General features: G+C 72.9%; 90 protein-coding genes and 6 pseudogenes (2 of these 96 cut by a window edge). 53 read left to right on the forward strand and 43 right to left on the reverse strand.

The window, feature by feature from the left end; all coding sequences use genetic code 11:
* Positions 1–1,034, reverse strand: the 5' portion of a protein-coding gene (locus EV567_RS06155; RefSeq protein ID WP_130438278.1) for an oxidoreductase. The gene continues 22 nt to the left of window position 1, outside the view; only the first 1,034 of its 1,056 coding nucleotides appear in the window; it begins with the start codon at positions 1,032–1,034; its stop codon lies off the left edge, out of view.
* Positions 1,035–1,419: 385 nt separating this feature from the next.
* On the opposite strand from EV567_RS06155, the gene EV567_RS06160 reads away from it, so the two are divergent.
* The 4 genes from EV567_RS06160 (at position 1,420) to EV567_RS06175 (ending at position 5,983) form a co-directional block, all read left to right on the forward strand.
* Positions 1,420–1,833, forward strand: a complete 414-nt coding sequence (locus EV567_RS06160) for an SsgA family sporulation/cell division regulator (protein ID WP_130437639.1) — start codon at positions 1,420–1,422, stop codon at positions 1,831–1,833.
* Between the two features lie 332 nt (positions 1,834–2,165).
* Positions 2,166–3,788, forward strand: coding sequence for an ABC-F family ATP-binding cassette domain-containing protein (locus tag EV567_RS06165; RefSeq protein ID WP_130437640.1), 1,623 nt, complete (start codon positions 2,166–2,168; stop codon positions 3,786–3,788).
* A gap of 196 nt (positions 3,789–3,984) precedes the next feature.
* On the forward strand, positions 3,985–4,761 hold the full coding sequence (ddaH, locus tag EV567_RS06170) for a dimethylargininase (protein WP_130437641.1): 777 nt from the start codon (positions 3,985–3,987) through the stop codon (positions 4,759–4,761).
* Positions 4,762–5,008: 247 nt separating this feature from the next.
* On the forward strand, positions 5,009–5,983 hold the full coding sequence (locus EV567_RS06175; protein ID WP_130437642.1) for an acyl-ACP desaturase: 975 nt from the start codon (positions 5,009–5,011) through the stop codon (positions 5,981–5,983).
* A gap of 173 nt (positions 5,984–6,156) precedes the next feature.
* Here the strand turns inward: EV567_RS06175 and EV567_RS06180 are convergent.
* Positions 6,157–7,731 (reverse strand): annotated as a pseudogene (locus tag EV567_RS06180) (IS200/IS605 family accessory protein TnpB-related protein); the annotation flags it as partial.
* Between the two features lie 280 nt (positions 7,732–8,011).
* Positions 8,012–8,257: a WhiB family transcriptional regulator gene (locus tag EV567_RS06185; RefSeq protein ID WP_207228691.1), complete on the reverse strand. Its 246-nt coding sequence runs from the start codon at positions 8,255–8,257 to the stop codon at positions 8,012–8,014.
* Positions 8,258–8,385: 128 nt separating this feature from the next.
* On the opposite strand from EV567_RS06185, the gene EV567_RS06190 reads away from it, so the two are divergent.
* The gene (locus tag EV567_RS06190) at positions 8,386–9,183 is read left to right on the forward strand and encodes a VOC family protein (protein WP_130437644.1); all 798 of its coding nucleotides are present in this window, start codon (positions 8,386–8,388) and stop codon (positions 9,181–9,183) included.
* 231 nt (positions 9,184–9,414) lie between these two features.
* Here the strand turns inward: EV567_RS06190 and EV567_RS06195 are convergent, their stop codons facing one another.
* Positions 9,415–10,020: a DUF6461 domain-containing protein gene (locus EV567_RS06195; protein ID WP_242620695.1), complete on the reverse strand. Its 606-nt coding sequence runs from the start codon at positions 10,018–10,020 to the stop codon at positions 9,415–9,417.
* 243 nt (positions 10,021–10,263) lie between these two features.
* On the opposite strand from EV567_RS06195, the gene EV567_RS06200 reads away from it, so the two are divergent.
* Entirely contained in the window at positions 10,264–10,848 is a 585-nt protein-coding gene (locus EV567_RS06200) for a YrhB domain-containing protein (protein ID WP_130437645.1), read from the forward strand.
* A gap of 82 nt (positions 10,849–10,930) precedes the next feature.
* Here the strand turns inward: EV567_RS06200 and EV567_RS06205 are convergent, their stop codons facing one another.
* Together EV567_RS06205 and ligD are read right to left on the reverse strand one after the other, a co-directional pair.
* A complete protein-coding gene (locus EV567_RS06205) occupies positions 10,931–11,950 on the reverse strand; it encodes a LacI family DNA-binding transcriptional regulator (protein WP_130437646.1) in 1,020 nt (339 codons plus the stop codon).
* A gap of 87 nt (positions 11,951–12,037) precedes the next feature.
* Positions 12,038–13,051, reverse strand: coding sequence for a non-homologous end-joining DNA ligase (gene ligD / locus EV567_RS06210; RefSeq protein WP_130437647.1), 1,014 nt, complete (start codon positions 13,049–13,051; stop codon positions 12,038–12,040).
* Positions 13,052–13,125: 74 nt separating this feature from the next.
* On the opposite strand from ligD, the gene EV567_RS06215 reads away from it, so the two are divergent.
* Positions 13,126–14,214, forward strand: coding sequence for an ATP-dependent DNA ligase (locus EV567_RS06215; RefSeq protein ID WP_130437648.1), 1,089 nt, complete (start codon positions 13,126–13,128; stop codon positions 14,212–14,214).
* A 32-nt stretch (positions 14,215–14,246) separates the two neighbouring features.
* On the opposite strand, the gene EV567_RS06220 is transcribed toward EV567_RS06215, so the two are convergent.
* A complete protein-coding gene (locus tag EV567_RS06220; RefSeq protein WP_130437649.1) occupies positions 14,247–15,437 on the reverse strand; it encodes a zinc-dependent alcohol dehydrogenase in 1,191 nt (396 codons plus the stop codon).
* Between the two features lie 196 nt (positions 15,438–15,633).
* On the opposite strand from EV567_RS06220, the gene EV567_RS06225 reads away from it, so the two are divergent.
* Positions 15,634–16,755, forward strand: a complete 1,122-nt coding sequence (locus tag EV567_RS06225) for a DUF3048 domain-containing protein (protein WP_130437650.1) — start codon at positions 15,634–15,636, stop codon at positions 16,753–16,755.
* Between the two features lie 17 nt (positions 16,756–16,772).
* Here EV567_RS06225 and EV567_RS06230 read toward each other — a convergent pair whose 3' ends face one another.
* Positions 16,773–17,246, reverse strand: coding sequence for a MarR family winged helix-turn-helix transcriptional regulator (locus EV567_RS06230; RefSeq protein WP_130437651.1), 474 nt, complete (start codon positions 17,244–17,246; stop codon positions 16,773–16,775).
* Positions 17,247–17,500: 254 nt separating this feature from the next.
* Between EV567_RS06230 and EV567_RS06235 the strand changes: the two genes are divergently transcribed.
* From EV567_RS06235 to pcaD, 6 genes are all read left to right on the forward strand, one after another.
* The gene (locus EV567_RS06235; RefSeq protein WP_130437652.1) at positions 17,501–18,283 is read left to right on the forward strand and encodes a CoA transferase subunit A; all 783 of its coding nucleotides are present in this window, start codon (positions 17,501–17,503) and stop codon (positions 18,281–18,283) included.
* Complete coding sequence (locus tag EV567_RS06240) at positions 18,283–18,927, forward strand: CoA transferase subunit B (protein WP_130437653.1); 645 nt, start codon at positions 18,283–18,285, stop codon at positions 18,925–18,927. The genes EV567_RS06235 and EV567_RS06240 overlap by 1 nt, the downstream gene beginning before the upstream one ends.
* Before the next feature lie 172 nt (positions 18,928–19,099).
* A complete protein-coding gene (gene pcaH / locus EV567_RS06245) occupies positions 19,100–19,873 on the forward strand; it encodes a protocatechuate 3,4-dioxygenase subunit beta (RefSeq protein ID WP_130437654.1) in 774 nt (257 codons plus the stop codon).
* A gap of 1 nt (position 19,874) precedes the next feature.
* Positions 19,875–20,498 (forward strand): protocatechuate 3,4-dioxygenase subunit alpha, encoded by a 624-nt coding sequence (gene pcaG / locus EV567_RS06250; protein ID WP_130437655.1) that lies wholly within the window; start codon positions 19,875–19,877, stop codon positions 20,496–20,498.
* On the forward strand, positions 20,495–21,856 hold the full coding sequence (gene pcaB / locus EV567_RS06255) for a 3-carboxy-cis,cis-muconate cycloisomerase (RefSeq protein WP_130437656.1): 1,362 nt from the start codon (positions 20,495–20,497) through the stop codon (positions 21,854–21,856). Before pcaG ends, pcaB begins: the two co-directional genes overlap by 4 nt.
* The gene (gene pcaD / locus EV567_RS06260) at positions 21,853–22,986 is read left to right on the forward strand and encodes a 3-oxoadipate enol-lactonase (protein WP_130437657.1); all 1,134 of its coding nucleotides are present in this window, start codon (positions 21,853–21,855) and stop codon (positions 22,984–22,986) included. The genes pcaB and pcaD overlap by 4 nt, the downstream gene beginning before the upstream one ends.
* Before the next feature lie 13 nt (positions 22,987–22,999).
* On the opposite strand, the gene EV567_RS06265 is transcribed toward pcaD, so the two are convergent.
* Complete coding sequence (locus EV567_RS06265; protein WP_130437658.1) at positions 23,000–25,711, reverse strand: AAA family ATPase; 2,712 nt, start codon at positions 25,709–25,711, stop codon at positions 23,000–23,002.
* A gap of 401 nt (positions 25,712–26,112) precedes the next feature.
* Between EV567_RS06265 and EV567_RS06270 the strand changes: the two genes are divergently transcribed.
* Positions 26,113–27,105: a DUF2510 domain-containing protein gene (locus EV567_RS06270; RefSeq protein WP_130437659.1), complete on the forward strand. Its 993-nt coding sequence runs from the start codon at positions 26,113–26,115 to the stop codon at positions 27,103–27,105.
* A gap of 668 nt (positions 27,106–27,773) precedes the next feature.
* On the opposite strand, the gene EV567_RS06275 is transcribed toward EV567_RS06270, so the two are convergent.
* Positions 27,774–29,123 (reverse strand): oxygenase MpaB family protein, encoded by a 1,350-nt coding sequence (locus EV567_RS06275; RefSeq protein WP_407071573.1) that lies wholly within the window; start codon positions 29,121–29,123, stop codon positions 27,774–27,776.
* Positions 29,124–29,281: 158 nt separating this feature from the next.
* Entirely contained in the window at positions 29,282–30,007 is a 726-nt protein-coding gene (gene uppS / locus EV567_RS06280; RefSeq protein ID WP_278044737.1) for a polyprenyl diphosphate synthase, read from the reverse strand.
* 452 nt (positions 30,008–30,459) lie between these two features.
* On the opposite strand from uppS, the gene EV567_RS06285 reads away from it, so the two are divergent.
* The gene (locus tag EV567_RS06285) at positions 30,460–30,948 is read left to right on the forward strand and encodes a peroxiredoxin (protein WP_242620698.1); all 489 of its coding nucleotides are present in this window, start codon (positions 30,460–30,462) and stop codon (positions 30,946–30,948) included.
* A gap of 421 nt (positions 30,949–31,369) precedes the next feature.
* Here the strand turns inward: EV567_RS06285 and EV567_RS06290 are convergent, their stop codons facing one another.
* Entirely contained in the window at positions 31,370–31,984 is a 615-nt protein-coding gene (locus EV567_RS06290; protein WP_130437662.1) for a TetR/AcrR family transcriptional regulator, read from the reverse strand.
* A gap of 214 nt (positions 31,985–32,198) precedes the next feature.
* Between EV567_RS06290 and EV567_RS06295 the strand changes: the two genes are divergently transcribed.
* Positions 32,199–33,002 (forward strand): phosphatase PAP2 family protein, encoded by an 804-nt coding sequence (locus tag EV567_RS06295; RefSeq protein WP_130437663.1) that lies wholly within the window; start codon positions 32,199–32,201, stop codon positions 33,000–33,002.
* Positions 32,999–33,976, forward strand: coding sequence for a hypothetical protein (locus EV567_RS06300; protein ID WP_130437664.1), 978 nt, complete (start codon positions 32,999–33,001; stop codon positions 33,974–33,976). Before EV567_RS06295 ends, EV567_RS06300 begins: the two co-directional genes overlap by 4 nt.
* Before the next feature lie 80 nt (positions 33,977–34,056).
* On the opposite strand, the gene EV567_RS06305 is transcribed toward EV567_RS06300, so the two are convergent.
* Both EV567_RS06305 and EV567_RS06310 read right to left on the reverse strand, forming a co-directional pair.
* Positions 34,057–36,108 (reverse strand): phosphocholine-specific phospholipase C, encoded by a 2,052-nt coding sequence (locus EV567_RS06305; RefSeq protein ID WP_130437665.1) that lies wholly within the window; start codon positions 36,106–36,108, stop codon positions 34,057–34,059.
* 243 nt (positions 36,109–36,351) lie between these two features.
* Positions 36,352–36,870, reverse strand: a complete 519-nt coding sequence (locus EV567_RS06310) for a VOC family protein (RefSeq protein WP_130437666.1) — start codon at positions 36,868–36,870, stop codon at positions 36,352–36,354.
* A gap of 404 nt (positions 36,871–37,274) precedes the next feature.
* Between EV567_RS06310 and EV567_RS06320 the strand changes: the two genes are divergently transcribed.
* From EV567_RS06320 to EV567_RS06330, 3 genes are read left to right on the forward strand one after another with little or no spacing between them, the layout of a single operon-like run.
* Positions 37,275–38,339: an aromatic ring-hydroxylating dioxygenase subunit alpha gene (locus tag EV567_RS06320; RefSeq protein WP_130437668.1), complete on the forward strand. Its 1,065-nt coding sequence runs from the start codon at positions 37,275–37,277 to the stop codon at positions 38,337–38,339.
* Complete coding sequence (locus tag EV567_RS06325) at positions 38,336–38,554, forward strand: hypothetical protein (protein ID WP_165430313.1); 219 nt, start codon at positions 38,336–38,338, stop codon at positions 38,552–38,554. Before EV567_RS06320 ends, EV567_RS06325 begins: the two co-directional genes overlap by 4 nt.
* Positions 38,551–39,498, forward strand: a complete 948-nt coding sequence (locus EV567_RS06330) for a PDR/VanB family oxidoreductase (protein ID WP_130437669.1) — start codon at positions 38,551–38,553, stop codon at positions 39,496–39,498. Before EV567_RS06325 ends, EV567_RS06330 begins: the two co-directional genes overlap by 4 nt.
* A gap of 70 nt (positions 39,499–39,568) precedes the next feature.
* On the opposite strand, the gene EV567_RS06335 is transcribed toward EV567_RS06330, so the two are convergent.
* Entirely contained in the window at positions 39,569–40,234 is a 666-nt protein-coding gene (locus tag EV567_RS06335; RefSeq protein WP_165430317.1) for a hypothetical protein, read from the reverse strand.
* 229 nt (positions 40,235–40,463) lie between these two features.
* On the opposite strand from EV567_RS06335, the gene EV567_RS06340 reads away from it, so the two are divergent.
* From EV567_RS06340 to EV567_RS06350, 3 genes are all read left to right on the forward strand, one after another.
* Positions 40,464–41,114 (forward strand): helix-turn-helix transcriptional regulator, encoded by a 651-nt coding sequence (locus tag EV567_RS06340; RefSeq protein ID WP_130437670.1) that lies wholly within the window; start codon positions 40,464–40,466, stop codon positions 41,112–41,114.
* A gap of 32 nt (positions 41,115–41,146) precedes the next feature.
* Positions 41,147–41,692: a toxin-antitoxin system, toxin component gene (locus EV567_RS06345; protein WP_130438282.1), complete on the forward strand. Its 546-nt coding sequence runs from the start codon at positions 41,147–41,149 to the stop codon at positions 41,690–41,692.
* Positions 41,693–41,924: 232 nt separating this feature from the next.
* Positions 41,925–42,164 carry a hypothetical protein gene (locus tag EV567_RS06350; protein ID WP_130437671.1) on the forward strand — a complete coding sequence of 80 codons (240 nt, stop codon included), beginning with the start codon at positions 41,925–41,927 and terminating at the stop codon, positions 42,162–42,164.
* A gap of 28 nt (positions 42,165–42,192) precedes the next feature.
* Here EV567_RS06350 and EV567_RS06355 read toward each other — a convergent pair whose 3' ends face one another.
* Complete coding sequence (locus EV567_RS06355; RefSeq protein WP_130437672.1) at positions 42,193–42,906, reverse strand: 4'-phosphopantetheinyl transferase; 714 nt, start codon at positions 42,904–42,906, stop codon at positions 42,193–42,195.
* Positions 42,903–43,781, reverse strand: a complete 879-nt coding sequence (locus EV567_RS06360) for a metallophosphoesterase (RefSeq protein WP_130437673.1) — start codon at positions 43,779–43,781, stop codon at positions 42,903–42,905. Before EV567_RS06360 ends, EV567_RS06355 begins: the two co-directional genes overlap by 4 nt.
* 365 nt (positions 43,782–44,146) lie before the next feature.
* On the opposite strand from EV567_RS06360, the gene EV567_RS06365 reads away from it, so the two are divergent.
* The 3 genes from EV567_RS06365 to EV567_RS06375 all read left to right on the forward strand — a co-directional run bounded on the left by EV567_RS06365 (position 44,147) and on the right by EV567_RS06375 (position 51,712).
* Complete coding sequence (locus EV567_RS06365) at positions 44,147–45,277, forward strand: ATP-grasp domain-containing protein (protein ID WP_130437674.1); 1,131 nt, start codon at positions 44,147–44,149, stop codon at positions 45,275–45,277.
* Between the two features lie 463 nt (positions 45,278–45,740).
* Entirely contained in the window at positions 45,741–46,154 is a 414-nt protein-coding gene (locus EV567_RS06370; RefSeq protein ID WP_130437675.1) for a hypothetical protein, read from the forward strand.
* Complete coding sequence (locus tag EV567_RS06375) at positions 46,151–51,712, forward strand: hypothetical protein (RefSeq protein WP_130437676.1); 5,562 nt, start codon at positions 46,151–46,153, stop codon at positions 51,710–51,712. Before EV567_RS06370 ends, EV567_RS06375 begins: the two co-directional genes overlap by 4 nt.
* Before the next feature lie 333 nt (positions 51,713–52,045).
* Here the strand turns inward: EV567_RS06375 and EV567_RS06380 are convergent, their stop codons facing one another.
* From EV567_RS06380 to EV567_RS06395, 4 genes are all read right to left on the reverse strand, one after another.
* A complete protein-coding gene (locus tag EV567_RS06380) occupies positions 52,046–53,296 on the reverse strand; it encodes an alpha-L-fucosidase (RefSeq protein ID WP_130437677.1) in 1,251 nt (416 codons plus the stop codon).
* 91 nt (positions 53,297–53,387) lie between these two features.
* Complete coding sequence (locus EV567_RS06385) at positions 53,388–56,447, reverse strand: glycoside hydrolase family 38 C-terminal domain-containing protein (protein WP_130437678.1); 3,060 nt, start codon at positions 56,445–56,447, stop codon at positions 53,388–53,390.
* A gap of 71 nt (positions 56,448–56,518) precedes the next feature.
* Positions 56,519–57,856, reverse strand: a complete 1,338-nt coding sequence (locus EV567_RS06390; protein ID WP_130437679.1) for a 6-phospho-beta-glucosidase — start codon at positions 57,854–57,856, stop codon at positions 56,519–56,521.
* The gene (locus EV567_RS06395; RefSeq protein WP_130438283.1) at positions 57,853–58,617 is read right to left on the reverse strand and encodes a DeoR/GlpR family DNA-binding transcription regulator; all 765 of its coding nucleotides are present in this window, start codon (positions 58,615–58,617) and stop codon (positions 57,853–57,855) included. Before EV567_RS06395 ends, EV567_RS06390 begins: the two co-directional genes overlap by 4 nt.
* A gap of 149 nt (positions 58,618–58,766) precedes the next feature.
* Here EV567_RS06395 and EV567_RS06400 point away from each other — a divergent pair, with 149 nt between their 5' ends.
* From EV567_RS06400 to EV567_RS06430, 7 genes are all read left to right on the forward strand, one after another.
* Positions 58,767–59,786: a carbohydrate kinase family protein gene (locus tag EV567_RS06400; RefSeq protein ID WP_130437680.1), complete on the forward strand. Its 1,020-nt coding sequence runs from the start codon at positions 58,767–58,769 to the stop codon at positions 59,784–59,786.
* A gap of 313 nt (positions 59,787–60,099) precedes the next feature.
* Positions 60,100–61,386 (forward strand): ABC transporter substrate-binding protein, encoded by a 1,287-nt coding sequence (locus tag EV567_RS06405; RefSeq protein ID WP_130437681.1) that lies wholly within the window; start codon positions 60,100–60,102, stop codon positions 61,384–61,386.
* Positions 61,386–62,348: a carbohydrate ABC transporter permease gene (locus tag EV567_RS06410; RefSeq protein ID WP_130437682.1), complete on the forward strand. Its 963-nt coding sequence runs from the start codon at positions 61,386–61,388 to the stop codon at positions 62,346–62,348. The genes EV567_RS06405 and EV567_RS06410 overlap by 1 nt, the downstream gene beginning before the upstream one ends.
* Before the next feature lie 14 nt (positions 62,349–62,362).
* Positions 62,363–63,226 (forward strand): carbohydrate ABC transporter permease, encoded by an 864-nt coding sequence (locus EV567_RS06415; RefSeq protein WP_130437683.1) that lies wholly within the window; start codon positions 62,363–62,365, stop codon positions 63,224–63,226.
* On the forward strand, positions 63,223–66,162 hold the full coding sequence (locus EV567_RS06420; RefSeq protein ID WP_242620699.1) for a glycoside hydrolase family 2 TIM barrel-domain containing protein: 2,940 nt from the start codon (positions 63,223–63,225) through the stop codon (positions 66,160–66,162). Before EV567_RS06415 ends, EV567_RS06420 begins: the two co-directional genes overlap by 4 nt.
* Positions 66,163–66,223: 61 nt before the next feature.
* A complete protein-coding gene (locus EV567_RS06425) occupies positions 66,224–68,050 on the forward strand; it encodes a LamG-like jellyroll fold domain-containing protein (RefSeq protein WP_130437684.1) in 1,827 nt (608 codons plus the stop codon).
* A 17-nt stretch (positions 68,051–68,067) separates the two neighbouring features.
* On the forward strand, positions 68,068–69,735 hold the full coding sequence (locus tag EV567_RS06430) for a PHP domain-containing protein (RefSeq protein ID WP_130437685.1): 1,668 nt from the start codon (positions 68,068–68,070) through the stop codon (positions 69,733–69,735).
* A gap of 25 nt (positions 69,736–69,760) precedes the next feature.
* Here the strand turns inward: EV567_RS06430 and EV567_RS06435 are convergent, their stop codons facing one another.
* Genes EV567_RS06435 through EV567_RS06450 form a run of 4 tightly spaced genes read right to left on the reverse strand, consistent with a single transcriptional unit; the run spans position 69,761 to position 73,559 of the window.
* Positions 69,761–70,216 (reverse strand): MaoC family dehydratase, encoded by a 456-nt coding sequence (locus tag EV567_RS06435; RefSeq protein WP_130437686.1) that lies wholly within the window; start codon positions 70,214–70,216, stop codon positions 69,761–69,763.
* 19 nt (positions 70,217–70,235) lie between these two features.
* Positions 70,236–71,741: a long-chain fatty acid--CoA ligase gene (locus EV567_RS06440; protein ID WP_130438285.1), complete on the reverse strand. Its 1,506-nt coding sequence runs from the start codon at positions 71,739–71,741 to the stop codon at positions 70,236–70,238.
* A gap of 12 nt (positions 71,742–71,753) precedes the next feature.
* The gene (locus tag EV567_RS06445; RefSeq protein ID WP_130438286.1) at positions 71,754–72,629 is read right to left on the reverse strand and encodes an amidohydrolase family protein; all 876 of its coding nucleotides are present in this window, start codon (positions 72,627–72,629) and stop codon (positions 71,754–71,756) included.
* A gap of 12 nt (positions 72,630–72,641) precedes the next feature.
* Positions 72,642–73,559 (reverse strand): SDR family NAD(P)-dependent oxidoreductase, encoded by a 918-nt coding sequence (locus EV567_RS06450; RefSeq protein ID WP_130437687.1) that lies wholly within the window; start codon positions 73,557–73,559, stop codon positions 72,642–72,644.
* A 278-nt stretch (positions 73,560–73,837) separates the two neighbouring features.
* Here EV567_RS06450 and EV567_RS06455 point away from each other — a divergent pair, with 278 nt between their 5' ends.
* The 3 genes from EV567_RS06455 (at position 73,838) to EV567_RS06465 (ending at position 76,818) form a co-directional block, all read left to right on the forward strand.
* Complete coding sequence (locus EV567_RS06455) at positions 73,838–74,266, forward strand: MarR family winged helix-turn-helix transcriptional regulator (protein ID WP_130438287.1); 429 nt, start codon at positions 73,838–73,840, stop codon at positions 74,264–74,266.
* Positions 74,267–74,418: 152 nt separating this feature from the next.
* Positions 74,419–75,177 carry an IclR family transcriptional regulator gene (locus EV567_RS06460; protein ID WP_207228720.1) on the forward strand — a complete coding sequence of 253 codons (759 nt, stop codon included), beginning with the start codon at positions 74,419–74,421 and terminating at the stop codon, positions 75,175–75,177.
* A 234-nt stretch (positions 75,178–75,411) separates the two neighbouring features.
* Entirely contained in the window at positions 75,412–76,818 is a 1,407-nt protein-coding gene (locus EV567_RS06465; protein WP_130437689.1) for a glycoside hydrolase family 16 protein, read from the forward strand.
* Positions 76,819–76,854: 36 nt separating this feature from the next.
* Here EV567_RS06465 and EV567_RS06470 read toward each other — a convergent pair whose 3' ends face one another.
* The gene (locus EV567_RS06470; protein WP_130437690.1) at positions 76,855–77,748 is read right to left on the reverse strand and encodes an AraC family transcriptional regulator; all 894 of its coding nucleotides are present in this window, start codon (positions 77,746–77,748) and stop codon (positions 76,855–76,857) included.
* Between the two features lie 145 nt (positions 77,749–77,893).
* Between EV567_RS06470 and tkt the strand changes: the two genes are divergently transcribed.
* From tkt to EV567_RS06530, 12 genes are all read left to right on the forward strand, one after another.
* Entirely contained in the window at positions 77,894–79,987 is a 2,094-nt protein-coding gene (tkt, locus tag EV567_RS06475) for a transketolase (protein WP_130437691.1), read from the forward strand.
* A gap of 19 nt (positions 79,988–80,006) precedes the next feature.
* Positions 80,007–81,212 carry a transaldolase gene (gene tal / locus EV567_RS06480; protein ID WP_130437692.1) on the forward strand — a complete coding sequence of 402 codons (1,206 nt, stop codon included), beginning with the start codon at positions 80,007–80,009 and terminating at the stop codon, positions 81,210–81,212.
* Entirely contained in the window at positions 81,209–82,741 is a 1,533-nt protein-coding gene (gene zwf / locus EV567_RS06485; protein WP_130437693.1) for a glucose-6-phosphate dehydrogenase, read from the forward strand. The genes tal and zwf overlap by 4 nt, the downstream gene beginning before the upstream one ends.
* Positions 82,738–83,673: a glucose-6-phosphate dehydrogenase assembly protein OpcA gene (opcA, locus tag EV567_RS06490; RefSeq protein WP_130437694.1), complete on the forward strand. Its 936-nt coding sequence runs from the start codon at positions 82,738–82,740 to the stop codon at positions 83,671–83,673. Before zwf ends, opcA begins: the two co-directional genes overlap by 4 nt.
* Positions 83,666–85,312, forward strand: coding sequence for a glucose-6-phosphate isomerase (gene pgi, locus EV567_RS06495; protein ID WP_130437695.1), 1,647 nt, complete (start codon positions 83,666–83,668; stop codon positions 85,310–85,312). The genes opcA and pgi overlap by 8 nt, the downstream gene beginning before the upstream one ends.
* A 10-nt stretch (positions 85,313–85,322) precedes the next feature.
* Positions 85,323–86,204 carry a phosphogluconate dehydrogenase (NAD(+)-dependent, decarboxylating) gene (gene gnd / locus EV567_RS06500; RefSeq protein WP_242620734.1) on the forward strand — a complete coding sequence of 294 codons (882 nt, stop codon included), beginning with the start codon at positions 85,323–85,325 and terminating at the stop codon, positions 86,202–86,204.
* 59 nt (positions 86,205–86,263) lie between these two features.
* Positions 86,264–87,706, forward strand: a complete 1,443-nt coding sequence (locus EV567_RS06505) for a membrane-associated oxidoreductase (protein WP_130437697.1) — start codon at positions 86,264–86,266, stop codon at positions 87,704–87,706.
* Between the two features lie 54 nt (positions 87,707–87,760).
* A complete protein-coding gene (locus tag EV567_RS06510; protein ID WP_130437698.1) occupies positions 87,761–88,204 on the forward strand; it encodes a helix-turn-helix transcriptional regulator in 444 nt (147 codons plus the stop codon).
* A gap of 46 nt (positions 88,205–88,250) precedes the next feature.
* Complete coding sequence (locus EV567_RS06515) at positions 88,251–90,641, forward strand: excinuclease ABC subunit UvrA (RefSeq protein ID WP_130438288.1); 2,391 nt, start codon at positions 88,251–88,253, stop codon at positions 90,639–90,641.
* Positions 90,642–90,754: 113 nt separating this feature from the next.
* A complete protein-coding gene (locus EV567_RS06520; protein ID WP_242620703.1) occupies positions 90,755–91,345 on the forward strand; it encodes a TetR/AcrR family transcriptional regulator in 591 nt (196 codons plus the stop codon).
* Positions 91,342–92,814 carry an MFS transporter gene (locus EV567_RS06525; protein ID WP_130437700.1) on the forward strand — a complete coding sequence of 491 codons (1,473 nt, stop codon included), beginning with the start codon at positions 91,342–91,344 and terminating at the stop codon, positions 92,812–92,814. Before EV567_RS06520 ends, EV567_RS06525 begins: the two co-directional genes overlap by 4 nt.
* 57 nt (positions 92,815–92,871) lie before the next feature.
* Positions 92,872–94,101 (forward strand): serine hydrolase, encoded by a 1,230-nt coding sequence (locus EV567_RS06530; RefSeq protein WP_130437701.1) that lies wholly within the window; start codon positions 92,872–92,874, stop codon positions 94,099–94,101.
* Between the two features lie 112 nt (positions 94,102–94,213).
* Here EV567_RS06530 and ribA read toward each other — a convergent pair whose 3' ends face one another.
* Entirely contained in the window at positions 94,214–94,873 is a 660-nt protein-coding gene (ribA, locus tag EV567_RS06535; RefSeq protein ID WP_130437702.1) for a GTP cyclohydrolase II, read from the reverse strand.
* A gap of 38 nt (positions 94,874–94,911) precedes the next feature.
* On the opposite strand from ribA, the gene EV567_RS06540 reads away from it, so the two are divergent.
* Entirely contained in the window at positions 94,912–95,727 is an 816-nt protein-coding gene (locus EV567_RS06540; protein ID WP_130437703.1) for a creatininase family protein, read from the forward strand.
* A gap of 188 nt (positions 95,728–95,915) precedes the next feature.
* On the opposite strand, the pseudogene EV567_RS28055 reads toward EV567_RS06540, so the two are convergent.
* From EV567_RS28055 to EV567_RS06565, 5 genes and pseudogenes are all read right to left on the reverse strand, one after another.
* A pseudogene (locus tag EV567_RS28055) lies at positions 95,916–96,869 on the reverse strand (YbhN family protein); the annotation flags it as partial.
* On the reverse strand, positions 96,869–97,957 hold the full coding sequence (locus EV567_RS06550) for a trans-aconitate methyltransferase (RefSeq protein WP_242620704.1): 1,089 nt from the start codon (positions 97,955–97,957) through the stop codon (positions 96,869–96,871). The pseudogene EV567_RS28055 and the gene EV567_RS06550, both read right to left, overlap by 1 nt.
* Entirely contained in the window at positions 97,954–99,192 is a 1,239-nt protein-coding gene (locus tag EV567_RS06555; RefSeq protein WP_130437706.1) for a glycosyltransferase family 4 protein, read from the reverse strand. Before EV567_RS06555 ends, EV567_RS06550 begins: the two co-directional genes overlap by 4 nt.
* Complete coding sequence (locus tag EV567_RS06560; RefSeq protein ID WP_130437707.1) at positions 99,189–99,587, reverse strand: 6-carboxytetrahydropterin synthase; 399 nt, start codon at positions 99,585–99,587, stop codon at positions 99,189–99,191. The genes EV567_RS06555 and EV567_RS06560 overlap by 4 nt, the downstream gene beginning before the upstream one ends.
* 116 nt (positions 99,588–99,703) lie before the next feature.
* Positions 99,704–100,708: a zinc-binding alcohol dehydrogenase gene (locus EV567_RS06565; protein ID WP_130437708.1), complete on the reverse strand. Its 1,005-nt coding sequence runs from the start codon at positions 100,706–100,708 to the stop codon at positions 99,704–99,706.
* Positions 100,709–100,816: 108 nt separating this feature from the next.
* Here EV567_RS06565 and EV567_RS06570 point away from each other — a divergent pair, with 108 nt between their 5' ends.
* Positions 100,817–101,578 (forward strand): CDP-alcohol phosphatidyltransferase family protein, encoded by a 762-nt coding sequence (locus tag EV567_RS06570; RefSeq protein ID WP_130437709.1) that lies wholly within the window; start codon positions 100,817–100,819, stop codon positions 101,576–101,578.
* 125 nt (positions 101,579–101,703) lie between these two features.
* Here the strand turns inward: EV567_RS06570 and EV567_RS06575 are convergent, their stop codons facing one another.
* A complete protein-coding gene (locus tag EV567_RS06575) occupies positions 101,704–102,282 on the reverse strand; it encodes a TetR/AcrR family transcriptional regulator (RefSeq protein ID WP_130437710.1) in 579 nt (192 codons plus the stop codon).
* 71 nt (positions 102,283–102,353) lie between these two features.
* Between EV567_RS06575 and EV567_RS06580 the strand changes: the two genes are divergently transcribed.
* Positions 102,354–102,947, forward strand: coding sequence for a dihydrofolate reductase family protein (locus EV567_RS06580; RefSeq protein ID WP_130437711.1), 594 nt, complete (start codon positions 102,354–102,356; stop codon positions 102,945–102,947).
* Between the two features lie 40 nt (positions 102,948–102,987).
* Here the strand turns inward: EV567_RS06580 and EV567_RS06585 are convergent, their stop codons facing one another.
* The 6 genes and pseudogenes from EV567_RS06585 to EV567_RS06610 form a co-directional block, all read right to left on the reverse strand.
* Positions 102,988–104,241: an MFS transporter gene (locus EV567_RS06585; RefSeq protein WP_130437712.1), complete on the reverse strand. Its 1,254-nt coding sequence runs from the start codon at positions 104,239–104,241 to the stop codon at positions 102,988–102,990.
* A complete protein-coding gene (locus EV567_RS06590; protein WP_130437713.1) occupies positions 104,238–106,031 on the reverse strand; it encodes an ABC transporter permease subunit in 1,794 nt (597 codons plus the stop codon). The genes EV567_RS06585 and EV567_RS06590 overlap by 4 nt, the downstream gene beginning before the upstream one ends.
* Before the next feature lie 3 nt (positions 106,032–106,034).
* The gene (locus EV567_RS06595; RefSeq protein ID WP_130437714.1) at positions 106,035–107,546 is read right to left on the reverse strand and encodes an ABC transporter substrate-binding protein; all 1,512 of its coding nucleotides are present in this window, start codon (positions 107,544–107,546) and stop codon (positions 106,035–106,037) included.
* A gap of 5 nt (positions 107,547–107,551) precedes the next feature.
* Entirely contained in the window at positions 107,552–108,127 is a 576-nt protein-coding gene (locus tag EV567_RS06600; protein WP_130437715.1) for a GNAT family N-acetyltransferase, read from the reverse strand.
* Positions 108,128–108,324: 197 nt separating this feature from the next.
* Entirely contained in the window at positions 108,325–111,045 is a 2,721-nt protein-coding gene (locus tag EV567_RS06605) for a hypothetical protein (RefSeq protein ID WP_242620735.1), read from the reverse strand.
* A gap of 214 nt (positions 111,046–111,259) precedes the next feature.
* Positions 111,260–111,463, reverse strand: a pseudogene (locus tag EV567_RS06610) (aldo/keto reductase); the annotation flags it as partial.
* Here EV567_RS06610 and EV567_RS28060 point away from each other — a divergent pair.
* Positions 111,458–111,610, forward strand: a pseudogene (locus tag EV567_RS28060) (LysR family transcriptional regulator); the annotation flags it as partial. The pseudogenes EV567_RS06610 and EV567_RS28060 sit on opposite strands and share 6 nt — an antisense overlap.
* Before the next feature lie 35 nt (positions 111,611–111,645).
* Here the strand turns inward: EV567_RS28060 and EV567_RS06620 are convergent.
* The 4 genes and pseudogenes from EV567_RS06620 to EV567_RS06635 form a co-directional block, all read right to left on the reverse strand.
* Positions 111,646–111,825 (reverse strand): annotated as a pseudogene (locus tag EV567_RS06620) (alpha/beta hydrolase); the annotation flags it as partial.
* A gap of 143 nt (positions 111,826–111,968) precedes the next feature.
* Positions 111,969–112,385 (reverse strand): annotated as a pseudogene (locus EV567_RS06625) (helix-turn-helix domain-containing protein); the annotation flags it as partial.
* 219 nt (positions 112,386–112,604) lie between these two features.
* Positions 112,605–114,650, reverse strand: coding sequence for an elongation factor G (fusA, locus tag EV567_RS06630; RefSeq protein WP_165430318.1), 2,046 nt, complete (start codon positions 114,648–114,650; stop codon positions 112,605–112,607).
* A 360-nt stretch (positions 114,651–115,010) separates the two neighbouring features.
* Positions 115,011–115,343, reverse strand: the final stretch of a protein-coding gene (locus tag EV567_RS06635) for a DNA polymerase beta superfamily protein (protein ID WP_130437718.1). 396 nt of this gene lie beyond the right edge of the window; 333 of the gene's 729 nt are visible here — the last part of the coding sequence; its start codon lies off the right edge, out of view — the gene reads right to left on this strand; the stop codon is at positions 115,011–115,013.

Raw genomic sequence — 115,343 nt, forward strand, 5'->3', positions numbered from 1 at the left:
CGCCCCTGTTCGCCGGCCGCCCAGCAGGCCCCGTCCGGGACGCAGTCGACGGTGTCGTACGAACCGGTGTCGACCGTGCGCCAGGTGCGGCCGGCGTCGGTGGTCAGGTCGGTGCCGGTGGGGCCGACGGCGAGGGCGGCGGTGCGGCTGTGCGGCAGCCAGGCGACGCCGGAGCGGTAGGCGGGCGGGGGTGCGGCGGCGGTCCGCCAGGTCCGGCCGGCGTCGCCGGTCGTGGCGGCCGGCCGGGGGGAGGCCTGGTCGGGCCGGTAGTCCCCGCCGACGGCGAGGCCGTGGGCGCGGTCGCGGAAGGCGAGGGCGAAGACCCCGCGCGCGGGGTCGCCCGCGGGGATCGGGGCGTCGGCGGCCTTCCAGGTCCGTCCGCGGTCGGAGGAGTGCAGCACCCGCGCGCGTGCCCCGCCGCCGGTGGCGAGCCAGACGTCGCGTGACCCGGCGGAGACCAGGCACTGGCCACTGGCCGCGAAGCCCGCCTCGCCCTCCAGGGCGGGCGGCATGCCGCCGTCGGGCAGCACCTTCCAGGAGCGGCCGCCGTCGCTCGTGGACAGGATGCGGAACCTGCCGTCCACCGGGTCGCTCATCGCGAGGCCGTGGCGGCGGTCGAAGAAGGTCATGCAGTCGTAGAAGGCGCGGGCGTCGGTGTTGCGGAAGGACTCCTTCCAGGTGGCTCCGCCGTCGTCCGTGCGGTAGACGCGGGAGGCCTCGCCCTCGCCGATGGCCAGTGCCACGGCGCGGCGCGCGTCGAACGCCTCGATGTCGCGGAACTGCAGCTCGGCGGCGCCGGGCGGGGAGACGTCCCGCCAGGTCCGCCCGCCGTCGGCGGTGCGCAGGACGGTGCCGAGGCTGCCGGCCGCCCAGGCGGTGTTCCGGTCGACGGCGGCCAGGCCGCGGAAGCGGACGGTGGACTTCCCGGTGTCCTTCAGGACCCACGCGGGCGCGTGACCGCCCGGCACGGCCGGGGCGCGGCCCGCCTCCCGCGCGGGCGCCCCGTCCGCCGCCCGGGCCGGGACGGCCGTCATGGCCAGGACGGCCGTGCAGGCCGCCGCCACCGCCGTCGTGGCGCGCGCGGCGCGCTTGGTCACGAAGAGGGGAGATGTCGGGGTTGTGCGGGTCGCGGGAGCCGTCCCCGCCGTCGGAACCGTTCGTACCGTGCGTCGCGTCTTCCCCAGGGGTGTCATGGCGCGGGAAGCTAGCCCACGGCCCTGACGGCGTCCAGAGGACCACGGTCGCCCCAATCGCCTTACCGGGCACAGGAAGAGAGGTGAGTCACTCGTGTGCATGAAACTCGGTGACCGAGGTCACTCGCATTGCATGTGCACGCACCGGCAGGTTCCGACGTCTCTTCCAGTGTCCGGCTGCACTCACCCCCGGTAGTCCGTCCCGCTGTCACAAGGGAGCAAGGCGTTGTCCATCGTCATCGATCAGCCCGTTGAGGCCCGCCTGGTCGCCGCCGCACCTCGGATGTCGAGCATCCCCGCCACGTTGCACTACGACCGTCGCGACCCCTTCGCCGTCCGCATGACCTTCCCCGCCCCGGCCACTCTCGAGGGCGTCGAGGTCTGCTGGACCTTCGCCCGCGATCTGCTCACGGCGGGGCTGCACGAGGCGGAGGGCCACGGTGACGTCCGCGTCCGCCCCTACGGCTACGACAGGACGGTGCTGGAGTTCCACGCGCCTGAGGGCACCGCGATCGTGCACGTGCACTCGTCGGAGATCCGGCGGTTCCTCCAGGCCACGAGCGAGCTGGTGCCGGCCGGGCGCGAGCACCTGCAGCTCGACCTCGACAACGGTCTGGCGGAGCTGATGCGGGACGCCTGACCCGGCCGAAGGCCTGAAGGCGGGCGGGACGTCCGAAACCGGTGGGCGCCCGGCCCTTAATTGCGTTGACCGGCCCTCGCGGTCCCCTTACGGTGAGAACGCTTCTGTCGCCGCCGAAGGGAGAAGGACGTTGTACGTCTGAGGTCAGAGACACCGCGCCACGCCTGTCAGGCGTGCGTGCAGCGTGCGACCTCGGCGTCGAGCCGTCCTTGCGAGCGGGCCCCCTTGCACGGGTCCCCGTGACCGCATCCCTGCCGCTCCCCGCGGTGGTCGCCGTCTCCCGGTGTCTCGATACGCGTTGCCCTGACCGCACACGCGACCGCGAGGCCCACTTGTCATCATCAGTCACCTGCTCCGCCCTGTCCTTCGCCTGGCCCGACGGCACCCCCGTCTTCGAACGGCTCGACACCGCCTTCGGCCCCGGCCGGACCGGACTCGTCGGCGCCAACGGCTCCGGCAAGTCCACCCTGTTGAAACTGCTCACCGGTGAACTCGCCCCGGCCGAAGGGTCCGTGCACATCACGGGCGAGGTCGGCCATCTCCCGCAGAACGTCGTCCTGGACACCTCCCTCCGCGTCGACGAGGTGCTGGGCATCGCCGCCCGGCGGGCCGCACTGCACGCCATCGAGGCCGGCGACGTGTCCGAGAGGCACTTCGAGACCGTCGGCGACGACTGGGACGTCGAGGAACGCGCCCTCGCCGCTCTCGGCGAACTCGGGCTCGGCCACATCGGGCTGGACCGCACCGTCGGCGAGATCTCCGGCGGCGAGTCGGTCCTGCTGCGCCTGGCCGCGCTGCTGCTGCGCCGCCCGGACGTCCTGCTGCTGGACGAGCCCACCAACAACCTCGACCTGCACGCCCGGCAGCGGCTGTACGCGGCCGTCGCGTCCTGGCCCGGCGTCATGGTCGTCGTCAGCCACGACCGCGAACTCCTCGACCTGGTCGACCAGATCGCCGATCTGCACGCAGGTGAGATCACCTGGTACGGCGGCAACTTCTCCGCGTACGAGGAGGCGCTCGCCGTGGAACAGGAGGCCGCCGAGCGGATGTTGAAGGTCGCCGAGGCCGACCTGCGCAAGCAGCGACGCGAACTGGCCGACGCCCAGGTCAAGCTGGCCCGCCGCAAACGGTACGGGCAGAAGATGCAGGAGCAGAAACGCGAGCCGAAGATCGTGATGGGGGCGCGCAAGCGGTCCGCGCAGGAGTCCGCGGGCAAGCACCGCATCCTGCACGAGGAGCGGCTCGCCGAGGCCAGGGAGCGGCTCGACGAGGCCGCGGAGGCGGTGCGCGACGAGGACGAGATCCGCGTCGACCTGCCGTACACGGCGGTGCCGCCGGGCCGTGACGTGCTCACCCTGCGGGACCTGCGTCTCGCGTACGGCGCGCGCGTGGCGGGCGGTCTCGATCTGCGCGGGCCCGAGCGGGTGGCGCTGGTCGGGCGCAACGGCGCGGGCAAGACGACGCTGTTGCGCACCGTCGCCGGTGAGCTGGAACCGGTGTCGGGCGAGGTGCACGCGCATGTGCCGCTGCGTTTCCTGCCCCAGCGGCTGGACGTGCTCGACGGCGAGCTGACCGTCGCCGAGAACGTGGCACGTCAGGCACCCGGCGCCACCGCGAACCGGATCCGCGCCCGGCTCGCCCGCTTCCTGTTCCGCGGCGCCCGCGCCGACCGCAGGGCGGACACGCTCTCGGGCGGGGAGCGGTTCCGGGCGGCGCTGGCGGCGCTGATGCTGGCCGAGCCGACGCCGCAGCTGCTGATGCTGGACGAGCCGACCAACAACCTCGACATGGCCAGTGTGCGCCAGCTCACCACGGCCCTGGAGTCCTACGAGGGCGCCCTGATCGTCGCCAGCCACGACCTGCCGTTCCTGAGGTCGCTCGGCATCACCCGCTGGCTGCTGCTGGACGGGGAGTTGCGGGAGACGACCGAGGACGAGGTGAGCACACCGGTGTGAGCCGCGGCGCGCGGGGCGGCGCCGGGGGGTTTGTGCTGGGCGGGCGGGGGTTGCATGATGGCGGATCGGTGCCGGACAGGGGCGCCGGTCGGGGTCTGCCGGGCAGGCCCCTGGCGCCGCGGCAGACAGCGTTTGCCCGACGGGGCGGACGTCGCCTGCCGGGGCGCCGGCCACCGTCGATCCGAAAGGCCTGGACGTGCCCAGCAAGAAGGCCCTCATCCGCCGCCCCAGCCCGCGCCTCGCCGAAGGCCTGGTGACGCACCTCGAGCGGGAGGCGGTCGACGTGGGCCTCGCCCTGAAGCAGTGGGAGGGGTACGTCGAGGCCCTGCGGACGCACGGCTGGGAGACCGTCGAGGTCGATCCGGCCGACAACTGCCCCGACTCGGTGTTCGTCGAGGACGCCGTCGTGATGTACCGCAACGTCGCCCTGATCACGCGGCCCGGCGCCGAGTCCCGGCGGGAGGAGACCGCCGGCGTCGAGGAGACCGTCGCCCGCATGGGCTGCTCGGTCAACTGGATCTGGGAACCGGGCACGCTGGACGGCGGCGACGTGCTCAAGGTCGGCGACACGGTCTACGTGGGCCGGGGCGGCCGTACGAACGCGGCCGGCGTGCAGCAGGTGCGCGAGGCCTTCGAACCGCTGGGCGCGCGGGTCGTGGCGGTGCCGGTGAGCAAGGTGCTGCATCTGAAGTCGGCGGTCACCGCGCTGCCGGACGGCACGGTGATCGGCCACATCCCGAAGGTGGACCGTCCCGCGCTGTTCCCGCGGTTCCTCTCGGTGCCCGAGGAGGCCGGCGCGCACGTGGTGCTGCTGGGCGGCCCCAAGCTGCTCATGGCGGCGAGCGCGCCGAGGACGCGCGAGCTGCTCGAAAGCCTCGGGTACGAACCGGTCGTGGTCGACATCAGCGAGTTCGAGAAGCTGGAAGGCTGTGTGACATGCCTCTCGGTGCGGATGCGGGAGCTCTACGCCTGACCGGGTGACATGTGCGCCGTCTCAGCCCCTGGACCCTTGCGTCCCGGGGCTGTTGCGCGTACCCCGGAAAGGTCGGCTCGACGGCTCGGCGAGTCACCGGGCCCGGTCGACCGGCGGCTGATCAGCACTCTTTACGCCGACCTTAACCTACGGGTTCGTAACCTACGGGTTCGTAGCCTACGATCCCGTAAGTTCCGGTTCAGCACCGGATGTCTTTCCGCTCCGCCTCCCGTCCCCTGGAGTACCCGTGACGATCGCCTCCCCGCACCTCGGCAGCCCCTCCGTCTGGACCGACGCCAAGCTGCTGTACGCCCTGGAGGAAGTGGTCGAGAAGGAGCTCGACCGGCATCTGAAGGTCACCAAGGACTGGATGCCGCACGAGTACGTGCCCTGGAGCGACGGCCGCAACTTCCCCGGCTTCTTCGAGGACGGCGAGGCCTGGGAGAAGGAGCAGTCGAAGGTCACCGAGATCGGCCGTATCGCCCTGGTCGTGAACCTCCTGACCGAGGACAACCTGCCCAGCTACCACCACGAGATCGCCTCCCTGTTCGGCCGGGACGGCGCCTGGGGCACCTGGGTGCACCGCTGGACGGCGGAGGAGGGCCGGCACGGCATCGTGATGCGCGACTACCTGCTGGCCTCGCGTGCGGTGGACCCGGACAAGCTGGAGGAGTTCCGGATGTCCCACATGAGTGAGGGCTTCGAGTCCGACAACCGGCACTCGATGCTCCACTCGATCGCCTACGTCTCCTTCCAGGAGCTCGCGACCCGCATCTCCCACCGCAACACAGGTCACCAGTCCGGCGACCCGGTCTGCGACCGCATGCTGGCCCGCATCGCGACCGACGAGAACCTCCACATGGTCTTCTACCGCAACCTCCTGAAGGCCGCCTTCGAACTCGCCCCCGACCTCACCATGCAGGCCGTGCGGGACGTCGTCGTCGACTTCCGCATGCCCGGCCACGGCATCCCCGGCTTCGAGCGGGCCGCGGCGCAGATGGCGATCGGTGAGGTCTACAACCTGCGCATCCACCACGACGACGTGCTCCAGCCGGTGCTGCGCTTCCTGAAGGTGATGGAGATCGACGGCCTGGGCCCCGAGGGCCTGAAGGCGCAGGAGGAACTGGGCCTGTACATGAACGGCCTGGACGCCGAGGCCCTGAAGTTCGACGAGAAGCTGGCGGCGCGCAAGGCGCGGATGGCGGCACGCGCCGGAGCCTGACACCCGCCGGCCCCGGCAACGGAGGCAGTTCCGACCGACGGCCCGCACAGGGAAGCGAATTCCCGGTGCGGGCCGTCGGCGTCCTGCGACATCATGCCGCCAGGCCTGCGCCGGGCCTCTGACAAGCGTGACCGCCCAAAAAGGGCTGCCCCTGCTCTACAGGACCGTTCCTGGAGACTGAGCGGGAGTGAGCCCTGTTGCCAGGGCCCGTGCTCAGTCGAACGCCCCGGACGGTGTTGGGCGTTCTGGTCGCCCGCGTTCGCTCCGCGTCCGGCGCGCAGGGATCGTGTCCGTGGTCCGGGGATGCGGGGGCGGGTTTCCTCACGCCCGGGGACGCCTGGTCGGGCCTGGACGGTCCGATGCCCCGCACGATCACTCCGGTCGTGTGGGGGCGGTGCCGTCCGTCGCCGGATCGGGTGTCCCAGGGCGCGCCTTCCGATCGCCACGGCCGCTGCGTCGTGGCGAGTGGGTTTGCGGGTGGTGCTGGTGAGGGGCCTTTGCCAGTGCTGGGCGCCCCAGCGGCTGGTGTAGGCCGGGTCGACGGCGATCACCGCGATGCCCGTGGCGTCGGCCATCGACGCCAGCCGGGCACGGAGCCTGCCGGTGGGCATGCCGGAGATCAGCCGGCGGAAGCGCTTGTTGCGGCCGTGTTTCTCTCGGGTCTTCTCGGCGGTGAAGTCCAGGTCCTCCACGGCGATCGCCTTCACACCGCAGGTGCGGACCCAGTGCAGGAGGCGGGTGAGAGCGTGGCGGACTTGGGCGTCGCGGTGCTCGGCGGTGCCGGTCAGGTCGTAGGAGAAGCGGCGCGGGGCGCCGATCGGATTGCCGTGGACGTCCAGACGCCAGGCGGCCAGGTGGTCGGCGTTCATGTCGATGCCGATCACCCCGGATGCGAGCGCGGCCTCGACGGGAATGGCAGGGGCGGGCGGGATCTGCCAGGCGGCGGTCACATACCAGCGGGTGCGGCCGGTGTCGTAGTGGATGCGGTAGGCGACCGCCCTGTCTGCAGTGACACGGTCCGCCCACTCCTCACCCCGGTGCGTGAACGTGATCCGGCAGGCCAGGACGTACCGGCCGTGCGGGGCGTTCGCCAGATGCGCGAGCGGTGCGGGGAGCTTGAGGCTCACCTCGCCGTCGGGGCTCACGCGGATGGTTTCGTTTCCGTGGCGTTTGCCGGACTCGCCGTCCGCCTGGCAGAACCAGCGCTCCGCCTCCCACCGCCCGCGCCAGACGGGCTCCGTCAGCTGGGCCGTCTCCAGGTGATGCCGGGTGCGGGCCAGCCGTTTGCCGCCGCGCACGACGTGGACGAGGCCGGCCTCGCGGTCGGCCCGCGCGGCCGCCAGCCGGTCCTGCAGCACCCCCAGCCGCCTCGACTTCGCGTGCCACTCCCGCTTCGACTGGTACCCCCCGGGCGTCTTCTTCGTGCCCTTCTGCCCGATGGGCTGGGACAGACGGTGTGTGAGGGTGCGGATGCCGGCTTCCAAGTTCTGGATGTGCGCGAGCTGGCAGCGGCGGGCCAGCGCCCACTGATCGTGCGTGGCCTTGGTGATGCTGCCCGCCCACCGCGACGACGACACAGCCGTCAGTTCCCGCTTACGCACCGCCCATGTCCGGGCGGAGTGCTCCAGCCCGTCCCGACAGCGCGCCTTGAGGTCCCTCGACGCCAGCGACCCCAGATGCGCACCCACCAGACGCAGCACCTCCTCATCAGCGGGCGTCAGCTGCTTCAGGCGGGTCCGGACAGCCACACCACCCGGGCCGGACGCGACGAACGGCTCCGCCACATACCTCAGCACACCCACCCCACCACCCCCTCCCCCCGCTGCCGATGAACCCTGCCAGTACCAACGACCGCCACCCGGGAAGGTCACGCATTCGACACGCAAACGCCAGTTCCCCACGGAAAAGCGACCCCAGGACCGCAGCACAGACCACATGGTCACCCGGCCACCGCAAGGCACTTGGACACACTCCAGCGCCAGCAGCTCCCCAGCCCGCGCCCGGCCTGTCGTGCCGTGTGTGACGGGTTCAGGACGAGGTGCGGCGCAGTTCGAGGCGTTCCTTCTCGGAGAGGCCGCCCCACACGCCGAAGCGTTCGTCGTGGTTCAGGGCGTAGTCGAGGCAAGCGGGGCGCATCTCGCACAGGCCGCAGATGCGCTTGGCCTCGCGGACCGAGCTGCCGGGCTCGGGGAAGAAGAAGTCCGCCCCGGTCTGCGCGCACAGCGCCTCCCGCTGCCAGGCGAGCTCGGGTGTGCGGATCGTGTCGGTGTACATGGCGAGGATCGTGCCGCGCGGCGAAAAACGTTCGCTCAACGCCGGATATACACGGCCGGGCGGCGAGTGTCAGTGGGCGGTGCCAGACTCGGCAGTGCACAGAACGGGACTGCGAGGAGGAGGGCACGATGCTCACCACCCGTTTCGTCAACGGCGCTCCGAACTGGGTCGACGTCGGCACGTCGGACATCGGGCGCGCTTCGGCCTTCTACGGCGCCCTCTTCGGCTGGCGGTTCCGGTCGGCGGGGCCGGACGCCGGCGGCTACGGCTTCTTCCAGCTCGACGGGAGGACGGCGGCGGGCGGCATGCAGACCACGCCCGAGCAGGGTCCGCCGTCGTGGACGGTGTACTTCCAGTCGGCGGACGCGGAGGACACCTGCAAGGCGGTCGAGCTGGCGCACGGCAGGGTGCTCTTCCCGCCCATGGACGTCATGAGCCAGGGCACGATGGCGATCCTCGCCGACTCGGCGGGCGCGCCGTTCGGCGTGTGGCAGCCGGGACAGATCAAGGGCGTGGACATGGCGGGCGACCCGGGCTCGCTGCGCTGGGTCGAGCTGCACACGCCGGACGAGGCGGCGGCCGCCGCCTTCTACGGGGCGGCCCTGGGCCTGGAGACGTCGGCCGTGCCGTTCCCGGGCGGCACGTACACGTGCGTCAACCCGGCCGGCGCCGGACAGGAGAGCATGTTCGGCGGGATCGTCCCGCCGGACGACGATCCCGAGGAGGCGGGGGCGGCGTCGGGCGCGTACTGGCTGCCGTACTTCGAGGTCGACGACGTGGACACGGCCGTCGCCCGCGCCGTGGAGATGGGCGGGTCGGTGCGGCGGGCGGCCGTCGACCTGCCGGGCGTCGGCCGCATCGCCTCACTCGCCGACCCGGACGGCGCACGCTTCGCGGTGATGAGGAGCGCACCCCGTCAGGCCTGAGGAGTCCCGTCGGAGGCGGAGATCTCCAGAACGGGTTGCATCACCATCACATGGGGATGATGCCGGACCCACTGCTGCACCGCCCGATGATCCGGGCAACGACTGGGACGCCGTCGTCAACGGCCTCCCCCGGCCCTGGAGCTCCGGCGCACTCGAAGGCCAGGTCACCCGCATCAAGCTCATCAAAGGCCGGTCCTGCGGACGAGCGTCCTTCGTCCTCGTGGCTGTCAGTCAGGCGATGACGAAGGCCAGCAAACGCTCGCTCTCCCGTACATCACGGGGAAGGGAAAGACCGAACCGGGTCTCTATCATCGCCAGTGTGCGCCGGTCCCGGTCCTGGTAGGACTCGTCTTCCGTAAGTGCGTACTCGCCGTCGGAGTGCAGCACGCCGGCCGCGACCAGCTCAGGCAGCAGGAGGTCCGGCTGGACGCCCCACCGCCAGCACTCCTCCCCGATCCCAAAGCCACAGACGTCCACGCCGTCTCTTGCATAGGAGAACAGCGCCGGCGGATGGTCCACGGAAGGGTGGAGGTGAACCACCTCCACCCCGTTCCGAGAAATGTCGACGAGTCGTTGCGCACCGTCCCCCAGCCCGTATTCAACGGCGAAGGACCACCCACCGTGCGCACCGACGCGCACGACATCATCGTCGGCCGTCGACAGGTCGAGAACCATGTCCCACGCCTCAGCGTCCGTGATCGGCGAAACGACGGAACCACGTACGCCGCCCATACGCAGGCCCAGCTCCTCGGGCGTGACGCCCCGTGCGAAAACCACGCTGTGTTGCCAGTCGTCTTGCTCCACAAGCCACTGAATGCCGCCACGCACGACGCTCATCCTCCCCCGGCACAGTGCCCTCGTATGTTCGAGCGATTGATCACCTTAGCCAGAGGGTGTGACAGGCCCCACCGCCACAAGATCTGATCTAGTGATCAGCCTCCACCGTCACGAATATCCGCCACAGCCAACTTCCAGGAATCCTCGTCACCTGAGTAGGAAGGTCCATCAGCCCCCTCATACGTGCCGTTGGGCCGTGCGAATTCGCTGGTGGTGGAGCGGCCGGTACGGGATGCTGCACGCGTGATCGAGCGAGAAGCCGCCGTTCGGGCTGTCGAAGAGCAGCTGGAGCGCGAATATCAGCAGTGGCGGGCTGTGAGCGTGGAGGCGGCGCGGATGGCTGTGGTCGACGTCGAGGAGCACGAGCTGGTGTGGATCGTCTCCTGGCAGTCCGAGGACTTCGTACGCACCCGGAACTCGAAGTACATGCTGGTCGGTAACGGGTCGTATCTGGTCGACCGTGTCGACGGGGGACTGCACCAGATCGGCGTCGTCTCCGCGGTAACCGGGGAGTGGGAAGCCGACTACAGGGCTCGGATACGCGGGCTGCCGGTGCGCACTGCAGTGGACGATCTACACGATGCGCTCCGCGGAGTCGCCGCTACGCGCGGACGGATGCATGCTGTGCGGACCCTGCGCCAGCGGCTGCCCATGCTCTCGCCCGCGGAGGCCATCGAATATGTGAGTGCGTTGCTGGATGGTGATGTGCCTGCGCGCCTCGTGGCCGTCGCCACGAAAGAACTCGTGGAGCCTCTCAACCCGGTACTTGCGGTGAAGACGATTCTGAGCGGGGCGGAGATCCGAGCCGGTCAGAGACCGGATGGGTGACGGGAAAGCCAGTCGGCATGCCGATCGCGCACCCGGCCCCGGGTACGGGGGCGGGTGCGGACCAGGCAGACACCTCACGTCGCTAGGCGGAGGCGCGGCGGATCAGGGTGGTGGGCAGGACCGTGCCGGGTCCGGAGGCGGCGGGGTCGTGTCCGCCGTGGAGCAGGAGGCGGGCCATGATCCGGCCCATCTCCTCGATGTCCTGACGGACGGTCGTCAGCGGTGGATCGGTCTGTTCGGCCACGGGCAGCATGTCGTCGAAGCCGACCACCGCCACGTCCTCGGGCACGCGCCGCCCGTGTGCGCGCAGGACGCGCAGGGCGCCCGCGGCGCTGAGGTCGTTTGCGGCGAACACGGCGTCGAGGTCGGGGCTGCGGTCCAGGAGTTCCCGCATCGCGCGCTCGCCGCCGCCGGGGGTGAAGTCGCCCTCCGCCACGAGCCGCCGGCCGGTGTCGCCCATGACGTCGAGGAAGCCCTGGAGACGGTCCGCGGCGGAGGTCTGGTCCAGGGGTCCGGTGATGTGCGCGACCCGGCGGCGGCCCAGGTCGACGAGGTGGCGGACGGCCTCGCGGGCGCCGCCGCGGTTGTCGCTGTCGACGTGGACGACGTCCCGGGTGCCGTCGCTCCAGCCGGGGCGCCCGCCGAACACGGTGGGCACGCCGGCGCCCTGGATCAGACCGGGCAGCGGGTCGTCGAGGTGGAGGGAGAAGACGAGGGCGCCGTCGACATGGCCGCCGGCGAGATAGCGGGCCACCCGGGCATGGTCGTCGCGTCCCTCGGTGAGGAGCAGGACCAGCTGGTTGTCATGGGCCGTCAACTCCTTGCTGATTCCTCGGAGTTGGAGCGCGAAGAAGGGGTCGGCGAAGACCCTGGTCTCGGGTTCGGCGATGACGACGGCGACGGCGTCGTGCCGCCTGGTCACCAGACTGCGGGCGGCCTGGTTGGGGACGTACCCGAGTTCCTCCACGGCCCGCCGGACCCGCTCGACGAGCGGCTCCCTGACGCCGTCGCCGCCGTTGACTACCCGCGAGACGGTGGCCCTGGAGACCCCGGCCCGCGCGGCCACGGCCTCCAGGGTGGGGCGCGGGGCTGTCTCGGTCACTGCGGGGCTCCTCCTCGGTGGGTGTGGGCCAGGATAGCCCCGGCGGGCGACCTGACCGGAGAGCGCTCTCCTACCCGTCCGCGACCGTCAGGAGGGGCTCTTGCGGGCTCGGCTCGGCTGGACCCGTCTGGGCTCCCCCGGCATCTTCGGGTACTCCGGCGGATACGGCAGGTCGCCGAGGCCGTGGTCGTGTTCGTCGCGCCGGGCGAGGTCGAGGAGGGCGTCCAGTGAGTAGGCGTGGTCGTCCATGTCGGCGTGCACGTCGCCGAGTTCGGCGTAGCGGGCCGGCATCGTCGCGATGTCGAAGTCGCGCGGGTGGGCCACGCCGACCTCCTCCCAGCGCAGGGGCGCCGACACGGGGGCGTGCGGGCGGGGCCGTACGGAGTAGGCGGAGGCGATGGTGCGGTCGCGGGCGGTCTGGTTGTAGTCGATGAAGATGCGCTCGCCGCGCTCCTCCTTCCACCACTTGATGGTGACCCGCTCGGGCATCCGGCGTTCCATCTCGCGGCCGACGGCGATGGCGGCGCGCCGGACCTGGGTGAAGGTCCAGCGCGGCTCGATCGGCACGAACACGTGCAGACCGCGGCCGCCGGAGGTCTTGGGCCAGCCGCGCAGCCCGAACTCCTTCAGTACGGAGCGCAGTTCGTGGGCGGCGTGGACGGCGTCGTCGTAGTCGGTGCCGGGCTGCGGGTCGAGGTCGATGCGCAGCTCGTCGGGGCGGTCGACGTCGGTGCGGCGGACCGGCCAGGGGTGGAAGGTGAGCGTGCCGTACTGGGCGGCCCACAGGACGGCGGCCTCCTCGGTGGGGCACATCTCGTCGGCGGAGCGGCCGCTGGGGAAGGTGATGTGGGCGGTCGGGATCCAGTCGGGCATGTTCTTCGGGGCCCGCTTCTGGAAGAAGGACTCGCCGGTGACGCCGTCCGGGTAGCGCTCCAGGGTGGTGGGCCTCTCGCGCAGGGCGCGCAGGATGCCGGGGGCGACCGCCTGGTAGTAGCGGGCGAGGTCCAGCTTGGTGAAGCCGCGCTCCGGGAAGAAGACCTTGTCGGGGCTGGACAGCCGTACGGTCCGGCCGCCCGCCTGAAGTTCCACCGCATCGCCCATGCGAGCCACGGTAGGCGTACCGCCCATGGCTCGCACACCGGGCGGTCGCCGCCGTACCGGAGCAGAATCGGACCATGGATCTGCCGGTCATGCCGCCCGTGAAGCCGATGCTCGCCAAGTCGGTGGCGGTGATCCCGCCGGGCATGCAGTACGAGGCGAAGTGGGACGGGTTCCGGGCGATCGTGTTCCGCGACGGGCCCGACGTCGAGCTGGGCAGCCGTACCGGGAAGCCGCTGACCAGGTACTTCCCCGAGCTGGTGGCGGCGCTGCGGGAGCGGCTGCCCGCGCGGTGCGTGCTGGACGGGGAGATCGTGATCGCGCGGGAGGGGCGGCTGGACTTCGACGCGCTGACCGAGCGCATCCATCCGGCGGACTCCCGGGTGCGCACGCTCGCCGAGCGGACCCCGGCGTCGTTCGTCGCGTTCGATCTGCTGGCGCTGGCCGACGAGTCGCTGCTCACCGTGGGGATGACGGACCGGCGGGCGCTGCTCGCCCGGGCGCTGGCCGGGGTGACGCCGCCCGTGCATCTCGCCCCGGCGACGACCGACGTCGAGGTGGCGCGGCGGTGGTTCGAGGAGTACGAGGGGGCGGGGCTCGACGGGGTGATCGCCAAGCCGCTGACGCTGCCCTACCGGCAGGACGAGCGGGTCATGTTCAAGGTCAAGCACGAGCGCACGGCGGACGTGGTGGTGGCCGGCTACCGGCTGCACAAGAGCGGCCCCGTGGTCGGCTCGCTGCTGCTCGGCCTGTACGACGACCGGGGCGTCCTCCAGCACGTCGGCGTGTCCGCCGCGTTCTCGATGAAGCGGCGGGCCGAGCTGGTCGAGGAGCTGGAGCCGCTGCGCATGGACGACGTGGCGGGCCACCCCTGGGCCGCCTGGTCCGAGGAGGCCGCCCATGAGACGGCCAGGCTGCCGGGCGCGCCGAGCCGCTGGTCGGGCAAGAAGGACCTGTCCTGGGTGCCGTTGCGGCCGGAGCGGGTGGTGGAGGTGGCGTACGACCACATGGAGAACGGCGCCCGGTTCCGCCACACGGCCCGCTTCCGCCGCTGGCGCCCCGACCGCACCCCGGAGAGCTGCACGTACGCCCAGCTGGAGGAGCCGGTGCGCTACGACCTCGCGGAGATCCTGGGCGCGCCGCCCAGGACGCCGCCCGGACCGTGAGACCCGGGCGGCGCTGCGCCTGACGGCGCCGGCTACGGCGTCATGAGGAACTTGACCGCGCCGTCCCGCTTCTGCTGGAACGTCTCGTAGGCCTTGGGCGCCTCCGACAGCGGCACGCGGTGGGTGGCGAAGTCGTCGACGCCGAGCGGGTCCTCGTCGGTGAGGTAGGGGAGGATCTCGTCGACCCAGCGGCGCACGTTGGCCTGGCCCATCCGGATATGGATCTGCTTGTCGAACATGGTGAGCATGGGCATCGGGTCGGCCATGCCGCCGTAGACGCCGGTCAGGGAGAGGGTGCCGCCGCGGCGCACCAGTTCGATGGCGGTGTGCAGGGCGGCGAGCCGGTCGACGCTGAAGCGTTCGGCGAGGAGGCCGCCGATCTTGCGGGGCAGCAGGGCGGAGGCGTTCTGGACGAGGCGCGCCGCGGCGCTGCCGTGGGCCTCGGTGCCGACGGCGTCGATCACGGCGTCGGGCCCGCGCCCGTCGGTCTGGTCGCGGATCGCGGCGACCAGTTCCTTCTCGCTGTCGAAGCTGCGCAGGTCGAACGTCTCGACGCCCCGCGCGCGGGCCCGCCGGAGCCGGTCCCCGACCAGGTCCACGCCGAACACGCGTCCGGCGCCGCGCAGTTGCGCGACCCGGCAGGCCATGTCGCCGATGGGGCCGAGACCGAGCACCGCGACGCTGCCGCCCTCGGGGACGTCGGCGTAGGCGACCGCCTGCCAGGCGGTGGGCAGCACGTCGGAGAGGTAGACGAAGCGGTCGTCGGCCGGGCCCTCGGGGACCTTGATCGGGCCGTACTGCGCCTGCGGGACGCGCAGGTACTCGGCCTGACCGCCGGGCACCGCGCCGTACAGGCGGGTGTAGCCGAACAGGGCGGCGCCCATGCCCTCGCCGGTGACCTGTGTGGTCTCGCACTGCGTGGGCAGGGAGTTCAGGCACATCCAGCAGTTGCCGCAGGCGATCTGGAACGGGACGACGACCCGGTCGCCGGCCTTGAGGTCGGGCACGCCCGGGCCGACCTCCTCGACGATGCCCATGGGTTCGTGGCCGAGGATGTCGCCGGGGGTCATGAAGGGCGTGAGCACTTCGTAGAGGTGCAGGTCGGACCCGCACAGCCCGGTGGACGTGACGCGGATGACGGCGTCCGTCGGTTCCTGGATCGTCGGGTCGGGCACGGTCTCCACCCGTACGTCGCGCTTCCCCTGCCAGGTCACTGCCTTCATCGTGCCGCGCTCCCTCCACCGACTTCGGGGGCCCGCCCCGTCCGGGGCCGGGCCCTGGGTTCGCCCCGGGTACCCGAGGGCCCGGGTGGCGAACCGCGCCGCGGACGTTCCCCTGGGCCGAACGGCCCAGTCAGCGCGAACGATCGGTATCGATCGGGTAGGGCCACCGATGAACGGATAAGCGCACAATCAGGTCATGGAACGGGGTGCGAGGGTGGGCGTGACGACGGAGGACGGCGGGACGGGCCCCGGGCGCAAGGCGCACCGGGGGCGGCCCGTGAAGAGATCGGTGGCCGCCGTGGCCACGGTGGTCGCGGCCGCCCTGGCGGCGGGCTGCTCGGCGCCGGGCGCTCCCGTCGACGACGCCCGCGGCGCGGGCCACGGACCCGCCGGCACCCGGCCGGACGGCGCGGGCCCCGCCCCGGCCGCCCCCTCGCCAGGCAAACCGGAACGCACCCCGGGCGGCGCCGACCGCGACCCCGGCGTGCGAACGACGCCGCCCGCCGGCCCGCTGCTGGCCGTGAAGATCGACAACGTCGGGGCGGCCCGTCCGCAGACCGGCCTGGACGCCGCGGACATCGTGTACGTCGAACCGGTCGAGGGCGGCCTGAGCCGGCTGATGGCGGTGTACGCGACGAAGCTGCCGAAGGCGGTCGGGCCGGTGCGCAGCGCCCGCGAGTCCGACCTCGAACTGCTGCGCCAGTTCGACCGGCCGGTCCTGGCCTTCTCGGGAGCGCAGCGCAAGCTGCTGCCGCTGATCGGCGACGCTCCGCTGAGGGCCGTCACCCCCGACGCGGCTCCGGGCGCCTATTACCGCGGCGCGGACGGCCAGGCGCCGCACAACCTGTACGTACGGCCCGGACGGCTGCTGCCCTCGGCGCCCGGCGCGGCCGCTCTTACCACCGGCTTCCGCTTCGGCGCCGCCCCTGACGGCGGAACGCCGCGGACCTCGCGCACGGTGCGGTACCCGGCCGCCCGCTTCACCTTCGAGTGGTCGCCGGACCGGCGGCGCTGGCTGGTCTCCACCGACGGCCGCGCGACCACGACCGCCGACGGGCGGCGGGCGGCGCCGGCGACGGTGGTCGTGCAGTACATGAAGGTGCGCGCGTCGGCCTACCACGACTCGCTCGGCAACCACACCCCGTACCCGGAGACGGTGGGCGCGGGGAAGGCGGAGGTGCTGCGCGACGGCCGCTCCTACGCGGTGCGCTGGAAGCGGCCGACGGCGGAGGAGGGCACCCGGTTCACGACGAACGACGGCAGACCGGTCGCCTTCGCCCCTGGCCAGGTGTGGGTGGTGTTCGCGAAGGCCCCGTAGCGGGACCGGGCCCTCGATCAGCTCTCCGGGCCGGCCGGCCCCTCGCCGCTCTCCGGGTTGCGCAGCCCCTCCGCCGCGTCCGCGACCCGGCGGAGCAGGTCGAAGAACACCGTCCGCTCCTCGGCGGACAGCGGCGCGAGGAAGACCTGGCTCATCCGGGCGGCGCGCACGGCGAGCCGGCGGTGCGTGCGCGCCCCGTCGTCCGTCAGGCGCAGCAGGGAGCGGCGGCCGTCGCGCGGGTCGCGGACCTTGTCGAGCAGCCCGCGCCGGGTCAGCCGGCTGACGACCTCGGCGACGGTGGAGCGGTCCAGGTTCACCCGCTCCCCCACCGTGCGCTGGTCGAGGCCCGGCTCGGCGACGAGGGCGTTGAGGACGGCGAACTGGGGCGAGGTGGTCTCCTCGGACACCATGGCGTTCCACAGCAGGTGGTGCCCCTGCTGGAGCCGCCGGGCCAGGTGCCCGGGATGGGTGTTCAGGTCCACCGCCGCCATGCGCGCTCCCGAGATCGGATCGTACGTGCACTGAACGATACCCGGGGCCGACCCGGCCGTCTCCCCTCCGGACACCGGTGCTCGTTGACCCCTCCAGCAGGGGTTGACGGTCAGGTCCGGCGGTGGCAGCGTGAAGTGCACCTCGTCGAATCGTCAGTGCCCTGATCGATAGGCCACGGATCAGGCACGCGCGGATCGAGGGTTCGAAGGCCTTGCGGCGCGTCGGCGCGTCCACGAGAGATGGGGCTTGACGGATGGACAAGGTGGTCGCCACGGCCCTGGAGGCGGTGGCCGACGTGCCGGACGGCGCGTCGCTGGCGGTGGGCGGGTTCGGGCTGAGCGGCGTGCCGAACGTCCTCGTGCAGGCGCTGTACGAGCGGGGGGTCACCGGCCTGTCGGTCGTCTCCAACAACTGCGGGGCGATGGAGTCGGGCCTCGCGGTCCTCCTGGCCGCCGGGCGGATCGCCCGGGTCACCGGTTCCTACATAGGGGCCAACAAGGAGTTCGCCCGCCAGTACCTGGCCGGGGAGCTGGAGGTGGAGATGATCCCGCAGGGCACGCTCGCGGAGCGGCTGCGGGCCGGCGGCGCCGGCATCCCCGCCTTCTACACGCCAGCAGGCGTGGACACGCAGGTCGCGGACGGCGGTCTGCCCTGGCGCTACGACGGCGAGGGCGGCGTCGCGCTGGCCTCGCCGGCGAAGGAGGTCCGCGAGTTCGACGGCGCGCGCTACGTCCTGGAGCGCGGTATCCGCACCGACTTCGCGCTGGTCAGGGCGGCGAAGGGGGACCGGTACGGCAACCTCGTCTTCAACCGGTCCGCCCGCAACTTCAACCCGCTCGCGGCGATGGCGGGGCGGGTGACCGTCGCCGAGGTCGAGGAACTCCTCGAACCCGGCGAGATCGACCCGGACGCGGTGCATCTGCCGGGCGTCTTCGTGCAGCGGGTGGTCGCGCTGACCCCGGAGCAGGCGGCCGACAAGAAGATCGAGCGGCGGACGGTCTCGGCGTCCCGCGCGGAGGAGGCGGTGAGCGGCTGATGGCCTGGACACGTGAGGAGATGGCCGCCCGCGCCGCGCGCGAACTCCGCGACGGCCAGTACGTCAACCTCGGCATCGGACTGCCGACCCTGATCCCCAACCACCTGCCGCCGGGCGTCGAGGTGATCCTCGAGTCCGAGAACGGCATCCTCGGGACCGGCCCCTACCCCACCGAGGACGAGGTCGACCCGGATCTGATCAACGCCGGGAAGGAGACCGTGACGGTCCTGCCGGGCGCGTCGTTCTTCGACTCGGCGCTGTCGTTCTCGATGATCCGCGGCGGGCACATCGACGTGGCCGTACTGGGCGCGATGCAGGTGTCCGCGAGGGGCGACCTCGCCAACTGGGCGATCCCGGGGAAGATGATCACCGGGATCGGCGGGGCGATGGACCTGGTGCACGGCGCCCGCACGGTCATCGTCGTCATGAGCCACACCGCGAAGGACGGCAGCCCCAAGATCCTCGACGAGTGCGCTCTGCCGCTCACCGGCAAGGGGTGCGTGGACCGGATCATCACCGACCTCGGCGTCCTGGACGTCACCGGGGACGGGCTGGTGCTGGCCGAGACCGCGCCCGGCGTGAGCGTCGAGGAGGTCGCCGCGCGCACCGCCGCCGAACTGACCGTCGCGGACGCCCTGCGATGAGGGACGTCCACATCGCCGACGCGGTCCGCGCGCCGGCCGGCCGCCGCGACGGGGCGCTCACAGCCGTCCGCCCGGGCGATCCGGGCGTACGCCCGTCCGGCCTGCGGCACCGCGTCCCCCGCCCCCTTCGACCGCTCCCTTCGACGTGACCGCCAGGAAACCGGGACACCCCATGACTCTCACCCAGCACGACATCGACCTGGAGATCGCGGCCGAGCGCGCCGCCTACGAGAAGCGGATCGCCGGCGGGGCACCCGTCGAACACCAGCCGCGCCGCGACTACGCCCCCTACCGTTCCTCCGTGCTGCGCCACCCGAAGCAGCCGCCGGTCACGATCGACGTGGGCACGGACCCGGAGCTGGTCGAGCTGGCCTCCCCCGCCTTCGGCGAACGCGACGTCACCGAGACCGACAACGACCTGACCCGGCAGCACACCGGCGAGCCGATCGGTGAGCGCATCACCGTCTCCGGCCGGCTCCTCGACCGCGCCGGGCGGCCGGTCCGCGGCCAGCTGATCGAGATCTGGCAGGCCAACTCGGCGGGCCGCTACGCCCACCGGCGCGAGCAGCACGACGCCCCGCTGGACCCGAACTTCACCGGCGTCGGCCGCACCCTCACCGACGACACCGGCTCCTACCGTTTCACCACGATCCAGCCGGGCCCGTACCCGTGGCGGCAGCACCTCAACGCCTGGCGGCCGGCGCACATCCACTTCTCGCTCTTCGGCACGGCGTTCACACAACGGCTGGTGACGCAGATGTACTTCCCGGGCGACCCGCTGTTCCCCCACGACCCGATCATCCAGTCGGTGACGGACGACGCGGCCCGGCAGCGGCTGGTCGCCACCTACGACCACGCCCTGTCGGTGCCGGAGTTCTCGATGGGCTACCACTGGGACATCGTGCTCGACGGCCCGCACGCCACCTGGATCGAAGAGGGACGCTGACATGACGAAGATCGACACGGCTCGCCCGGAGACGGTCCTGCCCACCCCGTCGCACACGGTCGGTCCCTTCTACGGCCACGCCCTGCCGTTCCCCGGGGGCGGCGACATCGCCCCGCTCGGCCACCCCGAAACCGTCACCCTTCACGGCTATGTGTACGACGGTGAGGGCCGGCCACTGCCGGACGCCTTCCTGGAACTGTGGGGCGCGGACCCCGAGGGCCGGCTGTCCCGGGTCGACGGCTCGATGCGGCGCGACCCGGCCGGCGGCGGCTACCTGGGCCGTAACGGCGTGGAGTTCACCGGCTGGGGGCGGGTGCAGACCGACGCCGACGGCCACTGGTCCGCCCGCACACTGCGCCCCGGGGCGCGCGGACGCAGCGCCCCCTACCTGAGCGTCTGCGTGTTCGCGCGCGGGCTGCTGGTCCACCTGTTCACCCGGATCTACTTCCCCGAGGACACGGCCGCGCACGCCGCCGACCCGCTGCTGTCCCGGCTCGACGAGGCACGCCGGGCGACGCTGGTCGCCAGGGGCGGCGGGGGCGGCGGGGGCGGCGGCAAGGACGCCTACCGCTTCGACGTCCGCCTCCAGGGCGAGGGCGAGACCGTCTTCCTGGAGTTCCGGTGACCCTTCCGACGTCCGGGCCGGAGGGGACTCCGGCCGTGCCCGACGACGCCGGCCTGCTCGCCCCCGGCCGGGCCGGCTCCCCCGCCGCCTCCGCGACCGGCGACCGCGCCTATCTGCGGGCGCTGCTCGACGCGGAAGCCGCGCTCACCCGGGCCCAGGCCGCGCTGGGGCTGGCCCCCGGGGAGGCCGCGCGTGCGGTGACCGAGGCGGCCGCTTCCGGGGCCTTCGACGTACGGTCCCTCGCGGACCGCGCCCGCGCCGGCGGCAACCCGGTGATCCCGCTGGTCGGGGACCTCACCGAGGCGGTCGGCGCGGAGCACGGTCCGTACGTCCACCGGGGCGCGACCAGCCAGGACATCATGGACACCGCGACCATGCTGGTGGCCCGGCGCACCCTGGACCTGCTCCTGCCCGACCTGGAGCGCACCCAGCGGGCGCTCGCCGGGCTCGCGGCCGGGCACCGGGACACGCCGATGCCGGGGCGCACGCTCACCCAGCACGCGGTGCCCACCACCTTCGGGCTGAAGGCGGCCGGATGGCGGTCGCTGGTCCTGGACGCACGGGACCGGGCGACGGCCGTACGCGACGCCCTGCCCGCCCAACTCGGCGGCGCTGCCGGGACACTGGCCGCGTTCACCGCCTACGGCGCCGAGGACGCGACGGCGCTGCCCGCCGCCTACGCTCGCGAACTCGGGCTCGCGGCACCGCTGTTGCCGTGGCACACCCTGCGGACGCCGATCGCGGATCTCGCCGGGTGCCTCGCCTTCACCGCGGGCGCGCTGGGGAAGGTCGCCGTCGACGTGCTCACGCTCGCCCGCACCGAGATCGCCGAGGTGTCGGAGGGCAGCGGGGGCGGCTCCTCGGCCATGCCGCACAAGGCGAACCCGGTGCGCGCCACGCTGATCGCGGCGGCCGCGCGGCGCGCGCCGCAGCTCGCGGCCGTGCTGTACGGGTCGCTGGTCGCGGAGGACGAACGGCCGGCCGGGTCCTGGCACGCCGAGTGGGAGCCGCTCCGGGAACTGCTGCGGCTGGCCGGCGGCGCCGCCCGGGACGCGGCCGAGCTGACGGAGGGGCTGCGCGTGCACCCCGGCACGATGCGCTCCCATCTCGCTCTCACACACGGGCTGATCGTCTCCGAGCGGCTCTCCGCCGAACTGTCCCGGATCCTCGGGCGGTCCCGCGCGAAGGAGCTGCTCACCGAACTCGCGGCCCGCGCCTACGCCGAAGGCCGCCCCCTCGCGGAACTGCTGCGTGAGCAAGTCGAGTTGAAGGACGTCGACCTGGGTGATCTCACCGACCCCGCCCGCTACACCGGCTCCGCCGGAGCCCTCACCGACCGTGCGCTGGAGCGACGTTGACCAAGGCACTGCTCAACCACCGCGCCGAGGGGCCCGTTTCCGCGCCCGCGCTGCTGCTCGGCCCCTCGCTGGGGACCTCGTACGCCCTGTGGGACAAGGTCGCGCCCGAACTGTCCGCCGCCCACCGGGTGATCCGCTGGGATCTGCCCGGACACGGCGGCTCGGCGGCCGAGTTGATCGGGCCGGGCGCCACCGTCGGGGATCTCGCCGCCCTGGTGCTGGCGCTCGCCGACGCGCTGGGCGTGGAGCGCTTCGCGTACGCCGGGGTGTCGTTGGGCGGCGCTGTCGGCCTGCACCTCGCGGCGCACCACCCCGAGCGGGTGTCCTCGCTGGCGGTGGTCTGCTCCTCGGCCCACTTCAACGGGGCGCAGCCGTGGCGGGAGCGGGCCGCGCTGGTGCGTCGCGAGGGGCTCGCGGAGTTGGCCGCCGGGGCGGACGCCCGCTGGTTCACGCCCGGGTTCACCGTCCCGGAGCTGGTCGCCGACCACCGGGACGCCGACCCCGGGGCGTACGCCGCCTGCTGTGACGCGCTGGCCGCGTTCGACCTGCGGAAGCTGCTGCCGCAGATCTCGGCGCCCACGCTGGCGGTCGCCGGGCGCGAGGACCCGGCGACGCCGCCCGCGCATCTGCGGGAGATCGCGGACGCGGTGCCGGGCGCCGCGCTGGTCGAGATCCCCGGGGCCTCGCACCTGGCGCCTGCGGAGCGGCCGGAGGCGGTGCTGACGGCGCTGCGCGCCCACTTCGACGGGGACGCCCGGCGCGGGACGGAGGTCCGCCGCCAGGTGCTGGGCGACGCGCATGTGGACCGGGCGCAGGCCCGGCAGAGCGCGTTCACGGCCCGCTTCCAGGACTTCATCTCGCGGTACGCCTGGGGGGAGATCTGGACCGACCCGACCCTCAGCCGCCGGGAACGCAGCATGATCACCCTGACCGCACTGGTGGCCCACGGCCACCTCGACGAACTGGCCATGCATGTGCGCGCGGCCCGGCGTAACGGTCTCACCCCGGAGGAGATCGCCGCGGTCCTGCTGCAGACGGCCGTCTACTGCGGCGTCCCGGCGGCGAACGCCGCCTTCGCCACGGCTCAGCGGGTGCTGGCCGAGGAGGGCCCCGCCGACGGCGGCGTCTGAACCGGGAGTGGAGTCAGCGGCGGGTCTGGCCGGGGACCAGCCCCACCTGGGGTGCGCCGAGACCGTCCAGTGCCTGCTGGGCCTTGACGACCAGGCCGTCCGCGCCGCAGGAGCGGGCCAGGGTGAGACCGCGGTGCAGTTCGGACACCGAGCGGGCGGCGATGCCGTGTTCGACGCGGGCCGCCGCGTGCTCGTACTGGCAGGGTGAGGCCTCCAGGTAGGCGACGGCCTGGGCGGTCAGCCGGACCGCGCGCTGGCCGGTCTCCAGGGCGGCGGCGCAGCGCAGGGCCTCGCCGATCGCGGTGTCGGTGCCGAAGCGTTCGGCCTGGCGGCGGGCGTCGGAGGCGAGGCGGGCCGCACGCGCCGGGTCCTCGGTGGCGAGGGCGCGGGCGAGGTCGACGGCCCAAGGGACCATGACGGGGTTGAGGTGGCCGCGGACGGCCGCCGCCTTCTCGGCCTCCTCCAGTTCGTTGACGGCGTCCTTGGTGCGGCCTACGGCGAGCAGCAGCCGGCCCCGCACGGACCGCGGGTCGGGCAGCACGATCGTGGACGGGTAGGGCGGGGCGAATCCGTGCTGTTCGGCCATCTGCCACGCCTCGTCGACATGGCCGCGGGCGAGCAGCGTGTCGACGAGGTTGCAGGTGGCCGACCAGTACAGGGGCAGGCCGCGGCCGACGCGCTCGGCGAGCCGCAGCGACTCCCGCAGGGACTTCTCCGCGTCCTTCAGACGGCCCCGGCGGCGGTGGCCGAGCCCGAGGTAGGCGTGGGCGAGGGCGAGGTGGCCGCCGCTCCAGCCGGCCGTCTCGTAGGCGCGCAGGGCCTCGTTGAAGAGGGCCTCGGCGCGGTCGAGGCGGTCGGTGTAGGCGTAGGAGCTGGCCAGCATCATCAGCAGTTCGAGGCCCCATTCGGGGTCGGTCCAGCCGAGTCCGGGCGCGAGGCGGCCGTTGACGAGGGCCCGGTCGCAGTACTCGACGACCTCCTCGGCGTTCTCGCCGTGGGTCATGGCGTCGAAGCCGCGCAGGATGAGCAGGGCGCGTTCGGCGTTGTCGCGGCCGGCGCAGGTCGCTGCGAGCGAGGCGAGTCTCTGCGAGCGGGCCGGGGAGGCGGTCTCGCCGGCGTGCACGCCCTCCCACATGAACTGCACGGCCTGCAGCCGCATCCGCGCCGGTCCCGGCGGCTGCCGGGCGACCTCGGCCTCGACCGTGCGCACGGCCTCCGCCATCTGGTCGTTGTGCAGGAGGGCCTGGGAGAGGCGGAAGATGGCGTCGACGCGTTCGCCGCCGTCGAGGCCCGGCATGGCGAGCGCCGCCCGCAGGTGCTCGATGGTCTTCGCGGGTGCGGTGAGGTGGGTGGCGCTGCCCAACTCGTGCAGTACACGGGCGTGGACGTCGGGCGGGGGCGGTTCCTGCAGGGCGCGTTCCAGGCAGAGGCGGGCCGCGTCGGGGGCGCCGACGGCGAGGTGTTCGCGGGCCGCGCCGCGCAGTTGCTCGACGAGTTCCTCGTCGCCCTCGGGGTGGACCTGGACCAGGTGGCGGGAGGCGGCTGCGAGACCCTTGCCGGCGTCGGTGACGACCGCGGCGGCGATGCCGTGCATCGCGGTGCGCAGGCTCGGCGGGATGGACTCGTAGATCGCGGAGGCGATCAGGGGGTGGAGGAACTCCAGGTCGCCGTCGGCGGAGGGCATGGCCGCCGGGTCGGGCGCGGTCAGGATGCGGGCGCTGCGCAGCAGTTCGGCGCAGCGGGCCGCGTCCTCGCGGCTCATGACGGCGAGCCGGGCGGCCTCGTCGACGGAGATGTCGGTGCCGAGGATGGCGGCCGCCATCGCGAACCGGTGGGCGTCGACGCCGAGTTCCTCCAGGCGGGCGACGAGTCCGCCGCCTCGGGCGGAGCGGTTGAGGGGGCGCAGTTCGGTGGCGGAGGGCTCGCTCGGGTCGAGTTCGCTCTCCTGCACTTTGGCGAGGAGTTCGACGGTCTCGTAGGGGTTGCCGCCGGTGACGGCCCACACCTCGCGGCAGAACGGGTCGTCGGCGTGCGCGCCGAGGGTGTCGCGGGTCAGGCCCGCCACGGCGTCCGGGGTGAGGGCGCTCAGGCTGGTCACGGAGTGCGCGGCGGCGCCGGAGATCGCGTCGAGGTGTCCGGCGGCGTCGCCCCTGACGTCGGGCCTGCGGGCGATGACGAGCAGGACGGACAGGTGGTCGAGGCGTTCGGTGAAGGCGGCGAGCCAGCGCAGGGTCTCCTGGTCGGCCCAGTGCGCGTCGTCGACGAGCAGCACCAGCGGGTAGTAGCGGGCGGCCAGCCGGCTCACGGCGGCGACCAGGCCGTCGCACACGCCCTGCGGGTCGGCGTGGCCCGCGACGGGTTCGGCGATGCCGAGGGCGGGGCCGGCGATGTCGTACCAGTCGCCGAGGTACTCGCGGGCCTCCTCCGGCAGCAGCGACAGCAGCGCGGGCTGCAGCAGTTGGCGTACGACGTTGAAGGGGACGGACCGCAGGGTCTCGCCGCCTCGCGCCGACCACACGGTGCAGCCGCGGGCCTCCGCGATGCGGCGGGTCTCGGCCAGCAGCGTCGTCTTGCCCAGGCCCGCCTCGCCCCGCAGCACGTGCACATGGCCCGAGGAGGAGCGGTCGGCGCGGAGCGCCTCCACCGCCCGCTCGATGGCGGCGACTTCCGCGTCGCGCTCCCACAGGGAAGCCGAGGCGGCCGCCGCCGGCCGTACCTCCGTCATCCCGCTACCTCCCCAAGTCGCCCGAACGACGTACAGACCTTGAGCGTAGCCCTCCGGCGGCCCGCGCGGGGGCGGTCGGGCCAGCTGTTGCCTCCACGGGTGACGGCGAGCGGGCCGAGCCGCCCCGACGGGCCTGCGCAGGAGACTCCGGAGCGTCAACGCCGTTCGGCGCGCGTCGAATTGACGTCGCGTTTCGGCCAGGGCGCCTCGCCGGGCTCCGGGCGGCCGGCCCGCACGGGAGGGAGGGCGCCGCCGGTGTCCGGAGGGCGCGCCCGCGCAGGGGGGACGGCGTGCGACGGCGTCGGGGGGCTCGCGCGGCGGGGGCGCGCCGGTCACCATGGGGAGGCACGGGACGGCATCCCTCTCATCCGACTTTCACCGACGCCTCATACGGTGGGGACATGACGCAGGTGACTCCCCCCGGGTGGTACCCCGACCCCGGGCAGACAAGTGACGGTCCCGCCACCGAGCGCTGGTGGGACGGCGGTGCGTGGACGGACCGGACCCGCCCCGCGGGCTCGGCCGCCGCGTGGGGTCCGCCGGCGCAGGGGCCGGCCGCCGCGCCCTACCCGGCGCACTCCGCCTATCCGCAGTACCCGGCGGCGCCGCCCGGCAAGGGCGGACGGCGCGGGCTGCGGACCGGCATAGCCGTCGCGGCGGCCGTGGCGGTGCTGACCAGCATCGGGATCGGCGTGTACGCGCTGACCAAGAACGACGGCGGCTCGGGCGACCCCGGCACGGCGCAGGGGCCCGGCGGCCGGGGCGGTCCCGGCGGGCAGGACGGCGGCGGGGGCGGCCCGTTCGGCGACTCGGAGGGCTCCGACGGCTCTCCCGGGTCGCCCCGCGGGTCCGCGCCCCCGGAGATCAAGAGCGGTGCGGTGACGGACCCGCTCAACGGGATCAGCATCCCCATCCCGGCCGGCTGGACGGGGCAGCAGATGACCGGGGGCGCTCAGGTGACCTCCGACTCCGCCTACAAGTGCCCCGGCGACACCACCAAGACGTGCACCAAGGGCGGTGTGTACTCGGCCCCCGCCGAGGTGCTGGGCGCCAAGGGTTCCACGGCGGAGGCGATCGCCAAGGCGGACATCGAGGCGAACGCGAAGGAGTCCTACGGCGGCACCACCTACGGCGCGATCACCTCGCACCAGGTGCTCGCCTCGCAGGCGGTGACGGTGGCCGGGCAGAAGGGCTACCTGGTCCGCTGGAAGGCGATCACCAGCAAAGGCGCGGACGGCTTCGTCGAGTCCCTGGCGTTCCCGGCACCGGCCGACGCCAAGCGGTTCGTCGTCCTGCGCTTCGGAGTGGACGCCGACCAGAGCCCGTCGGTGATCGACACCATCACCAAGGGAATCAAGCCGGCGAAGGGCGGGGGAAACGGCCAGGACGTGTGAGGCGCCTTGACGGGCGCCCCGGCCGGGGCGCCTGAGGACGGACGGCCGGGCCCCGCCCTGGACTACCGCAGCAGGAATCCTGCAGCCGCACAGCCGGCGGCGCACCGCGGACTGCCGGGGCCGGGACGCCTGAGCCGAGCGGCCGGCGGCGCACCGCGGGCGACCGGACGGCCACGGCCCCCGCCCTGCGCTACCGGCCCGGGCGGGCCATGCGGGCGCGGGCCGACTCACCGGGCGGCCGGGGGCGCACCGCAGGCTGCAGGGCCGGGACGCCTGAGCCGAGCGGCCGGCGGCGCACCGCGGGCGGCCGGACGGCCATGGCCCCCGCCCTGCGCTACCGGCCCGGGCGGGCCGCGCGGGCGAGTGTCGGATCACCGAGCGGCCCGAGGGCGGACCGTGCAGGACAGCAGGAGGTCGAAGGCGAAGCAGCCCTGCCCGTCGATGTCGTCGCCGCTTGCTGCGGCAAGCCCCTCCACCGCGTCGGGATGGCTGGTGCGGCACTCGCCTTCCGGTTGCGCCGCCAGGCGGGGTTCAGCCGGATCTCGATCTCGTCGGACCCTGCCTCCGGCGCCGGCTCGGCAGGATCCGGTTCGTCACCCGGAGTCCGGCCGGCCCCGCGCGGGGTCGAACAGCGCGGGCGTCGGCGCTGCCGGGCTCGCGGACCGGGCTCACGCCTGTGCGAGCAGGGGATCGTAGGGGGTGGTGCGTCGGCGGCCGGTCATGAAGGACAGGAAGTCCTTGACGAATGCGCTGTGCGTGTACGCCGTCCCGGCGCCGGTCGTGTCGCGGTGGAAGGCGGTGCGGAACAGGGCGCGGTATTCATCGGCGTCGATGGTCTGGTTTCCGTCTTTGTCGGTGACGTCGAAGAGGACTTCCGCGACCCGGATCAGTGCGGGTCCGGCCATGGAGGGGGCGGCCACGGCATATTCGTGCGCGCTGATGCGGCCGTCGCCGTCGGCGTCGACGGCGGCCTGCAGTTCCCGCCACCAGTCGGCGAAGGCGTTGTACAGCCGGGTCTCCTCGGGTTCGTCCAGGTCGAGACGGCTGGACAGCTCGCGGGCCATGGCGGCGAGGTCGGGCCAGTCCAGGTAACCGTTGCCGGTCTGGTCCAGCACCTGTGTGAAGAACTCCTCGGCGCTGCGCAGCGTTTCGCCTTCCGGGGCGGGTTCCGGCTCGGCGGGGAGAGGGGTGACGAGCCGGACGAGGGCCGCGGCCCGGTTCATCTTGTCGCGCAGGGCGGTGATCGTGCGGGCTCGCGGGTCGTCGCTGTCGGGTGAGAGGAACAGCAGGTCGGTGATGGCGCCGGCGTTGATCCAGCCGCCCGGCAGGAGGCGGGCCAGGCCGGCGGCCAGGTAGGCGCCTTGCATCAGGGTCTGCGCGCCGGGCACTTCCGGCAGCCCCGCCCGCCGGCGGAACGGCTCGGGCAGGGACGCCACGGTGATCGCCCCGATGACAGGGCCGGCCACCACGCGTCCGGCCCCCCACAGGGTGGGCAGTCCGGTCAGCAGTGGCGGGGCGGGGAGGTGGTCGAAGAGCTTGTACAGGATGATGTGCATCGCCTCCGTGTTCTCCAGTTCCTCCTCCACCACCCGGTCGTAGTACTGCCAGAACTGCTGCAAGGTGGGCGGCAGATGGCCGGCCTCATCTCCCATGGCGGCGAGGAACGCCTGGAACTCCGTGTACAGCCGCTCCATGGCGTGCTGCTCGAGGGGCTGGCCGCCGAGTCGGCACATGGTGACGGCGCTCTCGAACAGTGTCGCCACCACCCAAGCCCGTACGTCGGGGGACATCGCGTCGTAGGAGCGGCCTTGCGGGTCGGTGCCGTTCAGCCGTGCGTGCAGGCGGTTGAGCCGGGCCGCCTCCCTTTGCCGGACGTGATCGTCGGCACCGAACATGCGCTGCATGCTCAGGAAGGTGTTGCGCAGCCGCCGCCAGGGATGGGCGACGAACGTGGAGTTGTCGATCAGGGCGGCGCCGATCTGCGGGTGGGCCGCCTCCAGGACGGTCGCCCGGACCATGGCCAGTGCCCAGCGCGGGTCGTTGAAGAACTCGTCGAACTGCGAGCCGGGCCCGAACAACGGCTCCGTCGCCTCCTCCCCGGTGAGGGGATGTGATGCGCCGCCGGAACGTGTGGCGTAGGCTCCGTTGCTCCCTCGGGAACCACTGTCTGCGTGGGTCACGGCCGATGTTCTCCGTTCTGATGCGGCAGCACGTCACCGAAGCGGCGCTCCCGCTGCCGGTAGGTGTGCAGGCACTCGAGGAAGTGCGATGCGCGGAAGTCGGGCCACAGCACCGGCGGGAACACCCATTCGGCATAGGCGACCTGCCAGAGCATGAAGTTGGAGATCCTCTGCTCCCCGGAGGTCCGGATGACCAGGTCGACGTCGGGGGTGTCCGGGAAGCGCAGGTGGGCGGCGAAGCTCTCCTCGGACACCGCTTCGGCCGGCACTCCGCTGCGGATCATGGAGCGTGCGGCCTCCACGATGTCCCTGCGCCCGCCGTGGTCGAAGGCGATGGTCAGCGTCATGCCGCGGTTGCCGCCCGTCAGGGTCGTCAGGTCGGCGAAGTCCCGGGTGAGCGCCGCGGGCACCCGCGGATCGGTCACGCCGAGGAAGCGGCAGCGGATGCCGCGCGCGTGCAGCAGCGGGGCGTGTTTGCGCACCACGCGGCGCACCAGGTGCATGAGGAAGTCGACCTCGGTGCTCGGGCGGCGCCAGTTCTCCGTGGAGAACGCGTAAAGGCTCAACCATCCGACACCGGCCGAACGGGCCGCCTCGATGACGTCGATCACCGCCGTCTCCGCGGCACGGTGCCCCGACGTCCGCGGCAGCGACCGTTGTGCCGCCCACCGCCCGTTGCCGTCCATCACGCAAGCGACGTGACGGGGCAACCCGCGCGACAACTCGCCGCCCGGTCCAGTGCGCCCCGCGAGAGCATGCCGTGGTGTCACATCCGCCCCCAGAATCGTGACGTCTGCCCCGGGCGGGAGAAGGACCGGCCAGGCCCTTCACCACCTCCAAGGCGACTGCCCACCCACCGCACGTCGCTTCATGCGTCAGCAAGAAGCGACTCGATACGCTGACTGCTCCTCAGGCTGCCAGCCCACGGCTTCGCGGGGAGTGCCGGTTCTGCCTCTTTCACTCTTCGCACTCCAGTCCCGAGCCGACCCCGTGCCCTTCGCTGTGCGGCCGTGCCGCCGCTGCCGGCCTCGGATCGCGGCGCCGCGTGTTGTGCAGTGGGGACGCCGATCTCGTAGAGGAGCGCGGACAGGTGATCGGGGTGGGCCGCAGAGCGCTTGACCTTACCCTCAGGGGCAAGATTTAGCGTTCTTCGAGGTGAGAGGCATGCGGATAGGTGAGCTGGCCCGGCGAGCGGGTGTACGGCGCCATGGTCAGCCTTGAGGCGCTGGGCGCAGGTCGCACGGTGCTCTACATCTATCCGCTGACGGGCCGCCCCGGCACCGATCTGCCCGAGGGCTGGGACACCATCCCCGGCGCCCGTGGCTGCACCGCCGAGGCATGCGGCTTCCGCGACCACCACCAGGACCTGCTCGCGGCCGGCGCGACCCAGGTGTACGGCCTCTCCAGCCAGGACAGCGACTACCAACGTGAGGTCACCGAGCGGCTCCGTCTGCCGTTCCGGATGCTGTCCGACCCCGCACGGCGTCTGGGCCGGGCACTTGACCTTCCCACCTTCACCGCAGGCGGGCTGACGCTGTACAAGCGGCTCACGCTGATCATCAAGAACAACATGATCGAGCACGTCTTCCACCCGGTCTTCCCGCCGGACAAGCACGCCGACCAGGTCCTGACCTGGCTCAGCGACAACGCCCACCGGCCTTGACACGTCGGCACAGCTGCCGGCGGCGATCACGGTTCGGTGGGGATGAAGGCGCTGACCCGGTTGATCGGCGGGGGCGAGGAGCCGGCGATGGGCTGCCCGGGTGGCGCTGACGCGCAGGGTGTAGCCCTGGCCGCGCCGGACGGCCGCGAGCTGCCATGCCGGGCGGGCGCGGGCCGAGTCGCGGGGCGGCCGAGTGCGGGCTGCTTGGGGCGGGACGCGTGACCCGGGCGGCCGTGGGCTCCGGCCCGGGCAGGCGCGGGTCGGATTCACGGGCGCGTGCGGGCAGGGGCCCCGGGCGGCCGGGTGGGGCGCCTGCCGCTCATGGGGCGGCCCACCCGGCCGGGGGTGCGCCGCCCCCGTCCCCACGGTGCGGCGCGTGCAGGTCGCCGTCCGGTCATCCCGCGGGCGGCGGCCTGGGTCTTCAGGTCAGGCCGAGCGCCGGCAGCACGGCGGCCTCCACGAAGCGGAGCAGGTACTCCTCGTCGGCGTACGTGCCGTCCACCACGGGGCGGGCGCGGACCACGCCGAACATCTGGGCCGGGATGTACTCCAGCGCCGGGTGATCTGCCGGGATCTCGCCGCGCTCGACCCCGCGCCGCAGGATGTCCCGCAGCGCCGCGATCTCCGGGTCGACGAGCGCCTCGCGCAGCGCCCGCGCGAGTTCCTGGTCCTGGGTGACGGCGTGGCCGAGGGCCTGGAGGAGCTTGGTGTCGGTCATGGACCACCGGGCGGCGGCGCGCGCGGCCTCGCGCAGGTCGCCGGCGAGGGTGCCGGTGTCGATGCCGTCCAGGCGTGAGCGCCGGCGGGAGCGCAGGGCGGCCACCACGAACTGCGGCTTCGTACGCCACTGCCGGTACAGCGTGGACTTGCTGCACCGCGTGGTCGCGGCGACCCCCTCCATCGTCACGGCGTCGTACCCGCACTCGCGGATCTGTTCGAGGACGGCGTCGAAGAACTCCTGCTCACGCTCGGGCGTGAGTTTGGAGCGGCGCGAGGCGGTGACCGACTCCGGTCCGTCCGCGGCCTGCGACGTCATCGGCGCTTCTCCTCTTGTCTCCGTCGTGTCCCTACAGGTCTCTCCCCGCGGGGGCCTGCTTCAAGTGTGTCGTACGCAATCGATACGCCAGTGTACCGGTACCCGCGCGTATCGGTACACTGGCGTATCGGTACGGCACCGTATCGATGATGTTGCCGTCATCACACGCACCACGAGTCACACGCACCACCACCGTCAGCGAAGGGGCCGGGGGATGAATGCCCGCACCGAGCCTGTACAAGCGGAGCCGGACATACCGGCACGGCCGCCGATAGTCCGTGAGCTCCTGCTCGTCGCGGGGCTCTTCCTCGTCTACAAGCTCGGCCGTCAACTGGCCGCCGGCCACACCGGCGAGGCCTTCCGCGACGCGCACCGCGTGTGGGACGTGGAACGGTGGCTGCGGCTGCCCGGCGAGGGCGCGGTGCAGTCCCTGCTGCTGCACGGCGACACGGTGGTCCGCGTCGCGAACGCCTACTACGCGACCGTCCACTTCCCGGCCACCGCCGCCTTCCTGATCTGGCTCTACCTGCGCCGCCCGGCGCACTACGTCTGGGCGCGCCGAGTGCTGGCCGCCGTCACGGCCGCCGCCCTGGCGCTGCACCTGGCGTTCCCGCTGGCCCCGCCCCGCATGCTCGTCGCGACGGGACTCCTCGACACCGCGCGCGTGTACGGGCCGTCGGTGTACGGGCCGCCGCAGACCGATCACCTGTCGAACCAGTTCGCCGCGATGCCCTCGCTGCACTTCGGCTGGGCGCTGATGGTCGCAATCGGCCTCGTCGTGGCGACCCGGTCGCGCCTGCGCTGGCTGTGGCTGCTGCATCCGCTGGTCACCCTGCTGGTGATCGTCGGGACGGCGAACCACTACTGGCTCGACGCGCTGGTCGCCGCGGCCCTGCTGGGCCTCGCGCTCGCCCTGGTCCGCGTGCCACGCCGCGGCACGGTCGGCACGCCGGCCGGACGCGGTGCGCCACGGCTCGCGCCGGCCGGCGAACGCCAGCTCGCGGGGGCGGGACGATGAGCGCCGGGTACGCCACCCTCGTCGCCGTCGGCCTGTCGCTGCTGTCGGCCGTCGCCTACGCGGCCGCCGCCGTCGCCCAGGAGCGGCTGGCCTCCCGCGCCCCGGGCTCGGGCGTGGCGCGGATGCTGCGCCGGGGCGCCTGGTGGGCGTCGGTGGGGCTGAACGCGGGCGCCGCGCTGCTGCACGTCGTGGCGCTCAAGTACGGTCCGCTGACCGTGGTGCAGCCGCTGGGCGCGCTCACCCTGGTCGCGGCGGTGCCCATGGGCGCGCGGGTCGCGGGCCGGCGGGTGAGCGCGGCCGAGTGGCGGGGCACCGCCTGCACCCTGGCCGGCCTGGCCGCGATCCTGGTCACCGCGTCGGGGACGTCGCCCGAGGAGGTGCTGAGCGCGCCGGAGGCGCTGGCGGTGGCCGGGGCGACGGCGACGGTGATCGGTCTGCTGGCGCGGCCCGGCGCCCGGCCCGGCCTGCGGCACGCGGGCGCGTCCGGCTTCGCTTCGGGCGTGGCGTCCGCCCTCACCCAGACGGTGACGGTCGCCGCGACGGACCGGTCCGGCCCGGTGCTGAGCGTGCAGGTGATCGGTGTGGCGCTGCTGGTGGCCGCGTTCTCGACGGCTGGGCTGCTGCTGTCGCAGACGGCCTACCGGGGCGGCCTCGGGGCTCCGCTGGCGGTGGTGACGCTGGCCAATCCGCTGGCGGCCGCGGTCATCGGCCTGTCGCTCCTCGGCGAACGGCTCGAAGGGGGACCGGCCGGCGTGCTGCTCGCCGCGGCGGGTGCGGGACTCGCCGGCTGGGGCGTGGTGCTGCTGTCCCGGGCGACGCCGGGAACCGGTTTTGAGGAGGAACACCCGGTGGCGGCCGTCCTCGCCCTGGAACCCGGGACGGCCTCCCCCGAACCGGCCCTGCTCCCCCGCGCGACGAGGGCGTCCCGCCGCCGGCACGCCGCACGGGGCACGGAGCACCTGACGCGGCTGTGACGCTGTCAGGCTGCCCCGGCCCCGCGGCGACTCCAGCAATGGCGCTGCGCCCTCACCAGCCTTTCACCCTCCAGGGGCGGTCACACGGTCACGATGGCCGGATCGCTCACCCCGGGCCGGCCGTTCTCCACGTGCCCGGCGAACCTCCGCCGGAAGGACGGGTCCTGGACCGAGGTCACGGTGAGGTCGTACCAGCGTCGGCTCGCCGACAGAGCGACGGTCCGCCTGAGGACGGCTCGGGCCCGCACCCGTACCGTCGTCGTCCGGCCGCCGTAGCCGTCCGCCACCTTCAACTCGGCGGTCCCGATACCCCGGTTGGTGAACGTCAGTTCCAGCCGGTCGCCCACGTGCCGTACGACGACCTCGGGGCCCGCGGCGTCTCCCCGGCCCCGGAAGACGCGCAGGAAGCCGTTGGGGCCGTGCACGGTCAGGTCGTACGTGCCGTCGGAGCGGGCGTGGTCCCAGGTGCCGGAGACCTTCTTGCCGGCCTCGGTGGTGTAGTTCCACGGCCCGTCGGCCCGGTTGCCGGAGGTGACCAGGAAGGCGGCGCCCGCCGTGGCGCCCGAGGCGAAGGTGAGGGTGAGCGTGCCCGCGGCCGGGTCGAGCGAACCGTCCACGCTGGGCGCGTACTTGAGCGGCCGGGTGGGCCGGGTGCCGCGCTCCTGCCGGGGCAGGACGCCCTGGGCGGGCGGGGTGGGCCGGTAGTCGGGGTGGCGCACGCGGTCCGGGGGCTCGTAGGCGTCGGTGTCGGGGAGCGCGACCGGCTCGGCGTCCTTGCGGGAGAAGTCGAAGGCCGAGGTGAGGTCACCGCAGACGGTGCGCCGCCAGGGCGAGATGTTCGGCTCCCGCACACCGAACCGACGTTCCATGAAGCGGATGACCGAGGTGTGGTCGAACGTCTCGGAGCAGACGTAACCGCCCTTGCTCCAGGGCGAGATGACCAGCATGGGCACGCGCGGCCCGAGACCGTAGGGCCCCGCGACATGGGTGGCGCCGCCCGGGTAGAGGTCCAGGGAGACGTCGACGGTGGAGCGGCCCCGGTCGGGTGAGACGGGCGGGAGCGGCGGCACCACGTGGTCGAAGAAGCCGTCGTTCTCGTCATAGGTGATGAACAGGGCCGTCTTCGCCCACACCGACGGGTTGGAGGTGAGCGCGTCGAGGACCTGCGCGATGTACCACGCGCCGTAGTTGGCGGGCCAGTTGGAGTGCTCGGAGAACGCCTCCGGGGCGGCGATCCAGGAGATCTGCGGCAGCTTGCCCGCCTTGACGTCGGCGCGCAGGACGTCGAACCAGCCGTCGCCGTTCTTGACGTCGGTGCCGGTGCGGGCCTTGTCGTGGAGCGGGTCGCCCGGCCGGGCGTCGCGGTACTTGTGGAAGTAGAGCAGGGAGTTGTCGCCGTAGTTGCCGCGGTAGGCGTCCTGGATCCACCCCCAGGAGCCCTTGGCGTCGAGGCCGTCCCCGATGTCCTGGTAGATCTTCCAGGAGATCCCGGCCTTCTCCAGCCGCTCGGGGTAGGTCGTCCAGTCGTATCCGGCTTCGTCGTTGCCCAGGACCGGCCCGCCGCCGCGGCCGTCGTTGCCGGTGTGGCCGGTCCACAGGTAGTAGCGGTTGGGGTCTGTGGAGCCGATGAAGGAGCAGTGGTACGCGTCGCAGACGGTGAACCTGTCGGCGAGGGCGTAGTGGAAGGGGATGTCCTCGCGGGTCAGGTAGGCCATGGTGGTGGTGCCCTTGGCGGGGACCCAGCGGTCGTAGCGGCCGCCGTGGTAGGCCGCCTGGCCGTCGGGCCAGCTGTGCGGCAGGCCCTCCAGGAACTGCATGCCGAGGTCGTCGGCGGTGGGGTGGAAGGGCAGCACGTCCTTGGCGCCGTCCGACTGGTGCCACACGGACCTGCCGCCGGCGAGGGTGACCGGATGCGGGTCGCCGAAGCCGCGTACTCCCCTGAGCGTGCCGAAGTAGTGGTCGAAGGAACGGTTCTCCTGCATCAGGACGACGATGTGCTCGACGTCCTCGATCGTGCCCGTGCGGTGGTGCGCGGGGAGGGCGGCGGCGCGCTCGATGCTGCCCGACAGGGCACTGAAGGCCGTGGTGGCGCCCGCGATCTGGAGGAATCTGCGCCGGTTGACTTCGGACATGGCTGGAGGACCTCTCGTGCGGTTCTTGCCGGGGGCCCGCCGGTTCGACGGTCGGCCGGTTCGACGGTCGGCCGGCGAGTCGGCCGGCGGACGACGGAGTGCGCGCGCGAGAAGTCTTCCAAGGCCGCCCGGAACGAAGGGGAAGTACCGGGTGGCGTCAGCGTGAAGCTCGACGGTACGTAGGGGTGTGCGGGGAGGGATGACGGCGGGTCAGCGCTCAGCGCGCCGTCGCACGACCGGCGTTCACAGCACCTCGTTGCCGTACATCTCCCCCAGCGGGTCGGCGATGAGCTCGATGCGGGCGCCGTCGGGGTCGCGGAAGTAGACGGAGACCTCGCTGTGCACGACGTGGTCGACGCCGGCCTCGGCGAGCTTGTCGACGAGGCGGCGCCAGCGCTCCGGTTCGACCGAGATCGCCACATGGTGCAGCCCGCCCAGGACCTCGGCGTAGGGGCCGACGTCGAGGCCGGGGAAGTCGAAGAAGGCGAGGAGGTTGCCGTTGCCGATGTCGAAGAAGAAGTGGGAGGAGCCGGGGTAGTCGCGGTTCTCGATCAGCTCGGTCAGCGGGAACTCCAGCACGTCCTGGTAGAAGCGGACGGTCCGTTCGACGTCGCTGCTGATCAGGGCGGTGTGGTGCAGGCCGCGGGCGGACGACGCGGGGCGCGACCCGCTCGGCCGCAGGTGCCGTTCCCGGATCCGCTGCCGCTGGGCCTCGAAGGCCGAACGGTCCGGCTGTGCTTCTTCGTTGGGCGTGCTGGTCATCTCTTCTCTCCTCGGGCGGCGAAGCGGACGGGTCCCTTCGTGATCAGCATCGCAGAGTCCGTCCGCCCCGGCCGAGCACGGCGTCCCGGCCGTCGCCGGGTCGCCTCAGGCGCGGGTCCGCCTCTGCTGGGCCTGCTCGCGGCAGGCCCACAGGACCAGCGCGGTCCCGACAGGCCCACCGCGACCGAGCCGTCGGCGAGCGGTTCGGCGCAGACCTCGGTGCCGCCGTCGTCCCGGACCCGGCGGCCGCCCGCGCCCGGCGGGAACGGCGTGCTCACGGCAGCACGCGTGGAAGTCCTTCCGCCTGACAGAAACCGTCTTGCGGGGCGGTCGCGGCCCTCAGGAACCTGAGTGCCATCACGGCCGCGGGGCGACGGCGCCCCGCACTCAGGGACGGGAACGCCATGCCTCACACGACCGCCTTCGCCAGGAACCAGTGGTACGTCGCCGCCCACAGCCATGAGGTCGGGCGGGACCTGCTCGGCCGGACGATCCTCGGTGAGCCCCTCGTCCTGTACCGCACCGGGGGCGAGGGCACGCCGGTCGTCCTGCACGACCGCTGCGTGCACCGCCGTTACCCGCTGTCGCGCAGCGGTCTCGACGGCGACCGGATCGTGTGCGGCTACCACGGGTTCACGTACGACACGACGGGCGCCTGCGTGTACGTGCCCGGGCAGAAACGCGTTCCGCGCACCGCGCGGGTCGCCTCCTACCCGGTGGTGGAGCAGGACTCCCTGATCTGGGTGTGGATCGGTGATCCCGCGCTCGCCGATCAGCGGGGCATCCCGCGCGCCCCTCACCTCGACTCCCCCGGCTGGACCACCGTGCGCGGGATGGAGCCCATCGACGCCGACTACGGGCTGCTCGTCGACAACCTCCTCGACCTGTCCCACGAGACGTATCTGCACGGCGGCTACATCGGCACCCCCGAGGTCGCCGAGACTCCGATCACCACCGAGGTCGACGAGGGCGCGGGCGTCGTGCGGGTGAGCCGGCACATGGACGACGCCGAGTGCCCGCCGTTCTACGCCCGTTCGACGGGCATCGAGGGCCGCATCACGCGCTGGCAGGACATCGAGTACCACGCGCCCTGCCTGTACCTGCTGCACAGCCGGGTCGCCCCGGTCGGTGTGCTGCCCGAGGCGGACGGCAGCGACCCGGGCGGGTTCCACACCGAGGTCACGTACGCGATCACCCCGTCGGACGACGGCAAGGTGTACGACTTCTGGATGGTCTCCCGGGACTGGGCGGTCGACGACGAGGAGGTCACCGGGTTCCTGCGGACCAGCAACCACACGGTGGTCATGCAGGACGTCGACGCGCTCAACCTGCTGCAGCGGACCCTGGGCACCGAGCGCTCCGGCTACCAGGAACTGAGCATCAACATCGACACCGGCGGGCTGGCCGCGCGCCGTATCCTCGCCCGGCTGGTCGAGGAGGGCGACAAGCCGGCGGAGCCCGCGCTGTGAGCGGCCCCACGGGCGAGATCTACCGCATCGACTGGCTGCCGGGCACCGACATCCTGCACGGCACCTGCCACTGCGGCGCCGAGCACACCGCCCAGGACCCGATCGCGATGTGGGAGTGGATGCTCGGCCACCCCGAAGGCCACCGCCCGGCGACCGCGGCTGCGCGTCCCCCGGCGGACCGGCCGGTTTCCGGACCGCGAGGGAGCGGCTCATGACCGCCGGGACGGCCGTGCCCGAGGCCGAACTCGTCGTCGCCGAGGCGGAGTCGGCGGCGGACGGCGTGCTCGCGCTCACGCTGCGCCATCCCCTGGGCGAGCCGCTGCCCGTGTGGGAGCCGGGCGCCCACGTCGATCTCGTCCTCGCGCCGGGCCTGGAGCGCCAGTACTCGCTGTGCGGCGACCCGGCGGACCGTTCGGCATGGCGGGTCGCGGTGCTGCGCGAGCCGGCCGGGCGGGGCGGATCGGCCTATGTGCACGAGGAGTTGGCACCGGGTCACCGCGTGCGGGTGCGCGGGCCGCGCAACCGCTTCGCGCTGCGGCCCGCGCCCCGCTACCGCTTCATCGCGGGCGGCATCGGCATCACCCCGATCCTCCCGATGCTCGCGGCGGCCGAGACCGCCGGCGCCGAGTGGACCCTCCTCTACGGCGGCCGCTCCCGCAAGTCCATGGCGTTCACGAGTGAGTTGGCGCGCTACGGCGACCGGGTCACGCTCGTCCCGCAGGAGGAGTCCGGGCTGCTGGACCTCGCACCCGTGCTGGACGGGCTGCCCGAGGGGGCGTTGGTGTACTGCTGCGGCCCGGGCCCGCTGCTCGACGCCGTCGAGAAGAGGTGCCCGCCCGGGGTACTGCACGTCGAACGGTTCCAGCCCGAGGAGCAACCGCCGGGTGAGCGCGCCGAGTTCGAGGTGGAGCTGGCCCGGAGCGGCCGGACGGTGACCGTCGCGGCGGACGTCTCCGTGCTGGACGCCGTCCGCGCGGCCGGCGTCGAGGTGCTGTTCTCCTGCACCGAGGGGACGTGCGGCACCTGCGAGACCGACGTGCTGGAGGGCGCCGTGGACCACCGGGACTCGGTGCTCACCGCGCAGGAGCGCGAGGCCGGGGAGACGATGATGATCTGCGTGTCGCGGTGCCGGGGGAAGCGGCTGGTCCTGGATCTGTGACCGCTCGGCGGTGAGGCGGGCGCCGGTCCGCCCGGGCGCCGTCGGCGACCTGAACGCCGGCGGTGCCCGGTCAGACCTCGGGGGCGGGAACCACGCTGAGGTGTCCCGCGGTGCGGCGGGGCCTCGGGGCCCTGCGGGGCGCGGGCGCGGGGGCCTCGCGCAGCACCATCGTCAGCCGGGCGAACCCCCACTCGCTCAGGGTCCTCGGCGTCTCGTCGACGATACGGCACTGCGTGGCGCCCCAGCGAGGGTCGGGGTGGAAGAGGGGCCTGACCGCCCCGTCGTGCTCGACGGCGTCCTCGCCCACCGCGCGGATCCAGTGCGGCAGTCCCTGCCGGTAGGCGGCCTCCATGATCGGGTCCTGGGCGATCTCCCGCCGGACCGCCTGGAGAGCGGGGTCGTGGCCGTGCCGTTCGAGGGCCTCGGCGAAGCGGGCCAGCATCGGCAGGCACCAGCTCGCCTCGTGGTCGCCGAGGACCGCGGCCGCGTCGGGATGGAAGAGGACGAACCGGAGGAAGTTGTCGTCGGGCCGGGCCGTCGGGTGCGGGCCCACGTCCCGGAAAAGTGTCCGGAAAGCGGTGTTGGCCAGGACGACGTCCCACCGGTGGTCCAGCACGACGGACGGGAAGGAGACGGCCTCCAGGTAGGCGGCGTAGTCCTCGAGGTAGGCCTGGGCCCGAGGACTGTCGGGGACGGGCCGCGGCGCCGACCGCTGCCCGCCTGCCTGATATGCCATCGGGAGGTCACCCCTCTTGCCTCTGCCGCCTTCAAGCGGCGCCCCGATCCTGGTGCCCCGACGCAAGGCGTGTCAACTATCGTGGCATTAGGCCCTCGTTGACGGCTGAAATAGGCCACAGTTGTGGCGATGTCTGGATGTGAGTTCGAAGGACCCGCTACTCTCCGGTCAGTTCACGGCGATCGCCTGTGCCTGTGAGAGGGTCGTGAGAGACGTAGGAGACCTGTCGGTGACGGATGGCTTCGAGGTTCCGGGCGCCACGGCGACGGTTCTGCTGTCGGCCGTCGTCGCCCGTGTCGCCGCACTCGCGGACCGGCTGGGCGTGCCGCACACGGAGGTCTTCGACACCGGTCGGCTGTCCGTGGCCTCCGGCGTCCCGGAGGCCGTCGTCAAGGCCCTGCTGAGCGGGCGGCCCGCGGGCGAGCCGGACGTCCAGGCCCGCTTCCTGCAACGGCTGGACCTGCTGCGCCGCACCCGGCTCAAGCCCAACGGGCGCAAGTACACCCAGCAGGAGATCGCCGACGGCGCCGGCATGTCCCGGCAGCAGGCGGGCGCCCTCATCAACGGCGACCGCCGGCCCACGATGGAGCACTGCGACGCCATCCAGCGCTTCTTCCACGTGAACGCCGGTTTCCTGACCGCCGAGGACCCCGAGGCGCTCGCCGGCGCCCTCCAGCGCACCGAGCAGGACCTGCTGCAGAGGCTCGCCGCGCGGGAGGCGGCCGCGGCCGCCGAGGATCCGCTGGAGCGGCTGCTCCAGGACCACGGGGTGCGCGGCATCGCCTGGCGCGCCGCGCAGTTGCCCACCGACCAGCACCGCGACAAGGTCGCCGAGTGGCTGGACATGCTCTTGGAGAGCGTGAAGCGGCCCGAGTCGTGATCCGGGAGAGAACTGTGGGCATCAGCAAGGACATGCGCCGTCTGTGCGACGAGCTGGTCGCGGAGCTGGCCCTCCTCCCGGCCCCCGCCGCGCCGGCCGACCTCTACGCGGCCCTGTGCGAGGGCATGAGCAGACGCCGCGGCCGCCCCGTCCACTTCCGTACGGCTCCCTTCCCGCCCGGCACGGCCAGCGGGCTGTGGCTCGACATGGCGGACCAGGACCTCGTCGTCGTCGAGGAACGCACCGCGCCGGACCACCAGTTGGTGATCCTCGGACACGAGCTGTGGCACATGGAGGCGGGGCACTGCAGCCACCACGTGGAGGGCGCCGCCGTCGCGGCTCGTTTACTCAGCGACGGCGCCGACCTCCGGGCGACGGTCAGGACGGTGGCCGCGCGCACCCGCTTCGACCAGGCCGACGAACGGGACGCCGAACGCTTCGGCCTGCTGCTGGCCAGCAAGTGCCGTGCCTGGCTGGCGGGTTCTCCGGGTCGGGGCCGCGGCCGGCGCGACCACCTGGCCGGCCGGATCGAGGCGGCTCTCGGCTACCTGGGCCCGAAGGACCGCGGCGCGAGCTGAGGGGCTCCCCCTCCCCCGCGCCCCCGGCGGTCGCCGCGCGGTTCCGCTCCGGCGCGGGAGCCGTTTCCGCCGGGGCCAGGGTGACGGCGTGTCTGGGCTGAGCGGGCGAACCGGTGACGGGCGGAGCCGGATTGTCAGTGGTGGGCGGCAAGCTGGGGAGTGCGCCGCCGCACGGTGGCGTACGCGCCGTCAGGCGCGGCGGAGACGACGCCGACCCGGGGAGAGCCGACCGATGCCCACTGCCGTACTGACCGACCGCGAGCGCACCGCCGTCCAGGCCTACCTGCGGCTGCTGCACACCGTGCGGGCCGCCTTCGGCGAGGAGACCACCGGCGCGCCGTACGCCCGCCGCCCGCCGGTGGTGCCGCCCGCCGTCCTGGCCGAGGCGGAACAGGCTCTGGCCGAGGCCGGGCTGGCGGGCAACGAGGAGGAGTTCTTCCGGCTGCTCCACCACTGGTGTTCCGGGCCGTGAGCCGGTTGCGCACGCCTGACGCGCGCGGCTACCGGATCGCGGCGGGCGGCACCGCGACCGCCGTCGCCGTCAGCCCCCGCTCCACCGTCCAGCGGCCGTCGAAGTGCGTGAGCCGCCGTCCGCCGACGAGCGGGCCCGGGACGAGGAGCCGGGCGCGGAAGGTCCCCTGAGCGGCCGTCACCGTGGCCGCGCCGGCCGCGGTGCCGGGGTGGACGTCGATGTCGGCCTCGCTGAAGTCCAGCCACTTCCGGGTGAGGGGGAACCACGCCTTGTAGACGGACTCCTTGGCGCTGAACAGCAGCCGGTCCCAGCAGATCTCGGGGTGCTCCGCGGCCAGCCGGCGAAGCCGCTCGGTCTCCGCCGGCAGGGCGACGGCGGGCAGCACGTCCTCGGGCAGCGGCTCGTGCGGTTCGGCGTCGATGCCGAGCGAGGCCAGCTCCGCCGTCCTGGCCAGGGCCGCCGCGCCGTAGCCCTCGCAGTGGGTCATGCTGCCGGTCAGCCCGTCCGGCCACCGGGGCGCACCGCGCTCGCCGGGCAGCACCGGCTGCGCGGGGACGCCGAGCTTCTCCATGGCGCGCCGGGCGCAGGAACGTACGAGGGCGAACTCGCGGCGGCGTTTGAGGACGGCGCGCGCCACGAAGACCTCCTCCTCGGGGTGCAGCGGCGCGTCACCGAGCTCGCGGGCGTCCTCCTCGTCGTACGCCTCCACCACGACGGCCTCGGGGAGCAGCTTGTCGATCACGCGGTGTCGTCCTCTCGCGGCAGGATGCGGCGCAGCCGGCCGGGGGGCGTCGGGCGCTCGCGCCACTCGCGGGGGTAGCCCACGGACACCTCCTCGAAGCGGACGCCGTCGTGCCAGGTGGTACGGGGGATGTGCAGATGGCCGTAGACCATGGTCTCGACGCGGAACCGGCGGTGCCAGTCGGCTGTCAGCCGGGTGCCGCACCACATGGCGAACTCGGGGTACCACAGGACGTCGGTGGGGTGCCGGTCCAGCGGGTAGTGGTTGACGAGGACGGTGGGCAGGTCGGGCGGGAGGCCGGCGAGGCGGCGTTCGGTCTCGGCGACGCGGGCCCGGCACCAGGCCTCGCGGGTCGGGTACGGGTCGGGGTGCAGCAGGTACTCGTCGTTGCAGACGACGCCGGTGCCGTGCGCGTACGCCAGGCCCTCCTCCTTGGTGGCGCAGCCGGCCGGCAGGAACGAGTAGTCGTACAGGAGGAACAGCGGGGCGACCGCGACCGGGCCGCCGGGGCCCTCCCATACCGGGTAGGGGTCCTCGGGGGTCGTCACGCCGAGCTCACGGCAGATCTCGACCAGGTGCTCGTAGCGGGCGACGCCCCGCAGGGTGACGGCGTCCTTGGGGTGGGTCCACAGCTCGTGGTTGCCGGGCGCCCAGAGGACCCTGCGGAAACGGCCCGCGAGTGTTTCCAGCGCCCAGCGGACATCCGCCACGCTCTCCGAGACGTCGCCGGCGACGAGCAGCCAGTCCTCGTCGGTGTCCGGGGCCATGCGCTCGACGAGGGCGCGGTTCTCGGGATAGCCGATGTGCAGATCGCTGACGGCCAGCAGCCGTCCGGCTCCCGGGACGCCACCCGCTTCCCCGGCTCTCGACGTCACCTCGCGCCCCCGCTCCGCTCGCCCTGTGCGCCGCACCCGCGGCAGACCGCACGGTGTGAAGGCCACGCGATGCGAACACGGCACGGCGTGAACAACACACGGTGTGGTGACCGCACGATGCGAAGACCGCACGACGTGATGAACGCACGGCGTCCCATCCTTACCCGCTCCCGCACCCGCCATGAACAAGATCGGAAAATCCGTAACATGCGCGTTGCACGCGGCACCCGCCGGAAGCCGTATGATCCCCCCAACACCACCGCCTCGAACCCGCCTCAGAGCAGGGCGGTTTGGTGTCCCTCCATTCCCCCTGCCCGGGCACGGGCCTGCTTCGCCCTGCCCGCGAACCCTGAAAGGCGGCCTGCATGGTCTCTCGCGTACGCGTATGGCTCAACCGCACGTACGCGGAGAACGTGTTCTTCATGGATCAGCTGCGGCGAAATCCGAAGGACCGCGCCGTCGAGATCCACGCCACGCACGCCGACGCCGACTCTCCCGTCCTGGCGGCGGCCGACACCGCCGACCTGGAGCCGGAGGGCCTGTCCCCGGCCGGATACGTCGAGTTCGCGCTCGACCAGTGCGCGCGGCGGGGCATCGACGTGTTCGTCCCCCGGCTGCACCAGGCCGAGATCGTCGCCCACCGCGCCGACTTCGAGGCGGTCGGCACGGCGCTGCTGGCTCCGACGCCCGAGGGCGTCGCCGTCTTCCACGACAAGGTGGTCGCCTACGAGGCGGTCCAGGCGGTCGGCGTGCCGGTGCCGCCTTGGTGGCGGGTCCGGACGGCGGACGAACTCGTCGCCGCTGTCGAGGAGTTGGAGGACGGCGGGCACCGGGCGTGCTTCAAGCCGGCGTCCGGCGCCGGCGGTGTGGGCTTCCGCGTGATCACCCGGTCGGCCTTCTCCCTGGAGCAGCTGAACGGGTTCCCCAGCTCCTACGTCCAGCTCGACACGGTCGTGGCGGCGCTGGAGGAGGCCGAGGAGCGGGTCGACTGGCTGGTGATGCCGCGCCTGGAGCAGCCCGAGGTGTCGGTGGACTGCCTCACCGGTCCGGACAACCTGGTCCGGATGGCCATCGGCCGCACAAAGAACGGCCGTCGTCGCGGATTCACCCTTCAGGACCAGTGGCTGGAGCCGGCCCGGCTGATCGCCGAGGGCTTCGGGCTGCACTACCTGTCCAACATCCAGTTCCGGATGCTGGGCGAGCAGCCGGTTCTCATGGACGTCAACACGCGTCCCGCCGGTGGACTCCATCAGCTGTCGCTGTGTGGGGTGAACGCGCCCTGGGCGGCCGTGCAGCTGGCGCTCGGCGAGGACCCCGGGGAGATCGTCCCGCCGTTCCTCGGCCAGGACTACACGGTGGTCTCGGGGCCGCGTCCGCTGCGCGCGGTGTCGCTTCCGCACCAGCGCGCGGAGGAGACGGAGACCTTGCTCCCGGCGGTCCCGGCCCCCGCACCCCAGCCCGACCTCACCGCCGTGGCCGCCCCGGCGACGGCGTAGAACGAAGAGGCCGCCGACCGGCGACACAGGGCACGGGCTGCCGGTGGCACCGCGCGGCACGGGATGCGGTGACGCCGCCGGTCACGGGACTGCCGGTGACACCGCGCGGCACGGGATGCGGTGACGCCGCCGGTCACGGGACTGCCGGTGACACCGCCGGGCACGGCAGCGGTGTGAGGCGCACGGCGGGACGGCGGTGGCGCACGACGGCGACCTCACGCCCTGCGTCGGCCGGCGCGCCGGGTGCGCACGCCGACGGCGCGGCGCCCCCGGCCACATCCGGGAACCACGTCCGCGCCCACGCCCAACGTCGAACGTCCACGTCACGCCGGCACAGCCGTTTCGCCCGCGTGGGCCGTTTCCTGTCCGTCTGCCGGAACTGTCCCGCGCGGCCGACCCCGAGGTCTACGCTGGTGCGTCCGATGGGGTCCGGCGGTGGGGCGGGCCGAGGAACGGGGGCGGCATGGAACCGGTGTCCATGATCCTCGCGGCGCTGGCCGCGGGGGCGGCCGGGGGCGCGGTCGACGGGGTGCGGGAGTCCGCGAGCACGGCGGCGCGGGGCGCGTACGACCGGCTGCGCACGGCGCTCGGGGGCCGTTTCGGCGGCGACCGGGAGGCCGAAGCCGCCCTGGCCCGCTACGAGGCCGACCCCCTGGACCCCGCCGTGCGCGACGCTCTGGACGCCCAGTTGACGAGGACGGGCGCGGCCGGGGATCCCGAGGTCCTCGACGCGGCCGCCGCCCTAGTCCGGGCCGGCGCCGTGACCCGCGTGGTGCAGAAGTACGGCCTCCAGGTCGTCGGCGACGTACACGGCCTGGCCCAGGGCGACCGGCAGCAGGTCACCATGCACTTCGGCACCCCGCCGCGCGGGGAATGACGGCGCCGGGCCCGGCCCGGACCGCGGTCACCGCCGGCGACGTACGGGGGCTGGTCGTCGGGGACGGGAACGTCGTCCACCAGCACTTCCTGGGCGGCATCACCCGGCTGCCCACGGACTACGCGCAGCGCGTCGGCAACTTCCTCGTGGAGTACCTGGGGACCCCGGGGCGGCCGGTGCCGTTCGGCGGCAGGCAGCGGGAGACGGGACTGCTCGACGCGTGGCTGGCCGACCCCGGCGCCCCGCCCTGCCTACTGCTGTGCGCTGCGGCGGGGCAGGGCAAGTCGGCGCTGCTGGTGCGCTGGTCGCGGGCCCTGCTGGACCGGGGCGAGGCGGTGGCGTTCGTCCCCGCGAGCATCCGCTACCGGACCAACCTCGCCGGTGTGTTCTTCCCCGCGCTGGCCGCGCGCCTCGCCGGACTCCACGGTGACGAGGCCCCCTTGGACTCCCACGCCCCGGCCGAGGTGTGGCGCGGGGTGGTCGCCGACTACCTGGCGCGTCCCCTGCCGGACGGACGCCGGCTGCTGGTCGTCCTGGACGGCCTGGACGAGGCCGCCGACTGGGAGGCGGGGGCGGATCTGCTCCCCGCGGCCCCGCCGCCGGGGCTGCGGGTGGTCGTCTCGGCCCGCACGACCGCCGCCGCGCCGACCGGCGGGGACTGGCTGCGCACGCTGGGCCTGGACGGCCCGGGCCGCGCGGCCTCGCTGCCGCTGGCGGGACTGACCGAGGACGACGTCCTGCGTCTCGTGGGTGCCGAGGCACCCGGTCCGGCAGGCCAGTTGCACCGGCTGAGCGGCGGCGACCCGCTGCTGCTGTCGCTCTATCTGCGCGACGGCCGGCCCGAGGACCTCACCGGGCTCGCGGCCACCCCGCCGGGGCTCGCCGGCTACTTCGACCGGTGGTGGGCGGAGCAACGGCACCAGTGGCGGGACTGGTACGGCGCCTTCGAGGCCCTGGAGGTGGAGCGCCGGGTGGGCGCGCTGATGGCGCTGTTCTCCCGCGCCGCCGGGCCGCTCGACCGCGACGACCTGACCGGCCTCGACCCGCAGTCGCCGCCGCACGCGGTCGCGTCCGCGCTGGTCCCGCTCACCCGTTTCCTCCTCGGCGACGGCCGGACGTACGCCCTCGCGCACTCCCGGCTCGGCGAGTACTGGGCCGAACGGCACCTCGGCGCGGCCGAGTCCCGGCGACTGGACCGGCGGTTCGCCGCCTACGGTCTGGCGCTCGCCCGTGAACTGGGCGAGGGAGGTCTGGCACCGGCCGAGGTCTCGCCGTACGTCGTGCAGTACCTGTCCGCCCATCTGGACCGGATCGCCGCGGGCCCCGAGGACCGGCTCCCGCTGGTGCACGAGCGGTGGCGGCAAGCCTGGCAGCACGTCGAGGGGACCGACAGCGGTTTCCTCGCGGACGTACGGGCGTGCCGGCGGACGCTCGGCGAGGCGAACGGGCGTGCGGTCGCCGAGGGGCGGGCGGCGCCGTATCTCGCGGAGGAAGTCCGGTGCGTCCTGACGGAGAACAGCGTCGTGGACCAGTCCCGCAATCTCTCGCCCGCGCTGCTGTCCGCGCTGGTGGAGCGGGGCCTGTGGAGCGCGGCGCAGGCGCTGGCGCACGCCCGGCGGCTGCCCGACCCCGACGCCCGGTCGCGAGCACTGCTCTCAGTCGCCGAACGGCTGCCCGAGGGGCAGCGGCGCGAGGTGTGCGGGGAGGCGATCGCGGCGGCGGTGGGAGAAAAGGCCTTCGGCCGGGAGGCGCTGCTCGGGGACGTGCTGCCGTGGGCGGCACGGCTGGGGGCCGCCCCCGAGGCGTGGGAGGTCGCGCGCCGCCACCGGCACGGCCCTGTTCTCCGGACGGTCCTCCCTCGGCTCGCTCCCCACGTGGACGACGCGTTGCGCCGGGAAGTGCGCCGATGGCTGGAGGAACACATCGAGATCCTCGCCGACTTCGAGAACACCCTCGATGTCACGGGCCGCCATAGCGGTGACACCCTCCTGCTGGCGGGCTGCGCCCCCTATCTGACCGAGGACCGCCGGCGTGCGCTGGAGCGCCGGCTGTCCGACGGCGAGGGGTTCCCGTTCGGCTTCCGCTTCCGGACGCGGTTGCCGGAGGCCGGCGAGACGGCGTCCCGAGCGGCCGTCGAGGAGGCGTCGCAAGCCTTCGCCCGCGCCATCGCGTTCGACACCGGCGGGACGGACGGACCTGTGCGGTCTGCCGATCGGGCCGACGCGCTGGTCGCCCTCGGCCCCTGGCTCCCCGACCGTCTGCACGGCCGTCTCGTCGACGCGGTGACGGCACTGCCCCGCCCCTGGCCTCGCACGGACGCCGTAGCGGGCGTCCTCCCGCATGTGCGGGGCGAACCGCGCGAGCGGCTGCTGGCCGCCGTCGAGCTGCTGCCGTTCCACCTCATGCGGTGCAAGGCGTTCCTCGCCGCGGCGGACAGCGAGCAGCACTCCGGCCATCGCGCCCGGTACGCCCTGCGCGCTCTCGACGAGGCCCGCGCCTCAGGCAGCGAAGCGCACTGGCTCGCCGTCCTGGTGCAGGAGGGGGACGCGCTGCCCGACTCCGTCCTGCCCGGCCTGGTCGCGACGGCGGCCGCCTCGGAAGACTCCACCACCGCGCTGGGCTCGCTCACCGCCGTCCATCTGCGCCGCGGACGGGTGCGGGACGCCTTGGCCGTGGCCGCCCGGGTGGCGGAGCCGGCGGAGCGGCCCTGGCTGCTGCTGCCTCACTGCGGGCTGTTGCCCGCGTCGTGCCTGCGGGATCTGGCGCGGCACGTGGAGCGGCTCGCCGGGGGCGCGGAGCTGTGGTGGCTGGTCTCGCGTGTCCGGCGGCTGACGGCCGATCTGCCCTCCGAGGTCGTCGACCCGGCGTGCGCGGCGCTGCTCGCCCGGGACGGCCCGGCGCTCGGGGGCACGGCGTTCGCGCTGCTCCTGGCGCGTCGCACCCCGGGTACGCCGCTGCCGTCCGGGCTGCTCGCCAAGGCCCGGAGCGTCGGGGCGGGCTCGTCGGCCGACGAGGAGCAGCAGGAGGGGGCCCTGGTCGGGCTGGTCCGGGCCGGCCACATGAAGACGGCCCTGACCATGGTTACCGACCACACTCGGAGCGTGAAGATCCAGCTCCGGTTCGTCGAGGCCGTCGTCGCGCACGGCTCCGACGCGGACGTCGAAGCCGTGCTGGACCGGTACTTGTCGCCCGGCGACGCACTGCCGGAAGCGCTGGCCGCGCTGGTGGGCAGAGCGCCGGCCGGGACGCTCCCGCGCGTGCGGGCCGCTGTCGGGCGCATCCCCTCCGGTCTCTCCGCGTCCCTGGTCACCCACGCCCTGGCCCGCCGCCTGCTGGACACCGGTCAGCCCGAGGAGTCCCTCGAAGTCCTGATGAGGGCAGCGCTCGGCACATTCGTCGGACCCACCGCCGAAGCGGCGGCAGAAGTGCTGCCCCACGTGCGGGGCGAGGCTCTCACCGGGGCCCTGGACTGGCTCGGCCTTCTGGCGCGGCGGATTCACGACGCTGAGCTCGCCGAGCGGCTGGCCCAGGCTCTGCCGGCGGACCTGGCCGAGGATTTGTTCGACCGCCTCCGCGACGGGGACGCCCCTCAAACCCGTCAACACGACCGGGGGCGCGCCGCCGCCTGGATCGTCGCCGCTTTGCCGACGCCCCGCAGACAGGAGGCGGCCCAGGAGTTGTGGGCGGAACTGGAGGCCGAGCCCCGGACGACCGACGATCATGCATCCGCCATCCTGAGCCTGCTGCGCCTGCTGCCCGACGCGCAGCAGGACGCGGCTGTCGCCCGCCTGCTGCACCGCGCGGACGAGACCCCGAGCGGGCTCTTCGTGGACGGGGGGCGGGTGGATTCTCTGCTGCCGTTCCTCCCCGACGACGACCTGGACGAGGCGGTGGAGCACGTCGTGCGGACGTGGTCCACCCATGAGTGGACCGTCGCCGCTCTGGACGCCCGGCTCGCGGAGTCCGGCCGGGCCGGGCTGCTGCACGACCGCCTCCTCCGGCTGCCCTGGAGGCTCAGGACGGCCTTCCTGTTGGGGCTGTCACAGCGCGCCGAGCACGAGGCGGCTCGCGAGATGCTGCGCGAGGCACTGAGGCAGGTCCAGCACATCGGGGACGAGGAAACGGTGCTCACCTCGATGGCGGAGACGGCTCGGCAGGCGACCGCGACGCGCAGACCTCGACTGCTCGCACGCTGCCTGAGCGCCTGCCTGCGCGCGCCGACGGCGGCGCTGGAGAGCGAGGACGTACTGGAAGCGCTGGCACCGCAGTTGGGCTCCGCGGACCGTGAGGACCTGCTCGTGCGAGCGGTCGCCCACTGGGAGGCGCGACGCCCCTCCGACGGCCGTGTGCTGCGCACCGCGTTCCGGCTGATGGCCGGCCACGGACACGCCCGACTCGCGTTGGATCACCTCGCGACGCCTTCGCTGGGGCACGGCTGGGCCGCCGCGTTCTGCGGGGCCGTGCCGTCGTTGCCCGAGGCGCTGATCCCCGAGGCACACGCGCTCGTCGGGCGGCGACCGGCAGACGACACGCCGTCGGCGTACCTCGATGTGCTGCTGACGCTGACCGGACGGGTGCCGGCGGCCGAACGCGGTCCGCTGGTGGACGAGTTGCTGGAAGCACTCCCCTCTCTTCAGCCCGCCGAGTTCGCCGCCGCCCTGCTCGCCGAACTCACCGACGTGTCGCCCGAGCAGCGGACCGCCATCGCCCGACATGTCATGGCGGAGGAACGGCTGTGGCGCGAGAGCCGTGCGCTTGTGCATCTCGACGCCGGTGAACTCCTGGCCCTGATACCACGTGCGCTCCGCCTGCCGTCGGACCAGGCCGAACTCGCCCTGGGCGCTGTGGCGATGCGCCTGCACATCCTGGGCGAGACGTCGAGCGCGGTCGGCTTCCTCCGGGCGCACCTGCCGGACGCGGCGTTCTGCCGGACGGCGGCCTTCCTGCCGCCGACGGCCGACGGCGCGCACCTCACGGGCGTCGTCCGGGCCGTCCTCGACTGCGCGCCGCACCCGGACCGCGACCGGGCTCTTCGCGTACTGGCTCCCCATGCCGACACCGCGAGCTGGGAGCGCCTGCGAGGCGAACTCCCGTCACTCGACGGGGAGAACCGCGCCTTCCTCCTCGCCGAGGCCGCCCGCCGCAGCGCGCGAGCCGAGGCCGAGCGGTGGGCCGTGGCCGGCCTGGACCAGGCTGAGGCGCTCGTGCCCGATTCACCCCACGGCCGTCACGTCTGCGTTCCGCTGCTCGACCGGCTCAAGGACGTGCTGCCGCCCGGCGCGGTCGTCGACAAGGCGCTCCCGCTGCTGACCACCCATCCGGCCCCGGACGACGCGTCGCGGCACCGGGAGACGTTTCGCACGCTGGTCACACCGCTGCCACCGCAGTTGCAACTGGTCGCCGCGCAAGACCTGTTGACCGCGTGCCAAGTCAAGCCCCGCGCCGAGACGCTCGCCTGGATCGGCGCCCTCCTCCCCGTCCTGACAACCCTGGGCGGACCGGACACGCCGGAGCGGCTGTTCGACGTCGTCGAGCGGGTCGCCACCGCCTGGCCCTGACCGCGGAAACTTTTTCTCCGAGTTTCGCCGCGGGGGTGTATCAGGGCGCGGGATGCGCGCTCTAAACGGTGTGACGCCGAAGGTCCGCGGAGGAGATCGGGGGACAACGGGGGCCTCCGCGAGGCCTTTGGCGGAGCGCGCGGGGCCGGTCGACGGGGGGACACCGGGGGAAGGCGCCGCGCACGGGGGGAAGCACCGCGCAGTACAGGAACCGACGGGGGGACGGGGATCGACGGGGGATCCCCGGGCACGGGGGATCGGGCCGGCCGGCCGCTGTCACGGGGAGCGACCGGCCGGCCCGAAGCGTGTGCGACCGCGCGTCCGGCGGGGCGGTCAGAAGCGGCCCGATCCCCTGTACAGCTCCAGTTCGCCGTCCAGTTCCACGGCGAGCACCGTGGCGTACGGGTCGAGATCGGAGGCCGTCGGCGGGTCGATCCACAGCACGCCCACCGCCTCGTGCAGTCCGCCGACGACCCGGTGGGGCAGCTCCGTCCCGCTGCCGAGCACGGTGACCCTGCGGACGGGCGTGACGATCCCGCGGACGCCGATCTCGGCGCGCGGGGCGTCGAACAGGGTGAGGTAGAGCGTGCGGCGGTCGGCTGAGAGGGTGCTCGGTCCGTAGTGGTGCCCGGCGGGCAGTCCGCGCACCGTGCCGTACACGGCGTCGGCGTGCTTCGCGATCCACTCCCCCAGGCCTTCAAGCCGCTCGACCTGCGGCTGCGGGATGGTGCCGTCCTCCTTCGGGCCGACGTCGAGCAGCAGGTTGCCGCCCCCGCCGATGGTCTCGGTGAAGTAGCGGACGAGCTGGGCGAGCGACTTGTGGTTGTGGTCGTGGTGCTGGTAGCCCCACGAGTCGTTGATCGTCAGGCACAGTTCCCAGGGGCCCTCCGGCGGCACGACGGGGGCGCCCTGCTCAGGGGTCGCGTAGTCGCCCTCGCTGAGCATGCGGGCGTTGAGGACGACGTCAGGGTTGTACGAGCGGATGAGCGCGGCGAGTCGGGGTATGCGCCACTGCTCCTCGCTGCGGTCCCACTCGCCGTCGAACCACATCAGGTCGGGCCGGTGACGGGAGGCGAGTTCGCGGACCTGGCCGTCGCGGTAGGCGATGAACCGCTCCCAGGCGTCGAGGTCCTCTTCCTCGGCCGGGCATTCGGAGTAGCGGTTGTCCTCCATCTCCGGCGGGCGGCCCGGCTTGCGGGTGGTGGCGTAGTCGGGGTGGTTCCAGTCGGAGTGCGAGTAGTAGAAGCCGACCTTGAGGTTCTTCTCGCGCAGGGCTTCGACGTACCCGGAGACGTAGTCGCGGCCGAGGCCGAGATCGCCGAAAGCGGTGTCCCACAGGGCCACGCCGTCGTGGTGGCGGGTGGTGAGCACGGCGTAGCGGGCTCCCGCGCGGGCGAACAGGTCGGCCCAGGCGCGCGGGTCGTAGCGGGCGCCGGTGAACCGGTCGAGCTGGGACATGTACCTGTCGTGCGGCACGATGTCGTCGTAGAACGACCAGGACTCCTGGACGCCGTCGACGGCGTAGATCCCCCAGTGGACGAAGATCCCCAACTTGGCGTCGGTGAACCAGGGTTGCATAGGCATGGTGGAACTCCTCGGCGGACTGGGGCACTTCGGACGGGGGGCGGGCGCGCGGCGGAACACGGTCGCGCGCCCGCCCCCGGGTCGGCCTTCCCTATCGGCCTTCCGTGGCGCGCTCCAGACGGAGCGTCAGGACCTGGAAGGGGCGCAGTGTCACGCTTACAGCGCCCTGTTCATCGGTGTCGGCCGGCTCCAGGGGGCGTTCCAGCAGGTCGGTGACCTGGGCGCCGGCCAGCGGGAAGCCCGTGCGCAGGGCGCCGGTCGCGCGGCCGCCCCGGGACTCGTACAGGCGCACCACCACGTCGCCGGAGCCGTCGTCGGCGAGCTTGACCGCCTCCACGGTCACGCCCTCGCCGCTGACGGAGACGACCGGCTCGGGGGCGCCGGCCGCGTCCGCCACGCGCAGCGGGAGGTTGAGGGCGTAGCCCTCGGCGACGGCGTCGCCGATGCTCGCGCCGGGCAGCAGGGAGTAGGTGAAGCGGTGGCGGCCCTGGTCGGCCTCGGGGTCGGGGATGCGCGGGGCGCGGACCAGGCTCAGTCCCACGGTGGTCGTCGTGCCGCCGTCCTCGCGGACCGTGCGGGAGACGTCGTGGCCGTACGTGGAGTCGTTGATGACGGCGACGCCGTAGCCGGGTTCGCCGATGTGCACCCAGCGGTGGCCGGGCACCTCGAAGCGGGCCGCTTCCCAGGTGGTGTTGGTGTGGGTGGGGCGCTGGACGTGGCCGAACTGGATCTCGGCGGAGGAGTGCGCCGCGCGGACGTCGACGGGGAAGCCAGCCTTGAGGATCTTCTCGACCTCGTGCCAGTCGATGTCGGTCTCGAAGTCGATGCGGGCGCTGCCGGCGCGCAGGCTGATCGTCTGCGTGATCGTGGAGCCCTTGCCGAAGGAGCGCGTGACGCGGATCGCGCCGGCCAGCGGGTCGTCCTCGACGACGGTCACCGCGTCGGCGTCCAGGAGGTCGGTGTAGCGGTTCTTGTAGTGCTTGTCGATGTCCCAGGCGTCCCAGCAGTTCGGGAGGTCGGTGTGCAGGCGGAGCAGGTTGCCCGGGCCGGCGAGGACTTCGCGGTTCGCCCGCAGGTCGGTCACGGAGGACAGGGTGCCGTCGGCCGCCACCTCCACCCGGACCAGGCCGTTGTCGAGGACGTGGCCGGTGACCTCGACCGGGTGCGGCGGCTCGGCGTCGTCGGTGAGCGGGGCGCTGGCGCCGGCCGGGACCTCGACGTAGGCGCGGGCGCCGTCGGCGGTGCGGACCACCTCGGCGCGGTCGAAGGGGCTCGTGTTGAACACGCGGGAGCCGCCGGCGCCGAGCGCGGCGACCGCCTGCGCGGTCAGTTCCTCCACCTCGCCCGCCACGCGGGCGTACTCGGCCTCGGCCTCGCGGTGCACCCAGGCGATGGAGGAGCCGGGCAGGATGTCGTGGAACTGGTGCAGCAGGACCGTCTTCCACAGCCGGTCGAGCTCTTCGTGGGGGTAGGTGTAGCCCGGCGCGTGCAGTGCGGCGGTCGTGGCCCACAACTCGGCCTCGCGCAGGCGGTGTTCGCTGCGGCGGTTGCCCTGCTTGGTGCGGGCCTGGGAGGTGTAGGTGGCGCGGTGCAGCTCCAGGTAGAGCTCGCCGACCCAGACGGGGGCGTCCGGGTACTCCTCGCGGGCCTTGGCGAAGAACGCGTCGGGGTGCTCGATGACGACCTTGGCCGAGCCTTCCAGGTCGGCGAGCCTGCGCGCCCGCTCCATGATCTCGCGGGTGGGGCCGCCGCCGCCGTCGCCCCAGCCGAAGGGCGCCAGGGAGCGGGTGCCGGCGCCCTTCTCGGCGTAGTTGCGGACGGCGCGGTCCATCTCCACGCCGTCGAAGCGGGCGTTGTAGGTGTCGATGGGCGGGAAGTGGGTGAAGATGCGGGTGCCGTCGATGCCCTCCCACCAGAAGGTGTGGTGGGGGAACTTGTTGGTCTGGTTCCAGGAGATCTTCTGGGTGAGGAACCAGTCGTTGCCGGCGAGCTTGGCGAGCTGCGGGTAGGCGGCGGTGTAGCCGAAGGAGTCCGGCAGCCAGACGCCCTTGGTCTCGATGCCGAAGTGCTCGATGAAGAACCGCTTGCCGTGGACGAGCTGGCGGACGATGGCCTCGCCGCCGGGCAGGTTGCCGTCGGCCTCGACCCACATGCCGCCGACCGGGGCCCACTGGCCCTTCTTCACGGACTCCTGGATGCGGGCCCACACGTGGGGGTAGTTGTCGCGGACCCACTCGTACTGCTGGGCCTGGGAGCAGGCGAAGATGAAGTCGTCGTACTCGTCGGCCAGGGACGTCACGTTGGAGAAGGTGCGGGACGTCTTGCGCTTGGTCTCGCGGATGGGCCACAGCCAGGCGGAGTCGATGTGGGCGTGGCCGACGCCGGAGACGGTGTGCGCGCTGGCGTGGGCGGGCTTGGCGAGGACGGGCGCGAGGACGGCGCGGACGTCGGCGGCGCTGCCGGCGACGTCGTCCAGGTCGAGGGCGTCCATGGCGCGGTCGAGGGCGTGCAGGATCTCGTGGCGGCGGGGCTCGTGCTCGCCGAGGTGGACCATGAGCTGGCGCAGCACCTGGAGGTCGAGGTCGAGGTGCCAGACCTCCTCGTCGAGGACGGCGAGGACGGCGCGGCGGAAGGTGTACAGCGGCTTGTCGCCTGCGGTGAGGACGTCGCCGAGCGGGGTGGGGCGTGCGAAGTCGTCGGCCAGGATGTCGGGGTTGGAGGCGGCCTCGACCAGGTAGTCGACGCGTTCGCCGCCCTCGGCGGGGTTGGCGACCGGCACGTACTGGTTGAGCGGGTTGACCGCCTTGAGGGGCCGGCCGTCGGGCAGGTGGACCAGGGCCTCGGCCTGGTTGCCGGGCCAGTCGCCGGTGAAGCCGAGGTCGATGACGGCCTCGACCCGCCGGCCCGCCCACTCGGCGGGAACCTCTCCGGCCATGCGGAACCAGGTAGTGCCCCAGGGCGGCCCCCACGGGGTGTCCATCGTGAAGGGCTCGTACGAGGCGGCCGCCGCCTCCTCGAAGGGGACGGGCTCCCCCGGCGCCTGCCAGGCCTCCACGGTGAGGGGGACGGTGGCCGCGTAGATCGCGGGCTGGATGCGCTGGGTGTGGAGACGCTCGGCGCGCTCCTCGATCCGGTTGCGTTCGTCGTGCATGAGAGGTTCTCCAGACAGGGAGCGGAGAGTGCGGGGAAAGGCCGGGAGAAAGCGCTTTCCGGTCGCGGAGCTTACTTGAGGTACCCGAGTCCGGGGTGCACCCGGGTGTAGCCCTCGACCAGCCTGCGGGCCACGTTGACGGAGTCGACGAGCGGGTGCAGCGCGAAGGCCTTCACCGCGGTCGCCCGGGCGCCGGACTCGGCGGCGCTCAGCACTTCGCGTTCGACCGCCTTGACCGCGCAGACCAGGCCGGTGGCGTGGTCGGGCAGCGGGTCCGCGGCGACGGGGTGCGCGCCGTTGGCGTCGACCAGGCAGGGGACCTCGACGACGGCCTCGGAGTCGAGCGCGGAGAGGGTGCCGCCGTTGCGGACGTTGAGGATCAGCGTGGTGCGCTCGTCGCGGGCGATGGCCCGCATCAGCGCGAGGGCGACCTTCTCGTAGCCGCCGGACAGGTCGTCGGCGTCGCGTTCGCCCGCGCCGGCCGTCTCCCGGTTCTCTGCCATGTAGGTGGCCTCGCGCTCGGCGCGGGTGCGGTCCCAGGCGGTGAGGGCGGAGACGCCGGGCTTGCGTGTCTCCTCGTAGAACCGGGCCTGCTGGTCGCGCAGGAAGGCCCCGCGGGTCTGAGCAGCGGCCTTGTAGGCGTCGACGGCTTCCCTGTTGAAGTAGTAGTAGTGCAGGTACTCGTTGGGGATCGCGCCGAGCGACCGCAGCCAGTCGGCGCCGAAGAGCTTGCCCTCCTCGAAGGAGCCGAGCAGGTCGGGGTCGGCGAGCAGGCGCGGCAGTTCGTCGCGGCCGGCCACGCGCAGGCCGCGCACCCAGCCGAGGTGGTTGAGGCCGACGTAGTCGATCCACGCCTCGCGCGGGTCGGCGCCGAGCACCCGGGCGATGCGGCGGCCGAGGCCGACCGGCGAGTCGCAGATGCCGATCACACGGTGGCCGAGGTGGCGGGACATGGCCTCGGTGACCAGTCCGGCCGGGTTGGTGAAGTTGATGACCCAGGCGTCGGGGGCCAGCCGGGCCACCCGGCGGGCGATGTCGACGGCGACCGGGACCGTGCGCAGGCCGTAGGCGATGCCGCCCGCGCCGACGGTCTCCTGACCGAGGACGCCCTCGTCCAGCGCGACCCGCTCGTCGTTCGCACGGCCCTCAAGACCGCCGACGCGGATCGCGGAGAACACGAAGTCGGCGCCGCGCAGGGCCTCGTCGAGGTCGGTGGTGGCGGTCACCGCGGGGGCGTCGGGCACGCCGCCCGCCTGTTCGGCCAGCACACGGGCGACCGCGTCCAGCCGGCCGGCGTCGAGGTCGTGCAGGACGACCTCGCTCACCCGGCCCGCGCCGCGGTCCGTGAGCAGTGCTCCGTACACCAGCGGCACCCGGAATCCTCCGCCGCCCAGAATCGTCAGTCTCACCCGTGCACCTCTCCTGCCACGATCACCTCGACGCCCGCCTCCTCCAGGGAGGACCGGGTCGCCGGGGCGACCGGCGCGTTCGTGACCACTGCGTCCAGGTCCTCGGGACCGCAGACCTTCGCCATCCCGGTACCCGGGAACTTCGCCGCGTCGGCGAGCAGCACGGCTCTGTCGCTCGCCTTGATCATGGCTCTCTTCACCGGCACCTCGACCACCGTCGTGTCCATCACCTGCCCGCCGGGGCGCACGCCGCTGGTGCCGAGGAAGAGCCAGTCGGCGTGCAGCTGGCGCAGGTTGTCCTCGGTGAGGAAGCCGACCAGGGAGCGGTACTCGCGGCGGACCATGCCGCCGAGCAGCACCAGCTCGATGCCCTCGTCGTCGGCGAGTTCCTCGTAGACCACCAGGTTGCTGGTGATCACGGTGAGCCGGCGGCCGTGCAGTTGCCGGGCCAGCCGGTAGGCGGTGGTGCCGATGTCGAGCAGCACCGACTGCCCGTCCTGGACCATCGCCGCGGCGTGCGCGGCTATGGCGTCCTTCTCGGGCACCCGCACCTCGGCGACCTCGGCGAAGGGCTGGTCGCCCTCGTCGGCGACGGCGCCGCCGTGCACCCGCGTCAGCAGCCCGTCCTCCTCCAGTTTGACCAGGTCGCGCCTGATCGTGGCGGGGCTCACACCGAGCTGCCCGGAGAGATCGGTCACGGCCGCGGGACCGCCGGAGCGCAGGGCCCGCAGGATGAGTTGGTGTCGTCGTTCTGCCAGCACGCCATGGACACTACTCGTCATCTTCAATCATTTCCATGCTCAGTTCTGTTCGGGTATTGACCAATCCCCCGGAGCGGCGCACGATTCCGGTCACGAAATGAAGAAGTTTGACGAACCCTCCGCGTTCCCCCTGACGAGAGGACGTTTCCGTGGACGACGACCGGCCCGACGTGCTGCTGACCGGGCTGCTCTTCTACGACCTCGTCCTCACGGGGCTGGCGAAGCCCCCCGCTCCGGGTGAGGAGGTCTGGACGGCCGGCATGGGCTGCGGCCCCGGCGGCATCGCCAACCTCGCGGTGGCCGCCTCCCGGTTCGGCCTGCGGACCTCGCTGGCCACCGTCTTCGGCGACGACTTCTACGGCGGCCACTGCCGGGAGGTGCTCGCCGGGCAGGAGGGCGTCGACCTCTCGCTCTCCCGCACGGCCGACGGCTGGCCCACCCCCGTCACCGTGGCCCTGGCCCAGGGCCACGACCGGGCGCTGGTCACCCACGGCCAGGAGCCGCCGTACTCTCAGGACGCCCTGATGGCCGACCCGCCCGAGGCGCGCACGGCCCTCGTGCACATCGAGGCCGAACCGCGCGCGTGGCTCGGCAAGGCCGCCGCCAACGGCACGCTGATCTACGCCGACGTCGGCTGGGACCCGACCCGTCAGTGGTCCCGCGACCTCCTGGACCAGCTCGCCCTGTGCCACGCCTTCCTCCCCAACGAGGCCGAGGCGATGGCCTACACCCGCACCGACAGCGCCGTCGCCGCCCTCGGCACACTGTGCGAACTGGTCCCGGTGGCCGTGGTGACGCGGGGCGGGGACGGCGCGATCGCCGTCGACCAGACGACCGGCGAGTACGCGGAGGTCCCGGCCCTCGACGTCGACGTGCTGGACGCCACGGGCGCGGGGGACGTCTTCGGCGCGAGCTTCGTCGCCGCCTCGCTGGGCGGCTGGCCGCTGGTGGAGCGGCTGCGGTTCGCGGTGCTGGCCGCCGGGCTGTCCGTCCGGCACCACGGCGGCGCGCTCGCGGCGCCCGGCTGGTACGGGGTGGACCAGTGGTGGCGCTCGCTGACCGACCCCGCGCTGAAGCGGACGTACGGCTTCCTCGCGGACCGGCTGCCGGCCGACCCCGGCCCGCCCGTCCGGCACGCCCCCGTGACCCCGCCGGACCCACGGCGCTGAGCCATGAGCCGGCGCGAGGAACGGAGTGCCGTGAACGGGCGCGGGACACCGGCCGACGGCGGCCCCGCGGGAGCACCGCTCCCCCGACGGCACACCACCGCACGGTTCCCACCACCGGGACCGGGTGAGAGCACCCCTCCCCCGACGACTCGTGACCGCACGGACACACCCGGACCGGGCGAGAGCACCGGTCACCCGGGCGCGCGAAGGAGCCGGACGTCTCCGGCGCACGCGAACGCCGATCCCCGGCGAGAGCACTGATCCCCCAGTAGGCATGCGAAGAAGCGAAGAGATCCGAAAGGCGGTGGGAGCTGTGCGGCTCTCACGAAGAGGCCTGCTCCGCGCGGGCGCGGCCGGCGCGGCCGCGACGGCGTTCGGCGGCCTGGCGTCCGGCTGCGCCGTCCCGGCCGGCTCCACCGGGCGCGACATGGTCCTGTGGTACTGGAGCGGCGGTCTGAGCGACACCGTCGTGAAGGACGCGAAGACCCGCTACGGCGGCGAGGTGAGCCTGAAGGCCGTCCAGATCGGCGGCTACTACCGCTCCAAGCTGATCACCACGATGGCCGGCCGCGCCCACATCCCCGACATCGCGGGGCTGAAGGGCGAGGACATGGCGTCCTACCTGCCCAACGCCGGCCAGTTCGTGGACCTGCGCACGCTGGGCGCGGACCGGTACCGCGGCGGGTACCTGCCGTGGAAGTGGGACCAGGGTGTCGCCGACGACGGCACGATGGTCGGCTTCCCCATCGACTGCGGCCCGGTCGCGCACTACTACCAGTACGCCGTCTTCCGCAGGGCGGGGCTGCCCCACGAGCCGGCCGACGTCTCCGCGGAGCTGAACACGTGGGAGAAGTTCTTCGGCGCGGGCGAGCAGCTGAAGAAGCGGATACCGGGGACCTGTCTGCTCACCGACGTCAACAGCGTCTTCGAGAACGCGGTGCAGCAGGGCGGCAAACGGTACGTCGACGAGGACCGCCGCTTCATCGGCGACCAGGAGCATGTGCGCCGGGCCTGGGACCTGGCCGTGGAGGCCAAGCGGCGCGGCATCGTCTCCGACATCGTCAACGGCACCCCGGACCAGTTGTCGGCGATCGAGTCCGGCAAGCTGCCCAGCCAGCTCGGCGCCTCCTGGGCCACCGGCGACCTCAAGAACGGCGTGCCGAAGACGGCCGGCCGGTGGCGGGTGGCGGACATGCCGGTGCGGCCGTCCAACAACGGCGGCTCCTTCCTGTCGATCACCAAGGCGTGCCGCGACCCCGAGCAGGCCTTCCGGATCATCACCTGGCTGCTGGACCCGGCCAACCAGGCGCGGGGCTTCGTCGACGCGGGCCTGTTCCCCTCCACCCCGGCCTCGTACGGCATGGCGGAACTGCGCGAGCCCGACCCCTTCTTCGGCGGCCAGGTGACGATGGACGTCTTCGGGCCCGCCGCGCAGAAGATCACGGTCGCCTACAACAGCCCGTACGACGTGGCGCTCGGGCAGCCGGTCAAGGACGAGATCAAGAACGTCGGCGTCCTCGGCAAGGACCCGAAGAAAGCCTGGAGTGACGCCATGGGCAAATGCCGGCGCATCGCCGAACACCTGGGGGTGAGCTACTGATGGCCACCGTCCCCGCACTGGAGAAGCCCCCGGTCGCCGTGGTGGAGGCGCCCGTCGCACGGCCGCGGTCGGCGCTGCGCAAGCACTGGCACCTGTACGCCGCGATCTCGCCGTTCTATCTGCTGTTCCTCGCCTTCGGCCTGGTGCCGGTCGGGTTCTCGCTCTACCTCTCCCTGCACCGCTGGGACGGCCTCGGCTCGATGGAGTGGGCCGGCCTGTCGCAGTACCGGTACCTGATCGGGGACTCGGAGTTCTGGAGCTCGATCGGGAACACCCTCGTCATCTGGGCGCTCGCCACCTTCCCGATGATCTTCCTGGCGATGGTGACGGCCGTGATGCTCAACTCGGCGGTCCGGTTCAAGAACGTCTACCGGTTCGCCTACTTCCTTCCCAACGTCACCTCGGTGGTGGCGGTCGCCATCGTCTTCGGCTCGGTCTTCTCCACCAACTTCGGCCTGGTCAACGCCCTGTTGCAGGCGGTCGGGCTGGACCAGGTGGCGTGGCTGAACACCCCCTGGGGCATCAAGGTCGCCATCGCCACGCTGATGACCTGGCAGTGGACCGGCTACAACGCGATCATCTTCCTCGCCGGTCTGCAGACGGTCCCGGGCGAGCTGTACGAGGCGGCGCGCATCGACGGCGCCGGTCCGGTGCAGACGTTCTTCCGGGTCACGCTGCCGATGATGCGGCCGGTGCTGTTGTTCGTGCTGGTGGTCTCGACGGTGACCGGCCTGCAGAGCTTCTCCGAACCGCAGGTGCTGCTGCAGACCACCGCCAACGACTCGACGTTCTCCGGCGGCCCGGACCACGCGGGGCGCACGATGGTCCTCTACTTCTTCCAGCAGACCTTCGACAACAACGACTTCGGCTACGGCGCCGCCGTCGCGTGGGGCATCTTCCTCGTCGTCGTCCTCTTCTCGATCATCAACTGGCGTCTGGTGCAGCGCCGGGGCGAAGACTAGGAGGGTCTGACGCCATGGCTTCCATCCACGACACGAAGCGGCCCGGGACGATCCACGGCTCCCGGCGCCGGGGCCTCGCACTGCACACCGTGCTGGTCCTCGGACTGCTGCTCTCGGCCTTCCCGTTCTACTGGGCCGTGATCATGTCGACGCACACCTCGTCGGAGATCTTCTCCTACCCGCCGAAGCTGCTGCCGGGCTCACACTTCGGGGAGAACGTCCGCAGCCTGTTCCGCACGGTCGACTTCTTCGGCTCGATGGCCAACTCCCTGCTGGTGGCGGGGTCGGTGACGTTCCTGGTGCTGCTCTTCGACTCGCTGGCGGCGTTCGTCTTCGCCAAGTTCGACTTCCCCGGCAAGCGGACGCTGTTCGTGCTGCTGATGTTCATCTTCATGGTCCCGGCGCAGCTCGCGGCGATCCCGCAGTTCGTCATCATGGCGAGGATCGGCTGGATCGGCTCGATGACCGCGCTGATCGTGCCGGCCGCCGCGAACGCCTTCGGCATCTTCTGGATGCGCCAGTACATGAAGGGCGCGATCCACGACGAACTCCTCGACGCCTCCCGCATCGACGGCGCGAGCTTCCTGCGCCAGTACTGGCACGTGGCGCTGCCGGTCGTCCGGCCGGGCCTGGCCTTCCTCGGCATCTTCACCTTCATGGGCCAGTGGAACGACTACGCCTGGCCGCTGATCGCCCTGACGAACCCGGACAACGTCACCCTCCAGGTCGCGCTGTCCCAGCTGAACGGGACCCACGGCACGACGGACTACGGGATGGTCATGACGGGCGCGCTGCTCGCCCTGATCCCGCTGCTCGTCGTGTTCGCGATCGGCGCCCGCCAGATCATCGCGGACCTCGGCAAGGGAGCCGTCAAGTGACCGATCCCCTGTCCCCCGCGGCCGATCCGCTGATCGCGCTGCGCCCCTGGGAGTCGCCCGAGACGACCTCCTGGCGGCGGCTGCCCATGAACGCCGTAGACCGGCGCGCCGGCGCTCACCTCCTGGACGGCGAGTGGCGCTTCCAGCTGCTGTCCGCTCCGGACGCGCCGGCCGGCGACACGTGGTCGACGGCGGCCGTCCCCGGCGTGTGGACGCTCCAGGGCACCGCGGACCTGCCTCAGTACCTGAACATCCGGATGCCGTTCGCGCAGTTCCCGCCGGCGTCGCCCGAGCGCAATCCGACGGGCGTGTACGAGCGGGAGGTCGACGTGCCCGCCGACTGGGCCGGACGACGGATCGTGCTCCAGGTCGGGGCCGCGGAGAGCGTGCTGCTGGTGCACGTGGACGGGCGGCCCGTCGGCCTGTCCAAGGACTCCCACCTGGCCGCCGAGTTCGACCTGACGGACGTGGTGCGCGCCGGGGAGCGGGCCGTCGTACGGCTGACCGTCGTCAAGTGGTCGGACGCCTCGCACATCGAGGACCAGGACCAGTGGTGGCACGGCGGGATCACCCGCTCGGTCCTGCTGTACGCGACCGACCCGCTGCATCTGGCCGACGTGGCGGTGCGGGCGTCGCTCGGCGGTGAGCTGCGGGTGGACTGCCGGGTGCGGGACGCGCGCGGGGCGCTGCCCGTGGGCTGGCACGTCAGCGCGGAGCTGGACGGGCTGCCGCTCGCGCCGGACACCGCTTTCGACCTGGCCAACGCCGAGGACGGGCGCGTCTCCGACTTTCTCGGCGAGGCCCGGCTGCTCGCGCGGGTGCCCGACGTACGCCCGTGGACCGCCGAGACGCCCGAGCTGTACGGCCTGACCGTCCGGCTGCACCGCGCGGACGGCACGGTCGCGGACGTGTCCCGGCACCGGGTGGGCTTCCGCGACGTGGAGATCGCCGGACGGGATCTGCTGATCAACGGGGAGCGCGTCTTCATCCGGGGCGTCAACCGGCACGACTTCCATCCGCTGACCGGGCGCACGGTGTCGTACGACGACATGCGGGCCGATCTGGTGCTGCTCAAGCGGTTCGGCTTCAACGCGATCCGCACCGCGCACTACCCGAACGACCCGGCGCTGTACGACCTCGCCGACGAACTCGGCTTCTACCTCGTCGACGAGGCGGACATCGAGTCCCACGACCACGCCCACGAGATCGCCGAGGACCCCCGCTATCTGAACGCGTTCGTGGACCGGGTCTCGCGCATGGTGCTGCGGGACAAGAACCACCCGTCGATCGTCGTCTGGTCGCTGGGCAACGAGTCCGACTACGGCGCGGGCCACGACGCGGCGGCCGGCTGGGCGCGCCGCCACGACCCGACGCGGCCGGTGCAGTACGAGGGGGCCGCCAAGCGCGGCTGGGCGGACCCGGACGTGGCCTCCGACATCGCCTGCCCGATGTACGCGCCGCTGGAGGACTGTCTGGCGCACGCCCTGTCGGGGCAGCAGACCAAGCCGCTCATCCAGTGCGAGTACTCCCACGCGATGGGCAACAGCAACGGCACGCTCGCCGACCACTGGGCCGCCATCGAGGCCACCCCGGGTCTTCAGGGCGGGTTCATCTGGGAGTTCTGGGACCACGGAATCCTCCAGCGTGTGAACGACGCGGGACCGGCCGGCCGTGAGGGCGCCGGACACTATGACAACGGTGTCGCCGCGCCCGGCTACCGCTGGGCCTACGGCGGCGACTTCGGCGAGCGGGAGCACGACGGGGCGTTCATCGCGGACGGCGTGGTCTTCCCCGACCGCACGCCCAAGCCCGTGATGTACGAGCACCGCGAGCTCGCGGCGCCGGTGCGGCTGACGGGCTCGCGACACGAGGGCCTGGTCCTCTCCAACCACCAGCACTTCCGCGGTCTGGAGTGGCTCGCGGCCGAGTGGGAGCTGTCCCTCGAGCACGGCGGCACCCTGACCGCGCCGGCCGAACTGCCGCCGCTGCGGCCGGGCGGTACGGCGGTGGTGCCGCAGCCGTTCGAGCTGCCGGAGGACGGCGGCGAGGCGTGGCTGACGCTGCGGGTGCGCACCGCGCACGACCTGCCGTGGGCGCCGTGCGGCACCGAGGTGTGCGCGCCGCAGCTGCGGCTGCGCGCGGCCGAGCCGGTCGAGGAGCGGTCGGTGGCGGCGCGCGTGGAGGTCGACGACGAGGGGCTGCTGGTGCATCCGCTGCTGAGCGCGGCGCCCACGCTGTCGCTGTGGCGGGCCCCGACCGACAACGACGAACTGGGCGGTGCGGCGCGACGCTGGCGGGAGTGGGGACTTGACGCGCTCGTGCGCGAGCCGGTCTCGGTGAGCCGGCACGGTCTGTCGGTGACGGTGGTCGCCGAGTACGCGGGCCCGGCGGGCGTGGTGCGGCACCGGCAGGTGCTCACGCCGGTCGAGGGCGGGGTGCGCGTCGAGGAGGAGGCCGAACTGCCGGAGGAGTTCGACGACGTGGCGCGGGTGGGTTCGGTGTTCGAGACGGTCGCGGGACCGGACCTGCTGGAGTGGTTCGGTCAGGGCCCCTGGGAGTCGTACCCGGACCGCTGCGCGGGAGCCGCGGTGGGCCATCACTCGGTCCCCGTGGACGCGCTGTTCACGCCCTATCTGCGGCCGCAGGAGAGCGGCGGCCGGCACGGGGTGCGGCGCTTCACGCTGTCCGCGCCGGACGCCACGGGTGTCGCGGTGACCCTGGACGAGCCGCGTCAGGTGTCCGTCACCCGGTACCGCGCCGAGGAGCTGGCGGCGGCCGCCCATCACGACGAACTGACGCCGCGCGCGGGCTGCGTGGTGCACATCGACGCGGCGCACCGGGGTCTGGGCACGGCGTCCTGCGGCCCCGACACCTTCCCCTCCTACCTCGTCGCACCGGGCGTCCACCGCTGGAGCTGGACCCTGCGCGTCCTGTAGCCGCCGCCTCCGACTCCCCCTCTGCACGACTCCCTTCCCCCGGCTTTCCCATGGAGCACCTGTGTGTACTTCGCATGCCCAGAACCCGGGCGAGGCCCCGCAGGCCCGCGCCGGACGGCGTGGGTTCCTCAGAGCCACCGCGCTGCTCGGCGCGGCCGCGACGGCTTCGGTGGCGCTGCCCGCGACCGCCGACGCCGCCGGTACGGGCCGCTCGCGTCCCGATCCCGACAGCCGCCGGTTCACGCTCGCGGTGATGCCGGACACGCAGTACCTCTTCGACGGGCCGAGCATCGACAAGGCCCCGGTGGAGGCCTCGCTCAGGTATCTGCTGGCGCACGGGGAGGACGAGAACATCGTCTTCCTGTCCCACCTCGGGGACCTCACGCAGAACGGGACGAAGGACGAAGTAGCCGCCGTCAGCGAGGCGTTCGCCCTGCTCGACCGGCGGGGGGCCGGGTACAGCGTCCTGGCCGGCAACCACGACGTGCCGTCGTCCACGACCGACCAGCGTGGCGCGACGCCCTACCTGGACGCCTTCGGCCCGCGACGCTTCACGGGCAGGCCGACGTTCGGCGGCGCCTCCCCCGACGGTTACAACGCCTACCACGTCTTCCGGGCCGGCGGGCGGGAGTGGATGGTGCTGGCACTGGACTGGCGGCTGTCGGACCAGGGGTACGCGTGGGCGGCCGGCGTCCTGGCGCGGAATCCGCACACCCCCGTCGTCCTCACCACGCATGAACTGGTCGTCGCGGACGACACGTTGTCGCCGTACGGGCAGCAGCTGTGGGACCGGCTGATCGCCGACCACGACCAGGTCTTCCTCACCCTCAACGGCCACTACTGGCCCGCCGGGCGGGCGGTCCGCCGCAACAAGGCCGGGCATGACGTCCACCTGCATCTGACGAACTATCAGAATCGTTACTTCGGCGGTGCGGCGATGATCCGCCTCTACCGCTTCGACCTCGACCGGAACGTCATCGACGTGGAGACGGTCTCGCCGTGGATCCTGGGCCGGGCGGCGAAGGGTCTCAACGAGCTGGAGCGGCAGGAGATCGAACTGAGCGGCGACGCCGACCGGTTCACCGTCGGCATCGACTTCGCCGAGCGGTTCTCCGGTTTCGCCCCCGCTCCGGCCCGTCCCGCGCGCCCGGCGTCGCGGATGCTGGTGAGCGGCACGGTCGCCTACTGGCGTTTCGACTCGGCGGTCTCCGGCGCCGTGCGGGACCTTTCCGGGCACGGCAACGACCTCGCCGTGGTGGCGGTGGGGGGTGCTTCGCTCGGCTGGTCCCCGGACCACCACCCGGACCAACCCGGCCACGGCAGCCTCGAGTTCCAGGGTCACAAGTCCCCGCTGAAGGGGGCGTATCTGCGCACGGTCGACGGGGCGCCCATCAACTCGGCCACCTTCAAGACCGGTTACACCATCGAGGCGTTCTACCGCCTCCCCGCCGACTGGGACCCCGCGCACCACGCCTGGCCGGGACTGGTCGGCCGCACCGGCACGGGAGGGGCCGCCGGGAAGACGGCCGACGACCCCGACGAGCCGCTCGCCACGCTCTCCCTGTCGAACGACCGTGAGCCGCAATGGGCGATGCGCCCGCTGAACCAGCAGGGCATCGCGACCAACTGGGGCCAGGAGACGCCTCTTGAGACCTGGTGGCATGTCGCCGTCGTCAACGACGGCAGGCACACCACGCTCTACGTCGAAGGGTGCCCGGTGGTCCGCAACCCGAGGGCGTCCGCCGTCGGGATCGCCTCCGTCGGCCTGCCCTGGCTGCTCGGCGGCTACGAGTACGGCGGGCGCATCGACCAGATCCTGCACGGGCGGCTCGGCGACGTCCGGATCGTCGAACGGGCGCTGCCCGTGACGTCGTTCATGAACCACTGACACCGCAGAGGACCACGATGACCGAGCAGCAGCTTCCCGTCTGGGCCGATCCGTCCGTCTCCCCCGCCGATCTCGACGCCCAGGGCGTCTCCCGACGCCGGTTCCTGCGCCGGGCAGGCCTGTTCGGGGCTGCCTTCGCCCTCGAGTCGACGGCCGCCCCGGCGTTCGCCGCCACCCGCCCCGGCCTCGGCGGAGAGGACCCGCAGCTGGCCTACCTCGTCGGCGACCACCATGTGCACTCCGTCTACAGCCACGACGCCAAGTACACCTTCTCCCAGCAGGCGCGGGCCGCCGCGAAGTACGGCCTCGACTGGATGGTGTTCAACGAGCACTCCAACTTCGGGCACGCCCGTTACGGCGCCGCCATGGAGCACAAGGAGATCCTCAAGGCCCGGGCCGAGAACCCCCGTCAGCTGATCTTCCAGGGCCTGGAGTGGTACATCCCGGCCGCCGAACACTGCACGGTGTTCGCCGCGCCCGGCCCCAACGAGGTCGATCTGCTGACGAAGTTCGAGCTCGCCTACGACGGCAAGCTCCTCGGCTACACCGAGGGCTCCGCCGGCGCGGCCGACACCGCACGCAACGAGGCACACGCGGTCAAGGCCGTCCGGTGGCTGGCCGAGCAGCGCCGTACCGGTTACGTCGACGACGTCCTCGTCCTCGCCAACCACCCGATGCGCCTCGGCGTCGACTCCCCGCACGAGATGCGCGCCTGGCGGGACGCCGCCCCCGAGATCATGATCGGCATGGAGGGCGCGCCCGGCGCTCAGGGCGCGGCGATCCCCGGCCTGCGCGGTACGACGTCGATCCGCGGCGAGTACGAGAACAAGCCCTCGGCGCAGTCCTGGGCCGGTTACCCGGCCGACGCCTACCTCACCTACGGCGGCTTCGACTGGGCGACCGCGACGGTCGGCGGTCTGTGGGACTCGATGCTGGCCGAGGGCCGGCTGTTCTCGATCACCACCAACTCCGACAACCACCGCACCGTCTTCGACACCTGGAAGAACGGCGACTGGCCGGCCGGACAGAACTTCGACGACACCGGCAGGCTGCCCGACCCGGTGAACACGGACACCCCGCAGCCGGGCAGCGACTTCTGGCCGGGCGAGTTCAGCCGCACCCACGTCGGAGTCACCCGATACGGCTACCGCTCGGTGATGGCGGGACTGCGCGCGGGCCGGGTGTGGCTGGACCACGGCCATCTCCTCGACGGGCTGGAGGTGCGGCTGACCCGCGAGGGCGACCGCGGCCGGGGCGTCACGCTCGGCGGCCGGTTGCGGGTCCGCAGGGGTGAGAAGCTCACCCTGCACATCACCGTGACCACCGCCTCCCGCCCCAACCCCCATGGAATCCTGCCCCGGTTGGCGCATGTGGACATGATCCGCGGCGCGGTGCGCGGCCCGGTGGCCGATCGCGACGACTGGCGCGCGCCCGACAGCAGGGTCGCCTGGTCCGGGGACGTGAGCGGCCGCAAGGGGGCGTACACGCTGCGTGTCCCGCTGACCGCGGGCGAGGAGTCCTTCTACGTCCGGCTGCGCGGCAGCGACGGCAAGCGCAACGGAACCGGTTACCTGGGCGCGTCCGTCGACCCGCACGGCCCGATCCCGCACCCGCCGGGCGACGGCGACCCCTGGCAGGACACCTGGTTCTACTCCAACCCGGTCTTCGTGGACGTGGTGCGCTGAGGCGGCCTGTCCGGGGGAACGGCCCTCACGCGTAGAACCGGGACAGGCTCCGCAGCACCGCCGCCGGTTTCGCCCCGCCCTCTATCTCGATCGTCCCGTCCACGGTGATCTGCACGCCGCCCGGGACCTCCTCGACCTCCGCCAGTTTCCCGGCCAGCCGAATCCGGGAGCCGACCTTCACCGGCGCGGGGAACCGCACCTTGTTCAGGCCGTAGTTGACCTTGGTGGTGACGCCCTGGACGTCCAGCAGTTCGGTGAAGAGCGGGATGAACAGGGAGAGCGTCAGGTATCCGTGGGCTATGGGCGCGCCGAAGGGCCCGTCCTTCGCGCGTTCGGGGTCGACGTGGATCCACTGGTGGTCCCCGGTCGCGTCGGCGAACGTGTCGACGCGCTCCTGCGTGACCTCGATCCACTCGCTCGTGCCGAGGTCGCTGCCGGCGAGCTTCTTGAGTTCGTCGAGGCCGTTGACGGTGATGCTCACGCGAGGGTCCTTCCGTCGGTCAGGAGTCGGTGCCGAAGCGTCGGCGCACCCGGGCTTTGAGGAGCTTTCCGGAGGCGGTGCGCGGGAGTTCGTCCGCGATCACCACCGACTTGGGGATCTTGTACTTGGCGAGCCGGCCGTCGAGGGAGGCGAGCACCTCGTCGGGATCCAGCGAAGCGCCCTCGCGGGGTACGACGACCGCGCGGGGCACCTCGCCCCACGTGTCGTCGTGCACGCCGATGACCGCGCACTCGACGATGTCGGGGTGGGTCAGGAGCCGGTCCTCGATCTCGGCGGGGTAGACGTTCTCCCCACCCGAGATGATCATGTCCTTGATGCGGTCGACGATGTGGACGTACCCGTCCTCGTCGACCTGCGCCGCGTCCCCGCTGCGGAACCAGCCGTCGGCGAAGGACGCGGCCGTCTCCTCGGGGAGCCCCCAGTAGCCGGGCATGACGTGCGGGCCGCGCACGATGACCTCACCGGTCTCGCCGGCGTCGACGGGTGTCAGGTCGGGTCGCACGACGCGGACGTCGCTGAAGAAGTGCGGGACGCCGGCCGAGCCCGCCTTGCTGACGGCGTGTTCCGCGTCCAGGAAGAGGGTGCCGGGCGCGGCCTCGGTCATGCCGTAGCCCTGGAGGAAGGTGAGACCGCGTTCCTGGTAGGCCGCGATGAGCGGGGTCGGGACGGGTGAGCCGCCGCAGGTGAGGATGCGCAGCGAGGACAGGTCGGCGTCCGGCCAGCGCGGGTGGCGGGCGAGCTGGTCGAACATGGTCGGCACGCCGAACATGAAGGTGATCCGGTGCCGTTCGACCAGGTCGAAGGTGGTCTGCGGGTCGAACGCCTCGACCAGGACGCAGGCGCCGCCCTTGAGCAGCACCGGCAGCGTCAGCATGTTCAGCCCGGCCGTGTGGAACAGCGGCGCGGTCACCAGGGCGCGTTCGTCGGCGATCAGGTCGGTGTCGACGAGGACGTTGACCGCGTTCCAGGTGAGGTTGCCGTGCGTGAGCATGGCGCCCTTGGGGCGGCCGGTGGTGCCCGAGGTGTACATGATGACGCAGGTGTCGTCGGGGCCGACGGGCTCGTCGAAGGGCTCGTCGTCGGCCGCGGCGAGCGCCTCCTCGTACTCGGCGCCGACCTCGACGTACGCGCGTACGTCGGTGCTGCCGGGCAGTCCGGCGACGAGGCCCGCGGACGCGGGGCCGTGGACGAGGGCCTTGGCGCCGGAGTCGGCGAGCTGGTAGGCGATCTCGGGGCCGGCCAGGCGGGTGTTGAGCGGGACGAAGACCGCGCCGAGGGCGCCGGTCGCGAACAGGGTCTCCAGGTAGGAGGGGTGGTTGGGGCCGAGGTAGGCGACGCGGTCGCCGCGGCGCACGCCCCGGGCGCGCAGGGCGTCGGCCAGGCGTGTGGTGCGGGTGTGCAGGGTGGCGTAGTCGGTCGGCCGCTCGCCGTGGATCAGGGCGGTGCGGTGCGGGGTCTTGCGGGCCCGGCGTGCGGGCCATGACCCCAGTCCCTCGTTGCGCATCTCCACGCCCCTCTACGGTGTGGTCAGCCCGAGCAGACGGGCGGCGTTCTCCTTGAGGATCCTCGGCTTCACGTCGTCCTTGATCGTCAGCTTGTCGAAGTCGGCGAGCCAGCGGTCGGGGGTGAGGACGGGGAAGTCGGAGCCGAAGAGGACCTTGTCCTTGAGCAGGGTGTTGGCGTACTGCACGAGTTGCGGCGGGAAGTACTTCGGCGACCAGCCGGACAGGTCGATGTGGACGCCCGGCTTGTGGGTGGCGACGGCGAGGGCCTCGTCCTGCCAGGGGAAGGACGGATGCGCCAGGATGATCTTGAGGTGGGGGAAGTCGGCGGCCACGTCGTCGACGTGGAGGGGGTTGGAGTACTTCAGCCGGATGCCTCCGCCGCCCGGGACGCCGGCTCCGATGCCGGTCTGCCCGGTGTGGAAGAGGGCGATGGAACCGGTCTCCTCGATCACCTCGTAGAGGCCGTACGCCACCGCGCGGTCGTCGGGGAAGAAGCCCTGGACGCTGGGATGGAACTTGAAGCCCTTCACGCCGTACTCCTCGACCAGGCGGCGGGCCTGCCTCACGCCGGCCTTGCCCCGGAAGGGGTCGATGGAGGCGAAGGGGATGAGCACGTCGGCGTTGGCGGCGGCGGCCTCGGCGACCTCCTCGTTGGGCACCGGCGGGGTGCCGGTGGCGGACTCGGCGTCCACCGTGAAGATCACGGCGGCCATCTTCCGCTCACGGTAGTAGCGGGCCGTCTCCTCGATGGTCGGCTTCCGCTCGCCCTCGACCTTGAAGTAGGCGGCGGACGCGTCGTGCAGGTCGTCGTCGAGCGAGGAGTGCCCGCTGGAGGACACCTCGGCGTGGGTGTGGACGTCGATCGCGACGAGTTCCTCGACGTCGATGCTCGCCATGACTCACGCCTCCGGGAACGCGGGCGCCGGGATGCCGACGGTCTGGAGCTCGGCGCCGACCGAGGTGGGGAAGGCGTCGGCCAGGGTCGCCGGGGTCCAGCCGCCGTCGGCGTAGGCCGCGCGGATCTCCTGCGGATGGGACCAGAGTGCCACCTTGTCGCCGCCGATGCCGATGGCCTGGCCGGTGACACCCCGGGCGGCCTCGGAGGCGAGGAAGGGCACGAGCGCGGCGCAGTCCTCGGGGGTGCCGAAGCCCTCGCCCTTGCGCAGGAAGTCGGGTAGCGCCTCGCCGTTCCTCATGGCCTCGACGTAGGGGGCGAAGGCGGGGACGGTCTCGGTCATCGCGGTCGCGGCGACCGGCACGATCGCGTTGACGGTGATGTTCGCGCGGCCCAGTTCCATGGCCCAGGTGCGGGCGAAGGCGGCGATGCCGGCCTTGGCGGCGGCGTAGTTCGTCTGCCCGAAGTTGCCGCGCTGTCCGGCCGGGGAGCCCACGAGGATCAGGCTGCCGCCCTCGCCCTGCTCGCGCATCCGTACGGCGGCGGCGCGGGCGCAGGTGAAGGTGCCCCGGAGGTGGGTGGCGATCACCGCGTCGAAGTCGTCGTCGGTCATCTTCCACAGCACCTTGTCGCGCAGGATGCCGGCGTTGGTGACCATGACGTCGAGCCGCCCGAACTCCGTGACCGCGCGGTTGACGAGCCGGTCCGCGGCCTCGGCCGTGCCGACCGGCACCACCTCGGCGACGGCGGCGCCGCCGGCCTCGGCGACGGATTTCGCGGCCTGCTCGGCGGCCGCCTCGTCGACGTCGTTGACGACCACGCAGGCGCCGTGGGCGGCCAGGGCGCGCGCATAGGCGAGACCGAGGCCCCGGCCGCTGCCGGTGACGACGGCGACCTTGCCGGTGAGATCGATGGGGGGCACGGGTGGGTCCCTTCACGCGGTGACAGGGGCGGTGCGGCTGCGGTCGGGCACCGGGGTGGGCCGCGAGGTCGAAGGTAGGAGCAATAATTGTCGTCGTCAATAGTTGTTGTCGCCCGACGCGTAGGTCATGCTGAAATCTGAAGCTCGCGGCACACACGACCGCATGTGACGCCCGACCGCACGCACACCGCCCCGCCGGGGCCGACACCAGGGAGCCCGCCATCGCCCGCCAGCACGACACCGTGAACGCCGCCCCGATCGACTCGGAGGAGCCGTGGATGCGCGGGCTGCACGCGGACGCGGGCTACCTGCTCTACCGGCTCGGCCTGCGCTCGGGCCAGTTGTTCAACACGTTCCTCCAGGAGTCGGGGCTGCGCCTGCGCCACTACGCGGTGCTGCGTTTCCTCGCCACGACGGAGGGCGCGCTCCAGCGCGAGCTGAGCGCACGGCTCGGGTACGACCCGAGCGCGATCGTCGGTCTCGTCGACGACCTGGAGAAGCTGGGCTTCGCCGAGCGCCGCCCGGCCCCCGACGACCGGCGCAGCCGGATCGTCGTCCTCACGGAGGCGGGCGGGGAGTTCCTGCGCGGCACGGACGAGGCCGGCCTGCGGGTGACGAACGAGCTGCTGTCCCCGCTCGACCCGGCCGAGCGGAAGACGCTGCACGCCCTGCTGCTGCGCGTCGCCGGGGACGGGCTCGGCGGATGAGAGGGCCGGGCGGACGATTGACGCCGGCCCGGCGGTCTGCCTAACTTCGCGACGGTGCGGGGCGACCCCTGTCCCGCCGCAGCACGGGGAGGAGGAACCCGTTGCCCACCACGTCGAGGACACCGCCGCTGACGGGCACGGCCGCCACGCCCGTGCCGGCGGTCGCGCCCACCCGTTCCGCCCCGGACCGGCTGCTGTCCGTGCTCGCCGCCTTCGACCACGCGCATCCGGCGCTGTCCCTGACCGACATCAGCCGGCGGGCGGGCCTGAGTCTGACCACCGCACACCGGCTCGTGGCGGCGCTGGCCGAGTGGGGCGCCCTGGAGCGGGACCCGGCGGGCACGTACCACGTGGGGCTGCGGCTGTGGGAGATCGCTGCGCTGGCCCCCCGGGGTCTGGCCCTCCGCCAGGCCGCGCTGCCCTACCTGGAGGACCTGTACGAGGCCACGCACGAGAACGTGCAACTGGCGGTACGGGACGGCGCCGAGGTCGTCTACACCGAGTGGCTCTCGGGACACTCGGCGGTCGGCGTGCGCATCCGCGTCGGCGCGCGCTGGCCGCTGCACGTGACCGGCGTCGGACTCGTCCTGCTGGCCCACGGCGGAGCGGAGCTCCAGGAGACGTACTGCGCCGCCCCGCTGGCCTCGTACACGGCCCACACGATCACCGACCCCGCGCTGCTGCGCCGCACACTCGCCGAAGTCCGGCGCACGGGAGTCGCGGTGAGCGACCGTCAGGTGACGGACGACGCCCTGTCGGTGGCCGCCCCGGTACGCGGCCCGGACGGCGAGGTGGTGGCGGCGGTGTCGGTGGTCGTCCCGGCGGCGAACGCCCAAGTCCCTTCCCTGGCACCGGCGATACGACTGGCGGCAAGAGGCATCTCCCGCTCCCTGGGCTGGCACCCGACGTGAGGCACTCACACGCTTGACGGACCGTCATCGGCGGGCCGCCGGCCGCGCTCACCCGTCCACGGCGGCTGCCGCGATCCTCCTTCACGGACTGAACCCACCTGCACCGCAACGACTTTCACGGTTTCACCTCTTGACGGCCGAGGGCAGTGGGAGCACATTGGGCGCACTTTGAGAGCGCTCTCACAGCGCACCTCCCGGACCCGTGCTCCCCCACCCCGTACCCGAGAGGCACACATGAGTGACACCTCCGGCACCCCCCTCGGACCGCGGCGCCCCCTGCGGCGGGCGTTCGTCGCCGTGTTCAGCACCCTCGGTCTCGCGGCGCTCGCCGCCACGGCCGCCACCCTGCCCGCGACGGCCTCCGCGCCCACTCCCCCGGCCGGCTGGACGCAGGTCTTCCTCGACGACTTCGACGGCGCCGCGGGAACCGGCGTCAGCACCGCCGACTGGCAGTACTCGACGGGGACTTCGTATCCCGGCGGCCCCGCGAACTGGGGCACCGGCGAGGTCGAGACGATGACGAACAGCACGAGCAACGTCTCGCTCGACGGCACCGGAAACCTGCGCATCACCCCGCTGCGCGACTCCGCGGGCCGTTGGACCTCGGGCCGGATAGAGACCAGGCGCACCGACTTCCAGCCCCCGTCCGGCGGCAAGCTGCGCGTCGAGTCCCGGTTGCAGATGCCCGCCGTCACCGGGACCGCGGCCGAGGGCTACTGGCCGGCGTTCTGGATGCTGGGCGCGCCGTACCGGGGCAACTACCAGAACTGGCCCTCGGTGGGCGAGATGGACATCATGGAGAACGTGCAGGGCCTGAACCGCGTGTGGGCGACGCTGCACTGCGGCAGCAGTCCGGGCGGCCCCTGCAACGAGACCACCGGCATCGGCGGTTCCACCGTGTGCCCCGGCGCCGCCTGCCAGTCCGGCTTCCACACCTACGCGTTGGAGTGGGACCGCTCGGTGACCCCGGAGACGCTGCGCTTCTCCGTCGACGGGACCGTCTACCACACCGTCACCGCGAACCAGGTGGACGCCACGACCTGGAACAACGCCACCCGCCACGGCTACTTCATCATCCTGAACGTGGCGATGGGCGGCGGCTTCCCCGACGCCTTCGGCGGCGGGCTGGACGCCGACACCCACTCGGGCGTGCCGATGGTCGTCGACTACGTGCGGGTCCTCCAGGCCACGAGCGGCACCGGCGGGACCACGCCTCCCCCGAGCGGGAACCGTGACGCCTACACCGCCGTCCAGGCCGAGTCCCACGACGAGCAGTCCGGCACGACGACGGAGACGACCACCGACACCGGCGGCGGGCAGAACATCGGCTCCCTCGCGAACGGCGACTGGGCGCTGTACCGGGGCGTCGACTTCGGCTCCACCGCGGCGACCCAGTTCCTCGGGCGGGTCGCGAGCGGCGCGGGCGGCGGCGTCAGCGGTCTGGTCGAGGTCCGCCTCGACAGCCGCGGCAGCGCTCCTGTCGGGAGCTTCGCGGTGGCCGGCACCGGGGGCTGGCAATCCTGGCGGACGGTCCCCGCGAACATCGCCCCGGTCACCGGCACCCACGACGTCTATCTGACCTTCACCAGCGGCCAGCCGTCCGACTTCGTCAACGTGAACTGGTTCCGCTTCGGGCACTGAGGCGACAGCCCCGGGCCGGAGTTCACCCGGCGGCGTTCAGCGCATCTCCGCGCGGAACGCCGCCGGCGTCGTGTCCGTGTGCTGGTGGAAGAACTTGGAGAAGTTCGCCGGGTCGGGGAAGCCCACCGCGACGCCGACGCGGCCGATGGGCAGATCGGTGTGCGCCAGCAGGCGCTTGGCCTCCAGGACCACCCGCTTGTCGATGAACCCCTTGGGCGTCTCGCCGGTCGCCGCGCGGACCGCGCGCACCAGGGTGCGGCGGGAGTAGCCGAGCGCGTCGGCGTAGGCGCTGACGCTGTGGACGGTGGCGAAGTCCCGTTCCACCGCCTCCCGGAAGAGGGTGAACGTGGTGTCGGCCTGACGGCGGGCCGCCTCGGCGGAGCTGGTCGCGAGGTGCGCGAGGCGCAGCAGGAACGCGGTCAGACAGTGGCGCAGCACGGAGGTGTGCAGGTTCGGGGGCAGGGTCGCGCTGTCCTCGTACTCGCGTCGCAGGTGGGCAAGGGCCGCGCGCAGAGCGGCCGCCTGGGGTGCGTCGGGGCGCAGGAGCGGCGGGAGGTCGTAGCGGTACAGGCCGGTCGCCTCGACGGTGTCGCGGGGCAGGAAGCCGGGCTGCATGGTGAGGGCGGTTCCCCGGTACTCGCCGGCCCGGGTGAAGCGGTGGACCTGGCCCGGGCGGATCCACAGGACGTCGCCGGCGGTCGCCTCGTACTCGTCGAAGTCGACCATGTGGCGGACGGGGCCGTCGGTGAAGAGCAGCACGACGTGGAAGTCGATGCGGTGGACGCGGTCCAGCGGCGCGTCGGCGTGCCAGGTGCGCCCGGCGCCCATGGGGCCGATCTGCATGCCGACTCCGCCGACGCTGAGTTCGACGGGGAAGGGGAAGGTTCTGATCCCGTCATCGGCGGCTTCCTGGGTACTTGTTTCCACCATGTCCTTCTTGCGCTGTTCGGCTGTCGCGTCCGTGTCCCACTTTCACCACAGGCTGACACAGGCAGACCTTCCCCCGAAAAAGTCAGACTTTTAAGTTCGAACACGCAAGACCTGATCACCGGCTCCTATCGAGGACTTCTTGAAGATGAGCACGCAGAACCAGAACAGCTTCGAGTGGACCGACCTGGACCGGCGTGCCGTCGACACGGCGCGTGTCCTGGCCGCGGACGCGGTGCAGAAGGTCGGCAACGGTCATCCCGGCACGGCGATGGCGCTGGCCCCTGCCGCGTACACGCTCTTTCAGAAGGTGATGCGGCACGATCCCGCGGATCCGGAGTGGACGGGGCGTGACCGCTTCGTCCTGTCCCCCGGGCACACCTCGCTGACGCTCTACACCCAGCTGTTCCTGTCCGGCTACGAGATCGGCCTGGACGACCTCAAGGCGTTCCGCACCCATGGCTCCCGGACGCCGGGGCACCCCGAGTACGGGCACACGGCCGGTGTGGAGACCACCACCGGTCCGCTCGGCCAGGGTGTCGCCAACGCCGTGGGGATGGCGATGGCCGCCCGGTACGAGCGCGGCCTGTTCGACCCCGAGGCCCCCGAGGGCGAGTCGCCGTTCGACCACACGATCTGGACGATCGTCTCCGACGGCGACCTCCAGGAGGGCGTGTCCGCCGAGGCGTCCTCCCTCGCCGGGCACCAGAAGCTCGGCAACCTGGTCTTCCTCTACGACGACAACCACATCTCCATCGAGGGCGACACGGCGACGGCCTTCTCCGAGGACGTGCTCAAGCGCTACGAGGCCTACGGCTGGCACACGCAGCGCATCGAGCCGCGGGAGGGCGGCGACGTCGACGTGCACGCGCTGCACGAGGCGCTGACGGCGGCGCGGGAGGAGACCGGGCGCCCCTCGATCATCGCGATGCGCACGATCATCGCCTGGCCCGCCCCGAACGCGCGCGACACCGAGGCGTCCCACGGCTCCGCGCTCGGCGAGGACGAGGTGGCCGCCACCAAGCGGATCCTCGGCTTCGACCCGGAGCAGACCTTCGAGGTCTCCGACGACGTCCTCACCCACACCCGGGCCGCCCTGGACCGGGGCGCCGAGGCCCACGCCGCCTGGGACAAGCGGCTCGCCGTCTGGCGCGGCGCCGACCCCGAGCGGGCGGAGCTGTTCGACCGGGTCGTCGCCGGTCAGCTCCCCGAGGGCTGGGAGGAGTCGCTGCCGGTCTTCGAGGAGGGCCCGTCCGTCGCCACGCGCGCCGCGTCCGGCAAGGTGCTCCAGGCGCTCGGCGGTGTGATCCCCGAGCTGTGGGGCGGCTCCGCCGACCTTGCCGGCTCCAACAACACCACCATCGACAAGACGTCGTCGTTCCTGCCCGCCGGCAACCCGCTGCCCGAGGCCGACCCGTACGGGCGTACCGTCCACTTCGGCATCCGCGAGTTCTCGATGGCGGCCGAGATGAACGGCATCGCCCTGCACGGCAACACCCGTGTGTACGGCGGCACCTTCCTGGTGTTCTCCGACTACATGCGCAACGCGGTGCGGATGTCGGCCCTGATGCAGCTTCCGGTGACGTACGTGTGGACGCACGACTCCATCGGCCTCGGCGAGGACGGCCCCACCCACCAGCCGGTCGAGCACCTCGCCTCGCTGCGCGCCGTCCCGGGCCTGAACGTGGTCCGTCCGGCGGACGCCAACGAGACGGCGATCGCCTGGGCCGAGATCCTGAAGCGGCACGCCACGCGTCCGGCCCCGCACGGTCTGGCGCTCACCCGGCAGGGCGTGCCGACGTACGCGCCGAACCCGGACGCGGCGAAGGGCGGTTACGTGCTGGCGGAGTCATCGACCCGGACCCCGGACGTCGTCCTGATCGCCACCGGCTCCGAGGTGCACCTGGCCGTGGCCGCCCGGGAGCTGCTGGAGGCCGAGGGGACCGGGACGCGGGTGGTGTCGATGCCGTCCGTGGAGTGGTTCGAGGAGCAGCCGCGGGAGTACCGCGACAGTGTGCTCCCGCCGTCGGTCAGGGCGCGTGTCGCGGTCGAGGCGGGCATCGGCCTGACCTGGCACCAGTTCGTGGGCGACGCGGGACGCATCGTCTCCCTGGAGCACTTCGGCGCGTCCGCCGACGCGAAGACCCTGTTCGCCGAGTACGGCTTCACCGCCGAGAACGTGGCCGCCGCGGCGCGGGCCGTCCTCGACGCGACCACCGGACCGGCCGCCGGGCGCGGCTGATCCGATCGCCAGAAAGAAGATGATCACAGTGACCGAAGCAGTCGCCACCGGGGGAGCGCTCGCGCGTCTTGCCGACGAGGGCGTCTCGATCTGGCTGGACGACCTGTCGCGCAGGCGCATCACGTCCGGCAACCTCGCCGAGCTCGTCGCCACCCGGCACGTCGTCGGCGTCACCACCAACCCGTCCATCTTCCAGGCGGCCATCGGCTCCGGATGGGGGTCCCCCCGCTCGAGCGAAGCCGAGAGTGGGGGAGGGTACGAGGAGCAGCTCGCCGAGCTCGCCGCGCGCGGCGTCACGGTCGAGGAGGCCGTGCGGATGATGACGACGGCGGACGTGCGCGCCGCCGCCGACGTCCTGGGCCCGGTGCACTCGGCCACCGGCGGCCGTGACGGCTGGGTCTCCATCGAGGTCGACCCCCGTCTCGCCCACGACACCAGGGCCACGGTCGCCGAGGCGAAGCAGCTGGCCTGGCTGGTGGACCGCCCCAACGTGATGATCAAGATCCCGGCGACGAAGGCGGGCCTGCCGGCGATCACCGAGGTGACCGGTCTGGGCATCAGCGTCAACGTCACGCTGATCTTCTCGCTGGAGCGCTACCGCGAGGTCATGGACGCCTACCTGGCCGGTCTGGAGAAGGCCGCCGCGCAGGGCCTGGACCTGTCCGCGATCCACTCCGTGGCCTCCTTCTTCGTCTCCCGCGTCGACTCCGAGACCGACAAGCTGCTGACGGTCCTCGGCACGGACGAAGCCCTCGCCCTGAAGGGCCGGGCGGCGCTCGCCAACGCCCGGCTGGCCTACCAGGCGTACGAGGAGGTGTTCGGCTCGGCCGGGCGTCCGACGCCGGCGGGGTCGCGCTGGACCGCCCTGGGCGGGGCGCGGGCGAACAAGCAGCGCCCGCTGTGGGCGTCGACCGGGGTGAAGGATCCCGCGTACAAGGACACCCTGTACGTGGACGAGCTGGTCGCCCCCGGCACCGTCAACACCATGCCGGAGGCCACCCTCGCCGCCACCGCCGACCACGGCCGGATCACCGGCGACACCGTCACCGGCGGGTACGCGCAGGCCCGCGCCGACCTCGCCGCCGTCGAGGCGCTGGGCATCTCCTACGACGAGGTGGTCACCCGTCTGGAGGAGGAAGGCGTCGCGAAGTTCGAGACGGCGTGGCAGGACCTTCTGGACGCGGTCGCCAAGTCGCTGAACAGCAAGGGAGTTGACGCGGAATGAACGCACGGGTGTACAGCAACCCGCTCCGGGACCCCCAGGACCGGCGGCTGCCGCGGATCGCCGGTCCCTCCGGGCTGGTCATCTTCGGCGTGACCGGCGACCTGTCCCGCAAGAAGCTGATGCCGGCCGTGTACGACCTGGCCAACCGCGGTCTGCTGCCGCCGGGCTTCTCGCTCGTGGGCTTCGCCCGCCGTGACTGGGAGGACCAGGATTTCGCGCAGGTCGTCCATGACGCGGTCCGCGAGCACGCGCGCACGCCGTTCCGCGAGGAGGTCTGGCAGCAGCTCGCCGAGGGCATGCGGTTCATACCGGGCGACTTCGACGACGACACCGCGTTCAAGCAGCTGCGGGACGCCGTCGAGGAGCTGAACGCCTCCCGGGGCACGGGCGGCAACTTCGCCTTCTATCTGTCGGTGCCGCCGAAGTTCTTCCCCAAGGTGACCGAGCAGCTCAAGAAGCACGGGCTGGCCAAGGCGCCGGAGGGGTCCTGGCGGCGGGCCGTCATCGAGAAGCCGTTCGGGCACGACCTGGCCAGCGCGCGGGAGCTGAACGCGATCGTGCACGATGTGTTCGAGCCGGACCAGGTCTTCCGCATCGACCACTACCTGGGCAAGGAGACCGTCCAGAACATCCTGGCGCTGCGCTTCGCCAACCAGTTGTTCGAGCCGATCTGGAACCGCTCGTACGTCGACCACGTGCAGATCACGATGGCCGAGGACATCGGCATCGGCGGCCGGGCCGGCTACTACGACGGCATCGGCTCGGCGCGTGACGTCATTCAGAACCACCTGCTCCAGCTGATGGCGCTGACCGCGATGGAGGAGCCCGCCTCCTTCGACGCGGCCTCCCTGCTCACCGAGAAGCTGAAGGTCCTGCGGGCCGTGAAGCTGCCGGCGGAGCTGGGCGAGCACACGGTGCGCGGCCAGTACGCCGCCGGGTGGCAGGGCGGCGAGAAGGTGCGCGGCTATCTGGAGGAGGACGGCATCCCCGCGTCCTCGACGACGGACACGTACGCCGCCGTCCGGCTGAACGTCGACAACCGCCGCTGGGCGGGCGTCCCCTTCTACCTGCGCACCGGCAAGCGCCTCGGCCGCCGGGTCACCGAGATCGCGGTGGTCTTCCAGCGGGCCCCGCACTCCCCCTTCGACTCCACCGCGACGGAGGAGCTCGGCGAGAACGCCATCGTCATCCGGGTGCAGCCCGACGAAGGGGTGACGGTCCGCTTCGGCTCGAAGGTGCCGGGCACGTCGATGGAGATCCGGGACGTGTCCATGGACTTCGCCTACGGCGAGTCCTTCACGGAGTCCAGCCCCGAGGCGTACGAGCGCCTCATCCTGGACGTCCTCCTCGGCGACGCCAACCTGTTCCCGCGTCACCAGGAAGTGGAAGAGTCCTGGAAGATCCTCGACCCGATCGAGGAGTACTGGGCCACGCACGACAGGCCGGCCCCGTACCCGTCGGGCAGCTGGGGACCCGAGGAAGCCGACGAGATGCTCGCACGAGACGGACGGAGCTGGCGCAGGCCATGAAGATCGACCTGACCGACACCACGGCAAGCAAGATCAACAAGGCGCTGGTGCAGGGCCGCCGCGCCATCGGCACACCCGCCGTGGGCATGGTCCTGACGATGGTCATCGTCACGGACGAGGAGAACGCCTACGACTCGATCCGGGCGGCGGAGGAGGCCTCGCACGAGCACCCCTCGCGCACCCTGGTCGTCATCAAGCGGCACGCCCGCAACCCGCGCGACCGCACCAACTCCCGCCTGGACGCCGAGGTGCGCGTGGGCGCCGACGCCGGCACCGGCGAGACGGTGGTACTGCGCACCTACGGCGAGGTCTCCGACCACGCGGACTCCGTGGTCCTGCCGCTGCTGCTGCCGGACGCCCCGGTCGTCGTGTGGTGGCCGGTGAACGCGCCCGACAACCCCGCGAAGGACCCGCTGGGCGCGCTCGCCCAGCGGCGCATCACCGACATGTACGCCGTCGAGCAGCCCCTCAAGGCGCTGGAGCTGCGGGTGAAGTCCTACGCCCCCGGCGACACCGACCTCGCGTGGACGCGGCTGACGCCGTGGCGTTCGATGCTGGCGGCGGCCCTGGACCAGGCGCGGGTGCCGATCACCTCGGCGGCGGTGGAGAGCGAGGCGGAGAACCCCAGCGCCGAACTGCTCGCCCGCTGGCTGGAGGCCCGGCTGAACGTGCCCGTCGAGCGGGTCGTCACCGCCGGTCCGGTCGTCACGGCCGTGCGGCTCGGCACCGACGCCGGCGAGATCCTCATCGACCGCCCCGAGGGCCCGCTCGCCACGCTGACCCTGCCGGGCCAGCCCCCGCGCACCCTCGCGCTGAAGGTGCGCGCCACCTCCGAACTGATCGCCGAGGAGCTGCGGCGCCTCGACGCCGACGAGATGTACGCCGTCGCCCTGCGCGGCGAGGGCGCCGAGGAGGCCTTCTCCCATGCCTGACACCCCCCTGCTCAGCCAGCGGCCCGAGTGGACCGCCCTGGCGGACCACCGCGCCGGATGGCAGGCGCACCTGCGCGAGCTGTTCGCCGAGGACCCCGGGCGCGCCGAACGGTACGTGGTGCGCGTGGGCGATCTGCGGATCGACTACTCCAAGAACCTGGTCACCGACGAGACCCTCGCCCTGCTGCGGGAACTCGCCGCCGCCACCGATGTGTTCGGGCTGCGCGACGCGATGTTCCGCGGGGAGAGGATCAACGTCACCGAGGACCGGGCCGTGCTCCACACGGCGCTGCGCGCCCCGGCCGACGCGGTGGTCGAGGTGGACGGCGAGAACGTCGTCCCCCGGGTGCACGCCGTGCTGGACAAGATGAGCGACTTCGCGCGCCGGGTGCGTTCGGGCGAGTGGACCGGCCACACCGGCCGCCCGATCCGCAACGTCGTCAACATCGGCATCGGCGGCTCCGACCTGGGCCCTGCGATGGCGTACGAGGCGCTGCGGGCCTACACCGCACGGGAGTTGACGTTCCGGTTCGTCTCCAACGTGGACGGCGCCGACCTGCACGAGGCCGTGCGGGACCTGGACCCGGCCGAGACCCTGTTCATCGTGGCGTCGAAGACGTTCACGACGATCGAGACGATCACCAACGCCACCTCTGCCCGCTCCTGGCTCCTCGACGGGCTGGGCGGCGAGGAGAAGGCGGTCGCCCGGCACTTCGTGGCGCTGTCGACGAACGCGGAGAAGGTCAGGGGCTTCGGCATCGACCCGGAGAACATGTTCGAGTTCTGGGACTGGGTCGGCGGCCGTTACTCCTTCGACTCGGCGATCGGCCTGTCGTTGATGATCGCCATCGGCCCGGAGCGGTTCCGGGAGATGCTCGACGGGTTCAGGATCGTCGACGACCACTTCCGCAACGCCGAAGCCGAGTCCAACGCCCCTTTGATCCTCGGCCTGCTGGGCGTCTGGTACGGCGAGTTCCTGGACGCCCAGTCGCACGCGGTGCTGCCCTACTCGCACTACCTGTCCAAGTTCACCGCTTATCTCCAGCAGCTCGACATGGAGTCCAACGGCAAATCGGTGGACCGCGAGGGCAGGCCCGTGCAGTGGCAGACCGGCCCGGTGGTGTGGGGCACGCCCGGCACCAACGGGCAGCACGCCTACTACCAGTTGCTCCACCAGGGCACCAAGCTGATCCCGGCCGATCTGATCGGCTTCGTCCGCCCCGTCGCCGAACTGGGCGACGAGCTCAAGGCGCAGCACGACCTGCTGATGGCCAACCTGTTCGCGCAGGGGCAGGCGCTCGCCTTCGGCCGCACCGCGGAGGAGGTCCGCGCGGACGGGGTGCCCGAGGATCAGGTGCCGCACCGCACCTTCGCCGGCAACCACCCCACCACGACCGTGCTCGCCACCGAGCTGACCCCGTCGGTCCTCGGTCAGCTCATCGCCCTCTACGAGCACAAGGTGTTCGTGCAGGGCGCGATCTGGAACATCGACTCCTTCGACCAGTGGGGCGTGGAGCTGGGCAAGGTCCTCGCCAAGCGCGTCGAACCCGCTCTGACCGAGGGCGCTTCCGTCCCCGGTCTCGACCCGTCCACCGCCGCCCTCGTGGCCGCCTACCGCGAACTCAAGGAAGTGCACTGACATGGCATCGATGCAGTTGGGCCTGATCGGTCTCGGCAAGATGGGCGGCAACATGCGCCAGCGCATCCGCAACGCCGGCCACACCGTCATCGGCTACGACCGCAACCCCGAGCTGTCCGACGTGGCCGGCCTGCCCGAGCTGGTCGCGCGGCTCGAAGCGCCGCGCACCGTCTGGGTGATGGTCCCGGCGGGCCCCGCCACCCAGTCCGTCATCGACGAGCTCGCCGACCTCCTGGAGCCCGGCGACACCGTCGTCGACGGCGGCAACTCACGCTGGACGGACGACGAGAAGCACGCCGCCGAACTCGGCGCCAAGGGCATCGGCTTCGTCGACGCCGGCGTCTCCGGCGGCGTCTGGGGCCTGGAGAACGGCTACGCCCTGATGGTCGGCGGCGACAAGGAGCACGTCGACCGCCTCCAGCCCCTCTTCGACGCGCTCAAGCCGGAGGGCCCGTACGGCTACGTCCACGCGGGCAAGGTGGGCGCGGGCCACTTCTCGAAGATGGTCCACAACGGCATCGAGTACGCGATGATGCAGGCCTACGCCGAGGGCTGGGAGCTGCTGGAGAAGGTCGACTCGGTCACCGACGTGCGCGAGGTCTTCCGTTCCTGGCAGGAGGGCACGGTCATCCGTTCCTGGCTGCTGGACCTGGCGGTCAACGCCCTCGACGAGGACGAGCACCTGGACAAGCTGCGCGGCTACGCGCAGGACTCCGGCGAGGGCCGCTGGACCGTGGAGGCCGCCATCGACAACGCGGTGCCGCTCCCGGCCATCACCGCGTCCCTGTTCGCGCGGTTCGCCTCCCGCCAGGACGACTCCCCGCAGATGAAGATGATCGCCGCGCTGCGCAACCAGTTCGGCGGCCACGCGGTCGAGTCCGCGAAGGAGTGAACCCGGCTGCGGGGGCGTGTGGTTGACACCCCCCGGTGGGCCCGCCAGAGTCGCGGCTGATGGAGATCGACGATCTGACACCGGCCGAACAGCGCGTCTGGCGGGCCTTCGCCACGGGGACCACCGTGGACCTGCGCGGCCTGGGCGAGGAGGACGGCCCCGAACGCACGGTCCGCGCGGTCGTGTTGCGGGCCCTGCTGCTCAACGGCCCCCGCGAGGCGGGTGAGGTGGCCGCGCTGAAGGTGCTGGGGGCGCGTGTCACCGGCGTGCTCGACCTGAGCTACGCGGTCGTCGACAGCGTGACCCGACTCGGGTTCTGCCGCTTCGAGGAGGCCCCCCGCCTCGCCGGCGCCCAGCTCGGCTACCTCAATCTGCGCGACTCGGTCCTGCCCGGGCTCAAAGCGGCCAGAACCAGGATCGACGGCAGCCTCCGGCTGACGAGCTGCCGCATCGACGGGCCGGTGTACCTCGGGGGCGCGCAGATCTCCGGCGGGCTGTTCCTCGACGACGCGGAGATCGGCGGCGCGGACCCCGCCGAGCCGGTGCTCCAGCTCAACCAGGTCACCGTGGACGACGACCTCTGCGCCCGCGGGCTGCGCGCCCGGGGGCGCATCCGGCTCGACGGCGCCACCGTCGCCGGTTCGCTCGACCTCCAGGACGCCGAGCTGAGCAACCCCGGCGGGCACGTCCTCGACGCCGAGTCCCTGGACGTGGGCGCCAACCTGCTGGGCCGCCGGCTGCGCGCGCAGGGCCGGATCGATCTGCGCGGCGCCCGGATACCCGGCCGGGTGGACCTGTTGCGGGCGGCCCTCTCGAACCCCGGCGACACCGCCCTGCGGGTCAGCAGCTGCGTGATCGGCGAACTGTGGCTGCGCGACGGCCCGCCCGTCGTGGGCCGGCTCAACCTACGGCGCGCCGAGATCAACCAGCTCCATCTCGCGCCCGAGGTGCTGCCCGACCAGGTCCGTCTGCTCGACCTCACCTACACCTTCCTCACCCCGCACGAGCCCGCCGAGCGGCGCCTGCCGATGCTGGAGCGGGACGACGACGCCTTCGACCCGCACGCCTACGAGCAGCTGACCGCCGCGTACCGGCGCGTCGGCGACGACCGGGCGGCCCGCCTCGTCCAGCTCGCCAAGCAGCGCCGGCACCGCGGCACGCTGCCCTGGTACGGCAGGCTGTGGGGCCACCTCCAGGACGCCACCGTCGGCTACGGCTTCCGCCCGCTGCGCGCCGCCGTCTGGCTGCTGTCGCTGCTCGCCGTCGGCTCGGCCGCCTTCGCGCACCAGCATCCGCGGGCTCTGAAGGCGTCCGAGGCCCCCGAGTTCGACCCGGTCTTCTACACCCTCGACCTGCTGCTGCCGGTGATCTCCTTCGGGCAGGAGTCCGCGTTCGCCCCGTCAGGCGGCTACCGGACGCTGTCGTACGTCCTCATCGTCACCGGCTGGATCCTGGCCACGACCGTCGTCGCGGGCGTCACCCGCAGCGTCAGCCGCCAGTGAGTCGCCGGGCACGAAATCTTGGAACCCGCGGGACGGCGTGGCACGATCGCCCGGGTGACGAGCAGACCCGACCCGGCGCGGCGGCTGAGTGATCTGGCGCTGCTGCGCCGGGTGCGTGACCGGATCGACCGGGAGTACGCCCAGCCGCTGGACGTGGAGGCCCTCGCGCGGGGCGTGCACATGTCGGCGGGACACCTCAGCCGAGCGTTCCGGCGCGCCTACGGCGAGTCGCCGTACTCGTACCTCATGACGCGCCGCATCGAGCGCGCGATGGCGCTGCTGCGGCGCGGCGACCTCAGCGTGACCGAGGTCTGCTTCGCCGTCGGCTGCTCGTCGCTGGGCACCTTCAGCACGCGTTTCACGGAGCTGGTGGGCGTGCCGCCCAGCGTGTACCGGCAGGATCCGGCGCGTGCGACCGCGGGCATCCCGTCCTGCGTCGCGAAACAGGTCACGCGACCGGTCAGAAATCGAGAAGCGCCGCCCCCCGAGCCCCCATAGCGTGTGGCTCATGGACATCAGCACCCACGCGGGCCCGGACGACGACATGAGCACGAGCACCGGCACGGACGAAGGCACGGGCTCCCCGGCGCACACGGCCGACAGCCACGAGCTGATCCGCGTGCACGGGGCGCGCGAGAACAACCTGAAGGACGTCAGCGTCGAGATCCCGAAGCGCCGGCTGACGGTGTTCACCGGCGTGTCCGGCTCGGGCAAGAGCTCGCTGGTGTTCGACACGATCGCGGCCGAGTCGCAGCGTCTGATCAACGAGACCTACAGCACCTTCGTGCAGGGCTTCATGCCGACGCTGGACCGGCCCGAGGTCGACGTCCTCGACGGACTCACCACCGCGATCATCGTCGACCAGCAGCGGATGGGCGCCGACCCCCGCTCCACCGTCGGCACCGCCACCGACGCCAACGCGATGCTGCGCATCCTCTTCAGCCGGCTCGGCCGGCCGCACATCGGCCCGCCGAGCGCGTACTCCTTCAACACCGCCTCCGTGCGCGGCAGCGGGGCGATCGCCGTCGGCGGCAAGAAGGCGGTCAAGGCGACGTACTCCCGCACCGGCGGCATGTGCGCCCGCTGCGAGGGCCGGGGCACGGTCTCCGACATCGACCTCACCCAGCTCTACGACGACTCCAAGTCGATCGCGGAGGGCGCGTTCACCATCCCCGGCTGGAAGTCGGACAACGTGTGGACGGTGGGGATCTACGCCGAGTCCGGCTTCCTCGACCCGAACAAGCCGATCCGGGAGTACACCGAGCGGGAGATGCGCGACTTCCTGCACGGTGAGCCGACCAAGGTGAAGGTCAACGGCGTCAACCTGACGTACGAGGGGCTGATCCCGAAGATCCAGAAGTCGTTCCTGTCCAAGGACAAGGAGGCGATGCAGCCGCACATCCGGGCGTTCGTGGAGCGTGCGGTCACCTTCACCACCTGTCCCGAGTGCGACGGAAGCCGGCTCAGCGAGGGCGCCCGCTCGTCGAAGATCGGCGAGGTCAGCATCGCCGACGCCTGCGCGATGGAGATCCGGGACCTGGCGGAATGGATCCGCGGTCTGCGCGAGCCCACGGTCGCGCCGCTGCTCACCGCGCTGCAGCACACCCTGGAGGCGTTCACGGAGATCGGCCTCGGCTATCTCTCGCTCGACCGGCCGGCGGGCACGCTGTCGGGCGGCGAGGCGCAGCGCGTCAAGATGATCCGCCACCTCGGCTCCTCCCTCACCGACGTGACCTACGTCTTCGACGAGCCGACGGTCGGTCTGCACCCCCATGACATCCAGCGGATGAACAACCTGCTGCTGCGGCTGCGGGACAAGGGGAACACCGTGCTCGTCGTGGAGCACAAGCCGGAGACGATCGCGATCGCCGACCATGTCGTCGACCTCGGCCCGGGCGCCGGCACGGCGGGCGGCACGGTCTGCTTCGAGGGCACCGTCGAGGGGCTGCGCGGCAGTGACACCGTCACCGGGCGGCATCTGGACGACCGGGCGGCGCTGAAGGAGTCGGTGCGCAAGCCGGCCGGCACGCTGGAGATCCGCGGCGCGAGCGCGCACAACCTGAAGGGCGTGGACGTCGACGTCCCGCTCGGCGTGCTGTGCGTGGTGACGGGCGTCGCCGGTTCCGGCAAGAGCTCGCTGATCCACGGCTCGATCCCGGCCGGCGAGGGCGTGGTCTCGGTCGACCAGACGCCGATCCGCGGCTCGCGCCGCAGCAACCCGGCGACGTACACCGGTCTGCTGGAGCCGATCCGCAAGGCGTTCGCCAAGGCCAACGGCGTGAAGCCGGCCCTGTTCAGCGCCAACTCCGAGGGCGCCTGCCCCACGTGCAACGGCGCGGGCGTCCTGTACACCGACCTGGCGATGATGGCCGGCGTCAGCACGACCTGCGAGGAGTGCGAGGGCAAGCGGTTCCAGGCCTCGGTGCTGGAGTACCGGTTCGGCGGCCGGGACATCAGCGAGGTGCTGGCGATGTCGGTGACGGAGGCGGAGGAGTTCTTCGGCGCCGGCGAGGCGCGCACGCCGGCCGCGCACGCCGTGCTGACCCGGCTCTCCGACGTGGGTCTCGGCTACCTCACCCTCGGCCAGCCCCTCACCACTCTCTCGGGCGGCGAGCGGCAGCGGCTCAAGCTGGCCACGCACATGGCCGACAAGGGCGGCGTGTACGTCCTCGACGAGCCGACGACCGGGCTCCACCTCGCCGACGTCGAGCAGCTGCTCGCCCTGCTGGACCGGCTCGTGGACTCCGGGAAGTCCGTCATCGTGATCGAGCACCACCAGGCGGTCATGGCGCACGCCGACTGGATCATCGACCTCGGGCCGGGCGCCGGCCACGACGGCGGCCGGATCGTCTTCGAGGGCACCCCGGCCGACCTGGTCGCGGCCCGCTCCACGCTCACCGGGGAGCATCTGGCGGCGTACGTCGGGCAGTTGTGAGGGGCTTCCACTGAGCGGCTGACGCCTGCCTGGATGCCCGGGCAGGCGTAGACAGCGTCTACCGAGGCATGGTAGACACTGTCTACAGCCGAGCCTTCCGGGAGGGAGCCCCAGTGACACCGCCGCAGGAGAACGAGCCCGATCTGCGCACGCGACTCGTCGACGCCGGCGTGGAACTGCTGGCCGAGCAGGGCGTCGACGCGTTGACGCTGCGGGAGATCGCCCGCCGGGCGGGCGTGTCGCACGGGGCTCCGCGCCGTCACTTCCCCACTCACCTGGAGCTGTTGTCGGCCATCGCCCACCGGGGCTTCACCGGACTGGCCGGCCGGGTCACCTCGGCCCTGGGCGACGGCGGCGCTCCCCCGCGCGCACAGCTCTCCGAACTCAGCCGCCTTTACCTCGAGTTCGCCTTCGAGCAGCCCGGCATGTACGAGCTGATGTTCCGTCACGACCTGCTGGAGAGCGGGCATCTGCGGCTGAGGGACACCAGCCTGCCCCTGTTCGGCGTACTGGTGGAACTCGTGGCCGGCGTGCGGCCCGAGGCCGACGCGCGGGCGGTCGCCGGCGCGCTGTGGGCCAACCTGCACGGCCTGGCCCAGCTGTGGCGCTGGGGCAGTCTCCAACTGGCCACCGGGAGCGGTGACTTCGCCCCGCTCCTGGGGACCGTGCTCGACGCCCACCTGGGACCGGAGGCCGTGCGGTGAAGCGCTCCCTCGCACTGGCGAGCAGTGTGGCGGGCGCCGCGGTCGTCGCCCTGGACGGCACCGTGCTGACCGTCGCCCAGCCCACCCTGCGGCACGACCTGCACGCGTCGTTCGCACAGGTGCAGTGGACCAGCACCGGGTATCTGGTGGCGGTGGCGAGCCTGTTGGTCTTCGCCGGCCGGCTCGGCGACCGCTACGGTCACCGCCGTGCCTTCGCCGTCGGCATGCTCGGCTTCGGCGCCGCCTCCGCGGGCATCGCACTGGCCCCCGACATCGGCTGGGTGATCGGACTCCGCGTGTTACAAGGCGTGTTCGGGGCGCTGTCGCAGCCCGCGACGCTCGGCATGCTGCGCGTCGCCTACCCACCCGAGCGGCTGCGGCGGCCCATCGCCGTGCGAACGGCCGCGATCGGACTGGCGGCGGCCGCCGGGCCGGTGATCGGCGGGGCGCTGGCCACCTCGTACGGCTGGCGGGCGGTGTTCCTCGTCAACATCGTGCCCGCGCTGGTCTTCGGCGTGCTCGCCCTCGCGGCCCCCGACGGGGGCGAGGAGCGCGTGCGCTCCGGCGCGGCGGGCCGCCCGGCGTTGGACGTCCCCGGTGCGCTGCTGCTCGCGGTCGCGCTGGCGGGACTGGTGCACACCCTGGCCAGCCCTCTCGCCTCCCCCGGCACGGGCGGCCCGAACACCGTCGTCACCGTGCTCGTCGCGCTCGCCGCGGGCGTGGCGGGCGTCGCCTTCGTCCGGCACGAGCGCCGCACGCCGGCTCCGCTGCTGCCGCCGGACGTGATCGGCTCCCCGATGGTGGGCGCGGCGCTCGCCCTGCTGGTCACCGCCTCCGCCACGCTCAACGGCGCGCTGTTCGCCTGCGTCCACCTCCTCCAGGACGACTTGGGCCTCACGCCGCTGCGCACCGCGCTGCTCAGTCTCCCGCTGGCCGTGCTGCTGGTGGCCGCGGCGCCCACGTCCGCCGTCCTGCTGCGGCGGGCCGGCGCACGGGCGGCCCTCGCCGCGGCGACGGCCGTCCTCACCGCGGGTCTGCTCGTCCTCGCGGGGGCCTCGGGAGCCGCGGCCTTCTGCGTCGGGTTCGGCCTGCTGGGCGCGGGTTTCGGCACGGTGATGGTCGCGGGGACCCATGTCGTCGTACGGCGGGCTCCCGTGGAGTCGGCCGGGGTGGCGGGCGGTCTGCAGCAGACGGCGATGAACGTCGGGCCGGCGCTCGGGGTGGCGGCCGCGGCGCTGCTGATGGACCTCGGCGGCTCCCGCCTCCCCCTCGCCGTCCTGGCCGCGGCGGCCGCGGCGGCGATCTGGGTGTGCCGCCGGCTGCCGGGCCGCGGCCCGGACACCCCGCGCCTGCCGCCCGCTCCGGCGGAGGAGGTCTCACTCCTGGCCGGCCGGCGCGACACAGAGCACACAGGTCACGGCGTGGAAAGGGGCTATTCGGCGCCGTCCCTGGGCGACGATGAGTGCTGAGGGCGTTCCGCGAGGAGTGCCGGAGCGCGCCTCGTACGAGCGCAACGGAGGCAAGCGATGGCACAACTGCGGCAAGAGGTCGACCCGCGCGAGGTCGGGCTCGACGCGAAGGCGCTGGACCGTCTGGACCGGCATGTCGCCCACCACGTCGACGAGGGCCGTCTGCCCGGCTTCCTCCTGGCCGTCGCCCGTGGCGGCCGGGTCGCCCACCTCACCACGCACGGCCGGCGTGACATCGCCGCGGGTCTCCCCGTCGAGGCCGACACCCTCTACCGGATCTACTCCATGACCAAGCCGGTCACCTCGGTCGCCGCGCTGACGCTGGTGGAGGACGGCTCCCTCTCCCTCGACGATCCGGTCGCCGACCACCTGCCCGCCTTCGCCGACCAGCGGGTGTACGTGTCCGGCTCCGGCGCGGACCTGACCACCCGGCCGGCCCGGCAGCCGCTCCTGGTGCGGCACCTGATGACCCACACCGCCGGTCTGACCTTCGCCTTCTACCACTGTCATCCGGTCGACGCCCTCTACCGGGAGGCCGGACTCGACTCGGCCGTGCTGCCGGGCTCGGACCTGGCCGGCACCGTCGAGGCGTACGCACGCCTCCCCCTGCAGTTCGAACCGGGCACGCAGTGGAACTACTCGGTGGCCACCAACGTCCTCGGCAGGATCATCGAGGTCGTCTCCGGCCGGCCCCTGGACGAGTTCCTCGCCGAGCGCGTCTTCCGGCCGCTCGGCATGCCCGACGCCGGATTCCAGGTGACGTACGAACAGGCCGCGCGGCTGGCCGAGTTGTACGGGGACACCGACAGCGGCGCCATACAGCCGATCGCCGGGCTGCCGCTGTCCGGGCGGCCCCGGTTCCTGTCGGGCAGCGGCGGCATGGTGGCGAGCGCCTACGACATCCACCGCTTCATGGAGATGCTCCGCCGGCACGGCGAGCTCGACGGCGTGCGGGTGCTGCGGCCGGAGACGGTCGACCTGATGACCCGCAACCACCTGCCCGGCGGCGCCGACCTGCGCACCGTCGGCAGCCGCCCCGCCCACGACGAGCCCGGCAACGACGGCGTTGGCTTCGGCCTGGGCGTCTCCGTCGTGATCGACCCGGCCCGCACCCAGGCCCCCACGGGGATGGGCACGTTCGGCTGGAGCGGGGTGGCCACGACCACGTTCTGGGTCGACCCGAGCCGGGATCTGACCGTGCAGTTCCTGACCCAGCTGCGGCCGAGGAAGTCCCTGAAGCTCTACCCCGACCTCAAGCGCCTGGTGCACGAGGCGGTCATCGGCTGAACCGGGGCGCGGCCGTTCACGCGGGCGGCCTCGGCCCGAGTCGCCGAGGCCGAGGCCGTCGTGCCCCGGGGCCGCGCGTTCGGGACGACGCTCGCGCGACCGGGAGCGGGGGTCAGGACCAGTGGGCGACCGCGTCCAGGTGCGGCAGGTGGTGGTCCAGCCGCTCACGCTTGGTGCGCAGGTAGGTGATGTTGTTCTCGCACGGCGGGATCAGCAGCGGCACCTCTTCGGCGACCTGGATGCCGTTGTCCACCAGCGCCTCGCGCTTGCGCGGGTTGTTCGACATCAGGCGGACCGAGCGCACGCCCAGGTCCTTGAGCATCTCGGCGGCCACGCGGTAGTCGCGGGCGTCCACCGGCAGGCCGAGGGCGAGGTTCGCCTCGACGGTGTCCAGGCCCTCCGCCTGCAACGCCATGGCCCGCAGCTTGGCGAGCAGACCGATGCCGCGGCCCTCGTGACCGCGCAGGTAGACGACGATGCCGCGGCCCTCGGCGACGACGGCGCGCAGCGCGGCGTCGAGCTGGTCGCCGCACTCGCAGTGCTGGGAACCGAAGGCGTCACCGGTCAGGCACTCCGAGTGCAGCCGGATCAGCACGTCCTCCTCGCCGATCTCGCCGTAGACGAGGGCCACTTGCTCGTCGCCGCGGTCGTGGTCGAGGTATCCGACCGCCTGGAACTTCCCGTAGACGGTGGGCAGCGGCGCATTCACCACGCGTTCCACACCGGTGCGCTGCGAGGTCTTCTTGCCGAGCACGCCAATTTTTTCTGTCATGATCTGGTTCCTAAGCAGAGACGAAAGGCCGGGAAAAGATGAGTGGTTCGGACAAACGGTCGGCGGCGCACGGACTGTTGCCGGCGGACACCACGGAAGACGTACGAGGGCGGCTGTCGGGCGTCCCGGTCAAGGTGGCGGTCCTTCCGGTCGGAAGCTTCGAACAACACGGTCCGTACCTGCCGTTGGCCACCGACACGCTCGTCGCGTGCGCCATAGCCGCGGAGGTCGCCGCAGCGTACCCGGTGCAGCTCCTCCCTCCGGTGACCATCGCCTGCTCGCACGAGCACGCTGCCTGGCCGGGAACCGTCAGCATCTCCTCGGTGACCCTTCACGCGGTGGTACGGGACATCGCGGCGTCACTGCGCCGCTCGGGCGTCGAGGCCCTGGTAGTGGTCAACGGACACGGGGGGAACTACGTCCTGGGCAACGTCGTCCAGGAGGCTTCCGCCCGCGGTGAGCGGATGGCGCTCTTCCCCGCCCCGGAGGACTGGGAGGAGGCGCTGGAGCGGTCCGGGGTGTCGACCTCTCTCCTCACCGACATGCACGCCGGGGAGATCGAGACCTCGATCCTGCTGCACACCCACCCCGAAGTCGTCCGGCCCGGTCACGAGTCGGCCGATTTCACGGCGGACGACCGTCGCCATCTGCTCACGCTGGGAATGTCCGCCTATACCGATTCGGGCGTCATCGGCCGTCCTTCCCTGGGGTCGGCGGAAAAGGGCAAGGAACTCCTGGCGAGCCTGACGGATTCCTTCGCCGCGTATTTCTCGCTGCTGACGGACCCGTCCGCGGATTCCCCGCGGACGCCTTCCTGGAGTTCGGCGAAAACGCCCGCGGAGGACGATCGCTGACCGCCCGCCCCGTGCGCGGCCGCCGGCGCCGGGTCCGCGGTCCCGGCCGTCGCAGCGGTCGTCGCGGGCGCCTCCCGGCGGGCGCGCAGGGCGCTGTACCAGCGGGCCAGCAGGACCACCGCGCCCGGCAGGGCCGCCGCGAAGGTGAGCACGCCGTAGACGACGGCCACGGACAGGCCGGTGCCCGCGCCGAGGCCGGCCGCGCCGAACGCCCAGGCGGTGACGCCCTCCCGGGGCCCCCAGCCGCCGACGTTCAGCGGCAGTCCCATCGCGAGCAGGGCGAGGACGGCCAGCGGCAGCAGCGCCAGGACGGAGGCGCCGGACCCGGCGACCCGGGCGGCCACGACGAACGTGGCGATGTGCCCGACGAGGACGACCAGCGACGACAGGGCCACGCCGGGCCCGTTGCGCCGGGACAGCAGTCCCTCGCGCGCCTCGGCCAGCGCCGCCCGGATCCGGCCGCCCCTGCGCCGCGCCGGGGAGTTCATGCGCACGGCGAGGAGGACGGCGAGCGCGCCCACGACGCCGAGGGCGACGAGCGGGACGACGTGCCGTACGTCAGCGCGCACCGGCGACGGCAGCGTCAGCAGCACCCCCGCCCCGGCGACGACCAGCGCGAGCTGTCCCGCCGTACGCTCCATGACGACGGCCCGCACGCCGCGTCCGACGTCGCCGGCGCTCTGCCCGTGCCGCACGGCGCGGTGCACGTCGCCGAGGATGCCGCCGGGCAGGGCGGCGTTGAGGAAGAGGGAGCGGTAGTAGTCGGCGACCGCCGGGCCGAGCGGCAGCCGGATCCGCAGGCCGCGCGCCACCAGCGCCCAACGCCAGGCGCTGAACACCGTGGTGACCACGCCGATGCCGACCGCCGCCAGCAGTGCCGGCGCGTCGATCCGCCGCAGCCCGTCCAGGAAGACGCCGGTCCCCATCCGCCACAGCAGGACGGCGAGGATGACGACTCCGGCGAACGTGCCGATGTGGGTGCGGAGAGCGGGGGACCTGAGACGGGCGAGGAAGGGCCGCGCCGGCCCGTCCGCCGTCACCGCGGCGGAGGGTCCGGACAGCCGCACGACCGCGGTCGTGTCCTCGCGCCGTCTCGCGCGCGCGGTGGGGGGCACCTGCGCGTCCGCCGTCTCCGCACCCATCAGGCGCCGCCCGTCGGCCGGGCGAGGGCCAGCAGGTCGCTGTGGTGGACGTCGACCCGCAGCTCGCCGGCCGAGCAGGCGGCCAGCCGGCGGGTCAGGTACTCGTCGGCGCGGGCGGCCAGTTCGGGGCGCTGCTCGACGGCGGCGCCGACCCAGCCGCGCAGCCACTGCGCGGTGAGGGCCGCCTGGTCCGGGCCGAGCCGCCAGGCGCTGGGGTTGACCTTCACCGTCGCGCCGCGGTCGGCGAACGCCTCGCAGGCCGCGGTCACCGCGTCGGGACCGAGGAGGCCGCCGCGCCGCTGGTGGTCGTTGAACGCGGAGGCGATCTCCTCGTCCATCGGGTCGGCCTCGCCGAAGTCGACGCGCCCCGCGACCGACAGCGTGAGCAGCGCCGGGCAGCCCGCCCCGGTGCAGGCGGCGGCGAGAGCGTCGATCTCCTCGCGGGTGAGGACGTCGAGCAGCGCCGACGCGGTGACCAGCGAGGCGCCGACCAGGGCGTCGGGGGTGAGCCGGGCGACGTCCCCCCGCCGCGTCTCCACGGTGACCCGGCTGCCGTCGGCGGCGGCGCGCGGGGAGGCGACGGCCGCGAAGTGCAGGAGGTAGGGGTCGCGGTCGTGCAGGATCCAGTGCTGTGGGCCGTCGAGGCGGGGGGCCAGCCAGCGGCCCATCGAGCCGGTGCCGCAGCCCAGGTCGTGCACGACCAGCCCGCCGGGGCGGCCCGGCAGGTTGGCGAGCCGGATCCGCAGCGGGTCGAGCAGGTCCAGCGCGCGGGCCGCCGCGTCGGCGGGCTCGCGCAGCTGGAGCCACTCGGGGGCGTAGCGGGGCGGCTCCTCCGGTCCGGCGTCGTCGCGCAGCCGCACGGTGGGCCGCTCGCCGGGGCGGGTCACGGGGCCGGCGCCGGCGATGACGGCGGAGTCGTCGCCCGCCGGCTGCCCCGCCGGGAGGTCCCGGTTGTCGACGCTGGTGCTGATGTCGGTGTCCAAGGACGCCTCCCGAGGCCCCGGCTGGGACGGAACGGCCGATATGGCGGATGTGGCGGGCGTGCCCGCGGCGGGCCGCTCCGCGGGGGTGACCGTCGTCTTGCTCATGCGGCCCTCCGGGGTTCGCTGGGGAGCCGGCCGAGGACGCCGGCCAGGCTCTGGGCGGTGGACGCCCAGCCGTTCAGGGCGGCGCGGCGGCCGCGGGCGGCGGCCTTGAGCCGGCGGCGCACGTCGGCCTCGCCGAACCAGCCGCGCAGTTCGGCGGCGAGGGCGGCCGGGTCCTCCGGCGGGACGAGGATGCCGGGTACGCCGCCGTCGGGGGCGCGGCCGACGGCCTCGGGCAGTCCGCCGACGTCCGTGGCGAGGACGGGGATGCCGCGGGCGAGGGCCTCCGTGACCGCCATGCCGTAGGTCTCGGCGTAGGAGGTGAGGACCATCAGGTCGGCGCGGGCGTAGGCGGCGTCGAGCTCGGCGCCGGCCTTCGGGCCCGCGAGCTCCAGGCGGTCCTCGAGCCCGTACTTGGCGATGAGGCGGCGCAGGTGGTCGACGTACTCGGGGTCCTGGCCGAGGCCGCCCACGCAGGAGCAGGTCCACGGCAGGTCGGTGACCGCGGCGAGCGCCTCGATCAGCCGGTGCTGGCCCTTGCGCGGGGTCACGGCGGCCACGCACAGCAGGCGGGAGACGCCGTCGGTGCCGGAGGCGAGCGGCGCGATGTCGGCGCCGGGGGCGGCGACGTGCACCTTCTCGGGGGCGAGGCCGTGGTGGGAGACGAGGCGGCGGACGGCCCACTCGCTGGTGGCGACCACCGCGGGGACGGCGCGCAGCACCTCGCGCTCCTTGGCGTCGAGCTGGGCCGCCACCTCGGGGGCGATGCCCCGCTCGTCGCCGAGCGGCAGGTGCACGAGGATGACGAGCCGCAGCCGCTCCGCCTCCGGGACGACGATCTCGGGGACGCCGCAGGCGACCAGCCCGTCCATGAGGACGATGGTCCCGTCGGGCAGTTCGCGCAGGGTGCGGGCCAGTTCATGGCCGGCGGCGGCGCCGGGGCGGGGCCACTCGCCGGACACGAGGTGCTTGTGGACCTGCCAGCCGAAGCCGGGCAGGTCGAGGCAGAGCCGCCGGTCGTAGGCGTTTCCGCCACTGGGGTTCGCCGGGTCGTCGACGCCGCCCGGCATGACGAAGTGCACGGTGCGCAGGGACATGGGGATGATCCCGCCGATCTTGGGAGCGTCCGTTCTCGTGGGCCCGGTCTGCGCCGGCACGCTCTGCGCGGGCGCCGACTGCACGGGCACGTACGCGAGGGGGGCCTGGGGGACGGTCTTCTCCAGGGTCACGTCGGTCACAGCGCACGCTCGTAACTCGCCCAGGCGATGTGCGACTCGTGCAGGGTGACGGAGATGCCGGCGACACCGCGGGCGCCCTCGCCGAGCGCGCCCTTGTGGATCCGCTCGGCGAGCCGGTCGGCGATCACCTTGGCGAGGAACTCGGTGGAGGTGTTGACCCCGGCGAAGTCGGGCTCGTTGTCCAGGTTGCGGTAGTTGAGCTCGCTGACCACGGCTCCGAGCTCCTGGGTCGCCAGGCCGATGTCGACGACGATGTTGTCGTCGTCCAGCTGCTCGCGGCGGAACGTGGCGTCCACGAGGAACGTGGCCCCGTGGAGGCGCTGCGCGGGTCCGAAGACCTCGCCGCGGAAGCTGTGGGCGATCATGATGTGATCGCGGACGGTGACACTGAACAACGGACGACCCTCCAGGTGCGGCGCGTCTGGTCCTCCGGCCGTCGGGCGCCGGGGGATGCCGAGTAGTACGGCTCTTCGCTTCCCCGTGTTCAGCCGCCTCTCACTCTTTTCTCAGGTCAGGCGCTTTCGCCGTGGTCGCGGGCGGGATCGGCGTCGTACCTGACGCGGTGGCAGAGCGCGGGGATCTCCCCCGTGGCGAGCCTCGGCATGACCTCCGGCAGCTCCTCGAAGCCGCTTTCTCCGGTGACGAGGGCGTCCAGCGCGGGGTCGGCCAGCAGATCGAGGGCGAGGGCGAGCCGGTCGGCGTAGGTACGGCCGGCGCGGCGCGGGGAGACGGTGCCGACCTGGCTGCTGCGGATGACGAGCCGGCGGGAGTGGAAGGCCTCGCCGAGCGGAAGGGTGACCCGCCGGTCGCCGTACCAGCTCAGTTCGATGACCGTGCCCTCGGGGCTGAGCAGTTCCAGGCAGCGGGCCAGGCCCTGCTCGGTGGCGCTGGCGTGCACGACGAGGTCACAGCCGTCGAGGGCGTCCTCGGGGCGCGCGAAGCCGACGCCGAGCGCCTCGGCGATACCGGCGCGGGCCGGGTCGGCGTCCACCAGCTGGACGCGGACGCCGGGGAAGCGGGCGAGGAGCGCGGCCACCGAGCAGCCGACCATGCCGCCGCCGACGACCGCGATCCGGTCCCCGACGAGCGGCGCGGCGTCCCACAGCGCGTTGACGGCCGTCTCCACGGTGCCGGCGAGGACGGCCCGCGCGGCGGGCACGGAGTCCGGGACGACCGTGACCGCGCTCGCCGGGACGACGAAGCGGGTCTGGTGCGGGTAGAGGGAGAAGACGGTACGGCCCTTCAGCTCGGCCGGGCCCTCCTCGACCAGGCCCACGTTGAGGTAGCCGTACTTCACCGGCGCGGGGAAGTCGCCTTCCTGGAACGGCGCCCGCATCGCGGTGTGCTGGCTCTCGGGCACGCCGCCGCGGAAGACGAGGGTCTCCGTGCCACGGCTGACACCCGAGTACAGGGACCGTACGACGACCTCGTCGTGCGCGGGGTCCGGCAGGGTGAGGTCACGGATCTCGCCATGACCGGGCGAACCGATCCAGAACGCACGTGCGGTGCGGTTCATCGGCGTCCTCCTGAACGATCGGGAACTTGTTCACGTACCGAGGTGTGGCACAGGTCGCGCACAGTACGCGGCCTTGATCGACTCTGTCACCTGGCCGGAGGATGTGCGGTGGCCCTGAACAACACTTACGACGCGAGGCTGGTCCAGCAGGAGACCGCTGTGGGAGCGGGCGTGCAGGTCCTGTTGCTGGCCTTCCTCGGCACGGCGATCGGCATGGGGCCGGCGGGCTGGGTGACCGGGCTCGTCTTCGCCGTCGCCACCTGGGCGGTGCTCTCCCGGGCGCTGCACCGTTCGCAGTTGCGCTCCTTCGGCCCGGCCAACCGGGTCACTCTCGGCCGAGCCACCCTGGTCGGCGGAGTCACCGCGCTGGTGGCGGACTCCTTCGTCAGCGCGCCGCCGGTGTCGCTGCTGGTCGGGCTGACCGCGGTGGCCCTGATCCTGGACGGCGTGGACGGCAAGGTCGCCCGCCGCACCGGCACGTCGACAGCGCTGGGAGCGCGGTTCGACATGGAGGTCGACGCGTTCCTGATCCTGGTGCTCAGCGTGTACGTGTCGATGGAGCTCGGCCCGTGGGTGCTGCTGATGGGCGGCATGCGCTACGCCTTCGTCGCCGCGGCCCGCGTCGCCCCGTGGCTGAACGCCCCGCTCCCGCCGAGCATGGCCCGCAAGACGGTCGCCGCGATGCAGGGCGTCTGCCTGCTGGTCGCGGGCGCGGACCTCCTTCCCCACGTCGCCAACTTCGGTGTCGCCCTGCTCGCGCTGACCCTGCTGGTGTGGTCCTTCGGCCGGGACGTCCTGTGGCTGTGGCGTACCTCCCGGGTCCTGCCCGCCGCCACCGCGGAGCCCCGCCTGGAGCTCGCCACGCGCTGAACCCACAACCCCTGCCAGGGGGCCAGGACTTGACGGCGAAGGGCCCGAACCGGTCTCACGGTTCGGGCCCTTCGCCGTCGGCCGTACCGCTCGTGCGCCCCGGCGTCGGTGTCGGCGGGGTGCGGCTACTCCGCCGCCACGATGCGTTCGACCGCCGCCGCCACCAGTTCGTCGCGTTCGGCCTCGGTGAACACGTCCGGAAGGGTGAGCTGTTCGACGATCAGCCAGTTCAGCGTCAAGATCAGCAGCTTCACGGCCATGGCGTCGCCGGGGAGGCCGGAGGCCTCGTGGTAGGCGACGTTGGCGTCGACGTCGGCGCGCACCCGTTCGGTGAGGACCGTGCGCAGTTCGGGACGGCGGGTGGCCTCCAGGCGCAGTTCGAGCAGCGCCAGGTATCCGGTGCGGAACGCGGCGACACGGCCGACGAGTTCACGCATCAGCTCCACGTACGTCTCCCGGTCGCGGCCCGCCGTCCGCTGCCGGGCGATCGTGGCCTCGTCGGGCTGGAGCCGTTCGTAGACCCGGGCGCCGGCCTGGGTGAGCAGATCGTCGCGGCTGGCGAAGTAGTTGGACGCGGTGCCGACGGGCACGGCGGCCTCGGCGTCCACCGCCCGGAACGTCAGCCCACGCGCGCCCTGCCCGGCCAGCACCTCGATCGCGGCGTCGACGAGCGCCGCCCGTCGTTGCTCGTTCCGCCTCACCATTGACACCACTCCATATGTAGTACTACGTTCATGGCACTACAGAGAGAGTACTACGTATGGAGTTATCTCGGATGCGAAAGCTCGTGTACTACATCGCCGTCTCCCTCGACGGCCGGATCGCCGGCCCCGGCGGCGAGTTCGACTTCTACCCGGCCGGTGACGAGCGGCAGGCCGCCGCCTACGCCGCCTGGACCAACGCCCTGTACCCCGAGACGGTCCCGACCGCCTTCCGCGCCGCCGCCGGCCTCGCCGACGCGCCGAACCGGCACTTCGACACCGTCGTCATGGGCCTGGGCGGCTACCGCCCCGCCCTCGACGCGGGCGTCACCAGCCCGTACGCCCACCTGCGGCAGTACGTCGTCTCCAGCACGCTCGACCCCGACGTCGACCCGGCCGTCACCGTCGTCCCCGGTGACCCGCTCGCGCTCGTCCGCGAGCTCAAGCGGGAGGAGGGCACGGGGCTGGACGTCTGGCTCTGCGGTGGCGGCAAGCTCGCGGGCGCCGTCCTGCCCGAGATCGACGAACTGGTGATCAAGAGCTACCCGGTGGTGGCCGGCGCCGGCATCCCGGCCTTCGACGGCGCCTTCGACCCCACGGTGTTCGACGTCGCCGAGCGCACCGCGTTCCCCAGCGGCGTCACCCTCACCCACCTCACCCGCCGGTGAGTGAAGCGGCGGGGCGGTGCGGGCGCGCGGGCGGGGCGCGTCAACCGGGCTGGTCCGTGGAGGTCGGCGGGGCGGACGGGCGGCACGGCAGCAGCGTCAGCGCCACCGCCGGGACGGCCGCCAGGACGAGCCACGGCACGGCCGGCGGCAGGCCGGCGTCCAGCAGGGCGCCCGTCGCCGCGCTCCCGGCCAGCACGATCAGGCCCGACACCGAGGACAGCGCTCCGGTGTAGAGACCCAGGCGGCCCTCCCCCGCCAGGTCGGGCACCCAGGCCCGGGCAGCGGGGGCGACGAGCATCTGGCCGAGAGTGAGCAGGACGACGAAGCCCGTCGCGGGCAGCAGTCCGCTCACCCCGGTCGCCCCGGCGGGTGCCGCCGCGGCGACGACCGCGAAGCCGCCCGCGATGAGCGCCAGCCCGGCCGCCATGGAACGGCGCAAGGTGAGCCGGCCCCCGACCCACCGGGTGACCGGCAGCTGCGCCGTCACCACCAGCAGCGAGGACAGGGCGAACAGCCACGCCAGCGGCCCTTGCGACCCGGCCGCGCGCTCCACCTCCGCCGGGAGCGCGAGATACAGCTGGTTGTAGGCCAGGAGGTACGCGCCGTAGGCGCAGCACAGGGCGAGGAAGCGCCGGTTGCGCAGCAACGGGCCGATCCCGCCCCGCAGTCGGACCCGCTCCCGGCCGGGGACGCGCTGCGGCAGCAGCAGGACGTGCCCGGCCAGCACGAGGACGAAGATCCCCGCGCCGGCCAGACAGACGGCACGGAAGTCCACCGACAGCAGCAGCGCGCCCAGCAGCGGGCCGAGGAACGCCCCGGCCTGTCCGGCGACCGTGAACAGCGCCAGCACCCGGGTGCGCGGACCGGCCCCCGACTCCTCCCACACGACGGCCTGCCGGGCCACCTCGGACTCGACGGCGGGCGAGAACAGCGCGGCGGCGAAACCGATGAGCAACACCGCCGCGATCACCGACCAGGGCTCGCCGGCGTACCCCAGCCAGCCGAAACCGGCGACGCGCAGCGCGCATCCGGCGAGGACGACGGGCCGGATGCCGTACCGGTCGGCCAGCGCGCCGCCCACCAGGAACAGCCCCTGCTGACTGAAGGTGCGCAGCCCCAGCACGAACCCGACCGCCCAGCCCGCCATGCCGACGGCCCCGCCCAGATGCTCCGCCAGGAAGGGCAGCACGGCGAAGAAGCCGATGTTGAAGGCGAGCTGAGTGCCGATCAGCAGCTTCAGGAGAGGCGGCAGTTGAGTTCGCTGTGGTTTTGCACGTGGGACGGCGAGGGTCATCGCGTCGCCGCCGACTCCGGTTGCTTGGTGAGGCGTTCGGCCACAAGTTCAGCCGTGCGTCGCTGTCGTCGCAGCCGCGGCAGTCGCACGCCGCCCGCCGCCGTCACGGCGAGCGCTCCGAGCAGGGCGAGGACGGCGGCCGGAGCCAGGACGGCCCAGGGGGCTCGTTCGGCGTACGGCTGGTTCTCAGCGAGCAGCAACCCCCATTCGGGGGACGGGGGTTGGGCGCCGAGGCCCAGGAATCCGAGGGAGGCCAGTGCGAGGGCGACGCCGGGCAGACGCAGCAGTGCGTGGCGGGCTACGGACGGGAGGACGGCCGGCAGGAGTTCGCCGCGCAGCAGGTGCCAGGGTCCGGCGCCGAGTGCCCGGGTCGCGGTGAGGTGGACGGTGGCGCGTTCCTGGCTCAGCAGCGCCGAGGTGTGCGCGGCGAGCGGGGCCCAGGCGACGACGGCGACCGCGAGGACGGGCGTGGACGCGCCGCTGCCGGAGACCGCGGTGACGAAGAGCGCGGCGAGGACGGGCGGCACGGCGTTGACGGTGTCGACGAGCGGTCCGGACAGCGCCGGCAGCAGGCCGAGCAGCACGCCGGCGATCAGCGCGAGGGCGGTGACGGCGAGGGCGAGGAGCAGGGTGTCGAGGGCGCCGTGGGCGACCCGGGCGAGGATGTCCCGGCCGAGGGAGTCGGTGCCGAACGGGTGGGCGGGTGAAGGCGGCTTCAGGCGGGCGCCGGTGTCGAGGGCGAGCGGGTCGCGGGGCAGGCCGAGGGCGATGACGCCGAGCAGGAGGGCGCCGTAGGCGAGGGGCAGCACCGTGCGGGCCGGTGGGGCCGGCCGGTGCAGGCTGTGCAGGGCGCCGTCGCGCAGCGCGGGGCCGATGAGGCGGCGGGCGGCGAGGTGGGCGAGGGCGGTGGTGAGGGCGGCGAGGGCGACCAGGGCGAGGGCGCCGGCCTGGAGGACGGGCAGGTCCTGGGCGATCGCGGCCTGGAGGGTGGTGCGGCCGAGGCCGGGGATGTCGAAGATCTTCTCCACGGCGACGGATCCGCCGGTCAGGCCCACGACGAACAGGCCGAGGTTGGGCAGCAGTCCGGGAACGCACCGGCGCAGGGCCTGGCGGGCGATGCGGTGGCCGGGCAGCCCTCGGGCCGCCGCGGCCAGCGCCCACGACTCGCCGAAGGCGCCGGGGAGTTGGTCGTCGAGGAGTCGTCCGAGGACCGCCCCGGCGGGCAGGCCGAGGGCGAGCGCCGGCAGCACCGTCCACTGCGGGCCGTACCAGCCGAGGGCGGGCAGCCAGCCCCACTGGACGCCGACGACGGTCGCGAGAACGGACGCGGTGAGGAACTCGGGGAGCGCCGCGAGCACCGCGGAGCCCGAGCCGCCGGCCCGCCGCCCGTCGAGGCGTCGCGCCGCGCCGAGGCGCAGGGTGCGTGCGCAGACGGCCGCGGCGGTGACGAGGGCGACGAGGAGGGCCACCGTCACCAGCAGCAGGGAGACGCCGAGCGCCTGGAGCAGGCCGGGCACGACCTCGGCGCCGGAGATCCACGACCGTCCGGCGTCCCCGCGCGGCAGTCCGGCGATCCATTGGCCGAGCACGTGCACCGGGCCTTCGTCCAGGCCGAGTTGGGCCCGGATGTGGGCGAGCGTCTCGGGGGTGGGGTCGCGGTCGGCGGACCGCGCCTTGAGGACTGTCAGCGCCGGGTCGGTGCGCGAGAGCCAGGGCAGCAGCCCGATCCCGCACACCAGCAGCGCGGCCAGTGCGGCGCGCCACAGCAGCGCGCCCAGCCTGCTCCCCATGGCTCAGCGCCGGGTGCCGGTGCCGACGAGGGTGCGCTCGTAGGGATCCAGGATCACACCGCTCGCCTTGCCGCCGACGCCCGTGATGACGCGCTGGTGGACCAGCGGCACGACGGCGTCGGTGCCGAGGACGGCGGCCTCGGCGGCCATGGCCGCGTCCTGTCGCTTCGCCGTGTCGGCGACGCCCTGCGCCTTCGCCACGGCCCGGTCGGCCTTCTTGTCGCAGAGCTGGGCGAGGTTGTAGCTCCCGGCACAGGTGTAGTCGCTGCTGAGGACCGCGACGGGGTCGCCGGTGTCGAGGAGGCTGTTGCGGGCCCCGACGAAGGCGTCGAACTTCCCGGCGAGGGCGTCGCTCTCCAGGCGTGAGTACTCGCGCACCTCCAGCTTGACCCTGAAGCCGGCCTTCTCCAGCTGCTGCTTCAGAACCTGTGCCGCTTCGGGGAGTTCGGGCCGGTTGTCGTAGGTGGCGAGGGTGACGGGGGCGCCGGCGGGCTTGCCGGCCGGGGCCCGGCCGATCGGCGGGACGCGCTTGCCCTGGGCCCAGGTCAGGGCGGGTCCGTAGATGCCGACGCCGGCGTCGGCGTGGCCTTCGAAGACGCCCTTGGCGAGGACGGAGGTGTCGACGGCTTCGCGGGCGGCGGCGCGCAGCGAAGGGTCCTTGAAAACGCCGGACTTCGTGTTGAGCTGCAGGCTGGTGGTGCGGGTGGTGGCGGTCTCACGGCGGGTGTCCGCGTCGAGGGTGGCCGCCTGGGACACGGGGATCGCCTCGGCGACGTCGACCTGTCCGGTGCGCAGGGCGTTGGCTCGGGCGGTGCCGTCGGCGATGAAGCGGGCGTCGATGCCGGACGCCTGGGCGCGGCCGCCCCAGTAGTCGTCGAAGCGGTCGAGGTCGGCGCTGGTGTTGCCGTTGACCTTGGTCAGCCGGAAGGGGCCGGTGGCGGTGCCGACCGGGTCGGCGGCGCCCTTCGCGTCGTAGGCCTTGGGGGCGAGGACGGCGAGGCTCGGGCTGGACAGGCGCAGCGGCAGCGCGGGGTCCGGGGCGGCGGTGGTGACGCGGACGCCGGTGGCGCCGTCGGCCTGGGCGGTGAGGGCGACGCCGGAGAGGGCGGCGGGGGCGGGCCGGGCCCGGGTGGCGTGGGTGAGGGAGGCGGCGACGGCGGCCGGGGTGAGCGAGGTGCCGTCCTGGAAGTCGGCCTCGCGCAGGGTGAACAGCCAGGTGCGGTCGTCCTCCCGGCGCCAGGAGGAGGCGAGCGCGGGGGCGGCCGCGCCGTTGGCGTCGAGGGCGGTCAGGCCCTCGGTGACGCCGAGCCGGCTGAGGAGGGTGGCGTCGGCGCCGTACGGGGAGAGGTTCTCGGCGGGCGGGAAGGCGAGGGCGACGCGCAGCCGGGAGCCGTCCTTCGCGTCGGTCGCCTCACCGCTGCCGCCGCCGGAGGCGAAGCAGCCGGACAGGAGCGGGGCGAGCGTCGGGGCGAGCACGAGGGCGGCGGCGAGCCGCCGTCGGCGGGGGAAGCGCATGGGATTTACCGGCCTATGACGTGGTGGGGTGCGGGTGCGTCGGGGAGGTGGGCGTCGAGGGGGACGTCGAAGTGCACGACCGCGTGGGCGGCGGCGGGGTCCTCGCGCTCGTCGTGCACGACGGTCCCGATCGAGCGCCAGAAACCCTCGGCGCCTTCGACGGACGGGTCCGTGTGCAGGTAGACGGAGCGGTAGCCGCCGTCCGCCGCCGCGAAGGCGAGCAGGCCGGCGACCAGCCGCCGGGCGAGTCCGCGCCGGCGGTGTTCGCGGCGGACGTACACGCGACGCAACTGCGCGGTGGCGCCGGACGGATAGCGCTCGGCGATGTGCCGTGGGTTCGGCGGATGCAGCGGACCGCGCGAGTCCAGCGCGCCCGTGGCGACGATCTCGCCGTCCGCGTCCAGCGCGACCAGCAGCGTGTGCCGGTCGGGGCTCAGGTACGCGGCGGCGGGATCGATGATGTCGCCGTGCCAGCGCGGCACGTACCCGGTGCCGAAGTCGCGGTAGACGGTGTCGAGCATGAGGGCCCGGGCCCCGTCGAGGTCGCCGGGACGGGCGGTGTGAATGCGGTAGTCAGGCACTTGCACATCATAGGCAATAAGTGGAACCCGGTTGATCACTTGCCCTCCTCCCCGCCGACCGACACCCCTCAACCTACCCACATGATATTCATTTTCAAAACCAGGCCGGAGTGTGACGCGCGCGACCATACGACAACGCGGGGCCCGGACGAACCGGACCCCGCGCCCCGGGGTGCTCGCGGCGGCGTGCGTCGTGCTTACGGCTGGTCGAGCACCGTCCCCGTCAGCACCGGCCTGTCGGGCAGCGGCTCGGCGTGGCGGTCGGTCAGCGCCAGACGCGTCGACTCGGCCGGCTCGGCCACCTGATCTCGCACGGTCGGCACGGCGAAGTCCACGCCGGTGCTCCCGGGCGGGAGGTTGAGCCACACCCACAGGTGCGCGTCGGAGAGCGGCCGCTCGGGGTCGGGCACGTCACCGGAGAAGTCCTTGAGCCACCGCGGGTCCACGTCCTCGGTGGACAACTCGGCTCCCTGGGTGACCGCAAGCACCCGCACCGGCTCCCAGAGGTCCACCGCCGAGGGCGCGTCCACGGACAGCCGCCAGGTCAGCGTCCCGCCCTCGCTCACCCGGTCCGCGACCGGCGACAGGGTGACCACCGGCTCGGGGTCGTCGTTCATCACGGTGATCCCGCCCCGGTACTTGCCGACGACGGCGCCCCGGACCGCCTTGACGGCGATGTCGTGCTCCACGTCGTCGCCGTAGGCCGTGTCACCCTTCACCTCGACCGGCACGTCGACCGTGTCGCCGCCGGGCCGTACGGTCACGAGGCGGTTCTCGGCCCGGCCGCTGTCGGGGTCGATGACGTACACGCGGACCTGCCCGCTGCCGTGCCCGGAGACCTCGACGGGGATGCGGTAGGTGCGCGTGCCCGAGTCGCCCTCCTCGACGATGGTGCGGCCCACGTCGACACGCGCCAGTGCGGTGGCCTTCACCGCCGAAGTGCCGGGCGCCCAGCCCCAGGCGTCCATCAGCCAGGCCTGCCCGGACTGTGAACGGGGCGTCAGTTCGAGGGATTCGACGTGCCCGAGGTCGAGCCCGGCGCGGGTCGCAGCCGACAGCGGGACGCGCAGCTCCTGAGCCCAGTGGGAGGCGGTGTCCGCGGAACCCGGGAGCCCGTCCACCCGGACCGAGCCCAGTGTCACCCGACGGTCCGAGGAGTCGGTGACGGACACGTCGAACGTCGTGCCGGTCGTGTTCGGCGGCACGAAGACCCGGAGCGCGAGCTTCTGGGAGCCGCGGAGGGAGAGCGGCGCGGCCGGGGTGACACGCGCGGCCGCGCCCGGAACGGACCACTTCAGGTGCACCGCGCTGCGACCGGTCTCCTGTCGCGTCTCCCACGACGCGAAGTGTGGTGACGATCCGGCGGCATCCGGGTCCAGACAGGCCACGGCCGGGTCGGGGTCGACCGCCGAACACAGCCGGGCGCCGGTCACCTTCGCCCCGCCGTCCGGCAGGAAGCCACCGCTGCGGCGGCCGCCGACCGCGTGGGTCAGCACCCGGGCCGGGTCGGCGGACGGGGCCCGCCGGCCGGAACCGTCGAGCAGGGGGAGCACCCGATCGTCGCCGGCGAGGAAGAGCCGGGCCGCGGCGGCGATGTACGTGGCGCCCGCCTTGTGCTGCTGGGCGGCGGTCAGCCGGGTCGCGGCGCCCGGCGCGCACACCGGGTCCGGCTGCTCCGGGTCGTTCCCGAAGTCGTCCCTGGCCGGTGCGACGGCCTCGCCCGGGGTCCACTCGCTGTTGAAGTAGTTGTGGTTGGCGCCGATCATGTAGACCGCGCTGTGCAGAGCCGCGCCCCGGCCGACCCCGCGCGTCCCGTCGACGAAGCCCTCGCCCTGAAGGTCCGCCACATCGCCGTCGCAGCCCGGCAGCAGCGTCACGGACGGCACGTCGGCGACCGGGTTCTGGCCGAAGATCGTCGGGCCGATGAGCACGGTCCCGCGCACCTTCCAGCGCACCGGGCCCCGGTAGCCGTCCTCGACGGCCGGCGGCGGGTAGAGGCTGTCCATCGCGGCCCGGTTGACGCCCTCGCCACCGCGCGAGTGGCCGACGAGCAGGACTCGGGAGAGGTCCGCCTTCACCGCCTCGCGTACGACGAACGGGGCGGTGGAGCGATGGGCGCCCCAGTCGGCCCAGTGGGCGAGGTGCTGCCGTACCAGCGAGGAACGCGCCTGCGCGCCGGCGTCCTCCGTCTCCAGGTCCTGGGCGTTGACGCCGTTCGCCGAGATCGACACCGTCACATAGCCCTGGGAAGCCAGCAGCCGCTGGTCGCGCAGATGACCCAGGTAGCTCGGTATCGGCTGGTAGCCGTCCGCGCAGGGCCAGTCACCGGTCATGTCGTCCTCGGAGCCCGGCTTGTAGCAGGTGTCGTGGCGGCCGTGCAGGAACAGCGCCAGCGGCCGGCTGCCGGCGGCGTGCTTCGGCGCCACCACCTGCGCGCGCATCTCCACCGGGGTGGCGTATCCGGGCAGGCGCACCGGGGCGAGGTCGTACTCGCCGGTGACCGTGCGGTACGCGCCGGGTTCGCCAGGGTCGACGCCGTTCGCCGGCGCCTGCGCGGGCATCCGCGCCACGCGCGAGCCGGAGCCGCGGGTGTCGTCGGCCGACGCGTCCAGCCGACGCCCCGCGGCGGTGACTTGCAGATCCGTCAACTGCTCGGGCCGTATCTCATTCTCTTCGAGGTCGAGCCGGAAGGTCCGCCCGTCCCTCGCCGGCTTCGGCACCCCCAACGGGCGGTCCCCGGTCCGGAACTCGACTCTCGCATCACCCATGGGCACGGCCTTCGGCGCACGCCAGACCAGCTCACGCGTTCCGGCCTCCCCGTCGATCCGCCACCCCGGCGGGAGCGGGTTGCCCTTCGCTGCTTCCAACAGCGCCAGGTCGTGCGGCTGTTGAGCCTGTGCCGGTCCGGACGAGGCCATCAGGGCCGCCAGCACCGCCACGACGGCCGCACCTGTTCGCCGGGCGTGGATCAATGACCCTCTCCTCAAACCCCTTGCGCAGACGCCCCGTCGGTCCCGGAGCGTCTTTCGCGTCACCTAGGACGGGGAAGGGTGGGGGTGGGTTGTCTGCACGGAGGCCGACGATGCCGGGCGAGCGCCGTCCCGCACGGCGTGCCCGACCCCAGGAGTCCCGCTAGCGGCCGATCTTGTCCAACTCGGCGAGGTCCTCGTCGGAGAGTGACAGGTATGCGCCGGCGGCGTTCTCGCGCAGGTGCGCCACCGACGAGGTGCCGGTGATGAGCAGGATGTTCGGCGACCGCCGCAACAGCCAGGCCAGGGCGACCGACATCGGCGTCGACCCCAGCCGGACGGCCACGGCGGAAAGCGCCTCGTCTTCCCCGAGTCCGCCCGCGCCTGGCTGTGGGCCGAGCACACCGCCGTCCCGCTGACCGACGCGCCCCTTGTCGTCACCCACATCGCCTGGCCCGCGCACGGCCGCTCCCTGGCCCTGGCGGGACTTGTCCGCACGGCCACCCGGCTGTAGGAGCCCCTGCCCGCCGGCGGAGGAAGCGGCGCCGGTCACCGGTGCGCGGCCAGGAACGGCAGGACGACCTCGGCCATCTCGTCGGGCACTTCCTCCGCGAGGTCGTGGCCCGCGTCGAAGACGTGCCCGATGACGTCATGGGCCACCAACCGCGCCTGGGAATCGTTGCGTTCGCCGATGAAGGCGGAACCACCGAGGGCGAGGACGGGGATGTCCCGCCCGCTGCCCGTCACACCGTCACTGGGAACATTCGCGCGAGAGATCACCATGGCGTGCACTGTCCGGCTCCGCCGGAACGACGCCGCGACGCTCCGCGTCGCCACCACGAGATGCGCTTCACCTCCGGCACGGGCACCGACCAGGCCGCCAGGCCCACGTCGCCCCGCGTCACGAACTTCGCCGACGCGCGCAGCGCTCCGGTGTTCCCGGACACTTCCTCCGCCCGCTCGACGTACGCCTCGTCGGCCATGCGCCGCCCCAACTCCACCGACTCCACGGTGTGCTTGGAGAAGCGGACGAGCTCCGCGAACTCCGCCCGGCTGTACCCCGCGTGCTCGCGGAGCGCCCGGCTGACGGCGCCCCAGGTGCGCAGACTGTCCGACGGGTCGGGCTCACGGGCCGGCTCGCAGTCGCCGGAACCGTCCTCGCCCTCCTCCTCGTCCTCCCTGTGGAGGAAGCCGCCGTCGTCTCCCTCGAAACCGTCGTCGATCGCTCCCCTTTCGGAGCCACCGTCGCCGGCCGTACCCTCCTCGAAGCCTTCACCCTCGTCGTCCATGCTCATGCCGCTGAAGGTCATGCGCGGCCACCTCCCGTTCGCGTACGCGCTGTTCCTGGCCCCCACGCCTCGTCAGCACCAAGACTGGCGTCCAGATCCGCGTACCGTCCACAGAAAGTGCCCGTACGCTGACTCAGCGTACGGACCCGCCCGCGGGCTCGGCCTCCGTCGCGGGGGCGGTGCCGAACCGTTCACGGCTCGGCACCGCCCCCTCACCGGCTACGGCGTCGCCGCCACCGTCGGCGCCGGGGCGTAGCCGGTGGGGCGGGCCGTGAAGGTGCCGCGGCCCTGGGTGCGGCTGCGCAGGCGCGTCGCGTAGCCGAACAGTTCGGCCAGCGGCACGGTCGCGGTCACCACGGCCGCTCCCCCGCGCACCTGCGAGCCGGTGACCCGGCCGCGGCGGGCCGCGAGGTCGCCGAGGACCCCGCCGACCGCGTCCTCCGGCACGGTCACCGTGACCTCGACGACCGGTTCCAGCAACCGCATCACGCAGCCGCGCAGGGCTTCCCGCAGAGCGAGCCGGCCCGCCGTGCGGAAGGCCATCTCCGAGGAGTCCTTCACATGGGTCGCGCCGTCGGTCAGGGTGACGCGCAGCCCGGTCACCGTGTGCCCGCCGAGGGGACCCTCGGCGAGCGCGTCACGGCAGCCGGCCTCGACCGCGCGGACGTACTCCTGCGGCACCCGCCCGCCCACGACGGCGGACCGGAAGTCGAACCCGTCCTCCAGCGGCTCCACATCGAGCACGACATGGGCGAACTGGCCCGCGCCGCCGTCCTGTTTGACGTGCCGGAAGACCAGGCCGGACACTCCGCGCGCCACCGTCTCGCGGTAAGTGACGCGTGGGCGGCCGACGTTGATCTCCAGGCCAAGGGCGCGACGGATCTTCTCCACCGCGACCTCCAGGTGCAGTTCACCCATGCCGGACAGCACCGTCTGGCCGGTGTCGGCGTCGGTGCGGACCGTCAGCGACGGGTCCTCCTCGGCCAGCCGGGCGAGGGCCGTGACCAGTCGTTCGGTGTCCGTGCTCCGGCGCGGCTCGACCGCCACCGAGACCACCGGGTCGGCGACGCCGGGCGGCTCCAGGACGAGCGGGGCGTCCGGCGCGCACAGGGTGGAGCCGGCCCGCGCCGACTTCAGGCCCACCACGGCCACGATGTCCCCGGCGACCGCCCGCTCCAACTGCGCGTGCCGGTCGGCCTGGACGCGCAGGATGCGGCCGATGCGTTCGGTGCGCCCAGCGGTCGCGTCCCACACGGTGTCTCCCTTCTCGATCGTGCCGGAGTACACCCGCACATAGGTGAGCCGGCCGGTGCTCGTGGCGCTGACCTTGAACGCGAGGGCCGCGAACGGCGCCCCCGGGTCCGCGGGCCGCCGCTCGTCGGCCCCTTCGTGCACACCGTGTACGGCCGGCACGTCCAGGGGTGAGGGCAGGTAGTCGACGACGGCGTCGAGCAGCGGCTCGACGCCCCGGTTGCGGTAGGCCGAGCCGCACAGCACGACCACGCCGTCACCGGTGCGCGTCAGGTCGCGCAGGGCCGAGGACAGCGTGCTCGCCGAGAGCGTCTCCCGGTCGCAGAACTCCTCCAGCGCGGCCGGATGCCGTTCCGCCACCGCTTCCTCCAGCAGCCGCCGCCGGCGTAGCGCCTCCTCCCGCAGTGCCTCGGGGACGGCCCCCTCGGTCATCGTCTCCGCGCCGTCCTCCCAGGTCAGGGCACGCATGCGGAGCAGGTCGACGACACCGGTGAAGGCGTCCTCCGCGCCGATCGGCAGCTGGACCACCAGCGGTACGGGGTGCAGGCTCTCGCGGATCGACGCCACGGCGGCGTCGAGGTCGGCGCCCGCGCGGTCCAGCTTGTTGACGAACGCGATCCTCGGCACGCCGTGCCGGTCGGCCTGCCGCCACACCGACTCGCTCTGCGGCTCCACGCCCGCGACGGCGTCGAACACCGCGACCGCCCCGTCGAGCACCCGCAGCGAACGCTCCACCTCGTCGGCGAAGTCGACGTGCCCCGGGGTGTCGATCAGGTTGACGCGATGGTCCCGCCAGGCGCAGCTGACGGCCGCCGCGAAGATGGTGATGCCACGGTCGCGTTCCTGGGGGTCGAAGTCGGTGACGGTGGTGCCGTCGTGGACCTCGCCGCGCTTGTGCGTGGTCCCGGTGGCGTACAGGATCCGCTCGGTGACGGTGGTCTTGCCGGCGTCGACGTGGGCGAGGATGCCCAGGTTGCGCACGGCGGCGAGGTGACGGTCGAGGTTGTTGCGCACGGCCCTTGGCCTTTCAAGGTGTTCCGGGAAGAACGGGCGGCGCGATTCGCCTGCGGGACGTGGTGCTGACGCACCGACAGAAGTGGTGCGGTGCGGAGTGTTCGGAGCGACGGTCCCGTCAGGCCGTCCGGTGCCGGCCGCGCAGCGGGCACCGGACGGACGGGGACACGAGGATCACCTCGAAGCGGGAGGGGGGAACGACGGCAGCGGTGCGCTCACGCATGGCCGGCTCCCCTCGCTTGTTCGTCTTCGTCCTGGTGACGCGCTCGCCCTGTACGGGGCGGGCGCGCGGTGTGTGGCGAGTGTAGGGAGGGAGGGGCGGGCCCCGCACGGGGTTTTCCGCGCCCGCCCTCCGCTCTCTCAGCCCGCGTAGAAGTGCCGCCGCACGCGGCGCAGCCAGGCGTCGGCCGCCCTGTCGTCGGGGTGTTCGGGCAGGGCGCTGCGCGTCTGCGTGAACGCCTCCTCGTAGCGGCGCAGCAGCGGCAGCGCCGCCTCGGGGTCGGCGGCCACCTGCTCGCCGAAGCGGTGGAAGCCGTCCGGGTCGTCGACGCGTATGGTCAACTCGCCTGTCGCGTAGAGCTGGTAGCCCTGCTCGCACAGTCGCTTGAGGTGCCGGGCGTGCTTGGCGGTGCGTCTGGCGGTGGCGGTGCTGTCCGCGCCGGGGCCCGCCGCGCCGTTGCGGTTCTGCAGCTT

The organism is Streptomyces sp. BK239 (assembly GCF_004217285.1).
Taxonomy (GTDB): domain Bacteria; phylum Actinomycetota; class Actinomycetes; order Streptomycetales; family Streptomycetaceae; genus Streptomyces.

Coding starts and splice junctions, on each gene's coding strand:
- EV567_RS06270 (WP_130437659.1), top strand. CDS start 26,113: ATGACGCAGGTGACTCCCCCCGGGTGGTACCCCGACCCCGGGCAGACA.
- EV567_RS06470 (WP_130437690.1), bottom strand. CDS start 77,748: ATGGTGGAAACAAGTACCCAGGAAGCCGCCGATGACGGGATCAGAACC.
- EV567_RS06505 (WP_130437697.1), top strand. CDS start 86,264: ATGGAGATCGACGATCTGACACCGGCCGAACAGCGCGTCTGGCGGGCC.
- EV567_RS06185 (WP_207228691.1), bottom strand. CDS start 8,257: ATGTACACCGACACGATCCGCACACCCGAGCTCGCCTGGCAGCGGGAG.
- EV567_RS06540 (WP_130437703.1), top strand. CDS start 94,912: ATGAGTGGTTCGGACAAACGGTCGGCGGCGCACGGACTGTTGCCGGCG.
- EV567_RS06515 (WP_130438288.1), top strand. CDS start 88,251: ATGAGCACGAGCACCGGCACGGACGAAGGCACGGGCTCCCCGGCGCAC.
- EV567_RS06550 (WP_242620704.1), bottom strand. CDS start 97,957: ATGAGCAAGACGACGGTCACCCCCGCGGAGCGGCCCGCCGCGGGCACG.
- ligD (WP_130437647.1), bottom strand. CDS start 13,051: ATGGGCGATGCGGTGGAACTTCAGGCGGGCGGCCGGACCGTACGGCTG.
- EV567_RS06295 (WP_130437663.1), top strand. CDS start 32,199: ATGAATGCCCGCACCGAGCCTGTACAAGCGGAGCCGGACATACCGGCA.
- pgi (WP_130437695.1), top strand. CDS start 83,666: ATGCCTGACACCCCCCTGCTCAGCCAGCGGCCCGAGTGGACCGCCCTG.
- gnd (WP_242620734.1), top strand. CDS start 85,323: ATGCAGTTGGGCCTGATCGGTCTCGGCAAGATGGGCGGCAACATGCGC.
- EV567_RS06300 (WP_130437664.1), top strand. CDS start 32,999: ATGAGCGCCGGGTACGCCACCCTCGTCGCCGTCGGCCTGTCGCTGCTG.
- EV567_RS06455 (WP_130438287.1), top strand. CDS start 73,838: ATGCGCGGGCTGCACGCGGACGCGGGCTACCTGCTCTACCGGCTCGGC.
- EV567_RS06375 (WP_130437676.1), top strand. CDS start 46,151: ATGACGGCGCCGGGCCCGGCCCGGACCGCGGTCACCGCCGGCGACGTA.
- EV567_RS06215 (WP_130437648.1), top strand. CDS start 13,126: ATGGATCTGCCGGTCATGCCGCCCGTGAAGCCGATGCTCGCCAAGTCG.
- opcA (WP_130437694.1), top strand. CDS start 82,738: ATGAAGATCGACCTGACCGACACCACGGCAAGCAAGATCAACAAGGCG.
- EV567_RS06590 (WP_130437713.1), bottom strand. CDS start 106,031: ATGGGGAGCAGGCTGGGCGCGCTGCTGTGGCGCGCCGCACTGGCCGCG.
- EV567_RS06230 (WP_130437651.1), bottom strand. CDS start 17,246: ATGGCGGCGGTGGACCTGAACACCCATCCCGGGCACCTGGCCCGGCGG.
- EV567_RS06330 (WP_130437669.1), top strand. CDS start 38,551: ATGACCGCCGGGACGGCCGTGCCCGAGGCCGAACTCGTCGTCGCCGAG.
- pcaH (WP_130437654.1), top strand. CDS start 19,100: ATGACTCTCACCCAGCACGACATCGACCTGGAGATCGCGGCCGAGCGC.
- tal (WP_130437692.1), top strand. CDS start 80,007: ATGATCACAGTGACCGAAGCAGTCGCCACCGGGGGAGCGCTCGCGCGT.
- EV567_RS06350 (WP_130437671.1), top strand. CDS start 41,925: ATGCCCACTGCCGTACTGACCGACCGCGAGCGCACCGCCGTCCAGGCC.
- EV567_RS06345 (WP_130438282.1), top strand. CDS start 41,147: ATGCGCCGTCTGTGCGACGAGCTGGTCGCGGAGCTGGCCCTCCTCCCG.
- EV567_RS06565 (WP_130437708.1), bottom strand. CDS start 100,708: ATGAACCGCACCGCACGTGCGTTCTGGATCGGTTCGCCCGGTCATGGC.
- EV567_RS06575 (WP_130437710.1), bottom strand. CDS start 102,282: ATGGTGAGGCGGAACGAGCAACGACGGGCGGCGCTCGTCGACGCCGCG.
- EV567_RS06305 (WP_130437665.1), bottom strand. CDS start 36,108: ATGTCCGAAGTCAACCGGCGCAGATTCCTCCAGATCGCGGGCGCCACC.
- EV567_RS06440 (WP_130438285.1), bottom strand. CDS start 71,741: ATGCGCAACGAGGGACTGGGGTCATGGCCCGCACGCCGGGCCCGCAAG.
- EV567_RS06225 (WP_130437650.1), top strand. CDS start 15,634: ATGGAACGGGGTGCGAGGGTGGGCGTGACGACGGAGGACGGCGGGACG.
- EV567_RS06585 (WP_130437712.1), bottom strand. CDS start 104,241: ATGACCCTCGCCGTCCCACGTGCAAAACCACAGCGAACTCAACTGCCG.
- EV567_RS06365 (WP_130437674.1), top strand. CDS start 44,147: ATGGTCTCTCGCGTACGCGTATGGCTCAACCGCACGTACGCGGAGAAC.
- EV567_RS06275 (WP_407071573.1), bottom strand. CDS start 29,123: ATGGTCCGGGCGACCGTCCTGGAGGCGGCCCACCCGCAGATCGGCGCC.
- pcaG (WP_130437655.1), top strand. CDS start 19,875: ATGACGAAGATCGACACGGCTCGCCCGGAGACGGTCCTGCCCACCCCG.
- zwf (WP_130437693.1), top strand. CDS start 81,209: ATGAACGCACGGGTGTACAGCAACCCGCTCCGGGACCCCCAGGACCGG.
- EV567_RS06430 (WP_130437685.1), top strand. CDS start 68,068: ATGACCGAGCAGCAGCTTCCCGTCTGGGCCGATCCGTCCGTCTCCCCC.
- EV567_RS06290 (WP_130437662.1), bottom strand. CDS start 31,984: ATGACGTCGCAGGCCGCGGACGGACCGGAGTCGGTCACCGCCTCGCGC.
- EV567_RS06530 (WP_130437701.1), top strand. CDS start 92,872: ATGGCACAACTGCGGCAAGAGGTCGACCCGCGCGAGGTCGGGCTCGAC.
- EV567_RS06265 (WP_130437658.1), bottom strand. CDS start 25,711: ATGACGGAGGTACGGCCGGCGGCGGCCGCCTCGGCTTCCCTGTGGGAG.
- EV567_RS06410 (WP_130437682.1), top strand. CDS start 61,386: ATGGCCACCGTCCCCGCACTGGAGAAGCCCCCGGTCGCCGTGGTGGAG.
- EV567_RS06595 (WP_130437714.1), bottom strand. CDS start 107,546: ATGCGCTTCCCCCGCCGACGGCGGCTCGCCGCCGCCCTCGTGCTCGCC.
- EV567_RS06580 (WP_130437711.1), top strand. CDS start 102,354: ATGCGAAAGCTCGTGTACTACATCGCCGTCTCCCTCGACGGCCGGATC.
- EV567_RS06605 (WP_242620735.1), bottom strand. CDS start 111,045: ATGGCCTCGTCCGGACCGGCACAGGCTCAACAGCCGCACGACCTGGCG.
- EV567_RS06385 (WP_130437678.1), bottom strand. CDS start 56,447: ATGCACGACGAACGCAACCGGATCGAGGAGCGCGCCGAGCGTCTCCAC.
- EV567_RS06235 (WP_130437652.1), top strand. CDS start 17,501: ATGGACAAGGTGGTCGCCACGGCCCTGGAGGCGGTGGCCGACGTGCCG.
- EV567_RS06240 (WP_130437653.1), top strand. CDS start 18,283: ATGGCCTGGACACGTGAGGAGATGGCCGCCCGCGCCGCGCGCGAACTC.
- EV567_RS06310 (WP_130437666.1), bottom strand. CDS start 36,870: ATGACCAGCACGCCCAACGAAGAAGCACAGCCGGACCGTTCGGCCTTC.
- ribA (WP_130437702.1), bottom strand. CDS start 94,873: ATGACAGAAAAAATTGGCGTGCTCGGCAAGAAGACCTCGCAGCGCACC.
- EV567_RS06320 (WP_130437668.1), top strand. CDS start 37,275: ATGCCTCACACGACCGCCTTCGCCAGGAACCAGTGGTACGTCGCCGCC.
- EV567_RS06370 (WP_130437675.1), top strand. CDS start 45,741: ATGGAACCGGTGTCCATGATCCTCGCGGCGCTGGCCGCGGGGGCGGCC.
- tkt (WP_130437691.1), top strand. CDS start 77,894: ATGAGCACGCAGAACCAGAACAGCTTCGAGTGGACCGACCTGGACCGG.
- EV567_RS06380 (WP_130437677.1), bottom strand. CDS start 53,296: ATGCCTATGCAACCCTGGTTCACCGACGCCAAGTTGGGGATCTTCGTC.
- EV567_RS06415 (WP_130437683.1), top strand. CDS start 62,363: ATGGCTTCCATCCACGACACGAAGCGGCCCGGGACGATCCACGGCTCC.
- EV567_RS06195 (WP_242620695.1), bottom strand. CDS start 10,020: ATGAGCGTCGTGCGTGGCGGCATTCAGTGGCTTGTGGAGCAAGACGAC.
- EV567_RS06465 (WP_130437689.1), top strand. CDS start 75,412: ATGAGTGACACCTCCGGCACCCCCCTCGGACCGCGGCGCCCCCTGCGG.
- EV567_RS06190 (WP_130437644.1), top strand. CDS start 8,386: ATGCTCACCACCCGTTTCGTCAACGGCGCTCCGAACTGGGTCGACGTC.
- EV567_RS06220 (WP_130437649.1), bottom strand. CDS start 15,437: ATGAAGGCAGTGACCTGGCAGGGGAAGCGCGACGTACGGGTGGAGACC.
- EV567_RS06335 (WP_165430317.1), bottom strand. CDS start 40,234: ATGGCATATCAGGCAGGCGGGCAGCGGTCGGCGCCGCGGCCCGTCCCC.